Here is a 115,231-nt window from a genome sequence, read left to right on the forward strand (position 1 = left end):
CAGGCTCTATCCCTTATTAAACAAGCTGTTTAGCCTTCTTGTCACCCGTTAAGGTAAGTCCTATATTCATAAATATCGCTCAATTTAGCAATTGTAAAGAAAAGTTACAAAAAACGTAATATAGAATGGACAAGGGTTTTCGGCTGATATTCCGTTTTCCCCGAACTCAGGTTAAATACCCTTTTTTTCAATGATAATAATGAGGCATCTGCTCAATCCCCCCAAAAACAATCCTACATCATCAAGAAGCTAGCAACTCTGGCTGAGACATTAAGCTCTGGAGAGTCTGACGCATTTCGTTAATAGTCTGGAGTTGATAATCACCAGTTTCTTGAACTTGGGCCACAGACTCAGCAATTGCTTGTAGCTTATGACGTAAACCATCCAAAGCATCTTGAATAGGTTGTAATGTCTCTTGATAAAGATTGACTCGACCCCAACATTCAGCCGTCGCTGTTTTCAAGGATAGCAAGTTGGCTTCCATCTCTTTGATTTCTTGTTGCTTTTCTTGTTGGTCTTGGGTTTGAGTGTCAATCATGCTTTGATCCATCTCCATAGCAGCACGTATTTGCTCAATTTCATGTTCCAATTTTTGTAATTCTTGTGACTGTTGTTGTCGCAGGGTTTCTATTTGCAAGAGAATTGGCCCAAAATCAATTTGGTTTTCTTCTTCTGTATTGGCAACAGTCTGTCCTTGCCGACGTAACAGGATATTTTGATGTTGCTTAATTAACTTCTCTCGATGTAGCAAATTGCGCCGTTGCCCTACCAAAGTTTCATTTAACATTTGGTAAAGGTCTTTTTCGTCCGCTAGTTCCATGGCCAAATTAATTTGGTCTTGGTCTGGTGCTGACTTAATTTTATTTTGTAATTCTTCTATAGTTTCTTGCTTATATTTCAGTTCTTGTTCCTGGTCATGGACAAAGCTAGAATCTATTTCCAACTTATTTTTAAAATCTTGTACTATCTGTTGTAGTTCTTCTAGAGGCATTTTTTCTAAAGCTTCTACATCAACTTTTTGGCTCAGAACCACACCACCAGAAGTTGCGGCCAAAGTGTGCATTTGTTGATGTAATTCTTCATGATTTTGCAACTGCTCTTTAATGCTTTGAGCATAATCTTGTTTGCTGCTTAGAGTTGCGATATTTATCTTTAATTGGGATATTTGCTGTTCTAAAGAATTTTGTGTTTCTTGCCAAGTGTGTTGGCGATCGCCTAAAGTTTGCGATAGGCGCTCAATTTCTTCTTGTTGTTGAGTTGCTGTAGTTTTTTGCTGCTCCAGTTTTTCCCAGTGTGGGGTGAGAGTAGCTTGCTGGGTTTCCACTAATTCAAAGGCCAGATTCAGGTGTTCTCGGACGATTTCTGTCGGTGCAACTTTATCGGATAAGCGCTCAAGTAACTCGCTCATCACCCGACTTTGCTCCTCATCCAACACCGTTCCTTGTTGGCAATCTGCTTGATGCTCTTCTAGGCGGCGTTGTTCACCGCGCAAATGTTCCCAAGCTCCTTCTAACTCCTGACGATTACGCTCAATTTCTGCTTGCAACTGTTCAATCTGCTCATGGGATGTCTCAACTTCCTGTTTTTGTGATTCCAGACGTTGAAACTCTTCCTCCATTTGTTGCAACTGTTCTAAGCGCACTTCCATGTCCATTTCCCGGCGATTCATCTCTTGCGCCTGAAATGTCAGTGACTCCTTCCACTGATCAATCTCGTCTTCTTTCAGCTTAAATTTTTCCAACTGACGGGAGAAATTTTGCAAAATATTCACTAATGGGCGGCCTGCTTCCTGAATCCGCTGCACTTGACGATTCGGATTCAGTTCCACCAATACTAGTGCGCCATCATTTAGTTTACTGGCGTCTTCCGCCGCTATTACTTCTTCCGACACAGTACTCCAATTCTGGTCGGTTCGCTGACAAGCTAGCAGTTTCAGTTCAGTTTTAGCACCACCACTGAGTAAGCCGCCTTTCTGCTTTTGTACTTCTGCTAAATACAGCACACCGTTCGTCCTCTTGTGTACTTGATGTTCGTGTTTGGGGATATACCTTAGATAATTCTGTTAACTGCGCTTATTTCATCTAATTTGAGAAAAACAAGACAGACAAAACTATTTATAAACGTGGGATAACCGTCTTGATATTTATAGATAACGATTTGGCTACGCTTTTATATTTTGTACTGATAGCAGTGACGATGACTTCGGTGTTATCACTAGCTTTAGCTAAAATCATTACGAAAATTTACAGTTTGTTGCTAAATATATCTCCTGTTCGAGACTGGTTATAAAGGAAATAATACTTTGAGTACTTGTACCTGATTGGTCTGCTAAAAACAGAATAAAACTAATGAGCAAAATTAACAGAGAATGTAAACGGAACTACAAGGAGAGCCTTCAAGCTAAATGCAGGGAAATTTAAATGAAATTGATATTCGCAGTATCCTGCAATTGATTGAGTTAGGACAGCGAACTGGGCAACTTTTAGTAGAAGTCGGACTCAATAGTGACAGGCCAACAAACCACGAGACATCTAAATATCAGCATTCCTGGAATTATCCCAAACAATTTTGGTTCGTCTTCTTTCTCAACGGTCAAATTATTTACTGCCAACAAGGTGAAAGTAATTTGTCGCGCATTGATGATTACTTACGTTATTACCGTATTGAGTCCAAGCTTGATGAAAAACAACTTGCCTCTCTAGGTTGTCAGAACGCACCAGAGTATGGCTATCTCTGGGCCCTCTTAGAGCGAAATATCATCAAGCCTCAGGTAGCTCATAGTATCATCCACAACTTGGTCTGTGAAACGCTTTTTGATTTGCTGAGTTTACACCAAGGTAGTTTTATTTTCCGACAAGGTACAACGCTGACTCCGCAATTAACTAGCTTGGCAATTGCCCCTTTAATATACAAAATTACACAGCAAATCCAGGAATGGAAACAGCTTTATCCGCATATTCAGTCATCTGAACAATTGCCGATGCTCGCTGATATAGTTCAATTAAAATCTTCACTTCCCGCAGCCACTATTAACAAGCTACAGCATTGGGCAGATGGTAAAACTTCCCTGCGTCAACTAGCGCGTCATCTCAACCGAGATATTTTGACAGTTGCTAAGGCTATATATCCATATGTTCAACAAGGTTGGTTGCAGCTAGTATATTCAGATACTAGTAATACACCCACCTGTACACAAGATATAGAAGTGGATGGAAAGCATGGGGTGCGAGTAGTATGTATTGACGATACCAAAACTATCTGTGAGACTGTAGAGTCAATCTTACAGCCCAAAGGATATCAAGCGATCGCTTTGACTAATCCCTTAGAAGCAATTAGTCTGATTTTTCAACTCCAGCCAGATTTAATCTTGTGTGACATTGCCATGCCGGAATTGGATGGTTACGAAATTTGTGCCATGTTGCGGCATTCCACCGCATTTCAAAATATACCGATTATCATGCTAACTGGTAAAGATCAATTTATTGATCGAGTCAGGGCAAGAATGGTTGGAGCTACTGATTACTTAACAAAGCCTTTTGGCGATACTGAGTTACTGATGCTCTTAGAGAAATATATGAACCCACAGTCTTGTCTAGGAACACAAATCAAATACGAGACTTGTTGATTCCCTAAAAGTCGAGTAAAAGGTGTTATCACAGAACCAGCTAATTCAAGTGCCGGGTTATTATCTAGTACATTAGTGAAACAATAAAATTAATTTATACACTAACTATTTGCGGGGGATCAGGGAATGTTCCAAAACGGAACGTCTACATCAGGAGGTAGATAGGCATTTATGAGTACAGTTCTGATTGTGGAAGACAGTATCGCACAACGGGAGATGATTACAGACCTCCTGAAAGCCAGTGGTTTAATGGTCACTCACGCCAGTGACGGCGTAGAAGCATTGGAGGCAATTCAAACTACCCCTCCCGATTTAGTGGTATTAGATATTGTCATGCCTCGGATGAACGGCTACGAAGTATGTCGGCGGTTAAAGTCCGACCCCAAAACCCAAAACGTCCCTGTGGTCATGTGTTCTTCTAAAGGTGAAGAATTCGACCGTTACTGGGGGATGAAGCAAGGTGCGGATGCGTACATAGCCAAACCATTTCAACCAACCGAGTTGGTGGGAACAGTCAAACAACTGCTGCGAGGATAAGGATGAAAATAATATGGTCAGTAAACCGGACTTTTTAAGTGGTGGTGGTCAAGATAACTTTCGTCCTGAATTACAAGTAGAAAGTCCCGAAGGTGAATTACATTTGCGGTTTTACATTCCTTCGCAACAGGAGTTTGCCTTACCAGCAACTGGGATTCGCGAGGTTATGGAACTAAGTCCTGATAGAATCACCCCGATTCCTAATGCTTCTCCTTTACTTTTGGGTACTCTAAATTTACGAGGTCGAGTAATTTGGGTGGCAGACTTGGGTCAATTTCTGGGCGAAGCAACTGCTTTAAATACGGACAAAGCAGAAATTTCGGTGATTGCCATTGAAGAGCAAGACACCATAGTGGGTTTAGCCGTAGACGAAATCGGTGGTATGGACTGGCTGGATGTACAGCATTTGATGCCACCAACTAATCTACCAGATACGATGGCTCCCTTTTTGCGTGGAGAGTGGTTATTAAGTGCTAAAAATAATCAGTGTTTAAGACTGCTCGATCAAACGGCAATTTTGCGGAGTGCAAGGTGGGCAGGATGAAATTGGGAGGGAGCAAATGGCAGCAAGTATAAATGAATATCTAGAAACTTATAAGCAGGCTTGTACAGCTTATGCACAACAAAACTATGAAGTTGCCGCCACTTTAGTCGATGAAGTGGTACAAAATGTACCGGATGACCCCAATTGCCATTTGTTACGGGGTCACATCTATTATGTTTTGCAGCAATATGATGTTGCCCAGCAAGAGTACCAAAAAGTTTTGCAGTTGTCTGATGATGTAGAAATTATTAGTTTTGCTAATAATGGGTTGGAAAACATCAATCAAGACCAACAGCCACTAGAGCCAGATCTGGGGACTGAAGAAAATCATCAGCCAGAGCCAATAAATTTTGCCAGCGTATCTGATGATCTGGAAACTGGTACCTCAGACTTAGAAGATTTGGGGCAGTTTACTAATTTAGATAGTAATAACTTTGATTTCAGTTCCTTAGAAGATTCTCAATACAGTAACGCCGTAGAAGAGCCATCTTTAAGCAATCCCTTTGATGTATTGGCAGAAAGTGATGCCTTGAATCAAATACCAGATGCCACAACACCTTTTAGTGAAGATCCTTTTGCGATCAATTCCCATCCAACCGAGTCAGAATTGAGTGCTGACAAGGGTAATGAACAAGTTGAATTAGAATTACCCATGTTTTGGCAGGAAGACGGACTAGAAAGTAGTCGTGATTTATCAGATACAGACAATTTGCTAAAAGACAATAATAATGTTGATACACCTTTTGCCGAAGTTAATTTTCCTACAGAAAGTAATTTAGAAACTATCCCTGAGCGTTTGGATGATCAAAGGCAACAAACGCCAAATATAGATACTTTTCCAGTAATAGCAAATATTCAGGAAGATGAAACATTATTTCTGGATAAAGACCATTTTAAAAATGGTGCAGCAGAAACCGATAACTTGAAAAATAATCCTCAAGATAATTTACTGCAATCTGATCCAAGTAATTGGTTAGAGAAAATAGAAGTTGTTGAAAACCTTTCTGAAGCATCTTCATATTTAAATGGCAATTCCTCCCGTGACTATCAGCAGATACAAACTGATGCAGCGGCAGATACCGATAGCTTGGATAGTGATGAAGGTTTTGATTTTGAAGCCTTTGAATCGGCCTTTGGCTCGGATGGCACCACGGCTGATGAAGAGACAAACAGCATTCAAAGTAAAGGTAATTCTCAGAGTAATATCGAGTTTTTAGATGATTTTGACGAATTCGATGATTTAGGAAATATTCCTGGGTTTGAGCTAACAGACGCCGATTCTAGCTTTGGTGATGTGACAATGCTTTCTGGCTCATTAGAAACTAGTGGCATTTCACAGCATAAAGTTGAAGAGTCTAACCCCAATAATGGTACTAATGACCGCGATGATGAACTGTTTTCCATTACAGGTTCCCATACTGGCACCCAAGATGCAGTTCCCATTTTTACCCAAACTGATGCGTCGAAGCTAGAACCCAACGTCAGCGTCGAGCAAGGCTGGTTAGCACCTTTAGAAAATGCTCCTCTGGATATGAAGCCCTGGTTTGTCGCTGGCACTGTGGGTGTTTTTTCAGCTTTAGTAGTAGCAACAGTCAGCTTTGCAACTACCAGCTTTTCTCCACCAGAACAACGGGAATCATTACGGAACACGGGTTGGTCGATGTCACTAGCAGCGGGTTTTGCTAGCTTTGGTACCGCAGCCTTTATGGGCAGTCTGACACTCAAACAAATTCGTCGCACCACCAAGGATTTGCAGGCTCAGTTTGATGCCGTTCGCCAAGGTAATCTGAATGTGCAAGCCACGGTGTATTCCGAAGATGAATTGGGGCGGTTGGCCACAGGCTTTAATGAAATGGCGAGGGTGATTTTTACAACTACCCATGAAGCCCAACGTAAAGCCGATGAACAAGAAGAAGCCAAAGAAAACCTGCAACGCCAAGTAATTCGCCTATTGGACGATGTGGAAGGTGCTGCTAGGGGAGATTTGACAGTCCAAGCCGAGGTGACAGCAGACGTACTAGGAGCTGTGGCCGATGCCTTTAACTTGACCATTCAAAACCTGCGGGATATCGTTCAACAAGTAAAAGTAGCCGCCAAGGAGGTAACAAAAGGTGCAACCAACTCCGAAACATTCGCTAGAGCTTTATCTAGTGATGCCCTCCGCCAAGCGGAAGAGTTAGGAGTAACTTTAAATTCCGTACAGGTGATGACCGACTCAATTCAACGGGTAGCAGAAGCCGCCAGAGAAGCCGAAACTGTGGCCCGTGATGCCAGTGCCATCGCTCTCAAAGGCGGGGAAGCAGTGGAAAACACTGTGGCAGGGATTTTAGAAATTCGGGAAACTGTAGCGGAAACTACCCGTAAGGTAAAACGCCTAGCGGAATCTTCCCAAGAAATTTCTAAGATTGTCGCCTTGATTTCTCAGATTGCCTCCCGCACCAACTTGTTAGCACTCAATGCCAGTATTGAAGCTGCAAGAGCAGGAGAAGCCGGACGTGGGTTTGCCATTGTAGCGGATGAAGTGCGCCAGTTAGCAGATAAATCTGCCAAATCCTTAAAGGAGATTGAACAGATTGTGATGCAAATCCAAAGCGAAACAGGCTCAGTAATGACCGCAATGGAAGAAGGCACCCAACAGGTAATTAAAGGCACAAAACTGGCAGAAGAGGCCAAGCGATCGCTCGAAAATATTATTCAAGTAGCGAATCGCATCGACACTCTCGTAGGTTCAATTACCAGCGACACAGTAGAACAGACGGAAACCTCCCGTGCTGTAGCTCACGTAATGCAATCAGTGGAACTCACAGCCCAAGAAACCTCTCAGGAAGCTCAACGAGTTTCCGGTGCCCTACAACTGTTAGTAGGTGTTTCCCGCGACTTGATTTCCTCCGTTGAGCGTTTCCGCGTGGAAACCCTTGAATCTAGGTAATTAATTAGTCATTAGTCATTAGTCATTAGTCATTGGTAAATGGCTGTTGACTACTCATAACTTAGAACCCAGGACTGAGAACTTTTATTATGCTGCCGGAACAACAACAGCGGATTTTAGGTTACTTCATTGAAGAAGCCAGAGACCATCTGAATACGATTGAGCAAGGGTTATTAAATCTCCAAGACACCTTAAACGACCCGGAAATGGTCAACGAAGTTTTCCGGGCGGCTCACTCGATCAAAGGGGGAGCAGCCATGCTGGGATTAAGTAGTATCCAGCACACCTCCCACCGCTTGGAAGATTCTTTCAAAGTTCTCAAAGAGCATCCGGTTCAGGTTGACCAAAAGTTAGAATCTTTATTCCTCGGTGTTTCTGATACCCTCAAGGTACTATTGGAGCATTTAAGTGGACCCTTTGGTCTATCTGAAGAGGCTGCTAACACTCTGATGTCAGAAACTGAGCCAGTTTTTAAATGGCTGAATGAGCATTTAGAACTGTTGGTACAACAGGGAAATAATGGAGTAGCCAGCGATGCTAGGACAACAGAACTTAACCCTGGTGATAGCGTCAACACGCTCACCGAACTGTTCCTGCGGCGAGACATTCCCCACCTGGAAGAAGATAGCGAACAGACATCAACAGCAGCAAATTTTTCTGGAACATCTCAGGAAGAACATTCGCATGATCATTGGGAAGAATTTCAAACCCAAGTGCTACAAGCATTACGGGAAATGTTGCAACTGTTCAAACAAAAGACAACACCCGAATCTCGGTCTAATCTTCAGCAATGTTGTCAGCAGTTAGTCAGACTAGGCCAGACATGGAATTTGCCTCATTGGTGTAGTTTATGTCGAGCAGCCGCCAATGCGATCGCTAATACCGAAAATACCTATCTCACCTTAGCTAAAATCGTCATTACTGAAATCAAACAAGCCCAAGAATTAGTTCTCCAAGGTAGAGAAGCAGAAATTGTTACTAGTCAGCAATTATCAACACTTTTAGACTTGCAAGAACTGGAGTTGTTGCCAGATGAAGATTTATTTGATGCCCAACCTGTCGCAGTGACAGAACCGACATTAGATGAAGTATATTCTGGGACTACAGATAATGTTGCCAGTGAATTACCTACGATTTTACAGCCAACAGATAGCGTTAATAGCCTAACTGAAATATCAGAGCTATGGTTAGGTCAGGGTATTCCAGCAGTAACAGAAAACACTGAAACTACTGATTTATTTTTTGGTGATAACGAAGACATTAATATTACCAATATAAATATTGATCAAAACGGGCCAGAAGTAGGATTAGCTGAATTAAATACCCTGGCCGATTTATTTGAAGGTAAAACTCCAGAACTAGATGAAACTTGGCAACAAGAGGAAATTTTAGATATTACCTCTACCAGTGAATCGGGAGTAGATATTAATGACAATGATATTGAAGATGTCGATAACGATTTAGCTGATTTTCTTTCCTTTGATGAAAATAACAGCAATGAAGAACTGCAAATCAGCTTAACTACAACAGAAGATTTAAACTTATTATTTGGCAACAACTTCTTAGAAAAAGAGCATCCATACCTGCACAATTCCCCAAATTCTCCGGCTTCTAGAGAATCAGAACAGTCGCCACAGGAGATGCCAGGAAAGGAATTGGTCGGCAATTTATTAGCATTAGCACTGGATGAAAATGAATTACTGCTTACAGGTGAAGTAAATCAGCAATCAGCAGCACCAGCTAAACCGGAAGAAAATTCTGAAGATTTATTCTTAGAAATAGAACATAGCAATCTTGCTGACGAAATTTCTTTGAATGATTATACAGACGAAAACCCTAATATAATTCAATCAGATATATTAAGTTTAGATGGTTTGTTTGATGATGTATTAGAAAATAGCAAACTGTCTATTGATGAGTCAGAAATCAGTGATTTATTTGATGAACCACCTGCAATAGCACCAGAAATTTCTCACACTGACGATGATTTAAATGACTTCTGGAATCAGGGAATTGAAACACAACAACCAGAAATAGATGATCCTTTATTTGAACAGGATGTGGCAAAAGCCTTAGAAGAAAGTTTATTTGCAGCTGCGGCTTCTGGTGAAATTTTTGGTAACCCTGATCCTCAAGAGTCTATTCCTTCACCTCTAATCAGTTTTGATGCTGAAGAAGATGATCTCACTTCCCATCAACAAGATGAGATATTTTCATTGGATGCTGGTAATGGAGATGATTTATTTGCAGATTTAACAGCATTCAATTCAATATCAGATGCAGTTGATGATGATGACTTGTCTTTACAAGAAATTGCCGGCTTTTCTCAAACACCAGAAGCGCTAGATTCAATCCCAGAATTTACTAACCAGCCAGTAGAGACATCTGGGGTAGATTCTCCCGATAGCTTTGGGGATTTAGAAATTGATTTATTCGATAGTCTCGATGAAAATGAAGCTGATAATTCACAACTATCATTGTCAGAGATAGCTCCTCCAGATCATTCAACTTATATTCAATTAGATATTGCTGATAATCTTATAGAAGATGAAAGATTATTTACATCAGAAATAAATTCAAATATCAGGTTACCAGAAAATTTAAACTTACAACAATTACAACCTGAAATAGAGTTGTTAGATATTAATGTTGATTCTCATTCTATAAATGAAGTTGACGTTACAAATATAATAGTAGATAAGGTAGATGAGATAGTAGTTGCTGAAGATGATTTATTCGCCACAGCAACTGAAGATTTAGCAGTCAATGATTCGGTTGAAGAAGAAACAGAGATAACGTCAGCAGATACTGAAGATGAAGATTTATTCGCCATAGCAACTGAAGAATTAACAGAAAATGAGTTGTTTGAGGAAGAGATAGATATAACGTCAGCAGTTACTGAAGATGAAGAGTTATTCGCCACAGCAACTGAAGAATTAACAGAAAATGAGTTGTTTGAGGAAGAGATAAATATAACGTCAGCAGTTACTGAAGATGATGAAGAGTTATTCGCCATAGTAACTGAAGAATTAACAGAAAATGAGTTGTTTGAGGAAGAGATAGATATAACGTCAGCAGTTACTGAAGATGATGAAGATTTATTCGCCCCAGCAACTGAAGAGTTAGTAGTTAATGATTCGGTTGAAAAAGAGACAGAAATAGCGTTAGTAATTACTGAAGATGATGAAGATTTATTCGCCACAAAAACTGAAGAGTTAATAGAAAATGCAGGAAATTTATCAGAAGAACTGTTGAACATAGTTCAAATATCTGACAATGAAAATACTACCTATGTTTTTCCTGAATCAGAGACGGCAACAGTTTATCAAGAAGAAGCTAGCCCACACAGTAATACTGATACTTATATCCAAGATGAATTTGCTGAGTTAGAAGCATTACTAGAAGCTGAAGGAGATGTAAATTCTCATGCTAGTTCCATGCTGGAAGAAGATTTTGCAGCACTAGAAGCTTTACTGAGTGCAGATAATCATGAAGAAGCAACAACATCTACTAGCCAGCAATCCTACACCCCACAAATTCGACCAACTACCAACCAAAGTGCCAGCAACACAATTTCATCAGCAGATATCAATGATGAATTTAGTGATTTAGAGAAACTGTTGGCAGAAGCAGATCACACCATATCCCACTCATCAGCAAGCAAACCACATACAACTAAGATTCCCCGTTCCTCTACTCGTCGTACTGCCAGATTTGAAGAGACAATGAAGGTGCCAGTTAAGCAACTGGATGATATGAGTAATTTAGTTGGGGAATTAGTTGTAAATCGCAACACCTTAGAACAAGATCACGAACGACTGCGCCAATCGCTAGATAACTTGCTAATTCAGGTGCAACATCTTTCAGATGTAGGCGCAAGGATGCAAGAATTATATGAGCGATCGCTCTTAGAAGCCTCTCTTCTCGCCAGTCGCAAAACTCAAGCAACTAAAACCACACCAGAAATTAACTTTGATGCTGATCAATCGAATGCTGACACAGACAGAGGTTTTAGCGAGTTAGAAATGGATCGGTTTACCCCTTTCCATACCCTGTCCCAAGAAATGATTGAATTTATTGTCAGGGTGCGTGAGTCAGCGAGTGACATTGATTTTGTGACTGAAGAAACCGAAAGAGTAGCGCGTCAGTTCCGCCAAGTGACTACTCAGTTACAAGAGGGATTAACACGCGCCAGAATGGTGCCTTTTTCTCAAGCAATCGATCGCTTGCGTCGAGGAGTGCGCGACAATGCCATCAAGTACGGTAAACAAGTAGAGTTGGTAATTGAAGGTGGAGATACCTTAATTGACAAGATGATTTTAGATCATCTCACCGATCCATTAACTCATATGTTGAATAATGCGATCGCCCACGGCATCGAAACCCCAGAAATCAGACAAGCAGCAGGTAAACAACCCGAAGGTTACATTACCATCCGCGCCTTCCACCAAGGTAACCAAACAGTGATTTCCGTGGGAGATGACGGCGCAGGTATCGATCCAGAACGGGTCAAAGTTAAAGCAACTCAAATAGGCATGATTACAGCAGCCCAGGCTAAATCCATTTCGCGCATGGAAGTCTATGACCTGCTATTCCAACCTGGTTTTAGTATCAAAGACCAAGCCGATGAAATTTCTGGTCGCGGTGTCGGGATGGATGTCGTGCGGTCGGAAATTAGTGAAATTCGCGGCATAGTCAATACAGATTCCACCATCGGCAAGGGTACGACCTTTACCATTAGGCTGCCATTGACCTTGAGTATTTGTAAAGCACTTTGCTGTGTTTCTGATAAAGCGCGAATTGCCTTCCCGATGGACGGTGTGGAAGATACCTTAGATATACCACTCAAAAGTATCCAGCATAATGCCGATGGGCAATCTTATATTTCCTGGCGCGATACAGTACTGCCTTTTAGACCGTTGAAAGAACTTTTAACCTTTAATCGTCAGTTGAGTCGCGGTAATGTTTATGGTGGCAACCGAGATGATGATATGGTTTCAGTTGTAGTGGTGCGATCGGGAAATACCTTAATTGCTTTACAAATTGACTTGGTACTCAGTGAACAAGAAATAGTAATTAAGCAATTTGAAAGTCCCGCACCCAAACCCATTGGTGTTGCTGGTGCTACAGTTCTAGGTGATGGGCGCGTTATGCCGATTGCTGATGTCTTGGAGATCATCGATATCTTCCAAGGACGGATTTCTAAACACGGTACTGGTACTTCTTGGCAACAACATGATGATTTCAATACGCCAGAAATTCTTGTGGAGAAAATTGATCCGACAGTGTTGATTGTCGATGACTCCATTACTGTGAGAGAGTTACTGTCACTGACATTTAACAAAGCTGGTTATCGCGTTGAACAGGCGCGTGATGGGCAAGAAGCTTGGGATAAACTGCGTTCTGGTCTACCTTGCGATATCGTATTTTGCGACATTGAGATGCCCCGTTGCGACGGACTGGAATTGCTTTCTCGCATCCAGAAAGACTCTAACCTCAACCACCTACCCATCGCTATGCTCACCTCACGGGGTGCCGACAAACATAGACAAATGGCAATTCAACTCGGTGCTAGTGGTTACTTTACCAAGCCATATTTAGAAGAAGCTTTACTGGAAGCCGCCGTGCGGATGTTGAAAGGAGAGAAACTAGTAAATGCTTGATAATTTGGTAATAGAAGCAAAATTAACCTTGTCTTGTGATGAGCGATCAAAATATCATTACCATTGAAACTTTTGTTTGACTAAAACTCTGGACTACACAGAAAACAATATTTTTGTAGGATGTAAAAAGGTATTTGTAACCGAATCCTCAGCTAGCGTGTATTACAACATATAAATACAACATACACAATAACTGTTTTGTGTAAATTTACTTAGGTTATTTTTTGAGCATTATGTCCTACCCACTTACCCGCAAAAGTGATCAAGTTGATAACTACCACGGTACTTTAGTTACAGATCCTTACCGTTGGTTAGAAAACCCAGACTCAGAAGAAACTAGAAGTTGGATTGAGGCACAAAATAAAGTTACTTTTGATTACTTAAACGAAATTTCTGTTAGAAAACAAATTAAGCAACGCTTAACTAAACTGTGGGATTATGAAAAATATGGCATCCCATTTAAAGAAGGTAATAACTACTTTTATTTCAAAAATGATGGACTGCAAAATCAAAGCGTTCTGTACACCTTAAAAACTCTTGATGCTGAACCAAGATTATTACTTGACCCTAATAAACTTTCAGATGATGGTACTATTGCCCTTTCAGGATTAGCCATTAGTGATAATGGTAAACTGTTAGCATACGGATTATCTACCTCTGGTTCTGACTGGCAAGAGTGGAAGGTTCGTGATGTAGAAACTGGGGAAGACCTACAAGATCATCTCAAATGGATTAAATTTTCCGGTGCATCTTGGACACATGATAATCAAGGTTTTTTCTATAGTCGTTATGATGAACCAAATGAAAAAACCAAATTAGAAGATGTCAATTATTATCAAAAACTCTACTATCATCAATTAGGTAATCCCCAATCGGAAGATATATTAATTTACCATCGTCATGACCAAAAAGAATGGGGTTTTAGTGGCGATGTTACTGAAGATGGAAGTTATCTGATTATTTCTGTTTGGCTGGGAACTGATGCTAAAAACTTAGTTTTCTACAAAGATTTAACTAATCCTCATGCCAAAGTCATAGAACTAATTAATCAGTTTGAAGCTAATTATAGTTTTATTGACCATGATGATAGTGTTTTTTATTTTCGTACAGATTTAAATGCTCCACGCGGCAAATTAATTGCCATTGATACTAAAAACCCTGCTCAAGCAAATTGGCAAGAAATTATTCCGCAATCTACATCAACTTTAGAAAGTGCCAACATCCTCAATAATCAATTTGTCGTTGATTATCTCCAAGATGCTCATAGTCAAATTAAAATTTTTGACCTCAATGGGGCATTAATTCGTGAAGTAGAATTACCCGGACTCGGTTCAGCCGGTGGCTTTGGTGGTAAACGTGATGATATTGAAACTTTTTATAGTTTTACGAGTTTCACAATCCCAGGTACTATTTATCGCTACAACATGGTAACGGGTAAAAGTGAACTTTTTCGCCAGCCACAGGTAGATTTTAATCCTGATGATTATGAGACAAAACAAGTTTTTTACGGTAGTAAAGATGGTACTCAAGTGCCGATGTTTATTACTCACAAAAAAGGTATTGAATTAGATGGAAATAATCCCACCTATCTCTATGCTTATGGTGGTTTTAATGCTTCAATGACTCCTGGCTTTTCTGTGAGTATGTTGGTATGGATGGAGATGGGAGGTGTCTATGCTATGCCGAATATCCGCGGTGGTGGGGAGTATGGCGAAGAATGGCATCAAGGAGGAATGAAGGAGAAAAAACAAAATGTCTTTGATGACTTTATTGCAGCGGCTGAGTGGTTAATTACTAACAAGTATACCCAACCCAAAAAGTTAGCGATCGCAGGTGGTAGTAACGGTGGTTTATTGGTAGGTGCTTGTATGACTCAGCGTCCTGATTTATTCGGTGCAGCTTTACCCGCCGTGGGTGTGATGGATATGTTGCGATTCCATAAATTTACTATTGGCTGGGCTTGGGTTCCCGAATATGGTTCGGCGGATAACCCAGAGGAGTTTCAGACACTTTATGCTTATTCACCATTGCATAACCTCAAACCAGAGACAGCTTACCCTGCAACTTTAATTACCACAGCCGATCATGACGATCGCGTGGTTCCGGCTCATAGTTTCAAATTTGCTGCGGCTTTGCAAGCTAATCACGTTGGTGATGCACCAGTGCTAATTAGAATTGAGACTAAAGCGGGACATGGTGCGGGTAAACCTACTGCGAAAATTATTGAAGAAGCAGCAGATAAGTGGGCCTTTTTAGTAAGTACTCTGAATATTACGAGTTAAGTACTCTGCGCCGTCAATAAAGCCACCCTTCTCACTTCCAAGACAGCGAATTGGAGTTCTGGGGTACTTTACACTTTTTCTGTAGCACCTAACATATTTAAAAGTTTATCCACATTATCTATATCCCCAACAATACGCCGAATTGGTTGTGGCGAAACTTTAACCAGGGTGGGAGTTGCAGAAACTTGATCAATCTCTGCTTGTTCAGGATTAGTTAAAACATCGATCACTTTCATTGTGTAAGGATACCCCAGCGATCGCTCCAACAGTTCATGCAAATTCTGGAGGATACGTTCTGTATTGATACTATGTCCAGCCACAAACAGACGTAAAACATAACATTGTGCTGGTAACTGTGGCTTTTGAGCAGCAATAACTGGCGGATGATACTTGGGTTTGGGTTGGGAACAGTCCAAATCTATGATTAAATCATGGTCTTCCCACAGTTGGGGAAATGAAGCGCGATAAGTAGTTAATACCATGCGATCGCACAAACCTTCTTGCCAAGGTGCTGTTTGCCAAACTAGCTCACCAGTGCCAAAAATAGCATTAAGTACAGCCTGATGTCGCATGACGGCTGGATAAGCTTCTGCGAAGGTTCGTACCTGGTGGGTATGGGGATCTAACCAGTGATCAATTGTGGCAGTATAACAAGGCACTAAAAAATGCGGCGGTTCTGGTAAGTCTAAAATTTCCTGCAAAGCCGCACACAAATGCAAATGCCATCGACCCTGTTTATTCGGGTCGATGCAATAAATTAAATCTCCTCCCGGTGTAAAAAGGGCAATACCTTTGAACAACTGGGGTTTAGATAGTTTATCTGTGATCAAGGAGTTACAAGGGTTAGGGAACTCAAAGGTAAAAAATTTTTACCTTTTATCTTTTACTGTAACTAAACTCGTCCTCGGAGAAACTGCGCCATTTCGTTAGGAGTTGGTGACATTTCTAAAGCCGTTTCTTCTGTGATGCGGCCTTCTTGGTAGAGGTTGAGCAAAGACTGATTCATGGTAATCATACCGTCAAAACTGGCTTGCTTCATCAACTCACCAATTTCATCATATTTACCGTCTTTGACCCATTCTTTAATGGCTTCGGTATTAATCAAGATATCGTGGAATGCTGCCCGCTTGCCATCGGTAGTGCGGCACAAACCTTGAGCAATTACTGCCACTAAAGATTCAGCCAGTGCTACCCGCATTGCATCCTGTTCCTCACCTGAGTAAAGATTGAGAATCCGTTCAATGGTTTTCACAGCACTATTGGTGTGTAGAGTTCCCATAACTAAGTGACCAGTTTGCGCCGCTTTCAGGGCAGTATTGACGGTTTCTTTATCCCGCATTTCCCCCACCAGAATCAAATCTGGATCTTCGCGCAAAGCTGCTTTTAAAGCGTTGTCAAATTTTTGGGTGTGCATCCCCACTTCCCTTTGTTTTACCAAGGACTTACGGCTTTGGTGTACAAATTCAATGGGATCTTCAATAGTGATGATATGTTTGGCCATCTCTCTATTGATGTAATCGATCATGGCCGCCATTGTGGTCGATTTACCAGAACCAGTGGGCCCAGTAACTAAGATTAAGCCTTTGTGGTGGTGGCAAATCTCCCGAAAAACCGTCGGTAATCTCAACTGTTCCATAGACAAGATTTTCAAGGGAATTAACCGCAGCACCATTGAGTAGCCCTTGAGGGAACCAAAAACATTAATCCGCACACGGGCAAAATCGTACTGTGTTGCACCATCAAATTCGAGATATTCTTGAAAACGCTGAATTTCTGCTTCTGTCAACACCTCCTGCAACCATCTCAGAAAAGTATCTGGGTCTGTTTCTGGATAATCTGTTGGCTGAATTTCTCCTCGGTTGCGGAAGCGGGGAATTTCCCCTACTCCCAAATGGATGTCAGAATATCCTTGATCATAAGCTTCTCTAATAATCTGCGCTAGACTTAGCCCCGAACTGTTACTTTTGGTAGTCGCCGAACTAGCCATTGGTGGGGGAGTTCCTGGGCGATGGGCAGAACTTGGGGGTGGCGGTGGTGCAGCGTGAGTAGCAGGTTGACCGGAACTTCTATGCGCTGACATATCCAAGGTTTGAGTAGACTGGCGCTGCGTCGTTAATGATGATGGTGGTGGTGGTGGTGGTATGGACGGTATCTGACGGGAAGCAACAGGATGAGAATTTGATGGAAGCTGTGATTCTGTCATATATGTTTACAATGCGGGATTAATTAACGAAAATCAGCAAAAAATGTCTGATGGTGGCTCTAATGGCGGTGAGAAGAAGAGTTGCTGGCATTTATCTATGCAAAACTGTCTTGCAACAATCTGTTACATTGCTTTTTCCTACCTGTATCTTTTTAATTAAAATCTTATAGATTGCCGATAAAGAGATAATTTTAATTTTTCTCTTATATAAACTGGTTTAACACATTACAACCATGTAGATACTTCAGTAATATTTACTATAAATAAATGCAATAAATAATACATAAGTTAGATTTGTAAATACTTTCCCCCAAGAGATGAGAATTTTTGCTGCCAAGTATGGAGACAAAATGCTAGCAACAAGCTGCGAAATCAGTAATAGATCATTCTTCAGCTTTGTCTGAGAATTATGAGAATTAGAAACAACTATTATAAGAAATGTTAAGCAAAGTCGAATTAAAGAGTTAGAAATGCACTTGATTTACTGAAGTTGATTACCCTCTATGCCTAAAGATAGATAGCCTAAGCTGTGTTGAAGCTGCAATGTAAAGCCCGCGTTACATTCATATTTATAAAAAGTTAACTGTAAAGTTTAGTAAATAAATGCTCATTTTATCAATAGCTTTTTATATACTGAAACTTCAATTGAACGAATTCAGTTAAATCGTTAGAAACGAAAGATAACTGAAAATAAAATTATTGCTGTGTATTCTTGGGAGGAAAAGTCAATGGTTTCTGCTCAAAGCTCTAATCTAGGAAAGACCTACTCCTTGATGATGATCAAAAGTTTTTTGATCTGGACTTTCACATTAGCAGTGTGCTTGTTAGTTGTCGGTTTTCCATTAGTCTTTTTGATGGCTACGGTCGGATGCTTGTTGTCGATTGTTCTGCAATCAGTAATGCCTGCTAGTGCGGTTTTACTGGTGTCAGGTGGTTTAATTTTGTTGAATGTTATGGCAGTTGTGGTGGCCGCCGGCGTGTTGACTTTTAAAGGTATACATCCAAATGAAGTCAAATGGTTAAGCTGGTTGCATGGAGAAGCAGAGCAGATGCAAACTACTGTATATGCGGCTTGTCCCTTGACTTGTGACATCGAAGTATAGTTGATTGAACTAAATTCGATAAACAACGCATCTGCCCGGTTTAGCCGGGTTTTTTCATGCTTTTGTAGAGGTTAGGGGTTAGGGGCTAGAGAAGAGAGGTTTTAAAATTTTTGTGCCGAAAAATGGGATGTGCAAGGTTTGCTCTGCGTTTATCTTCTTCCATAACTGCTTAACTCCGTTTTGACATACCTCACGAATAGAGAAATTGCTTGATTGATCAAACTCAAGAGAAAAAATTAAATTTAAAATAGTTTTTTAGTTCCGAAAGAGTGCATTAGCCCTTAAGATAACGAAATAATTTCGTTTATTTATATCTTCATGAACTAATGACTATTAAAAAGAAAGTTTGTATTATTTTGGGTACACGTCCGGAAGCGATTAAACTGGCTCCGGTAATTCAAGTCTTCCAAAACTCTCCAGACTTTGATTTGCAGGTAATTTTAACTGGACAGCATCGTGAGATGGTTGAACAAGTGATGCAGTTATTTAACCTGAAAGCAGATGATGATCTAGAGATTATGCAGCCTCAGCAGACTTTAAATGATATTACTTGTCGTAGCTTGAGGGGATTAGAAGCTTTATTTCAAAAAAATAAGCCAGATTTAGTTATAGTCCAGGGAGATACTACTACAGCTTTCGCCGCTGCTTTGGCAGCTTTTTACCAAAAAATTCCCATTGGTCATGTAGAGGCGGGGTTAAGAACTGATGATTTATTTAATCCATATCCTGAAGAAGCTAATCGACGGTTGATTTCGCAACTGACTCAGTTGCATTTTGCGCCCACGGCTTGGGCGGCGGAGAATTTACAACGTTCTGGGGTGTTAGGTGAAATTCATTTAACGGGGAACACTGTCATTGATGCTTTATTAAATGTAGCTGCAACCCAACCAGCCTGTAATATTCCCAATTTAAACTGGAACTCATACCGCACCTTGCTAGCCACAGTCCATCGGCGAGAAAATTGGGGAGAACCACTGCAAGCGATCGCCCAGGCTTTTTTACAGATATTAGATAAGTTTCCCGATACAGCCTTGCTGTTACCATTACACCGTAACCCTACCGTGCGAGAACCATTGCAAGCACTTTTAGGTAATCATCCGCGAGTGTTTTTAACAGAACCCTTAGATTATGGCGAACTAGTAGGCGCCATCGGGCGATCGCATTTCTTATTGACTGATTCTGGTGGTTTGCAAGAAGAAGCCCCTAGTCTGGGAAAACCAGTATTAGTGATGAGAGACACTACAGAAAGACCAGAGGCTGTGACTGCGGGTACAGCCAAGCTTGTGGGAACTATCACTACAAATATTGTTCAAGCTGCGGGTGAGTTGTTAAGTAACCCCAGCGTCTATGAAGCAATGGCAAACGCCATAAATCCCTATGGAGATGGTCATGCAGCAGAACGTATTTTGCAAATTGTGCAAAATTATTTAGGTTTAGTTTCTAAATAAAGCACTCCGAGTTTGTGGGCCGACAATACCATCTGCAAGTAAATTATTTCTTGCTTGAAATTCTCTAACTACACGAGCTGTAGTAGGGCCATAATATCCTGTCGGTTCCACACCCAAAACTCGTTGAACATCTGTCACAGCTGCACCACTCGCTCCCAAACTGAGAATCATGGGGCCACCAGTGGGGCTTGGTGGGGTGCTAGTGCTAGTTCTAAATAAAGCGCTGCGGGTTTCTGGGCCGACAATACCATCTACACGCAAATTATTTCGTGCCTGAAAATTCCTGACTGCGTTAGTAGTGGTAGTGCCATAATATCCTGTTGGTTGTACACCTAAAGCTCGTTGCACTTCTGTCACCGCTGCACTGCGCGATCCCAATCTTAAATTTACTGGGCCACCCACACCAGCCCTAGGAGTAACAGTAATGGGTCTGGCAGCAATATTATTAGGTGTACTACCAATCCATCTAGCAGCAACGTATTTATTGTCAGATAACCGGACAAAACCGTTCATAGTTCCCGTATTCGATATTTGAGTACGGTTAGGAATACAGCCCACAACTGGGGAATTAAGGGTTGCTGCTGTACGCACCCGAAGACAACTACCATTAGTCCTTACATATGATGTAGAAATTGTCTGCGCGTGGGTGACTGTGGCAAAAAGTACACTGATACCAGCTAAAGCTAACCAAGCTGATGATTTTAGCAAATTTTTCCAGTTAAATTGCAACTTGGGAAAATCAATGTTTGCGGCTTTCTCTGATTTGGCTGGAACTGTTGCAGAAGATTTAAACAGCTTTTTCCAATTGAAATCAAATTTGGGAAAATGACATTCAATGTTTTCCGCCCCCTCTTCATTAGCCATAAACATATGGGAATAGGCCATAGAGTCCATAATGCGCTCCTTGGTGTAATAAATGGCAAAGTTATAGTGAATTAATTGTTTTCACTCTATATCCAATTTTAGTGTATTTTTAATTACAACAATCAAAGAGCAATTTTATTGTCAGCAAAATCAAACAGCAACAAAAATGAAACTAGTATTAAGAAAATCTACTAGATTTGATTTTTATGAAAATAAGTAAATTTTCGTTGAGATCGTCCTATTTTCGGGAACAAAATTAATAAAAAAATTTGTTATTCAATCACTTGGAAGTATTAAAAATATCAGTCCGCAGAAGAATACCGTTACGCCAGACTTCTACACCTTGAGGACTAACTAAGTACGAAAAACTACCATTATCTGCACGATATTTATCTTGACCAATATTTCTAGCCGTAATTTTAATGGGCTGGCTTAAGTCTTGCTTTAACTGCCCAACATAAAATAGTTCCCCGTTATTTTCACAGACTTTGATCAGATTGTTTGCAGTTTCACCTTGAATAATCGTGAATCCAGTGCATTTAGTTTCTACATTCACAGGTGCCAGATTTACAGAAATTTGTGGCGGAGGTGAAACTGTTTGTTGGGGATGGGGTGTTGTTATCTGTGCGGTTGTAGACACTAAGAGGCGAGAGGGATCAGCCGCTATCCGACCATTGGGATAAATTTCAAAATGCAGATGGGGTGCGGAACTATTACCTGTAGAACCCATTTCAGCAATTATTTGGCCTTGATTTACCTGTTGACCCTTACTAACCAACAAACGCCGATTATGACCATAAACTGTGATACTTCCATCCAAATGTTTAATTTCTACAGCATTCCCTAATCCCCAGTTGTCCCAACTCGCTTTGACAACTGTACCGGATGCCACAGCAACAATGGGAGTTCCTGATGGCCCAGCAATATCAATTCCTTCATGTTGATATTTACGGAAGCCTTGAGAAATATAACCTTGAGTCGGCCAAATGAAGTTAGCAGCCGAGGGAATATTTGGCGCTGAAGAATCTTTTGCTATCTGAGTCAGGGCGGAGGTATTGAGACTGAGTACAAGGATTAAGGATGTGATCCCAATTAAGGCATAAGTACAAAATCGACGAATAGTGTAAATAATTTTTTTCATAACTCAACGTGTAGACACTTGCTGGTTATTTTGTTGTTTCAACTTAACACTGACTTCATCAGGAGAGTATATGTGTCAAATTGGCAACTTTTGTTTAATAACCTGTGTCAACGTGAGTTTATTTCATAGCCCCTGAGACTGGGAATCAGGGTATAGACAAACCTAGACTAGCCGATTGCTTCCCCCAGGAAAGCCTACCTACGTAGGTAAGAATCAGTCATTTAATTGTGAAAAATCCTCAAGGGTTAGGACTACTAAACCTTTTCTACGGTAACCAAGATGGTGAGATTGCTTCCTGAAGTCGCAATGACAAAAACGCTACTTTTGACAATAGACGAGGTTTAGATTATCGATTGACAATTCAACTCCGATTCCAACGCAGATAAGTTGTGTAGACAATGGCTATAACTTGTATCGGCATGATGGCAATCAGGCTTTTCCAAAAATAGTTGAGTTCTAAACTAGACATGGCGCTAAAATAACCCATCCCTACTAACAAGAAAAGTGTCCAGGAAAAATATTTACGTTTAATAGTTAGCATCCCAGTTAAATAAATTACAAATATGCCCCAGGATAGATAGTCAGTCAGAGAAAGGTCTAAAACCATCCCTGTTTACGTAGCAGGTAAGTATTGACAAATCCTTCGGGTGATTTATTTAGGTAGATCATGCCTTCCATTAAACCTACAAGCTGCATGATTAATAAACTAACGCCGTAAGTAAAAGAACCCCCAATTAAAGAAATAACAAGCATGATAAATCCTTCCTGGGCATAGCCTAAAATAAATTTATGAATGCCAAAACCTCCAAGGATAATGCCGCAGTAACCAGCTAGAAGTTGTTTAATAGGTTGGCTAGGGTTGAAATTTGTCATCTGGTTGCTGTTCCTAAAAAAGTGAATATAGAACTAAAATTTTAATTTTAATTATGTACAGAAAATATATTTAATTTGTAAAAATAAGTTGAATTTTTTGTTAATGTGAATACATTTTTGTATCGATAACGATTACTAATTTGCCCAAATTCATAAGAAATCAAGCAAATAATTAAGTCCTTATTTTGCGATACTGAAAATATCTAAATTCGGGTATTTTTTATGCAAATTTTCTGAACTGAATTTTTTGTCGTCAAAAGAGTTTGACCATACCAAATTTTACAAGTCCATTAGTTTTATGTCCGGACTTTTTTGAGATAGTTATTTATTATCTCTTGCCATCTAATTTATGTCTGAGGAGGGCAAGAAATATTTTAGCGATCGCCTAACTGATCTAGATAATACTAAATCTTTACCCAGATATTTTGTCTTCTATTTTACGAGATTGCGGTAATGATATTTACCAACAGTACACTGATACTGAAAATAGCCATATAAAAAATATTTGATGATGAGTGCATATGCAGACAAAACCAAATGTTTTGATATTTTCTAACCGTAAATCAACGTTATTTTAATTACCGCTGCCCAAGAGAAATAGACTGAGTAAAGTACCACTATTCCATAGACTATGAAGCAGCATAGGTGCTAAGAGATTACGCGATCGCGTGTAAACTACCCCTAAAACGATACCTAAAGCTGTGAGGGGCAGAATTTCCGACAAGCTGAGGTGAGCGATCGCAAATAACAAACTGCTGAGTATAATTGATGCCCACACGGGTACATAACGAGTCAAAGAAGGTAATAAAAAGCCCCGAAACAATAGTTCTTCAAAAATAGGAGCTGCGATCGCAGCTGTAAAGAAAAACATTCCCAAAGCCACAGTATCTCGACTTTCCAAAGCTAGTTGCAATAAGGGGTTACTACCACCTTGTCCTTGCCATAGCTGTTGATTAATTAATGACACCACCACCACTATTGGTAAAGCCGCACAATAACCACCAAATCCCCACAAAAACCATTTATCTGCCAACCGGAAGCGAAACCAGTTTTCTGGTAAGGGAAAAAAGCGCTTGAGTGAAAAATAAAGCACCCCCAACGCACCTGCGGCCACCATCATGTAACTTACCAACACAGACAAAGCCTGAAGTCTGACATTAACAATGGGACGGGGGATGGGAAGTAGCAATAACAAAGAGGGTACAAAAAGTTGCCCCATGAAGAAAAAGCCGACAACAAAAACCTGTAGAATCGTTTCCACATCCCAAGGAGTTGACCAAGGTAAATCGGCATTTTGAGCAAAAATAGCAGCTTTACCCTTCCACAAACGCTGACCTATTAAGAAAACTAGTAATATTAGACCAATTAATGCTGCTAGTGTGGGAATTGTGCCAATCAAGACTAATTTGCCCACAGCTTCAGCCGCCGCTTCTTGTTGTACAGCTTGAACTGTAGCTAAAGCTTCTTGTCGTTGCTGAAGTTCGTATAGTTGAATTAAAGCAGTAGAACGAAACCAACCATCTAAATTTTTTTGGATCACCTGTTGAGCATTAGGCAGAATCCGCGGAGGATCACTCCACAAACCACTTAACACAGCTGCCGTTTCGGGAAATTCAGCATTAATATCAGTAGCTTGCTGTAATTTACTCCAACTCTCGATGGCTGTATCTGTCTGTCCTTGCTTTGCTTGTAAAATTCCCAGTCGTAAATCTAATTCAGCCAGTAACTTTTGTAGTTGCTGAAGAGACTGCTGCAATTTTTGCGGCTTTTCCTGGCTAGGCGTTTGAGTTTCGAGAGAGTTTGTTGGTAAAGGTTTAGGGGGAATGGGTAGCGTTTTTGGTTGTCCCAGTTGGTTTTGAGCTTTATCTAAATTAGCTTGAACTGATTCACGTGCTGCTTGATATTGCTTTGTAGCACTTTCTAGCGGTTGTTCACCCAGTATTGATTGCCGAATCGTCTGCAAATTCTGATCATTAATCTCTTCTGGTTGCCAAGCTTGTGCTTGCAGCGCAATGTTGGTTTGATACAGTTCTAAGCGACTTTGAAACTGGGGTTGTTGCCAACTACCAAATAAAGACGAAACTGACAACACAACTGCTATCGGTGTCAGGACAAAAAATAAAACCAACCGCTTAATTGTCATCTATACCCCTTTGGAACGTTAGAGGGCAAAGCATCCCCCTTGGAAATTATCGCAAGAAAAAGCCAGAGGTTGATATATCTCATCAATATTAGGTTTGTATTTAGGACTTTAGTCCTCACAAAGTCACTGATACAATACTCATATAAGCATCTGGTGCTGACCCAATATCCCGATTTTCATGAGTAGCGAAATCCAACTCAGTCTCTTTGATAACTCCAACTCGAACCAACAAGATTTAATTCCCACAGACGCGAAAATTCCCATTACGTCCGGGACATACAATAATATGACCGAATTGGCACAGCATTGCAATCAGTGCCACCGTTGCAGTTTGGGAGACACCAGGACTCATGCTGTTGTGGGACGCGGTAACCTCCAAGCACCAATCATGGTTATCGGGGAAGCACCAGGCCAAAACGAAGATGAAACAGGTTTACCATTTGTCGGTAGATCAGGCCAGTTGCTAGAAAAAATCTTGGCATCTGTGAATCTGAGTACCGAACATGATGTATACATTGCCAATATCAATAAATGCCGTCCACCAAATAATCGAGTCCCCACCCCTGACGAAATGGCGGCTTGTAAACCCTACTTATTAGAACAAATTCGCCTTGTTGACCCAAAGATGATTTTATTAACAGGTGCAACTGCCGTCAAAGGGATAACTGGTGATAAGCGAGGGATTACGAAAATTCGCGGTCAGTGGTTAGAGTGGGAAGGGCGTTTGTGTATGCCAATTTTTCACCCTTCTTACTTGTTGCGTAATCCTTCAAAAGAAAAAGGTGCGCCTAAATGGTTGATGTGGCAAGATATCCAAGCAGTACGTGCCAAGCTGGATGAAATTAGAAAAAATAGTTAAAATTCTCAACTTAACTTATTCCTTTGTTAGGTATTTTTTTTACTTTCAAACCCCAGTACGCATCCGCACACTTCCTGCTTGACAATCACGCAACCAAGTTTTCACGGCTTGGGCTACAACGCCATTACTACTATCCCGTGGTGGTGATACTACTTGTTGTTGGGGATACGCACCCATTTGGGTAAACATCATGATCAAACGCCAACCACTTTGAGTTTTTGTCAATAGCAGCCAATGAAATTGCTGTGATTCTACTGCTTTACCACCAATGTACTGCCGTTCTAAAGTAGTAAAAAAAACCTGATCAACTTCTGTTGTGGCATTTTTTTGATGATCTGAGTGATATCCACCAGGGTTAAGAGGTAGAGGTTGAAACTCAGGTTTTCCTGCAACCAACATATAACTGTAAATATCACTGCTTCTGCTGCGACGCCGGGCGCGTTGAGTTACGCGATTAGCATAACTAGGTAAATCCCGCAATAATTGAGTAGTTAAATTTTCAGAATTTTGCTCAGAACAAACAGAACTCAGACCATCTTTAATGTTTTTCTTTTGAGTTGCTAAAACAGGTGTATGGGCAAACACTGAGTTATTAATGCTATCTGCTGCTACAAGACACAAAGCAAAAACTACAAGCCACAAGCCATAATTTTTCTTTTGGACTGTTGCTGTTGCCTTCATAGCACTGTAGTTAACTCCTCAACAATCTTGTTCCAGGCTAACTCAGGTTCAGCAGCCGCAGTGATAGGACGACCAATTACCAAATAATCTGCACCAGCTTGGATGGCTTGGGCTGGGGTAAGCGATCGCTTTTGATCTGTTTTCTCTGCCCAAGTGGGCCTCACCCCCGGACAAACGAGCAAAAAGTCATTTCCACAAGTTTGCCGTAACTGTGCCGCCTCTTGGGGCGAACATACTGCGCCATTTAACCCCGACTCTTGGGCTATGAGTGCCATTTCTAAGGCATATTCTGGCAGTTCTAGAGGAATTTTCAAATCAAAAGCCAGTTGTCTAGTAGAGATACTTGTTAGCAGAGTAATGGCAATTAATTGAGGTGGTTTGACACCAGCTTGTGCAGCCCCTACCTGTACCGCTTCCGTGGCAGCTTTGAGGGCATCTCTGCCAGCCGTGGCGTGAATGGTCAATAAATCTACTCCGTAACTAGCCGCACTACGACAAGCCCCAGCCACAGTGTTGGGGATATCGTGAAACTTCAAATCTAGAAAAATGCGCTTTTGCCGAGATTTTAAAACTTCCAGGATGGTGGGGCCAGAACTCGTAAATAATTCTAAACCCACTTTCCAGAAACTAACTTGCGGCAATCGATCCACAAGAGCGATCGCACTTTGCAGATCCGGCACATCTAAAGGCACAATTATTTGATTATTAGCCCTTCGGCTAGGCTCAGGATAAATCATTAGTCATTAGTTAATTCACAAGGCGGACAAACTTATTTTTACCAACTTGCAGCACTCGTCCGTGTAATTCACTAGGCTGCTCAAAAATGGTATCAACATCAGTAATGCGATCGCCATCTAAGCGTACCCCACCTTCTTGAATTTTTCGCTTACCTTCCCCAGTACTTTTGCATAAGCCGCTGACATTGAGCAGATATGCTAATTTGGCGGGAAACTGTGTTCCTCCTGCTAACGAAAATTCTGGTACAGCACCTTCTTTTCCACCACTTTTGGCGGCTTCTTTCGCTTCATTAGCGGCTGTTTCACCGTTGTACTGTTTTACCACTTCCCAGGCTAAAAGCATCTGGCGATCGCGGGGATTTTCTGGCAACTTCTCCAAAGGTAAATTCGTCAATAGTTCAAAATACTGTGACAGCAAATTGTCGGGAACACCTTGTAATTTTTGATATTTTTGTGCCGGATGTTCCGATAAGCCCACATAATTACTTAGAGACTTGGACATTTTTTGCACACCATCTGTACCAATTAAAATCGGCAGCAGTAACCCAAATTGCGGCTTTTGCCCAAAATGGCGTTGCAAATCTCTACCTACAGCAATGTTAAACTTTTGATCAGTTCCCCCTAACTCCACATCTGCCTCGACAGCTACAGAATCATAGCCTTGCATCAACGGATATAGGAACTCATGGATAAAAATCGGATTCTCTTTTTTATAGCGTTCAGCGAATCCCTCTTTCGCTAACATCTGCCCTACCGTCATGGTAGAAAGTAACTCTAAAACTTTACCCAAATTAAGCTGGGAAAGCCATTCGGAGTTATAACGCACTTCCAACCGGCCTGGTGTGTCAAAATCCAAAATAGGGCGCACTTGGTCAAGGTAAGTTTGAGCATTGTGTTTTACGTCTGCTTCACTCAGCTGACGACGCACCTCAGATTTACCCGTCGGATCGCCAATCCGTGCCGTAAAATCACCAATAATTAGAACTGCTGTATGACCAGCATCTTGAAATGCTCGCAGTTTGCGTACTGGTATGCTATGACCAAGGTGAATATCAGCACCTGTGGGGTCAATGCCCAATTTGACCCTCAAAGGTCGATTGGTAGTTACCAAGCGCTTCTCTAAACTTTCACTTTCAGCATCATTTGATTGGGGAAAAATTTCTACTGTCCCACGATGCAACCACGAAAAATCTTGTGTCATACTCAGAGATTCGCTATCAACTACGCTTTTTACTTTATAAGTTAGGTTGGTTATGTTCACTGGCAATTTGTCCGTTTTTGAATCTGCCAAATTAATATAATTGCAAAAAATTAACCGCCCTGCTTCATGAAATAAATTACAGTTACATTTACAAGTGAGGAAATAAGAACGCCGTGTCGTCTTCTAGGACTTTTACAAATAAGCAAACACAACGTCAGGCTTCACCAGGTTTTGAGTTTTTGAAAGGAGTAGGTCAGATCACTGGCGGTACTCTACTATCAATTACGATGCTGGCAAGCTCTATTGTAGCTGGAGGGCTGGTTGGACTGGCCATTAGTTTCCGGAACTTGCCAGATGTGAGGCAGCTGCGTAACTTTTTACCATCAGAAACAACATATATCTATGACATTAAAGGCAAACTGTTAGCGAGTATCCACGGTGAAGCTAACCGAGAAGTCATGCCCCTAGATAGAATTTCCCCCCATTTAAAACGGGCGGTATTAGCTAGTGAAGATGGTCATTTTTATGATCACCACGGTATCAATCCTAGCGGTGTAGGACGGGCTTTAATAGTTAACTTGGCAGCAGGTGGTGTGCGGGAGGGAGGTTCCACCATCACCATGCAGCTGGTGAAAAATTTGTTCTTATCTCAAAGACGTGCTTTTACTCGGAAGTTAGCTGAAGGGGTACTGGCAATTCGCCTAGAACAAATTCTCAGCAAAGACCAAATTCTAGAAATGTACCTCAATCAAGTTTATTGGGGTCACAATAACTATGGTGTCCAAACAGCAGCACGCACTTACTTTGACAAGTCAGCAGAAATTTTAAACTTGGCTGAGTCAGCAATGATGGCGGGTTTAATTCAAGCGCCAGAAGAATTCAGCCCGTTTGCCAGTGAGAGATTGGCAAAACAAAAACAAAAGGAAGTTTTGGGGCGGATGCTGGACTTGAAGTGGATTAGCCAGCAAGAATATGATGATGCTCTCAAACAAGAAATCAAATTAGGCAGAATCAGGTCATTTCAAGGTAGCGCCCTACCTTATGTGACCAATGCTGTCTCTCAAGAATTAGCTCAGAAGTTCGGGCGCGAGGCACTGCTTAAAGGTGGAATGCGGGTGCAAACTACAGTTGATGCTGAGTTCCAAACGATGGCAGAACAAACTGTCAGCAAATGGCATAAATCCCTGTCTGGTCAAGGTTTACGTAATAATCAAATTGCTTTAGTAGCTGTTGATCCCCGTACACATTTTGTTAAGGCATTAGTGGGCGGTGTGAACTCCAGAAGCAGCGAATTCAACCGGGCAATTCAAGCCCAGCGGCAACCAGGCTCTGCTTTTAAACCATTTGTATATTATGCTGCCTTTGCTACTGGTAAATTTGCTCCAGACTCAATTGTGCAAGATACACCAGTCCGTTACCGGGATGGTAGCGGTTGGTATAGTCCGAGAAACTATGATAGTAGCTTTAAAGGCCCAATGTCTATTCGCACGGCTTTAGCCCAATCTCGGAATATTCCTGTGATTAAGCTAGGTATGACTATAGGCATGAATAAAGTCGTAGAAGTTTGCCGTACCTTAGGAATTACGAGTCCAATGGAACCAGTGACTTCCTTACCTTTGGGTGCTATAGGAATGACACCATTAGAAATGGCTAGTGCTTATGCCACCTTTGCCAATTATGGATGGCAATCTCCAGCGACGGTTATGGCTCGTGTTACCGACAGCAGTGGCAATATCTTGTTAGATAATACGCCCAAACCCCAGCTAGTTCTAGACCAATGGGCATCGGCAGCGACTATCGACGTGATGCGTTCAGTAGTGAGTGAAGGTACTGGTAGAGGTGCCGATATCGGTCGCCCCAATGCTGGGAAGACAGGAACAACTTCTTCTGAAAGAGATATTTGGTATGTGGGTACTGTACCCCAGTTAACCACTGCTGTTTGGGTGGGGAGGGATGATAATAGACCATTAGCTAGAGGCGCTACAGGTGGTGGGATGGTAGCTCCCATTTGGAAAGATTTTATGCAGCAAGCCCTCAAAGGGGTACCTTCGGAAAACTTTAAGCCACCTTCTCAGTTTCCGCGCCCCAAATCATAAATAAACTGTGGATTTTGGATAATTGCCCATCCAAAATCCCAAATGTAGAATTTTAAATTCACTATGGCTGTTTTTCTAACTCAGTTTTCATCCGCTCTAGGGTAAGGTTCATCTGCTCAAACATCTGTTGCGGAGTCACACCAAATTGCCCTAACTGAGTTTTGAGTTGCTGCACTGTCATCTGTGCCATGAAATCTTCTGACAGTTCAAATCGCTTCATAAAGACGCGATAGCGATCCATCATAGCTTCCATCTGGTCAATAAACAGCTTCTTACCTTCGCGATCAAACTTGCCGTAGTTGTTGCCAAGGTTGATCAGCGCTTGATAATCTTCAAACAGCTGTTTTGCTTCTTGCTGAACGATATCAGAGTCAAAGAATCCCATTTTGCTTATATTCAACTGAGTATTTAGACTCAGCAGCGTATAGTTTTGCCTCTATTTTTATTCTAGTCTAGGGGATTCATCTAGGGAATACGTTTCGGTTTACGTACGGTTTTTTACCGGAATTTCAACACTTGACTGGGGCTAGGGGCTAGGAATTAGCGACTAGAGGCTAGGGAATTTTTTTCCTATGACTAATTTATAAAATCCAGCATAATTTGCTGATGTATGGGGCCTAAAGGTCTGACTTCATCGGCTATTGATGAATAATACTGACCCTGTTGAATATCTTTTGGCGTTAATAAACCCATATCCCACCCTTCGTTTAAGGTGAGTTGATTCAATTCGACTAAGAGCGGTGCATGAAAAACATGACGAATAGCTACATCATCGGCATAACAGCCAAATTCAAAATATGGTGGTAGGGTGTAGGTAATTTCTTCTAATACCTCTCGCTTCACAGCTACATCTGGCGTTTCGCCTGGTTCAATATGACCACCAAATAGCCCCCAGTAACCAGGGTAGAGAATCCCAGGGATATTATCTCGCAGTTGCATGAGAAACTTGTCGTCTTGGTAGAGAATTGCGATCGCTACATGTACTGGGGGCTTTTTCATAATGAGATTTTTGTAAAAATATTACTTTTCTTCTATGTATATTTCCCCAAACTCTTGGTTAGCTAAGGGAATACTTTTGTAACGAACTTTACCTTTAATTACTATTTGCTGTCCTTCTTGAAGATTGGGCTGATTCGTGACGACCCAAATTTTGCCTGTGGAATCGTTAATTTGATATGCCCACTGATTCAATAGGGGTACTTGTGTTTCTACCTTACCTTGCACATAAACGGTGGTATCCTGCTGTTCTTGTTCTGGTTTTATTGACCGAATTGGCGTGACATTGCTGCCAAAACTTAAGTTACTGGCTTGTAGTCCAGGTGTTGTCAAATAACCACAACCAAAAAGTCCAACTACAAGTAACAATGTAAGTCCTAGGCGGCAAGAAATCATGCTACGCCTGTTTAAAAACGAAAGTAAAAAGTTTTTCTGAGGTTGCATGACAGCCATTGGTTGAGAAAATTTATGTATTAATGCTTGCTTTGTCGCCAGTTTGTTGGTGTCAGTTCCCTTCTTTTTAGTCACAGAGGTGGGGACTGGGGTGAAAAAGCAGGGGGACAGGGTACAGAAGGGAAGACGGACGGCCAGTCCTACAATTTTTCTTCCTCATCTCCTCCATCGCCCCATTCCCTTGAGGCATTGAATCTGAGAAGATGAACAGTGGAGAGACGCTACGGCAACAAACAGCAACTCCATCAATAGTCAATAGGCAAACATTATTTGTAACTGTTGACTCCGCTACAAACAATTGAAATTTGGTATTAAGGCGAGTCTTCTGGGGATTTTCATGGAAATAAAAACTGCCAAACTTCTCGATGGTAAAGCTTTAGCTGAAAAAATTCATCAGGAATTATCTGCTCTAACTACACAATTACAAGTAAAAGTTGGACGACCTCCTGGTTTAGCTGTACTCATGGTGGGCGATAATCCAGCTTCAGCGGCTTATGTACGCAATAAAGAACGCGCTTGCGCTAAGGTCGGGATTGCTTCTTTTGGCAAGCATTTTCCGACAGAAACGACTCAAGCAGAACTAGAGGAAATGATTGCTGCACTTAACCAGGATGAACGGGTGGATGGCATTCTGGTACAGTTACCCTTGCCTGACCACTTGGATTCTGTGGCCCTGCTGAATAAGATAGATCCAGATAAAGATGCTGATGGTTTACACCCAGTGAACTTGGGGCGGTTAGTGCGGGGGGAAGACGGTTTACGTAGTTGTACACCAGCTGGTGTCATGCGGTTATTGCAGGAATATAAAATTCCTTTACAGGGAAAACAAGCTGTGGTGGTGGGACGTAGTATCTTGGTGGGTAAGCCCATGGCCTTGATGTTACTGGAAGCTGATGCTACTGTTACTATTGCTCATTCGCGATCGCAAGACCTCAGTAGTATCACTAAGAGTGCTGATATTCTCATCGCTGCGGTAGGTCGTCCAGGATTAATTACAGCCGAGATGGTGAAAGCGGGCGCTGTTGTGGTAGATGTGGGGATGAATCGCGTTACAGATGCTAGTGGCAAAAGTCGCTTAGTTGGTGATATTCACTGGGAATCAACTGCTAGCGTGGCAGAATTTATCACTCCGGTTCCTGGTGGTGTTGGCCCCATGACTGTCGCCATTTTATTGCAAAATACAGTTGCCAGCTATTTGAAGAAAGTTAGTTAGGAGTTATGGATGGTGAGTTATTAATTTTGAATTTTTAGCTCTTCAATCTTGACTCATGACTTTTTCAGCGCCAGAGCATCTTAAAATTGTGACGTATACCACAAATAGCCAACAGCCCAAAATCGAAGGAATTGAAGAATGGTAGCAGCTGATAACCTTCAGAAAATGCCAAAGGATACCACTTTTAACTTGGCAGCTTATCTTAAAGAGCGACAAAAGCTTTGTGAAACTGCCCTGGATAAGTCTATTCCCATCATTTATCCAGAAAAGATTTATGAATCAATGCGCTACTCGTTATTAGCTGGCGGTAAGCGTTTACGACCCATTCTCTGCCTTGCTGCCTGTGAAATGATCGGTGGCACAATTGACATGGCTATGCCTACAGCCTGTGCTGTGGAAATGATCCATACCATGTCGTTAATTCATGACGATCTGCCAGCAATGGATAATGATGATTATCGTCGTGGTCAGCTGACAAATCATAAGGTGTATGGCGAAGATATCGCAATTTTGGCTGGCGATGGTTTATTGGCCTATGCATTTGAATTAGTTGCCATGCAAACCCCTGAAAGCGTTGCTAGAGAAAGAGTTTTACAGGTAATTGCTCGTCTGGGAAAAGCATTGGGTGCAGCTGGTCTGGTGGGTGGTCAAGTGGTTGATCTAGACTCGGAAGGAAAGTCTGATACTTCTTTAGAAACCCTAAATTTTATTCATAACCATAAAACAGCTGCCCTTTTAGAAGCTGCTGTTGTGTGTGGAGGTATGGTAGCAGGAGCGTCAGCAGAAGATTTGCAACGACTTTCTCGCTATTCGCAAAATATTGGACTGGCATTTCAGATCATCGATGATATTCTGGATGTTACTGCGACCCAAGAGCAATTAGGTAAGACAGCAGGTAAAGACTTAATTGCTCAAAAGGTGACTTATCCTAGCTTGTGGGGAATTGAAGAATCCCGCGCCAAAGCCCAAGAATTAGTTGAGTCCGCCTGTATAGAATTAGATACATTTGGGGAACTGGCACAGCCACTCCAAGCACTAGCTCACTTTATTACTAGTCGCAATCACTAGGTCAATATTGGCTTGGGGATTTTGGGCTGCATCGAAATGTTTCCTCAGAAAACTACTGCTGCTAAATTTACTAACCGAACCAAAACACCATGCAGGACATAGGCGACATTTTAGACAACCGGGTGCTGCTGGTTGCTCTGGTAGCTTGTTTAGTTGCTCAAGCATTAAAGCTCGTAGTTGAGCTAGTCAAAAATCGTAAACTGAATGTGCGTGTTTTAGTAACAACCGGAGGTATGCCCAGCGCCCATTCAGCTTTAGTCACAGCTCTAGCCGCAGGTGTTGGGCAAACTCTTGGTTGGGCTTCCCCTGACTTTGCTTTGGCTACAATTTTTGCCATCATCGTCATGTACGATGCAGCCGGAGTTCGCCAAGCGGCTGGTAAGCAAGCTCGAATTCTTAATCAAATGATTGATGAATTATTCCACGAAAAACCAGACTTTAGCCAAGACCGACTCAAGGAATTGTTGGGTCATACACCAGTACAAGTAATAGCTGGTTCAGTATTAGGCATAACTATTTATTGGTTAGCTAGGTATGCTTATTAAGTAGTTCGGAGTTACGAATTATTGTAAACGTACAGCTGACCGCAGTAACATTACCTTGCTGCTATCCACTAAAACAGCAAAAAAACCACGCTCATTGAGCTTTTGCAGTGTATTGTATGCTTCTTGTTGGTTAGTAGTATGAACAGCTAACAAGTAAGGGCGTTGTCCGTAGGAAGCAAAACCTATATTACCTCCAACCACTTGTTGCACGCTATTGGCAAGCTCTGGGCGGTTAAAATAATCTACCAATACAGCATAACCACCTCCTAATACTTGGGGATTAAAGCTGATGGTCTGAGTGGGGACAGGAGTAGGTACCGGTGCCAGTGTTTGTGTAGATGGTGGAGATTGTACTGCATTTGTCACGGCAGGGCGTGTAGCGACGATGGCAGACAACCCAACAATATTGTTGACATATCTTGCCCACCGATTAGCATCGTCGATTCTGTTAAATCCCCCGATGCGCGTTACTGTATCAGTGAGATATTGACAAGTTATAGTTTGAATTTCACTTGGTAAGGCTTTACGCAACTGCGTCTGACTATTTGCCGTGGGACTGACTATTAATAAAAGATATTCCCCAGGACTGGGAGGTTGACAAATGGGAATATTTTGTTGAGCAGTGACAGAAGTCATGCTAGCTATCAAGCCTGCTGTTGTTAGTACTAATGCACTGGATAAAGGATCAAATTTCTGCACAAAATTAGAACGCATAAATTGAGTTTTTTCCCAAGATTTCAAAAGTGCATTTTGTGTTCCCTTGATGTTAGGGCAGGTCAACAACCCACCCTAATTTGTCTTTGCTGGCGGAGTTGGCCATTTCCTATTTCTCTAGGTGAGCAACTGCCAAGAATACAAGAGTATATTAAGACACTGATGTCAGAGAGGCCAAAGGATCAGATATGGTTTCAGAGGGAGCCTGAAATTCTCCGGTAACAACGTACTCTAAACGCAATTTGAGCCAGGTAATAAACTGGGAATTGGTGGAAATAATTGCGGCGGCTGGTTTGGGGCAATTTGCCCTGATATCTGCCATCTCAGGTGCTTCTAAAAAAGCTGGCTGCTTGACTAACCAAAAATCAATTTCTTTTTCTTGTTCGTGGTAATAACGAGTGCGTTCTTTCAGCACTTCATCGGTGGGTTCTTCTTGTATTAAAAACTGTTGACTTGCCAAAACGTAATAGTATGTTTGCATTTTTCGTCCTTTGCTTGCTATTGAATAATTTCAGGGTACAGGATTGTATTCTGTACCCCTAAAAAATAATTAAACCGGAATTACCTGATCAAAGCACTAAAGGGACAAGCACTAACTTTAAGTTCACCCGTTTGGGGTTTTGCTTCTCCATGCCAAAGACGTTGGAAAAAACTCCAAAAAGTTGGTTGCTTTTGTTCACTAGTTCCTTGCTTGCGTCCTGCTGTCAGCTTGTCTAAGAACTTGGTGTTGTCGTAATAGTGTTCTAAGGAAAGAATTTTTAAGTCGTCGGTGACACGGGCAATGCTCATGCCGATAACTTCTATTGTCTCTCCTGTGGGTGGGTGGTCTTTGTATACACCGTTGAAATGACCCCAATGCCGCCACTTAAAGGCCACGGTGGGAGGGGCTGAAAACACCTCTAGCACTTCCCATTGAAATCCTTCAGGAAATGCTGTATGGAAAAGATTCGTCGATGTTTCAAAGTTTTCCTCAGCAGCTTTGTAATGTTTAGTGTTGCCAATTAAGAGCTTGTAAGTACCTGACTCTACCACGTCTGATACCGTGTAGCTAGGGCCTCCATTGGTACTCATGCGGAACTTTTCATTGACGACCGATATCCACTGCTGGGGGTTGGTTTTGAAGTTGGCTTCTACATCGAAGGTTCTCACCAAGTTCTGCACGATCGCTTCTAGTGAACCTTCAGGATGATTTTTGATGCTTTCCTTAGCCAGATTTTCGTTGGAGCGGGTATAGTCAGGAAACTTACCGTAGCGCCACTCAACGTCAGTACTCTGTTCTAGCACTTTATCTCTGTGTTGTACCCAAAGCGGCAGGCTGTTAGACTCTGTTGAGGTCATAGAAGTTTTTGCTGAAATATTTAACTCCACATTTTTTGGATTTCGCAGTGATAACCCCTCTGGTTAGAGGCTAGCGGCTAGAAGAGGTTAGAGGCTAGGAAAATGAGTTTTTTCCATACGGGATGTAGCTCATGCCAATTGCTACTGAACTTGTATGGCTTGTTTCATTTCGCGGACTGCTCGTTCTATTCCTACTAATGCTGCCCGACTGATAATGGTATGACCAATGTTCAGTTCTTCCATACCTGGAAGTGCAGCTACCGGATAAACGTTCCAGTAGGTGAGTCCGTGACCAGCATTCACGCGCAAGCCAGCTTTAATCGCTTGTTCACACCCTTTCGCTAATACTGCTAACTCTCGCTGGCGATCGCCTTCAGTTTTAGCCTCTGCATACTGCCCGGTGTGCAGTTCAATAAACTGTGCTTGTACCTTGACAGATGCTTCAATTTGTGATTCTTGAGCGTCGATAAATAAACTCACAGGAATACTAGCACTCTGCAACTTATCGACTATCTCTCCTATTCTACCAATTTGCCCAACTATGTCTAATCCACCTTCTGTGGTGACTTCTTCCCGTTTTTCGGGTACTAAAGTTACATAATCGGGTTTGATTTCTAGGGCGATTCCTACCATTTCATCTGTGGCGGCCATTTCTAAGTTGAGGTGCGATCTCACTGTCTGCCGCAATAATTGCACATCTCTATCTTGAATATGTCTTCTATCTTCCCGCAGATGCACGGTAATGCCATCGGCACCGCCTAGTTCTGCCAGTACAGCTGCTGCTACGGGGTCTGGTTCCACTGTTCGCCTTGCTTGTCGGATGGTGGCAATGTGGTCAATGTTAACGCCAAGTGTAGGCACCCTTGTATCTCCCTATCCATAATTCCTTAGGTTTTGATTTTATCGGAATTTAGATATTGCTGGTTAATATTTTATGTGGATTGAGAAAACAGGGAACAGTGACAGGGCAAAGATTCTTTTCACTTATTTAGGATTAATATAAGTAAGTCGGCGAGAAAAAATCAAACTATGTTAAGCAATGTAAAATAATTAAAATTCATTTCGTAGTCAGGGCTACCCTACGGGTTCTGCGAAGCAGTACAGCCCTTATTTGAGGACTAAAGTCCTCACTACAAACCTTTAATTATTTACGCCGTCCTACTTATAGGAAACAGGATTATTAATTGAATTTTCGTAGGCTTAATCTACGCTTGTACATCAAATTATCTTACTATAAAACATACTGTTTTCCCCATTATTCTCTACTCCTAAATTACCGAGCCGATATGCTTTTAGAACTACAACAAATTATCGTCAAACCAGGTCAAGAAATGTTGTTAAAAGATATTAGTTGGCAACAGTTAGAAAATATTTTGACAGAAATGGGAGATAAACGTGCTGCACGTATTTCTTATAGTAATGGCTGGTTAGAAATTATGGTTCCTCTACCTGAACATGAAAAAGATAAAGAAATTGTTGGTGATTTAGTTAAAGTTTTGTTAGAAACACTGAATATTGATTTTGAACCTTTTGGTTCTACAACTCTTAAAAATGAACTCATGCGTCAAGCTGTAGAACCAGATACTTGTTTTTATATTCAAAATCAAGCGGCTGTAATTGGTAAAAATCGACTAGATTTAACTGTAGATCCACCGCCAGATTTAGCTATTGAAATTGATATTACTTCTCGAACTCGATTTGACAATTATGAAATTTTGGCAGTTCCTGAACTGTGGCGATATACAAAAAAAGGTTTGGAAATTTCTATATTACAGCAGGGAAAATATATAAAATCTCCATTTAGTCCTAATTTTCCAGAGATTCCGATTGTGGAATTAATTAATGAATATGTTCAGCAGTGTTTAACTATTGGTAGAAGTCAAGCAATGCGTAATTTTAGAATTTGGGTGAAAAATAATTTATAACTCCCTAATTTAAACAAGTAATTCCCAACATAAAATAATATAAGGCTTTCTGAGAGAGGCGATCGCTCATGAATACTGAGAACAATCCAGGCGTCGTGGTAGACTGGAAACCACCCATGCCACCTACAGATTTAATTTTCGATGATGGTGAACCCTTAGAAGCTAGATTAAGAGAGTTGGGGGAAAATCCAGATATGTTGTGAGGGTAGTTTTTTCAGGTGCGATCGCATAATCTCAAAGGTTGCTTGAAAAGTGATAAGAGATAATATTGCATCATGTTATTCATGGAATTGATCAGCACATTTTGCTAACCAAACCTGCAAAGCATTTTCGTCAATCTCTCCAGATGCTAAACTTTCCATAACTAATACTATCTCCGGCTCTGGTGCATTGAAACTATAAGCATTCAATCCTAAAAAAACATACATCGCCATAAAAGCTGTACGCTTATTGCCATCCACAAATGGATGATTGTTACATAAAGCAAAACCATAAGCCGCTGTTAATTCCAACAGCGAAACTTCCGGTTGATAGGAAAATTTATGCCGGGGACGGGCTAAACTCGCTTCTAATAACGGAACATCTCTCACCCCAGATAATCCGCCATACTGAGAAATCAAATCTTTATGGATAGCCAGCATCATTTGTTTTGTTAGCCAAGTTGGTTCATTCACTTGGCGAGTTCATTCAACGCCTGACGGAACTTCTGGCTACCTTCTCTATAAATGGCCATCGCTTTCTCAAACTCAGGGTCATAAGGACTAAGCTGGATGCCATTTTCAGTTTCTGTTACAAATAGGGTATCTCCTTCGGAAAGGTTGAGCTTTTCTAATAACTCCTTAGAAAATGTTACCCCTACTGAATTACCAATTTTGCGTAACTTTAAAGCCTGTATCATAAAATTTCTGCTAATGTAATTACGAGTGTAATTACTATCTTAGCTGTAAATTCCCAACTCCTGAAATATATCTACAGTATTTACAGCTTCTGCCCTGATAGCTTTTTTTCCTCTATTAACTTTTCAAACATCCTCTCATCTAAGGGTTAATTGGCTCAAACTTATATTTATCAGTACCAGGTTCTTTTTGCACTTGAACTAAAAACATAGGATTATCCACGCGATCGCCTGACTTATCAAACTGAATTTTTCCGGTTGCACCATTAATGGAAAAACTGGGACTTTGCAGTACCTCTTGCAGTTCTTCACGAGTATTACTTTTTTGCAACCCTGCAATAATCGCTTTAGTTGCATCATAAGAAGTTGCCGTTCGCCAATTTACCGTCCCACCCTAGAGGTTTCGAGCATTTTGTTCAAAGGATTTGTCAGGAAATGCTTGGGAATGCCAAGGTATAGCAATTATCATGCCATCAATATCTTTCCCCTCTTCTAAGATGTCGTTCTGGAATAAAGTAGAACTACTAAAGACGGCTAACTTCCGCTGATTCGCTCGCGCTATTGCTAAACCTTCTTGGATTCTTTCTATGTAGATAGCTAATACCAAAGCATTAGCACCACTGCGGACTGCTTGATCTATGATTGCTTGAGGGTCAAAGTTTCTAGTAGAAATATTGCAATCTGTGGGATTTATCTGACCACTAGCAGCCTTGATTGATTCAATAAACCTATCCTTAAACAATAAATTATCTAAAGATTGGGGATCAAAACACATTAGAAAATTAGTTTTACTGGCTGTCTTGATGGCATAGTCTGAGACCTCATCTGCTATTGATTTAACATTAGGGGCAGTACGGAAAATATAATTGCCCACATTAGAGAGATTAGGTGCATAGCTAGTGGGAGTCATCATGACTAGCCCGTATTGTTGATAAACTGGGGCAGCAGAGAGCGAAGCATTACTAGAATTATGTCCCACAACAGCTAATATGTTGGTATCTTCACCAACCCTTGTAGCAATTTGTACGGCTTCACTTGGGTCATTATTATCATTAGCGATCGCTACTTTTAAAAGTTTACCGTTAATACCACCATTAAAATTCACCTCATCTTGAGCTTGAGCTACACCACGTAGCATCTCTTTAGCTACACCTTGATTTGTGCCAATGGGTACACTTACAGCTATTTTCAGGGGATCACCTCTGCGAATAGCTTTAGCATTGTTAAGGTAAATCAATGCTTCTGGATCGGTAGGATTTGCTGTTCGATAAGACTCGAATTTCTGAATAGCAGTTTGACAGTCACCATTGGTAAATGCTTTAACTCCAGCTTGTTTGTCTGAATTAGTGTCTTGTGTTAATAAAATTTCTTCGCCTACACTCATTTTATCGTTTACAACATACCTCTCCTTCACAGGACAAGATCTAGATATATATTGAGGGCGAACCATAGTGACTACAATAAAGCTAACAATTGCCCCAATAATCCCTCCGACAATAAAGGTGTCTATCCCTCTCATACGATAGTGTAGAAAATTGCTATAAAAAATATTTTTGAAAATATTTAAACTGCTGGGTTTATACTTTGCAAGTATAGGAGCTATATCTTCATTTCTCAGTGCTAAAATTTGCTGGAACACTTGTAACTCATTTTTAGTTTCAATACTGAGAGTAAATTGTTTTTCGACTTCTTCTATATATGCTTTTTCATACTCATTTAATCTATTTTGGTAATCTCGGTAAGGTTGTAGAACTTCATTCTCAATTGCTAGAGCTTCTTCAGACGATAAGTTTAAGTTCATTCGCAACTGATCTAATGATCTACGACCTAGAGAAGAAATTTCCCCATTACGAGAAAAAGATTCAACTTTTTTGCGATATCCCAACTTTGGGTCACCAAGTGGTGCTTTAGCGATTAAGATTGTGTAGCCTTCTTTAATTGGATAGATTTCCGGTTTCATGGCTGGTGCGGCTTCTTGCACTTTTCTGGTGGCATATTCATGCAATTCATCAACAGTTATCCAACCATCTTCATCTTTATCTGCTGCACCAGTTTCCAATCCTTCTACTACATAGCGGGTATAAGTTGAGGTATCGGTTCCTGTATCTTCAAATGAGTATTGAGTTGAAGTTGAAGATGTCAGAATTGCCCTTCCTTCTCCGCCTAATTGATTCTTAACATCCACAAAACCATTATCTTTTGCGGGCATACCCTCGGCAAATGCGCCACTAAAACAACAATCTAAAATCACAACTTCGCGTCTAGAGCGACTATTACTCATGACATCATGGACAAAGCTAGCTGGTACTGTTGTGGCTTTAAACAGTGAGCCTGTTTCAGTTTTACAGGTGTTACGAGTGGAAAAATAGAGCTTACCACTTTCATCTTTGATTCCGTGACCAGAAAAAAATAGCAGTATCAGATCATCTCTTTGACGACCATCAAATAAAGTTTCTATGGCTTTTGCCATTTCTTGTGTTTGAGGATTTATCAGTGTTTTTATTTCATCAAAATTGCCAATTTCTGGATGCTGTAAAACTCGCTGCATCGCTTCGACATCTCGGACGGCTGATGGTAATGAGGTAAGACCAAGTTCGTATTCGCTGACTCCGATTAAAAGTGCAACTTTCGCCATTTCGCTATTTTTCCTGACTACTAGAATTTTTTAGTTACCTGAAATAAACTTTTGTGCTTGTTCAATGGCGGCGGTTAATTCTTCCCGACTACTAGCCTTGACTTTCAGCTTTTTACCGTTAGCCTCGACTTCTAATTCAATGGTTTTATTACCTAAGCGATCGCCTAAAAATCCCAGCACTTTCTTAAAATTGTTAATACTGACTTCAGCCTTTAACACCCCCAGCAAAAAACCACCTACTGACTTGCTGGCTTCAGGTATTTCTGTAACGGCTACGAGTTTGGCGCTTTCTACATCTAAGTCTCTAATCTCTCGCAAGAGATTACGCGTTTCCCGCTCTTGTTCTTCTGCATCTAAGTCGGGATTGATAAGAGCGATGGTGAGTGTGACGTTAGATTGAGAACTCATATTGTATATTTTTAAGTTTTTCAGCAGCGAATAGCCAAGTATATTTTCTGAGTATACTTGTACGACATCATATCTGCTAAGTAAATTTTCGGTAAATTTTTAGAGGTGTTGCGATCGCCTGTACTCAAAGAAACATCAGCCGAGCGATCGCCCTATGATTTAAGTAAAACACTATTTTTAAGTTAGGCTATATACTACTGCAACTAATCAGGCTCTGGAGCTAGAACGAGGTAATTTATGACTACTCTAGCCATTAAAATTCCCCGCATTACCCACGAAAAATTTTGGGAAATTTGCCAAGCCAACAAAGACTTGCGTCTAGAATTGACTGCTGATGGAGAAGTTATCGCTATGTCACCTACTCACTCCTGGACGGGAAAGCAAAATTCTGGATTAACAGCACAACTATGGAATTGGAATGATAGCAGTGAATTAGGTGTGGTTTTCGACTCCTCTACAGGTTTTACTTTACTTAATGGTGCGGTGCGATCGCCTGATGCTGCTTGGGTAGATAATGAACATTGGAACAGTCTAAGTGAGGAACAGCAACGTTATGAGTTCTCTCCCATAGCTCCTGATTTTGTAGTAGAGTTGCGTTCTAGCAGTGATGATTTAGCAACTCTGCAAGCCAAAATGCGAGAATACTTGGCTAACGGAGTAAAACTCGGATGGCTGATTGATCCAAAACAACAAAAGGTAGAGATTTATCGCATAGGTCAAACTCCGGAAATTTTAGAATCTCCTACCTTGCTTTCAGACGAAGATTTACTTCCTGGATTTGAATTAAAGCTCAACAAGATTTGGTGATCACAATTCTAACTCGACGCACTAGTATAAAAGCGTAGTGCAAACCGCCAAAAGCCACTGGAAACCCAGAATAACACTACTGCTAACACTGCTGCACCTATTAACCAGTTACTTTGACCCCGGCCGAGCATTGTTTCTGCTGGTATTGTCGTTAAAAATGCTACTGGCACAACAAAGGTGAAGAAAAAGCGGTAAGCAGCTGGGTAAGCGATCATCGGATATCTCCCAGCTTCCAATAAACCCCGTAATACTTCCGTAGCATTGTATATTTTGACAAACCAAATGCTAGTTGCACCTAGCATAAACCACAAGCTGTAGAGAATTGCCAAGCCAAATAATAATGGCACTGCACTCAAAAGGTAATTATTAATACTCAAATCCAGGCTTCTACCTGCATAACCAATAATAATACTGCCGAAAATTAAATCTGGTACTCCCCAAGGTGAAAGGGTATGAGTAGAAAGCCAAAACTGACTGCGGATAGGTTTAAGGAGGATAAAATCTAATGTGCCTTCTTGGACATGGCGCACAATGCGGTTGAGGTTGGGGGCTAAAAATGTAGCAGCAAAGCCTTGCAATAAGGTAAAAATTCCCAAAACTATTAAAGCGGCTTCCCATGACCAGCCATCAAAGGTGTAGCCAGTACGGTAAAACAAGAATAAGCCAAAAAGACTACCTGCGAGATTACCCAAGCTACTCAAGGTAGCTATGAGGAAGTTGAGGCGATACTCCATCTCTGCGGCTATGGCTGTACTCCAAAATAGCCCTAGTACTTTCCAATATCTTCCCATTTTGCACCCTTAAGCCATACTTAGCGCTGCTCATGACATCTCTAAGAAGGCAGAATAAATTTACTCAAACTTGATAATATTCGGCATTTTATGGGTTTAATTATAATTGTTTCTTGAGTACAACTGATTATTTATTTAACTCCAGTAAATAGAGTTGGGCTGCAAGACTTAAGCACAAAAAGGCAGACTGGATTGTGCTTTAGGGTATGCTGTTTATTTGTATAAGAAACAGGTATATTGTTTTACCAAATTACACTAGGATTCGGTAATCTATGGCTAGACTATCCCATGAGTTACAACGCTATTTTTTTGAGGAAGAGCGCCCTGCACAAGTAACTTTGGCAGAAATTTTGCTGCTAGCAAAAGAAAGAATTTTTGGCTTTTTGCTGGTTATTTTGTCTTTACCTTCGGCTTTACCTGTTCCTGCGCCTGGTTACTCGATTCCTTTCGGTATTTTGATTTTTTTACTGGCTGTACAGTTGATTATCGGTGCGAAAATTCCTTGGCTACCCCAGCGCATGATTAACCATCCCATGAAACTGGAAACAGTCCAGAAGTTTTTGAAAGCCGGGATTCCGTGGTTACGGAGGATTGAAGCGATCGCTCGGCCGCGGTTTACTTATATATGTACTACTTTACCAGGTAGAGTCACCATTGGCAGTGCGATCGCCTTAATGGCTATTTCTATGATGATTCCTATTCCCGGAACCAATACCTTACCAGCCATGGGGGTGTTCGTTACTAGTTTCGGTTTACTGGAAGATGATGGTGCTATTAGCTTAGGTGGTTTAGTTCTGTGTCTCATGGGAGCAATTTTAAGTGTCTCAATTATCATCGCAGTTATGTGGGGAGGTTCCAGTATCCTGGATTTAATCAAAGTTTGGCTGGGGCGTTAATTTCCTAAAATACTACTAGAGGAGTATGGCAGTAAAACTTTAGGAGTGAATAATACTGTCATGACTGCCTTTAATATTCATCTCTACCTATTTTGGGAAAACTGCCTGTTTTTCCTATCTGCTACATCTTTTTTTGTCGCCGTGGCTTGGGCGTGGAAAAATACCCAGCCCTTCCATCTACCACAACCATTTCCGAGATGGTTTACTCCCTGGTTTAGCACAATGCAAGTCCTGGGAGGATTACTACCTGTGGCGGTAATGCTGTTATGGGGTGTATTGTGGGGCTACACGTCGGTATTCAGCGTACTGCTGTGGTACTTTGTGATGTTAGGGTTGCAAATCCTCTCAGAAAGCATCACCTTAAGACTGTTTTATAGCGTAGTTTGGGTAATGATACCTTATTTATATGTGCCTTACCGCATCTGGCAAATGTATGAAGGCGTAAAATTAATTGGCTCGACAAATGAGCTATTTTGGGTACATAATTTATTAATTTTAGAAATTTTGCTGTGGACTGGGAACTATGTTTTAGATGTATCACAGCTACCAAGGTTATTTCGCTGGGATGTCAAACATAACTCTGATATTAATATCAATTAATTATGGATAAGTTAATTATAAATACTTGATATCCAAAAAGTTATGTAAAATTATTAACACTTGAAAGAAATATCTATGGTATTGAAAATCCCAATACTTATGATAGAAAGTTTCTTATTAAGTCAATTCTGATGAACCTAGAATTGAATGAGTTTTTCTGTATAGAAAAATCAACAAACTTCATAAAAATTATCTAACACTTGCATTTCGTATTAACTTCAGCTAAAGTCGAGATATCAACCTAAAACACATCTAAATAGCTCTAGTACAGTCAGGCGTTAATAGGAATGCTCTGGCAAAAAAGTTATTGAGACTTCTTCCTAGCGGTACTACCTTTCAGTAGATGAGATAACATAAGCTTTATTTATATAATTTACAGACTACAAGTAAATTGTATGGAGGATTGCTTATCGACTATTCTTTGATTTTTTTTGTTTCTTAATTGAGAATTATTTGCAATATGTACTTATTTTTTGTTATATTAAAAGTACCCAGTGTCATAGAAATATTCCCACAACATCGGCTAAATCAAGCAAATTTTATGCGGGAATTTACGCAAAATCAACTATTTTCGCCTGTTTTCAGGTTATGTAATCTCAGCTTAGGAATCTATATTTACCAAGATTCCCACATATGGAAATGGTTAGCTAAACCGCCATATTACTGACAAAAGTACTGTATACATCAGACCTGTGATATTGATATCACGATAATAGCTAGATATGTCAAAGATTTATGGGAACGCCTGAAATTTAATAGTATGTATTAATTAGCTATAAAGTACATACGAAACTTTTTCCGTCAGCCAACAAAAACCGAAAGTCATTGTGATATTGCTGCTAATACTCCAAAAAATCAATTTTTTTTGCCCGACTAGATAAGAAACAATACAAAATTAATTTTCAACTTACGGTAATATCTCTCCCAAGATTAGTTAACACCAATATGGAAATTTTATTAACCAAAAAGACGTTTAGTTAAAATGATGTTATAACGTGGCTACCTAGTTTTTAGCAGTAAATGCCGATTATTCTCATTTCTTTTTCGATTTGAAGATATTGTAGCCAAGATGACAATATCACCTTCTCATAACCCTTTGTCCAAAAAATTAACTAATGAGTAAAGTTCGATGAATACTTTTTTTTGTTCTGACCATGCGCGAGAAGTAGGAGAAGATATTATTGGTAGTGCTACCAATTACCAAACTTATATTTTAGTTGAATGTCCTCAACCATGGACATATAATGCCTTTAATTCTAAATGGGTTCCCAGTAATTTACAAAAGTTGGTAGAAGAAGTATCCCGTGCTAAATTGCCCGTCAGGTTTTTGTTGATTGCTAATGATTTTTCCCATAAAGTAGACTATACAACTCTGTTAATTTATCAAAAACAAGAGGGGCTAAGTAGTGGATTCCAAAAACACGAATTTAAACTACCACATATTGAGCAAGTAGCCGCCGTAGTCAAACAATGCTTGTGGGGCAAAATGCCTGATGCAGAAACAGAAACAAACATCACCAGAGATATTTTAGTCTGTACCCACGGTAGCCATGATCAGTGCTGTGCTAGATATGGTAATCCTTTTTATTTTCATGCAGCTGCTAATATTGCTGATTTGGCATTGGATAATGTGCGGATTTGGAAATCTAGTCATTTGGGTGGACATCGATTTGCACCCACAGCTATAGATTTTCCTAATGGCAGATATTACGGGTTTCTAGATCAAGAATCATTTCGGTCAATTTTGACCCGTACAGGTGATATTCAGTGCTTAAATAAAGTATATCGAGGCTGGGGGATTATCCCAAATCCACTTCAGATATTAGAAAAAGAACTAATGCTTTGTCATGGATGGAACTGGTTTAATTACAAAGTAGCCGGCAAAATCATTCAGCAAAGTTTAGATAATAATACGATATTAGCTGAGTTAACATTTGAAGAACCCTGTGGTTCTCTATCCACGTATCAAGCTCAACTGATTAAAGATCAAACTAAGACGCTAAAACTGAAGAGTTCTTGTAATTCTAAAGAAGATTCTGTAATTGTTAAATATGTTGTAGATAGAGTGGGAATTGTCTGTAAGAAAGTTGCAACTTATAGTACATAAAAAGCTAAGTTAACAACTCATTTAAGGGTTGCTATCTACCAAATAATTATTGTCAAAAAATAAGTTTGTTTTAAATCATCTTCAGTGAAACCCTGAATCATTGGTGATTTTCCACAAATTATATTTATGGTTATTGATAAATCAATGCAGAAAGAATAATAAACCTGAGTTCGGGATAATCTGAAACCTCGATTCTGTCGTGATTCTGACTGAATACTTACGATATATCCACCGCGAGCGAAAGGAAGTGTAACCACGCAACTACAACGGGTTTGGGATTGATTCCCTTCTCCTAAGGAAGACACGGTGCGAACGCTCGCAATGACAACGTTTCTACTGGATATGGTATTTCAATACTGTTCAGTTAAGGCTAAAAACTAAAATTAGTGGTAGTGGTAGGTTGGGTTGCGCTATCGCTTAACCCAACCTACTTTTTTTCTTAAGTGAACCGTATTGTATGATATTTAGTTCTTAACCCGAACTGACGTTAATTAATAAGTTTAGACGCTTTCGCTTTGGATGTTGGGTTACAAACTGATGAACGCCGATAAATGGCAATAAACATAGGTTGGTTTGTTCACGTCAGCGTTGCGAAGTCACATAACGTGAAACCCAAAGCTGATAAAAATATTGGGTTTCCTGATATCAACCCAAGCTAAAAATTTTGGATCTTATTTAATTCCCCATCCTAAGTACCCAACATTTGCAAATTATGTAAAGTCGCGTACAGTCCTCCCTGCTGCAACAATTCCTCATGACTTCCCTGTTCAATTAATTCGCCTCGTTTCAATACCAAAATTCGATCAACATTGCGAATTGTTGATAGACGGTGAGCAATAATAATGGCTGTACGTTTTACCAAAAGCTGGTTTAATGCCTCTTGCACTAAAGCTTCTGTACTCACGTCTAAACTAGCGGTGGCTTCATCCAGTACCAAAATTTGGGGATTGCGAATTGCAGCACGAGCAAAGGCTAAAAGTTGCTTTTGACCACTAGAAATATTTGTACCTCGTTGTCGCAGTTGAGTATTGTAGCCTTGAGGTAATTGCTCAATAAACTCAGCAATATTTGTGTTACTTGCAGCTTGTTTAATGGCATCAAAAGTGTAGCTATCACCTAAAGTAATGTTGCTTTTAACATTACCCGCAAACACAAAGCCTTCCTGCAAAATTACCGCCATGTAACGCCGTAAATCTGCCTGTGGTAAATCTCGGATATCTATACCATCAACTAAAATCCTACCTTTTGTGGGTTCGTAAAGTCGGCACAAAAGACGAATAATCGAACTTTTACCTGCACCAGTAGGGCCGACTAATGCCACTTTTTCACCTGGATGAATAATCAAGTCTAAGTCTTTAATGACATAATCATCATCTTTATAGGCAAACCAGACATGTTCAAAGCGAATTTCTCCCAATTCCTGTGAAGTAGTGAAGTCTTGAGATTCCAAACTGGCAATAATTTCATCTATGTAACCAAGTCGAGAATCAATGATGGAAAGGTTGTGATCAGTCTCTGAATCTAAGTTCTCAACCTTAGTGGCATCTTTGATTTCTATCGGTTCATCTAAAATGTCGGTAATCCGTTCAATAGCAGTGAAGCCTGCTTGAATAACGGTGAATTTTTCGGCAAAATCTCTTAAAGGGTCAAATAGGCGTTGGGCATATAAGATAAATGCAGATAACACTCCAAATGTGAGATCTTCACCTAAAAGCAACCAACCACCTAGCCAAAGAACTCCAGCGATCGCAGCTAGTCCGATCCATTCTAGGGTAGCCGAAACCGATGAATCATAAAAGATGGTTTGATCTACCTGGTGGGTGTAGCGTTTGTTAGTGTGGCGAAACAATTCAGCATTAAATCTTTCTCGGCGGAACAACTGTACTACATTAATGCCAACCACATTCTCTTGTAGTTGAGAGTTTAGAGCAGACAGTTCTTCCCGCGCTTTATAGTTGGCTTTACGGTACTGTTGCTGAAAGATAATGATTAACCAAGTGATGGGCAATAACATCACCAGCAGCAAGCAAGCAAGTTTCCACTCAATAGACAGCATAATCCCGATGATTACCAGCATGGTAAACACATTGGAGATAATACCGATGGCCCCAGTGGAAAAAACATCCCCCAGGACTTCTACATCGCTGGTGAGTCGAGTAATTAATTTACCGATGGGTGTCCGAGCAAAGAAATGCACCGCTAGAGATGTCACATGATGAAATAAGTCTTGGCGGATGGCGGCCGTGATTTTTTGTCCCAACTTCTGTAGGACATAACCCTGAACACCAGTTAAGAGCAATCGGATGGCGATCGCAATGAGAATGATTACTTGCAGGATAGTTAGCCCTTGCGACAAGGGGCGATTCCTGAGAAACTCATAAGTGCTGGGTTCGTTGCGAATTAAAGAAATCACCTGGCCAATCAGCAGTGGTTGTACCGCGTTAGCTAACGCGATAGGCACAAGTAGCAACATTGCCAGTGTCAGCAACAGTCCACTGCGACGGGCATAAGGCACTAGACGTAAAAACAACCGCCAGTCACTGTTACCCCAGCGGTTTTGTCTATAAGATTTTTTTAAGGTCTGGTAGATGCTCATAGTAAGAGCAATTATATTAATTTTTGCAATAGGAAAAACACGTTTTCTTAATGTAGCATTCTCACTGTGGCTTTGATGCTATGTATAGAAGATTGGACGATAGCTCAAAGCGATCGCAGAGCGTATCGGAGGTAATTTCCCTGACGGAATTTAAAATTGTAGTATTTATAGCACAATAAATATGTAATTATACTAACACTATCAACAGAAGTGCGATCGCCTCATGGTCACATCCTAATATATTGCGAAAAATACCCTAGATCTAATGATCTGAGGGCATTCTCAAATTTATTTAACTGATCAGCTTCAGCGCATAGTCACAAATTCTTCAGCAGAAGTAGGATGGATTCCCACTGTGGCATCAAAATTAGCTTTGGTAGCACCCATCTTAACTGCGATCGCTACGCCTTGAATAATTTCTGCGGCACCAGTTCCCACCATGTGGGCCCCTACTACTTTATCAGTGTTCTGATCAACCACCAATTTCATCATGGTTTTTTCGTCTTTACCAGCCAATGTATAGTACATCGGGCGAAAGCGACTACGGTAAACTTTGACTGCATCACCATATTTTTCTCTGGCTTCAGCTTCTGTTAAACCAACAGTGGCCGCTTCTGGTGTGGTGAAAATGGCAGTAGGCACATTCTCATAACTCATGGTGCGAGACTTGTTGCCAAATACTGTATCTGCCAACGCTCGACCTTCATTAATGGCTACAGGAGTTAAATTAATGTTGTCTGTACAGTCGCCCACTGCATAGATATTGTCTTCAGCAGTTTGACTGTATTTATCAACTACAATTGCCCCATTATCATCTACCTGGACTTTGGTGTTTTCCAAGCCCAGTTTTTGGGTATTGGGTTTGCGACCGGTGGCTGCTAAACTCACTGCATCTACAACTATCGTCTCTTCCCCATCACCATCTTTGCGAACTTTTACTAGAAGGCCTGTGTCGCTTTTCTCTATTTTGGTTAATTGGGAGTTGGTGAGAATCCGAATGCCGTGGTTACCCATTGCTTGCTGAATTTCAGTCTGCAAATCTTCATCGAAACCACGTAAAATTTTGTCATGACGAATCACTTGGGTAACTTCGCTTCCCAACCCATGGAGAATACAAGCAAATTCGGAACCGATGTAACCTCCTCCCAAAATGACGATGTGTTTTGGTTGTTGTTTGAGGTGGAAAATATCATCGGAGGTCATGGCATATTCAATACCGGGAATCTCTGGCTTTACAGGACGCCCACCCACAGCAATTAATATCTTGTCGGCGGTGACTTGACGTTCCCCTACCTGAATTGTATGAGCATCAATAAACTTGCCATAACCCTGCAAAATTTCCACTTTGGAGTTATCCAGCATTCGTTGATAAATGCCATTCAGGCGAGTCACTTCATCGTTGACCGCCGTAATCATTTTTTCCCAATCTAGAGAACTCTTGACTAAACTCCAGCCATATCCTTGGGCATCTGCAAACAGTTCTGGAAAGTGGGAAGCGTAGACCATTAATTTTTTGGGGACACAGCCACGATTTACGCAGGTTCCGCCTAGTCTATCAAACTCAGCAACCCCTACTTTGGCACCATATTCGGCAGCTCGTCTGGCAGTTGCAATGCCACCAGACCCTGCACCAATTACAACTAAATCGAAATCGTGCTTCATGTGTCCCTCAAGTTTTAGATTTTCAATATAGGGGGATGGGGACTGGGGGTAATGGGGAACTCAGGGCCCCCTCTGGGGATAAAGGGCAATGGGGATTGGGAAGTTTTTCTCCCCTGTCCCCTGCTCCCTGCCCCCCTGCTTCTATTTTCGTACCCATTCCCTAAAAACGTTAGTTACACAGCGGCAGCTGTTCTAGCTTCTTTGAGGTAACCCAACATGGTGTCTGCATCCGAAACTTCAAAAGGATCGGTGGGGCAGTTATCAATGTGGCCTGCCTCAGTAAAAATCTTTTCGATTTTGCCGTCATTGACTACCATCGAATAGCGCCAAGAACGCATTCCGAAGCCTAAGTTGGATTTATCAACTAACATCCCCATTCTACGGGTGAATTCGCCATTGCCGTCAGGGAGTAAAAATACTTTTTGTGCGCCTTGCTGTTTGCCCCACTGGAACATGACAAAGGCATCATTTACAGATACACATACTATTTCATCAACTCCCAGGGCTTTGAACTCGTCATAGAGTTCTTCATAGCGGGGAAGGTGGGAGGTAGAGCAGGTGGGTGTAAATGCTCCAGGTAGTGAAAATACTACAACACGCTTGCCACCGAAAATATCTTGAGTTGTGCGGTCTTCCCAGCGATAAGGGTTGGGGCCAGAAATAGACTCATCGCGCACGCGGGTTTTAAATACAACGTTGGGAACTCTTTCGATAACAGCCATATTAATCTTGATTGATGAGTTAGTTTTTTAGTTTGTGATTGCATGTTGCTTACACTATCTCAGAATAATTCTGATTTAAGAAAAATTCAATAGTTATCAATACTTATTTCTTTAGTTAATTAAAACATAATCTTAATTAATTACTGGGATCGATTATAATAGGAGAACAAATCATCAACAGGCAAGATGTAGCAGCAAATATGCAGCAAGAGGCACACACAATTATTCAAACCTTAAAATCCAAGGGTTTGAGGGTGACTCCTCAGCGGTTTGCAGTTTATGCAAATTTGTTATCTCGAGCAGACCACCCCACAGTTGAAATTATCCTGGCGGATCTCAATAAAGATTTTCCAGTGTCATCTCAGGCAACTATATATAGTTCGTTACAAGCCCTGCGAGAAGTGGGACTTGTGCGGGAGGTGCTGCTAGAAGAGGGGGTTTGTCGCTATGATGCGAAGATTGAACCCCATCATCACTTTTGTTGTCACACTTGTGGGGCAATTGAAGATATTGCTTGGGAAACTTTCCAGTGCATAGATATGCAGAAGTTAGGCCCTGGTATGCGCGGCGAAAGCTATGAAGTAATTGTGCGGGGTTGGTGCGATCGCTGTAATTTAGAATAGACTAGTACAGCACGGCGTAAATAGGCATACCATTTGAAATTGTCAAATAGCCTGTTTGATAAGCTTTTTGACTTTTGACCCTTCGACTAAGCTCAGGGTAAACTTTTGACTTCCGCGCAGCGGTACTAGGGGCTACTTGAGGACTTTATGTAAAGCTAGTAGCAATTCGTTGATAGTGTAGGGCTTTGGTAAAAATGTCTGCGTACCAGTGTTCATCACTTCCCCTAACCTACTTTTAGACATCAGACCGCTGGTGGCAATGATTTTCACCTGGGGGTTAATTTTTTGCAAGGTGCGGATAGCAATTATTCCATCTAATGAAGGCAACATGATATCCATCAGTACAGCACTAATTTTGTCTGCATATTTAGCATATAGTGCGATCGCCTCGATGCCATCACCAGCAATCATGGTTTGGTATTGGTGCGTTTCTAGCGATATGCGGGTAATATCCTGAATCGCAGCCTCATCATCTACAATCAAAATTAATTCCCCATGTCCGATAGATGTTGTTAAATCTTCGGGAATGGGTGTTTCGGTTTCCCCTACTGCTGGCAAGTACACCTTAAAATTGGTACCACGTCCCATTTCACTGTAAACATTCACAAAACCACCGTGGCTTTTGGTGATGCCAATGACGGTAGAAAGCCCTAAACCGGTACCTTGTCCTACGGGTTTGGTGGTGAAAAATGGTTCAAAAATTCTATCTAAGACTTCCTCAGAAATACCAGTTCCCGTATCCGCAACCGTAATTACTATATATAATCCTTCTTGGGCTTCCAGATTCATTTGAGCATAATTTTCATCTAGCCATAAATTTTCCGCAGAGATGGTTAAAGTGCCACCATTGGGCATAGCATCGCGGGCATTGACGCATAAGTTCATGAGTACCTGATGCAATTGGGTACTATCTCCAGACACCATCCATAAGTCGTGAGGGATATCAGTAGAAATTTCGATGGATTTGGGGAAGGTTTCTTTGAGAATTTTTGACACTTCCACAATCAGGTGTCTCACTTGCAAAGTGATGCGCTTACCTTCTACACCCCTTGCAAACGACAACACTTGCTTGACTAAATCGGCTCCTCGTCTAGCGTTAATTTCCAGAATTTCCAACAGTCGCTGAGTCCGCTCATCAGCATCGGGGAACTTTAACGGTAGTAGTTGCGCTCCGGCGAGAATTGGGGTCAAAATATTGTTGAGGTCGTGAGCAATACCACTAGCTAAAGTGCCGATGCTTTCTAAGCGTTGAGCGCGAAATAATTGAGATTCTAAATGCTTCTTCTCAGTAATATCCGTATCAACAATGAGAATTGATTTCGGTTGTCCCTGGGGATCGCGTACCAAACTCCAACGACTGGCTACTAAAACTTCTTTCCCTGCTTTAGTGACTTTAGTAAGTTCGCCTTGCCATTTACCTTTGGTAATCACATTTAACAAAGCCACTTGAACTTCTTGAGAGGCTTCATTATAAAGAAACTCATTGACATTTCTACCCAGAGTTTCTTCAGCCTGCCAGCCATAAAGATTTTCTGCGCCTTGATTCCAAAAGAGAATCAGGTTTTCTAAATCACGTACACAAATGGCATCAGTGGTGATATCTAATAATGCTGCTTGTTCACGAATTTTTGCTTCGGCTAGCTTGCGTTCATGAAGTGCAGCTTGCTGTTCGCTAATATCGATACTTGCACAAGTAATGCCGATGATTTCCTGGGACTCATTGCGTAATGGCTCAACAGTCAAATCATAATAACGAGTTCCTTGGGGAGTAGTTATAGATACTTCTTCCCTAGTACCGATGCCGTTACTCAGCACACTATGTTTAATGGCAGTCAGACGTTGGGCATCTTTAGTTGGAATGAGAGCGAAGTCATCTTTACCCAACATTTCTTCAACTGTCCAACCAGGAAAGGGGTTATAAACCCAGGTATAATTTAAATTCTTGTCTTGGTTAAAAACAAATATAGGAGAATTTTTCAGGGCAACCCGAAATCTTTCTTCACTCTGGCGCAGGGCATTTTCTGAACTTTGACGTTCAATGGCGTAGCGCATAGAGCGTACTAGTAAGTCGCCATTAACTTGTCCTTTGACTAAATAATCTTGAGCGCCTTCTTGCATTGCTCGCAGTGCTAGGGTTTCATCATTGATTCCCGTTAACACAATAATCGGAGTTGCTTTCGCCTTACGAGTTGCTCTGACAAAGGTTTCTAGTCCCTGGCTATCGGGCAACGATAGATCTAACAACATCACATCAAAGCTATCTTGAGCTAGATACTCAAGGGCTTCTGAGAGTCGCTCCACTGGCTGCAACTCTACTTGGACTGTAGTTACTTCTTGTAATATCTCTTGTAATAAAAAGACATCACCAGGATTATCTTCAACTAATAAAACTTTAATCAATGAACCTGCCATTTTGATTACTCCGGTGGCAGTTTTACGATGGCAAACCAAAAATTTTCGATGGATTTTACAATTTTAACGAATTGGTCGAAATCAACTGGCTTTGTGATAAAGCAATTAGCCGAGAGGTTATAAGCTTTGAGAATATCTTCTTCCGATTGAGATGTTGTCAACACAACTACAGGAATGCGCTTGAGATGTTGATCAGCTTTGATTTCAGCCAGTACTTCCCGCCCGTCTTTTCGGGGTAAGTTTAAATCAAGCAGCACAATATCTGGATGGGGAACCTTAATATATTTGTCTTCCTTGCGTAAAAATGCCATGGCCTCTACGCCATCCTCAACCACATTTAGGTTAATTGAGATTTTGCTATCTTCCAAGGCAATGCGTGTCAATTGGGCATCGCCGGGATTATCTTCTACTAACAAAACCTCAATGGGCATAATTGCTGCTGTCATCTTTACGATAGTTTACCGAATTTGGTATTAGGTATTGAGTAATGGGTAATGGGATCAATTGGAAATTTTTGATCCCCATTACACTTTATCCCCAGAGAGGGCCCCGATTTTCTCGAATCCTACTCCCTAATTCAACATCAAGCACTTTTAACTGGTGTTTCGGGAATTGTGAAGTAGAAAGTCGAGCCTTGACTCGGTTGTGACTCAACCCAGATCCGGCCGCCGTGGCGTTCTATAATCTTCCTACAAATTGCCAACCCAATTCCAGTACCTGGGTACTTACTTCTACCGTGCAACCGTTGAAAAATGACAAAAATGCGTTCAGCGTATTGGGATTCTATGCCGATACCGTTATCACATACAGAGAACAGCCATTCGTTGGCGGGAACTGGGAGGTGTTCATCTGTTTGTGCCGTTTCATCTGAACCTCTAACTGCGGCCAGATGAATTTTCAGTGGTAATTCCCTCCGAAATTTGATGGCATTACCAATTAAGTTTTGTAACACTTGAGTAAGTTGGGTAGGATCAGCCATGACTATGGGTAGGGGGTCATGGGTAATTATGGCACCACATTCTTCAATAGCAATTTTGAGATTAGCGATCGCTCGGTCAAAAACTTCCTGAACATCAACTTCCACAAAGGGCTGTCCCCGACTGGTGACACGGGAATAGTTCAACAAATCATTAATCAAACTCTGCATCCGCCGCGCCCCATCTACAGCATAAGTAATGAACTGTTCGCCATTGGCATCGAGTTGATTGTGATATTTGCGTTCTAGTAGTTGTAAATAACTAGTCACCATTCGCAGTGGTTCTTGTAAATCATGGGAGGCTACATAAGCAAACTGTTCGAGTTCAGCATTAGAACGAGCCAGTTCTTGAGCTTGGTGGGTTTCTTTTTCTAATAGCTGCGATTGAGATAAGGCAATACCAATTTGGTCAGCTAACTGTTGTAGTAATTCCAATTCAAAGTTGTTCCACTGTCTAGGTGTGGCGCACTGATGAGCAATTAGTAAACCCCAAATGCCTTCTCGGACACGAATCGGGACTACAAGGTTAGCTTTGACACCAAAATTTTGCAAAAATTGGCGATGGCAGTCTTGGATATTCGCTTTGTCAACATCTACAATGGCACTGACTCGGCCTTGACGATATCTTTCTACGTAATCTTCCTGAAAGCAGGGGTCAAGAATATTCTGTCCCAGCACCACAGGCCAACCAGGTAACACCGCTTCTTGGACTACTGTTCCTGAACCATCGGCCGCTAGTTGAAAAATTAATACTCGGTCAGCTTGCAGGAGATTTTGGACTTCATTGACGGTAGTTTGGAGAATTTCTGCTAGTTGGAGACTTTCACGAATTTTCAGGGTAATTTCTGCAAATAATTGCGATCGCCTATTTTGACGTTTTAATTCCTCTTCTGCCCGCTTACGTTCGGTAATATCAGTATGAGAACCTACCATCCGCACCACATTACCTGTTTCATCCCAGAGTGCTTGTCCCCGATCTAAAATCCATTTATAACTGCCGTTTTTGCATAAGACACGATGCTCGGTCACATAAAACGGTGTTTTTTTGGCAAAGTGATCCTGAATAGATTGCAGTACCCAATTTAAATCATCGGGATAGACGTGTTTTTTCCATTCATCCCAATTATGGGGAATTTCATGGTCTGCATATCCCAGCATTTCCTTCCAGCGAGTGGAGAAGAACACTTCATTAGTTGTGACATTCCAGTCCCAAATCCCGTCATTGTTACCATGTAAAGCTAAGTGCCAACGTTCTTCGCTAGCCCGCAGTGCTGCTGCTGTATACTGCCGTTCGGTAATATCTTGGAAATACACCGATATACCATCTCGTGCTGGGTAGGCGTGAACATTAAACCAACAGTTAAGCGGCGAATAAAATTCTTCCAATGCCACGCTCATTTGTGTGGCGATCGCTCGCTGATACTCATGGTAAAATTTTGTTCCTACCAGTGCAGGTAAAGCTTCCCAGATGTTTTTACCCAATAGCTCATTTTGGGTTTTCTGCAACAACCTTTCTGCTTGACTGTTGACATAGGTAAACTGCGATTTTTCATCTAAGGCAAAAAAAGCATCAGTAATACTCTCAAGAATATTAGTAATCCGAGTTTTAGCAGCCTCCACAGTGGCCCTAGCTGCTTGCTCTTGAGTAATTAATTCCTCACTAATCCGCGATACCTCAGATACATTACGTCTTAATTCCAGTTGATTAATGACTAAACGACTCAGTGCCACCAGTGCGTCTACTTGTTGTTGACTCAATTGTCGTGGTACCTTGTCAATTACGCATAGGGTTCCCAACATATACCCCTGGGGTGTAATTAAGGGTACACCTGCATAAAAGCGGACATAAGGCTCACAAATTACTACATGATTATTTGCCAGTCGTTCATCAGCCAAAGCATCTGGTACTATCACAACATCCTGGCATTCTTGGCAGAGGTAAGATAACCCAACATTCCGGGGCATTTCCCGGACATCTAAACCTAGTTTGGCTTTGAACCATTGCCGATTTTCATCAATAAAATTGACTAAGGCTATGGGTGTACCACAAATAAAAGCAGCTAATTGGGCGAGATTTTCATAGACTTCTTCCGGTTCCGTATCCAAAATCTGATACTCACGGAGAGCTTGTAGTCTCGCCGCTTCTTGATTATTCGATGCCGTGTTCATTAAAGTTTTATTAAAAGAGCAAAAAATTAAAATTTTATACCAATTAAAAAAAATGTTGGTGACAATATATGCGCTATTAGGCATCCACCCCACATGCCTACAGTGTACACAACAAGTCACCAAAACTGGAGCAACCCAATTTGGTGAGATGGCAAGGCTAGGGATAGGGAACGAGGAAAGCAAATACAACAAACGCAGAATAAGAGCGCGATCGCCTCTTGAACCAAACTCAGAATTTGCAATTTGCGGATAAGTCTATTGTGGAGGTCTTACACAAGTCGCTCCTCCAGGAGAAGATTGATCTGGATAAATTGCTAGAGTATGATAATCAGGCGCCGTATCTTCATAAAGTATTCTGAAAGTATATAAATCAGATCTCCCTTGATCTTCGGTAATTACGGTTAACAGAGTATTATCTGTCTTAGGTAATCCACGAATGTTGAGTCGGGGAATACGCCGCAGGTGAATAACATTCGCGGCTGAGTTTTTACAATCGCCTGAATTAAAATTACGTTCTGCACCAAACTGCATACACATGGGCCCATCAAAATCCATCGTTACTTGTGATGGGTCATTTAACCAAACTTTTTTAATAGTTTTACCAGTGGGAAGAAAGCTTAAATTGGTACCTTGCTGATAAGAAACTGCGATAGTTGGTACTACTCCCCCTAGTCCTTGTGCTTGACAAGAAAACATGGAACGCAGAACAGCGTTGTTAGCTACAGCACGACCTGTCAACAATAACATTGCTGTAGAAAAAATTAGGGAAGCTATGTGAATAGGTTTCATGAATGTAAAGTTGATTTTCCCAATGACCAATGAACAATGATTTACCCTGAGCGTAGCCGTACGAATTAGAACTGCATCATGCGGTTAACATAAATTTCTACTTCTCTGCCAGCTGGTACATACCAAACGTTAGTTTGTTGCATCATTTGGGAAATTGCTTGTTGATTGCGTTGGGAAATTTGGGGAACTACAGAGTTTAAACCACCTTCTACAATTCCCGCTGCTAGATTACGTTGGGGGTTAGAGCTGGTAACAACAGTACTACCACCATTGGCGGTGACAACTTGGGTATCAGTCCGGTTAAATAATTCTGCGGCTTTACCAATACCCCCCAAAACGAATAATCCGGCGTCCATCCCGGCTATAGATGAACCTTTATCGGGAAACTTATCGGCTACTAAAGGTCTGCCTTGGGGAGCGCGCACAATTAGGGCATTGCTGGGTAAGCTTCTTTCTGTGAGTTCGCCGTTTTCTTGGGAGATCACTTTGACCACATCTAGCCGCAGCAAACCTTGTTCAGAAATAGAATTAATTTCCGCTAGTAATTCGGTATTAGTAGGTAAAACAACTTCGCCATCCACATTTTTTAGTGGTTCTTTCAACTGCAAAACAAATATATTGGCGCTTTCATCGCCTTCGTTATTTCTAGCTCTAGTAGTTTCGCCAAATACAGCTGTTGCTAAAACCGCTTTGGCACTAGTACCAGCTTTAACTGATTTCGAGTTGGCTGATTGTGTTTGGCTGATTAAAGACTCTTGCTGTGGTGGTGGCTCTTGGTTGTAGTTATTTGGCTGGGGTTCCGCATTATTAGAATTATTAGGAGGAATATTTTCTGGGGTATTTCTAGCGGCTTGAACACTTGATTGGCCCGTAACAGCAACCTGACCATAACTACCTAATTTGGCTAACCTTGTCCATTCCTCAAGGGGGTCTGGTGGAGATGGTGGAGTTGCTGGTGGAGCAGGTACGGGAGCAGGTGCAGGAGTTGGAGCAACTGCAATTGGGGGTAAAGTCGGTGGAGCTGAGTAAGGTCTTTCCACGACGCGCTCAACTACCTGTGGTGCTGCGGCGGTTTGTACAGGTATGGGTGTCCTGGTAACGGTAGGCGATGGTGTGTTTACCCGTGCAGTTTCTACCCTTGTAGCTGGTCTATTTCTGAGATTTTGTTGGGCTGCGGTGATTGCTTGTGATTGTTCCGCAAGGGCTAATTTGGTTTTAAGAGTTTCTATTTCTTGCTCTAAATTTTGCTGGCGGGGTTCACTAATTGGTGGTGATGGAGCTGTAGAAGACGCGAGATTATTACTGCTGGGTCTTTGATTGGTGGAGTTCATCATCTGTGATAAGAACAAACCAGCTACTAAAACTACACTTAAAGTAGCACCAGCCACCAACAATAATTTCGCAAAGGGGTTGGATGAAAGGGGTTGTTGAGTGGCAATATCTTGGGGCTGAGACTCTAATGGCTGCTCGCTGACTGCTTCTTCTACTTCGTTAACTTTGACCTTTGGGGCTTCTTCTTTAAAGCCAACCAATTTAGCCATCCTCGATTCCCAATCTGAAGAGTCTACTTCCGGTTGATAGGTATCAGCGATTGGTTGAATGAAATTTTGTGTGGTAAGTTCTGACTGAATTGAATAAGAAGTCATGATGTATTGCTTGGTTGTAAAATTTACTGAATTTTAATTTCCGGAGCAGTTACTTTCTTTTATGTCACATATTTGATAAATTTCTAGTCTAGCTTCACCTAGACGATAGGCTGCTAAATGCCAAGGCAGTGGCTTTGCTGGTAGTGAAGCTGCTGGTTGATCGATAGCTCGTACTAAGATTTGTTTATTGAATGGGGTTGATGTTCCCAGATTATTAGAACCACTAAAGGTTAATTGATTAGCCAGCATTTCTACTTTCCAACTACCATCATCTAAGGGAACTGGTTGAGAAATTCTTTCTATTACTAATACATATTCGGTTCCTTGATTGATATTGGCAAATTGTGCCGATGAATTTAAATTAGTAATTTCTGCCTGAAATTTTGGTTTTAAATTATTAGCTAAAAGTTGTGAACTAATTTCCCATACTGTCATGGGCGGCTGTTGACGTGACCAAGTAAGCATCAGGGTCATGGTTTCACCCACAAAGCGGCGAATTGTTTCTGGATGTCGCTCATCACTTGGATTGGGATCGACGGTAATTGCCCGACCATCTGTGAGTTGTACTAGACTTCTGGGTGTTAATTGCTGCTTTAAATCCTGCAACAGAGAACCGTTGAAAAAGAGTAAAAGTAAGGTAAATAAATGCAAACCGAATGTAACTACGGCTAACAGTGGCAGGATGCTACTTTTTTTATTTTCTGGTTTGATTAGTTGCATGAATATTCAAAATTGATAATGTTTAAAGTTTTTGTTTTATCTTGTAAAATTATTGTTGCTAGAGCCATTTACACAGGGATTGAATTTATCATCATTCAGACTACTATAGTCATCGACTAAACATAAGTTTCTCATTTCATAAATTTCTAGTTTATTGGCACGATTACTATAAATTGCTTGTTGAATATCTGTGCGAGTATCCGATAGGGGATAGGGAAAATAATCTACGGCTCTGACTAAAAAATCTTTATTAAAAGGTGTAATACTTCTACGATCATCATCTCTTTTTTTCTGCACCAAGTCGGCTACCATACCAACTCGCCACTGACCAGGGGCAATTTGTTCGGGAGGATAAATGCGTTGAATTACTAACTCTGCTGACATAGCTTGGTTAGGACTATTGGAAAATACTTCCGGCGGTGTCATTTCGGCGATCGCACTTAAAAAACCTTTACGAAAATCTTCGGAGATGGCAAAACCGGCTACCCAACTACTGGTAGTTACTTTTTGGCTACCACCTTGGGGTGTTCTGACTGTAATTCCTGGATCTGGTTGGGGTTTTGCGGCTTCTTCAATGGTTTGCACTGGGAGAGTTCCCGACCAGTTAAACATGGTTGTCATGGTTTGACTAACGAATTGGCGAATTACTTCAGGATCTCTCGCTAAATCATCAGTAGCAACTAGCGGTTGTCCGTCGATCATCTGGACAAAGTTGGGTGGTTTTCTCAGGCTGAGTTGACGAATATTCAATCCTTGCAAGATGAATAAAAATAATACCAAGACATGCAAACTGAAGGTAGCGATCGCAAAGCTCGTTAAAATACTACTACCTGTTTGTTTTCTTTTGTTAAGTAAATTCACCATTGTCTTATTTTCACCCTGTCTACCCAAAATTAAATTCTGTCTTTTACCAAAGCCGCTGTATTACTAATAGCACTAAAAACCGCAAATCCCCCAGCACCAGCCACCACTAAAGATAACAATGGGGCTAAAATTCCTAGAAAAATTATGAACCACATTAAGTCAGGATTAGCATTAGGATTTTCTGCTGGGCCATTAATAATTACCGCAGCAGTTACCGCAGCAATGATATTAAATGATATCTTGGCAATTCCCGCCGAGAAAAACCCAGTCATCCAGGCAAAAATCGGCTTTCCCGCCCCAGGTAGCAAAGACGCACCCACAGCTAATGGCCCTAAAGCTGCTATCAGCAACATGGTCGCTTCAATTAAATTTTGAAAGGCATATTGCAGAGAAATTAAAAAGCTTTTGATACTGGTTTGGGCTGTATTTCCTAATAAAGCATTAAAGCTGGTATCCGAGATATTTCCTGTGCCGAATTTTAATGAAATTACCTGATTTTCTAGTCTTTGAATCCAAATTCTATTACCGTATAAATTTCTATATTCGCGCCAGAGATTATCGATTTGGTCGCTGGCTTTAGCAAAACATTGGGTTTGTTGTTCTCCAGTTAAAGACTGACAAGGACGTAGTAAAGACCCAGCTACTTCTTCCGCCAAACTCATATTTAATGCTTGCTGATAAGTTTGTTCAGCATCGGCTGTAGTGACTACTTGCTGATTGACTGTGTTGATAAAGTTTCGTACACCCAATGTCAATGTCGAAAGTATACTGCCATTTCCGGCATTACTTAATAGTACAACGACAATAAAAGGCCAAATTAAACCGGATATGGGGCGAGAATATTCACTGTAGATGACATCTTTGAGCCACTGCACCATGAAAAATAATAAAGTACCCACAGCGAAAAACACACCCAGATTGGTTAGCGCTCCATATAAGTTGTTGCTGGTATTATTTTGTAATAAATCTAGCCATTGATTATCCCAACCTTCTGCCATACTTCTGGCAGTTGCTGCACCACTGTCTAGGGTTTCATTGATGCCAATTTCAGGAAATATCTGTAAAAGATGCAGATGCATTTTGGTTCACGGGTTTTTAGGGAAGTTAATTAAATGCAAGGATAGTTTGCTTGATGTTGTAGTCAGGTCTTTTTTAACAAACCGCAAAGGACGCTATTAAGTATTTAGGATTGTTTTACTAATTTTCTTCTCTACCCCACAAATCTATTTGCGAAGTTGTGCGAAGTAATCTGGCAGCTTCTGTTGATCCATCAACTCTGCGAGCGCGATTCATTTCTTCCATTTGCTGGGAAATGTTGGCTAAATTTAAGTTGGAGTATTGCAGAGATTGCTGGGTTTGGATTGATTGCGCCAGTGTTTCACTAATAATTTTTGTTTGTTCTTGTTGGAGTTTAATAGATTGTAGTTGTAGATTGCTTTTCTCGCTTTCTAAGTTAGCTAATGGATTTGTGGTAACTAAGTTAGCAGCAGCAGTAGCAAGTCTCTGAAAAATATTATCGGATTCCTGAGAAATTTGTTCAATGTTATCTAGAATGGCTTCAGTATTTTGCAACTTGGATTTTAATCGTACTTGTCCATCTCTACCCATAATACTTTCTATGGAACTACGGGTAATTAAACGATTAATTTCATTGCTTAATGCATTGGCTCGTACAACTGGATTATTCTCAAACTTATCTGTTGTGGGATTAAACAATAAATCCTGACGTGCTTTGCTACCAGCCTCTATGGGGTTAGGTATATTTAATTCTCCTGAAGAATTATTTAAAGCATTTTGACTTCTTGTTTCCAGAGGTCTTACGGTTTCGCTGAGATTATTTCTGAGATAATTTTGCATATCTACAGAATAAGATTGAAAGTCAGTCCAAACATTGCCTAATTGTGCCATTGCTGGTAGGACTAACAACCCTGAAAAAGCCAGTGTGAAAAAGGTAGTTTTTCGCATATATCCCTGAAATAACATGAAAAAAGTGTGTAGCTATTCTCGGTCAATATTGAATGTTCACTAGTTTTTATCTTAATTAACTACCACGCAACGAAGCTACTAGTTGCCGGGCAAATACAGAAATTGCTTCATATTTATCGTTGTAACGTAGCATTGCTTGTTGGCGTGCAGTTTGTTCATTGGGGTTGTTAGCAACTACTGCCAATTGTTCATATCCTGGATAGTAACGACAGAAGGTATAAATGCCGTTATCATCTAACAACCATTGGCTATAAATGCCTTCTTTGCGAGGGAAAAAGCTTTCTGTGGCATTACGAGAAATAATATCGCGGGGATATTTTAAGATGCTGACAAAACTATCTACTGCTACTGGCTGGATACGACCAATTAAGCGTGTAGTTAAGTTTTGTAGAATTTTGGATGCGGCTTTGGATTTGGCAATGGTATCAGGGTCTTGTGCTGATAAAATTACCCGAATCCCTGCTTTAGCTCCGTTGGCGCAAATTCTGCCGACTAAATCAGAAATTTGGTCAAATTCAAATAAAATTGGGGCTTCGTCAATAAAGAAGATGGAAGCGGGACTGCTTAATGCACGTCGCAACGCCGCAGAATAAGCGCTTAAAGATAATACGGCGGCATCTTCGTTATCTGATAAGTTTCGCAGGGCAAAAACTAAAAGTTGGGCATCTGTGGGAAAGCTAGATGGTGCAGAAATGGATTGTCCTACGCGGCTAGAAAGCCAAAATCGCAGGCGCAGTTGAATTTGACTGAGGGCATCATCAACTCTGCCACTGAGAGATTCTAATTGCAGATGTTCTGGTGAACAGAAATACAAAAAGTCTTTTAAGGTAGGGGTTTTTTGCCAAGCTTCACTACCAAATCCTCCAGCTATAGCTTGTTGATATCGCTCTTGAATACTTGCATCAGCAAAGAAAGCACTTAAAGCTAAGTTGATGAGGGAACGTACGGTTTGGGCTAGCAGTTGACTTTCGGTGGATGAACCCAAAACCATTGTCATGAGAGCCGATTCTAAAAAGCCAGTATAATCGAGCAGGCGATCGCGCTGTTGTTCTGGAGAAAGCGATCGCAAATCTGGCTGTTCAAATAAGTTATTTGATTGTTTGGAAATATCAAAATAAGCGCCATTGCCCTCCATGAACTCGGTATAGTCGGTAAAGGTGGATGAGCCATCAGGTTTGGGAAAGTCCAAGGCGACTACGGGAATACCATGAGCTAAGGCTTGGGTTAAAATTCCTGACACTAATACTGATTTACCAGCACGAGTTGTCGCAAATAGCGCTAAATTTTTGTGTTGGTTAAATAAATCTAGGTGTATGGGTGTTCCTCCTTCTTCAGCAATCAACTCGAAGCCGTGGCTATCTCCAGCTTTGGTGATGACTAAGGGCATTAACCCAGGAACTTCACTAGTTAAATACAATTGACGACGGTTAAAGGGTTTAACTAACAAACCTTCCCAAACTATTGGTAAAGATTGTAGCCAAATTTTCCAGGTATACTCTATTTCTCTAATTACCTGGGCTGGGCGTTGAAAGCAGTTTTCAATATATCTTGTGGCTTGGTCTAATTGTTCCACGTTGGGACGATGCACAAAAATCGCTACACTCGTATATATTGGCACCGCTCCTTCATACAATTGTTCCTGGGCTGCTACGGATTTTTTTAATTTTAATTGCGCGTTGACATCAATAGTTTTACTTTTTTCTTGAGCCATGAGTGCTGTCATGTTTGACTGTTTCAACACTCGTTGCAAAGTAGTTTTAACTAATGCTGGGTTAGCGGCTGTTAACTCACAAAAAATTTCTGTATCTACTACTGTTTCTCTAGCTAGCAGTTCCCACAAATAACGCAACTGAGAAAATTTATTTTGCCAACCACCAGGTTTTTCTAAAAATGTCAACGCGCCAATATACTTGTTTTTCACGTTAACCCAACGGCGGTCGGCACAAGGTACACCAGACTCCATCAACAAGGTTGTGCTGTGAATATTTTCTATCAGTAATCTGGTACTAGGTAAATCTGAATTTACTTGTTCGTGTAATCCATTTTCATCTAAATGAATTAGTTGGGGAATTTCTATAGGTTCGGTATCATTAAATCGCTGCCAAGCGTGGGCCCATAATTCATCAGCATTTAAAGGTTTGACATCTAAACCCATTTTGTTAGATAACAACTGTTCCCATCGGGAAAAACCTTGTTGGTAAGCTTTGATGATTAATGTTTCGATGCGCTGATTCTGCACATCTGCCAGTTCACCTTTGAATTTTAACCACCATACTTCAGCTTTGGATAAAAGTTTCTCAATCCAATCGTCTGCTTGGGTCGTATTTGGTTCTATGGTGTAAGTAACATAAATTTTGAGAAATTTTGGCTTGCGAATCCCCGAAGTAGTCAGTTCTTGAATTCTGGCTCTTTCGGCTGTCAGTAAATATTTGATATCCCGTGATGGTGTGTGCCTTACTAAGTCGCCTAGTTCGTGTTGGCGTTGTTTATCTGAACTAAAAGACCCCATATGTAAGGTCATTTTTTCACCTTCGGGAATATCTTTTAATCCAGATTCGATGTTATTAAAAATTGTGTCTATTTGTTCACTTCTTAAGGTAGTGTGGATGCCTCGGCATTCAAAACCAAAGACAAAGCAAAACTTATCTTTTTGGGTTCCTTTATTTAAAATGTAAGCGCCGATATCGCGTCCGTTCAGCGAAATGCCGAGCATTGTCGCCAAATGTAACGCATCTTCAAATGGTGTCAATCTACTTTCTTGACCTGCGAGACCGACGCTTTGTTTTCCGATTTTTTGCTTCATGATTAACTTCTAGCAAGCTTTGATAACGAGCAAAGCCTCTTGTCCAAGTGGGAACTCCAATAAATTTGCTTAAAAACCGCCAACTCCTACCACCAGTTAATATCCACCAAGTTGCTATCCCCCAGCCAGCAATCAATACTGTCCACAACCATCTTTGAAAATCATCGGCAAAAATCCCTCCGAAAACTCCATTGACAATAAAGTAAGCAGCTAACACAATTACCAGCCAAGGGAAAATTTGATCAGCCGGAATTGGCCCTAATGATGGTTGTGATCCTAGGATTTGATTGACTGGACGAAATTCTGGTTCTCGTTCTTGAGACATAAGACATTTCTTAACTTTACTTCATCTGACCCATAAGAGATGAATTAGTTAGTGCTATCCCCAATTACAAAGCCTGTCAGCACATCAGCGACAGTTACAGCAACCACTACTAACAAGGGAACTCTAGCGATACTTTGCCAATCTTCATCTTTACGGACGGCGTTAATGACACCAATGAGAGAAACAGCTATATAGAGTAGATAAATTGCTCGCAACACGTTGAATATTAAACTGACTGCTGCTTGGGTATTAGTATTGCTTCCTGTACCTTCTGTTAAAGTAGTTCTAAAAAAATTTTCGGCTCTACCAAAAAATTGTGCGTTTGCCGTCCCTGCAAAATAGTCTAACCAAAATAAACTGAGGATGATGGCTGCTGCAAATATTTGTAATAGTATCAGCCATCGCTGCGGTAAACTAACTAGCTGACCAACTTGCTGGAAGATTATTGTTATTAAACTACCAACCAGCAAACAAAATACCAGGATGGGGCTTTTCAGGCTAACAACGCTTAAAAACACAGCGCAAGCAATCAAAAAAGGCAGCGATTCTACCACCCGCAGTCGCCATAATGACCATATTTTTCTTGATTTGCCAGATGTGATCGTTGCACTATCATTTAAATTTAGGTCGAATTTTCTCACACTGTCATTTCTAAACATTTGCCCATTTCCCTGTTATCTATAACAACTATTAGTGATATTCATCCTTAAAAGTTTTACCATTTAACGCCCGCTAAGATTTCATCTTCAGAAAGCAGTGTGAGTAAATGAAACACATAAAACATCATATATGTTCATTTAGGAAGATGTTATTAAGGATGTATTAATCAATTCTTAACATTCAGTTAAGTACTTTATTTAAAATACATAGCCATTCCCTCATGTGTGAGGTATTACAAGTAAGATAAATTTGTCCTTCGGCAGCCGAGAATACTCTCTATTACAGTCATTAAAAAAGTTAGTTTTTTTACCTATTGATTACTTGGCTTATGAGTGAGGTAAGTAGTGATAATGAAAATCTGTCTTTTCCTCTAAACCTAAATTGTGATCAAAATCAGATGCCTAAAATCTTTCATGTTATTTACTTGACATATTAGGCAGTAAGTAGTCCAGAGATTGGTGGATTTTTGGGAAGTTGGCTTACAGAACAACTGATGCCAGCTAAAAGTAATTTTCACAACTTCAAGACCATAAGATCATGCCTGAAAAACCTACTTGTGGAAAACACTAGATAGGCACGGAGAATAGCGTAAGTGTTTACACTGCATTGAGCTAATGATTTGGCGATCGCTTAGTTCATCTTGTGTAGGCTTCCAGTCTTAAATATTAACAGTGTTCCGATATCCTTTATGTATTTTTTACTTGATTGTAAACCAGAAATCTGAGATTAGTTGAGTAAAACCTGGTGCTTTTCCGTTCAATTCGGGGATTGTAGCTAGTGAGATGTTGTTGATTGAGTGTTTGTTCGGTGAAATTCATCATAACTCTACAATCAATGTCAAATTTTACGTGGTATTATCATTTCTTACCCGTTTATTATCCCTTATTTGCGACCATCAGGATTAGGTTACTGGATAGGTAGCAAAATGTCCAGTGTAGAAACACACAAGAATTAATGACAATAGTAAAGATACAGAAAAATAGGGTTTAACTGCAACAATTTGGTACTAGTAGAAGAGAGCAGGGGGAGCCGGGGAAGAAAGGGGGGTTGGACTACGTGTACACAAAAGTCTGATCAAATTGCCTAAAAGCGTTTCCATCCCCCCTAACCCACGCCAGTTGCTATTCTGTGAGAAGCCGTACAGCGTGCGTCTACAAATCCGAAAACCCGCCCACCGCGCTGCCTCCCTTTTCCAGCTATGGTGTACAAGTTAGTGGACTGACACAGCTAAAATGGTGTATCAGATGTAGCGTTGGGTTTGCCTACGGCACGCTACGCGAACGCAAAGCCTCAACTCAACCTACTGGCGCGTCTAGTCTAATTTGTTGGGTTAAAGATAGGACTTACACACTCGCTAAGAAAATCAAGGCTTTGAGATTGCTTCCCTACGGTCGCAATGACGAAAATACGTGGTTGCTTACGTAAGTACTGTTGTCCTATTCCTAGTTTCCTCGCTCCACGAATAAATTTAACTTTTGCCAACTATTAATTCCCATAAGCCAAGAATACAGACACAATTTTCTGACTTATGTCTGTTTGATAAGTGATATAAATTACTCTGGGCGCAATCACAAATCAAAGTATGGCATTTCCAGAAAAAATAACTGCAAAAAATAGGCAGTAAAAACTCTATATTGTTGATGTGATATTTAATTTGTGAGAAAAGACATAAATATAGGACTTAAGTCTAAAGTGTCTTTGAGAGATACTTGATTTTTTTTAGTTATGCATAAACAATAAAGATAACCTCTAACAAGTTGTAGTCCATCTTGTTAAGAACCTAACCTTATCCAATTTAAAAGTCCGCAGGTGCGGACTTTTTTATGTCTACTCAAATTTGGCTTTTCATATAATAATTTATGTCTAAATATTTCATCCCATAGGCTTGATTATTGAACTTAATCGCCAAAAAAAAGATGTTATGTGACATCATTGTTGCCCTTTTGAGTGACAATTAGCTCTGGTATAGCAATGTTTTTCCCACATCTTTTTGAGGCTTAAGGAGAAAATTCTGCACGCAACTGATTGACAACGCGATCTAGTCCCACCGAATGGGCGGCTTTGAATAATAAGCGATCGCCTGCTTGGACAAATGTTGTTAATCTGGCTAGTAAATCGGCATGAGTAGCAAAACACTCACAGGGGATACCTGCGGCACCTTTAGCGATCGCTTCGGCATCTTGTCCATCCACCAACACCAGCAAACCGTCTAATTGCAACTGTTGTACTGTTTCACCGACTTTTTCATGCAGTTGTTGCGATCGCTCTCCTAATTCTTTCATGGCACCCAACACAGCAATCTTGCGTTTTCCGGGTGTATCTGCCAATAAATGCAACGCTGCTAACATCGCTTCTGGTGCAGCATTATAAGTCTCATCTAAAATTAAAACATCATTGGGCAAACTAAATTGTTGCGATCGCCCCGTGGGCATATTCACGACAACACCCTGTTTTAAATGTGACCAATCAATGCCCAAAACCTTTGCCACAGCTAAAGCCGCTAAAAAATTTGTGGCATTATGACGGCCAGCCAACGGTAAAGGCAATTCCATTCCGGAAACTTTGATTGTCTGATAATCAATTAATGATCCTTGGATGTCACCACCAGTTAAACCATAAGTTAAAACTTCCCCTGTCCAAACTTTCGCCGCTGTAGCCATGAGTAAGGGATTGTCATGATTGAGAATTGCTACACTATCTGGGGGCATTTCTGCTAATAACTCACATTTAGCCTCTGCGATCGCCTCTTCCGAACCCAGCAACTCAATATGTGCCGTACCCACATTAGTAATTACCCCCACCGTCGGACGTGCTATGTGCGTTAATTCAGCAATTTGACCCCGACCGCGCATTGCCATTTCAATCACAGCATAGTTATAATCTATACCGAGTTCTAATAAAGTTTTGGGTACACCAATTTCGTTATTAAAATTTCCATAGGTTTTGTGAACCTTACCTTGGGTTGCCAAAACAGCTGCAATCAGTTCCTTCGTTGTAGTTTTGCCCACAGAACCAGTCACCCCAATCACCGGAATATCAAAGCGATCGCGCCACCATCTGCCAATTTTTTGATATGCCTCTAAGGTATTACTGACCCGCAATACAGGCAATTCGGTATTTTCATAAGAAAAATCGACAATAGCAGCTAAAGCACCCTTGGCGATCGCACTAGCAACAAACTCATGTCCATCAAAATTTTCGCCTCGTAACGCCAAAAAGACTCCACCCGGTTGCAAAATCCGAGTATCTGTTTGGATAGTGCTACCTACTTGGGCTAAAGCAGTCTCAGATAAATTCACAGGTTGAGCCGAAAGAACTTCTAACAGTTGGGAAAGGGTGGCAGACAAAGGCATAGGTATCAGGTATAAATTTAGTTGCAGTTGGGAAACAACCAAGTATACAAATTTTCTGGTGCTGTGGGGACTGGAAGCTGGGGAAGATGAAGGAAAAAATTCTTAACCCCTAGCTCTTAGCCCATCACTTTTTGGTAATAAAACTATATGGTTTGCTTTGCAATTCGTTACAGTTTTCGTAACGAGGCGCTGAGTGGTTAGCTATCTATGCATAAAATGACCTTCATTGAAGACGGACTGTTTCAGATGTGAGGTTAATGACAGAATGAAGAGAAAATATTTGACCCTGATGGGTACAGCTCTAACATTGGCGCTAACCACTAATGTTGCCACCGCTGAAGTTCAAGAAATCGAGTTGTCACCACAAGGTCTAGAAATTTTGTGTGAGGCATCTCCGCTCAATTCTCGTTGTCCGGGTGGTACTCCAGTCTCACCAAGATCCCAATCTGGCAGCCCTACCGAAGCAGAAACTCCACCCACACCAGAAACCACACCAGGAACCACACCAGGAACCACACCAGGAACCACACCAGGAACCACACCAGGTGCTACAACTCCAGGTAGCTCTACCGAACCAGGAACTATGACACCAGCACCAGCACCTGGCAATCTAGATAATTCTACCGAACCAGAAACCATTACACCAGCACCTGGCATTCCAGATAGCTCTACCGAACTAGAAGAATCGGAAGAATCAGCGCCTGGGAATTTAAATAACTCTACCGAATCAGAAACTATTATTACACCAGCACCTGGTACTACCATTCCAGATAGCTCCGAACCAGGAATGATCGCGCCCGACGCTGGTACTCCAGAAAGCCCTGCTGAAGAAGAAGAATCAGAAACCATGACACCAGCACCAGGCACTGAAGAAAGCCCTGCTGAACCAGGAATGATCGCGCCACCGATGAATTAAAAACTCAGTTTCGTTGGTCAATTGAAGACAAAAATAGTGCCAAGGAAGTTAGACTTCTTTGGCACACTTAAGTTTTATCTGTAGAGCGATCGCCCCAACTCACTTTATTACCCAAAGAACTTGGGCAAAAATTCATTTAGGTGCAGATTACTTGCCTACTCGTCACTTCCTCATTCACATGAACCAACATTGACTTTGACCACTTTGTGTTTTTCTGATTCAGCTTTTGGCAAAGTCAAGCGGAGAATGCCATGTTGATAATCAGCTTGCACTTTGTCATTTTGAATCAGCGAAGGTAAGGGAATTACCCGTTGAAATTGGCCATACTGAAATTCAGACCGAGTGACACCGTGGTCTTCAGTTCTAGATTCAGACTTCCTCTCACCACTAATAGAAACTGATTCAGGAGTTACTTCTATATCTATATCTTTGGCTTCTAAACCAGGAACTTCCAGTTTCAAGTGAATTGCATCCTCTGTTTCTTCAAGTTCAGCCGCCGGGGTGAAGAGAAATCCCATCCTTTCACCACCATCAGTGGGGCTTAACCTTTCTAACAAACGATTCATTTGCCGCTGTAAGGTGTCAATTTCCCGAAACGGTTCCCAACGTTCAAATCCTCGGAATGGTTCCCAACGAGTTATTGCCATAGCTATCACCGCTAAGATGTCCTAAGTATTGTGTTTAGTCTTAGGAGGCTCAATCTCAAGCTTTTGAGGCTCTTTGTGGTCAATATTGTATCTATTAAAGCTTAATCTTCAGCTTCCTAATAACACATTAGATCCACGTTAAATCGAGTAGGTTCGGTTCTATCGTCAGGTGCGATCGCAATAACCGTACTCCATAATTAATTTCATATTTCGTTACAAACCCGGAAATAGCTTATAATACCTGAGTCAATCTGAACTCCTAGCAAATTCCGATAATTAATTGCATGGCTAAACAATATGTTCCCAATGCTTTTTTGAAAATAGAAGATGCCAAGTTATATGCCATTTTTGCGTGGAGTCAGCGCACAGCAGAAATGATTCCGGTCAAGTCATGGTTAATTATTCTAGAAATTTTTGTCCATGAACATTCTTTAGAAACATCCTACGAAATATTTCAAAAAATTAAATTAACAAATTATCAATATATTAATGAACTAAACAAATATGAACAATTAATGCCAGATGCAATAGTATATTTAGCAGATGGCAGCGTCACAATTTTTGGTAAAGGATTTCGCAGCTTTATCGAAAAAGAGATGCAATTTGAACTTGGTGAATTAAGTCAAGAAAATTACCAAGTTTTGCTACAATTGTTTTCTTCATGTGAATTAAAGGATGATTTAGACTCAATTCAAAATTTAGAAGACTTCCGCAAAATAGTAGAAAAATTAGAAAATATCGGTTTACTTTCACCTGCTACTGGTTCTATAGACTGGGGCGATTTAAAAAAAACCGTGCCAATTTGTCAGGCATTTGGATTAACTAGGGGAACTCCTGTTGATAGATACTACCTCAGTAAATTTATTACGGAAATTCGTCCACAAATTGTCGGTAATGTTTTAGAAATTGGCGGAACACCAAAAGATAAAGATTTTTATCAAGTTAACTCAGGAACTTCATATAAAATTCTTAACTTAGAAGCAGGCCCTGGCATTGATATAGTGGGCGATGTTCACCAAGTATCAGTCATCGAGCCAGAATCTTTCGATTCAATCATCATTTTCAATGTATTAGAACATTGTTATGCCCCTTGGATAGCAGTAGAAAATATTCACAAATGGTTAAAACCGGGCGGGAAATGTTTTGCTATGGTACCAAGTGCTATCAGAGTTCATGCTACCCCTATGGATTACTGGCGACCTTTACCTGATGCTTTTGCTTCGATATTTAGACACTTTTCCCAACAACAGTTATACGTCTATGGTAATCCTATTAGTGTCATCGCCAGTTATCATGGAATTGCCGTAGAAGAACTAACTACCGAAGAACTAGACGCTTTTCATCCAGATTACCCCGTCGCCACTTGTATCATGGCTGAAAAATAAACTTAATACACAATTAATCACGATTTATGAGTTGTATCAACTTTGATGTAAAACCAGAAATATCAGTTATTCTCTGTACTTATAACCGTGCAGAATATCTAAATAACTGTATTAATAGTGTTATTGATCAAACTTTTGCTGATTGGGAATTAGTTGTAGTAGATGACGGTAGTCAAGATAATACCTTTGAAATTGTCAACCCATATCTGCAAAAATTGCACAATGTTCGTTATTTGAGACATCAAAATCGGAAATTAGGATACTCTAAAAATGCAGGGATTCAGGCATCATTTGGTAATTACATTACATTTCTCGACAGTGATGATGCTTACAAACCTAATCATCTAGATTCCCGACTAGAATATATGCAAGCTAATCCCGAAATTGACTTAATCCAAGGTGGCTTTTACTCTACAGAAGAAATTTGGGTAGCAGATTATTTTCAACCTGGAAAAACAATTAATTTACGAGAATGCGTTTTAGGCCCCACCTTTTTTGGGAAAAGGAAAGTATTTTTTGAATTAAAGGGATTTAATGATATTCCTTATGGAGAAGATACCGACTTTTGGGAACGGGCAGAAAAAATCTTCCATACCCAAAAAGTCAGTGAACCGCAAACTTATATTTATACCAGAGCCGAAACTAGTATAACTAAAAGTGTTTTAGAAAAAATTTCTTCATCTAGCTAATTAGTTGGTATGAAAAGTATCCCCTTACTACACCCAATCAGCAGTTCTTGGCGTCAAGTAATTGCTTCTACTTGGAAGCTATTATTTTTAGGAATTGTTCTAAGTTCGTGTCTCATATTTTTATCGGGTTGTCAAGCTTCAGCACAAAAAGATGATGGAGTAATTCGCCTAACACTATGGCAAGGAATTAATCCCCCAGCTAATCGGGATGTGTTTCAAAAACTAGTAGATAAATTTAATCAAACTCATCCTGATATCCAAGTAGAATCTATCTTTGCAGGTGGACTAGACCAACAATTGCCGAAAATTCTCGCCGCAGTTGTGGGGAATGTACCTCCAGATATTTTAACTTTTTACCCGCAAATTACAGGTCAGTTTGTCGAACTAGATGCGATTCGACCTTTAGAAAAATTGCTGGAAAAATCACCCGTCAAATCGGAAGTTAGCCCCAATTTATTAGAGGCATTAACATTAGATAATCACCTTTGGTCAGTTCCACTTTACACAAGTAATATTGGCATTTTTTACCGCCCCGATTTGTTCCAAGCAGCGGGAATTACACAAACGCCAAAAACTTGGGATGAATTAAGAGACGCTGCGAAAAAATTGACTATAGATAAAGATGGCGATGGTCAACCCGAACAGCATGGAATGTTATTGCCATTAGGTAAAGGTGAATGGACTGTATTTAGTTGGTTACCCTTTTTATGGAGTGCTGGAGGAGAAATAATTACTGATAATCGACCCAATTTGACTACCGATGCTGCTGTTACTGCTTTGCAATTTTGGCAAGATTTAATTAACGATGGTTCGGTAAAATTGTCTGCACCTGAACGGGGTTATGAAGAAGACGACTTTATTGCCGGTCGTGTTGCTATGCAGATTACTGGCCCTTGGACTTATATCATGAAGTCTGATGTGGATTATCAAGTCTTTCCTATGCCGGCTAGTGTGGAACAAGCTACAGCTATTGGTGATGGTAATTTGTATGTGATGAAAACCACACCAGAGAGAGAACAAGCCGCTTTCAAATTTTTAGAGTTTGTTTTGAGTGAAGGATTTCAAACAGAATGGAGTATTGGGACGGGTTTTTTGCCAGTAAATATTAAATCTACCCAAAGTGAAGCCTTCCAGCAATTTATTAATCAAAAACCTGTGCTGAAGGTGTTTCTAGAACAAATGCCCGCAGCACGTGGTCGGCCAATTCTTGCGGGTTATAGTAGTCTATCTGATAGTCTTGGTCGAGCCATTGAGGCCTCCTTGTTGGGTGAGTCTCCAGAAAAAGCTCTGAAAACAGCCCAAGAGCGTCTAGAACTAATTTGGCAAAATAAGTAAAGGTTTGTGTTTGTAGTCAGGACTTTAGTCCTGTCTTATCAACCCCTACGCGCATACCCTGTCCTGACACCCTTTAATCATCCAACACAATTAACCCCTGTTCCTGGAGCGCATAAAGTTTAGAACGTTGTTCATAATAAGCTGTAGTAGCAGCAGATTCCGATGCAATTAAGCGACGAATAACTTCATCGGGTTGGGGAATTTGTGCATGGTCAATATGAACATAATCCAAAATATTGAGACGATACCAATGTGCAATACTAGGATGCAGGCGTAACTTTTCTCGTATGCGGTCAGCGGCTATAAAATTAGCTTGAGTAAATAAGCTGTGCCAATAATCACGGGGCCGTAAATTGATATGCCCATGCGCTTCTTGACCGGGAACCCCGGCGGAAAATATGACAACTGGAGCAACTTTAGTTAGCCAATTAGCTATGGTAGGAGAAACTTCTGGTTCTAGGTGTTCGGCTACTTCTAGCGATAAAGCTAAATCAAAAGATTTATTGGTGAAAAGGTGAGCGATCGCAGTAGGATCGTTGAGATTTAGAGAATGAAATTCTACTGATAATTCGGCAAAATCTGGTTGAGAATAACCATCAACTGCTGTAACTTGTACCCCTATTTTAGCCAGTTCTCGACTAAGGTGACCGGGGCCGCAACCAAACTCGACGACTGTTTTTGGTTGATAAATTTCCCAAATAATCGCAGCTATAGTTTGGTAATCTGTATCAAAAAACCAACTTTTAAAATAATCGGCGGGATACGAGACAGTTTCATTAGTCATTATGCTTTTGCTCTAGGTATGTACGGTTATGATTACGCGCTAATTTTATCAGGCTCTGCGATAGATGTGCCTGTAGTGAGTGTAGACGAAAAAATACTTGCCTATTCTGATGTCAAAACTATTTCTCCCTATTGATTAAAGGTTGTTCAATCCATTAGGTCAATTGGTGATCAATGTCAGATAATTGTGCTTATTTTCCTAAACCCAATCTATCGAGAATAAAAGCATACTCAAAAGCCAATTCACGCAAACTTTCATAACGTCCAGATGCGCCGCTATGTCCTGCACCCATGTTGGTTTTTAACAACAAAATATGATTATCTGTTTTCAGTTCTCGGAGTTTGGCTGTCCATTTAGCGGGTTCCCAATATTTAACGCGAGAATCGTTTAACCCTGCGGTAATTAATAAATCTGGGTAGTCTTTAGATTCTACGTTATCGTAGGGTGAGTAAGATTTCATGTAGTCATAATAAACTTTGTCGTTGGGATTTCCCCATTCTTCCCATTCCATTGCTGACAATGGTAGGGAGGTATCTAAAATTGTGGTGACAACATCTACAAAGGGGACATTAGCAACAACGGTTTTAAACAAATCAGGACGCATATTGATGACTGCACCCATTAATAAACCGCCTGCACTCCCGCCAGTAATTGCTAGGCGATCGCTTGCTGTCCAACCTTGATTAATTAAATACTCTCCACAGGCGATAAAATCTGTAAAGGTATTCTTTTTTTGTAAGAATTTGCCGTCTTCATACCACTTGCGCCCCATTTCTTCACCGCCGCGAATATGGGCAATGGCACACACTACACCCCGGTCTAACAATGTTAATCTTGTTGATGAAAATGATGCTGGGTAAGAAGAACCATAGGCACCATATCCTGTTAATAACAAGGGATTTTTGCCGTCTTTTTGCATTCCTTGTTTGTAAACAATAGATATGGGAATATTTGTCCCATCTGGGGCGGTGGCCATTAGCCACTCACTCTGATATTGAGTTTTATCGTAGCCACCCAAAACTTCTGTTTGCTTTTTTAATTCTCTTTCATTTGTTTCCATATTGTAATCGAAAACAGATGCCGGCGTAATGAAAGAGGTGTAATGAAAGCGGAGGATTTTAGTATTAAATTCTGGATTATTGCCTTCGTAAAATTCATAAGTTGGTTCAGGAAAAATAATATTGTTTTCCTCACCTGTGGATAAATTTTGTACCCTAGCAGTTGGTAATCCGCCTTTTCTTTCATAAATTACTAAGTGGTTGGCAAACAGGCTCACATCTAACAGCAATACATCGTCTCGATGGGGTATTATAGTTTGCCAATTTTCCAGTGATGGTTGAGCAACAGGCGTTTTCACTAATTTAAAATTAGTGGCTGCATCGTTGGTAACAATATAAAAGTTGTCATTATGATGTTCAACACTGTATTCTATTCCCGTCGTGCGTGGGCGAATAATTTGCAACTCACTCTGGGGATTGTTGGCATCTAAATAATGTACTTCTGTGGTGATGCTACTTTGCAAATGCATCATTATATATGCTTGGCTGCGGGTTTCCCCTACATATAAATGATAAATATCATCTGTTTCTTCATAAAGCAGCACGTCTTGGTTTGCCGCAGTTCCTAACGTGTGTCTAAACAGTTGATAAGGACGGTTGGCATCATCAATTTTAGTGTAAAAGCCTGTTTGGTTATCGTTGCCCCAAGCAAAAGAAAAATAAGTTTCGGGAATTGTTTCTGGATACAATTGATATGTATTTAAATTCAGAAAATACAGTGTGTACTGTTCCGAACCACTAGTATCAAATGAATAAGCTAATATTTGATGATTAGGACTAATTGCGAACACACCTAATTCAAAAAACTCATGTTCTTGGGCTAATTCATTTTCATCGATTAAGACTTCTTCAGTAGCTTCTAAACTACCCTTTTTTCGGCAATGAATGGGATATGCTTTACCTTCTTCGGTGCGTGAATAATAATAATATTCATCTTTACGGTATGGCACTGATAAATCTGTTTCTTTGATTCGTGCCAGCATTTCATTGTAAAGCTGGGTTTGCAGAGCTTCTGTATGCTGCATCATCGCTGCTGTATGGGCGTTTTCTGCCTCTAGATAGGCAATGACTTGGGGATTTTCGAGATCGCGCATCCAAAAGTATTTATCTATGCGGCGATCGCCATGTAACTCTAAAACATAAGGTTGCTGCTCGGCAACTGGCGGGTGGGTGACGATATTTTGTAAAACGTTATCTTTATTCATATTTTTTAACCTGTAGCAATTATCCAGCAACTAGCTATTGGTAACAGAGGATGAACTAGAACTTTTTGTTGGGCGATGAAAGTTTCTTTTCAAGGTACACAAGCCAATTGCTGGTATAACTCCGAGAATAACAGCCGTAAATCCTTGTTCACTCCAATACAATATCGGAGTACGATTCATTTCTGGAATTAAATCCTGCACTTGAGACAGCGACCAAACAAAAATACTAATCAAAAAAAAGGCAACAGAAGGCAGAAAATTCCATAACCACGCTTGTTTTGTGTAGCGTCGCAACACCAGCCATTGGCACATTCCCAGCCAAATTCCGGAAAGAATGTAAGAGACTGTTGACAAAACGCCGAGAATGATAGTGACTTGTGGAGATGCTGTTTCATTTAAAGAAGCGGCAATAGATGAAATATAGTTTACCCAGGCGATCGCTACATTGTTGGCAATTAACCAACCAGCACTAGTGGCCAAAAACCATAGCCCACCGGAGAGATAGCGACGCAAAACCAGGGCTTGATCGGCGGCAAAAATAATCGCAAACACAATGCTACCGAGTAATCTCACCCAGTGAAAAGAATCAGATGGTGGTAGGCTGCCTAAGATTGTTTTCTCTAAACCTATACTGGTAATGCCACCCACAACCCATCCTAAGACCGTCATCAAAGTAAACAAAAAGCAAAATTGCCGTCTATGGGAACGGGGAATCAATAATTTTCTTGGTTGGGAGGTAGATGCAGCACGAGAAGGACTATTAGAGTCAGTTTGCATATTGAGATTGAGGGAGTGGGGAATAGGGAGTGGGGAATAGGGAGTAGGGAAGAATATTTAATTACGAATTACGAATTGCGAATTACGAATTACGAAAGCGTAATCCCAGAATGATAAGCTAAACAGTGGCATAAAAAAAATGACTTAGGATGAAGTGTTAAATGGGTGTTTCGTTAACGGCTCCTCATCTCCTCCGGGCTGCTCGTGGTGAAGTAGTAGATCGTCCCCCTGTCTGGATGATGCGTCAAGCGGGACGATATATGAAAGCATATCGAGATTTACGGGAAAAATATCCTTCTTTCCGCGATCGCTCAGAAATTCCCGAAGTGGCGATTGAGGTTTCCCTACAACCTTGGAGAGCATTCGGGCCAGACGGAGTGATTTTATTTTCCGACATTGTTACCCCATTGCCTGGGTTGGGCATTGACATGGACATTGCGGAAGGTAAAGGCCCAATCATCCACTCGCCCCTCCGCACCCAAGAACAAATTGATCGCCTGCGTCCTTTGGAACCAGAAGCAGAACTACCTTTTATCAAAACCATTTTGCAGGCATTACGCCAGGAAGTAGGCAATCAATCCACCGTGTTAGGCTTCGTGGGTGCGCCGTGGACATTAGCGGCTTATGCAGTTGAGGGTAAAGGTTCTAAAACCTACTCTGTGATCAAAAACATGGCGTTTTCCGACCCGACCATGTTACATCAGCTGTTAGCAAAATTAGCTGATGCGATCGCCGTCTATACACGCTACCAAATTGACTGCGGCGCTCAAGTTGTGCAAATGTTCGATTCTTGGGCCGGCCAACTCAGCCCCCAAGATTATGACACTTTTGCTTTGCCTTATCAGCAAAGAGTTTTCCAGCAAGTCAAGCAAACCCATCCTGATACACCATTGATTTTGTTGGTTAGCGGTAGTGCAGGTGTGTTGGAAAGAATGCCCAAATCAGGTGCAGATATTGTCACCGTCGATTGGGCTGTAGATATGGCAGAAGCCAGAGCTAGATTAGGCAAACACGTGAAAGTCCAGGGAAATCTTGACCCAGGTGTGTTATTTGGTTCCCAAGACTTTATCCGCGATCGCATCATAGATACTGTTCGCAAAGCTGGTAATTGGGGTCATATTCTCAATCTCGGTCATGGTGTACTACCAGAAACTCCCGAAGAAAATGTTGCTTTCTTCTTTGAAACAGCCAAGCAACTCAAAGCTGTAGGAGTTTAATTGTATTTCCTCAATCTCCTGTGGGGTGGGCATACTTCGGCAAGCTCAGTACAAGTCTTGCCCGCCCTTACGAAACAAGCTTTAATTTAATTGGTGTTAGGTGTTATTCAATGACAAAACTTTGGTTTAGGTTTAAAAATACAAAATAATTTATCTAACCACAGAGACGCAGAGAACACAGAGTTAAGAGGGGAACTTTTAAGTTTATTTTTAATTCTTCATTTTTAATTACTAAGTTTTATTTAAAATTTCATAATGAGTCAAAAGAGAATTTTAGTCACCGGTGCTAGCGGTTGTATAGGCCATTACATAACAGAAACTTTAATTCAAAATACTAATCACGAACTGTTTTTATTAGTCAGAAATCCCAGCAAGCTGCAAGTTGATACTACGGTACGCCCTGGTATCAATGTTTTGCAAGGTGATATGCAAAAAATTAATTTGTTGGCTGATTTATTACCGACAATTGATATAGCGGTTCTCACAGCTACGGCTTGGGGTGGCGATGAAACATTTGATATTAACGTCGTCAAAACCCTAGAATTAATGAAAATGCTAGATCCCCAACGCTGTGAACAAGTAATTTATTTTTCTACAGCTAGTGTTTTGGATAGAAATAATCAACCCCTCAAAGAAGCTGGGGAAATTGGTACAGATTATATTCGTTCTAAATACGACTGTTTACACAAAACTGCGGAATTAGAAATAGCTCCCAAAATTACTAAAGTTTTCCCAACTTTGGTTTTAGGTGGCGATGACCATAAACCTTATTCTCATCTCACATCGGGAATTACCGAAGTTGTCAAATATATTAATTTAATTCGCTTGTTGCAAGTAGATGGTAGTTTCCATTTTATCCACGGGCGAGACATTGCGACTACGGTGCAACATTTAATTGAACATCCACCCCAAGCAAACGAACCACGCCAATTGGTTTTGGGACAAACAGCGTTAACAGCAAACCAAGCAGTAGAAGAAGTTTGTGCTTATCTGGGTAAAAAAATTCGTTTTCGTATTCCTCTATCTATAGCATTAGCTAATTTGATTATTGCTGTGTTCCGCATTCAAATGGCTGCCTGGGATCGGTTCTGCATAAACTATCGCCATTTTAATTATGAAACTGTGGTCAATCCTGCTAGTTTTGGTTTACCAAATTACTGTGCAACTATGAGTGATGTTTTACAAATTAGCGGTGTTAAAGGTGTTAAATAAAAAAGCGGTTAATTAATTAGCTAATTGCTCAATTTTCTCCAGGATCATGCCACATACCAGTCAATGAAAGTGTACTGTTATTTACCTGAATTGGGAACAGTTGCTAAAAACCTTGCCGTGCGCTCTTGCTGGGGGGGAATAACAAGCTCCCTCTATGTTTTCTCCCTTGCTCCCTGCCCCCTGCTCCCCTGCCTCCTTTGACTCATCTGTTTTAAAACTCAGTAAGGAGATTACCTCCTAGAGGATGAATATTATACAACATAAAATCAAGTTGCAATTAAGACCATTAAAGCAGTAGCGCAAATTGGAAAATTTGACAATCTTTAATCCTCAATCTAGTTAGCGTATAGTCATAATCTGTTAGCAAGCAACAAGACTGGATTTATGGTTCGAGAGTTAGAAAGAAAACGTCAGAGTGCAGAGTTTCCTGAAACAGCCCCGGCTGCCAATCCGGTATTTTTCAGAACCTACAGCCGTAGGACAAAAGCAGGATTAAGGGAAACATGGGATGAAGTATGCGATCGCACCCTCCAAGGCATTATAGAATTAGGCAAGCTCACCCCAGCCGAAATTGCCATCCTAGAGGACATGCAACGTAACCTCAAAGCTTTACCTAGTGGACGCTGGTTATGGGTAGGCGGTACCGATTGGATAGCTAAACAAAAGAATTTTTCTGGGGCTTATAATTGCACCTCCACCAACCTGCAAGACTGGAGTGCATTTGGATTGATGATGGATTTGGCCATGATGGGCTGTGGTACTGGAGCCATCATTGAACCCCAATATATTAATCAGTTGCCTCCCATCCGCAATTACCTAAATGTTACAGTAGAGGGACAAATTGGTAGCACGCCGAAAGAACAACGTCGTGAATATACGGAAACCCATATAGAAGGTAACAGCGTCGCTATCCACGTGGGAGATAGCCGAGAAGGTTGGGTGGAATCTTATAAAAGCTTGTTGCAACTCTCCACAGATGAAAGATTTTCTGGGGAAGTACAAGTAATAGTTAATATCAGTGATGTCCGGACAGCCGGAGAAACTCTCAATGGCTTTGGCGGAGTTGCCAATCCCGTCAAGTTACCCGCACTGTATCAAAATTGTGCATCGATTCTTAATAAAGCAGTAGGACGACAATTAAATTCAGTAGAATGCTGTTTGTTAATTGATCAGGCTGCTGTAACAATTGTTGCCGGCAATATTAGAAGAAGCGCGGGTATGCGTCAGTTCACTGCTGACGATCAACTAGGAGCCACAGCCAAAGATAATTTATGGCAGCAAGACGAAAATGGCAACTGGCGTATTGACCCAGAGCGTGATGCTTTACGGATGGCAAATCATACCAGAGTATTTCACCGCAAGCCCACATTAGAAGAATCTATAGAAGCTGTACGTAAACAATATTATAGTGGCGAAGGTGCGATTCAATGGGCGGGTGAAGCTGTAGCCAGAGCAAACTGTGATTTACTCACAACACACGCCTTAAAAGTTGATTTCTTGAAAGCTTATGAACAAGGAACAGCCAAGCAATGGTTACAAGAACGCCATCCAGAGCTTGATGCTAATGAGCTAGAGCATCGTTTAGGTCGTTACGGTCTGAACCCTTGCGGAGAAATTATAGGTAGCAATTTTCACTGTAATTTATCAGAAATTCACTTAAATCAAATTGATCCACATAACTATAAAGAACAAGAGTCAGCTTTCACCGCCGGGGCGCTATCGGTAGCAGCACTTTTAAACCATCAATTTTTAGAACCCCGCTACCAAGAAAGCCGGGAACTAGACCCCATTGTCGGAGTTTCATTTACCGGGTTATTTGATTTCTTTGTTCATGCTTTTGGCGTGGACTGGCTGCGTTGGTGGGAAGAAGGCAGACCCGAAACCCCCCAAGGATTAGCCTTTAAGCGCGAAGAAGCAAAATATCTCAGCTTCTGGAAAGATACAGTACATCGAGTTGTGTGGGAATATTGCGATCGCCACAATATTAAACGACCTAATCGCTGTACTACAGTCCAACCCAGTGGCACCAAATCTCTCTTAACTGGTGCTAGTTCGGGATGGCATCCCCCCAAAGCCCAGAGATTTATTCGCCGCATTACCTTCGGGAAAAATGACCCAGTAGCCTTAGCTTGTATAGACTACGGTTACAACGTCATTCCCTCCCAATCTGACAAAGACGAACAGGGTAATTTATTAAATGATCCCTTCGATCCCCGCGTCAGTGAATGGCTGGTAGAAATCCCCGTTGCTGTACCTTGGGCTGATGTACCAGGCGCTGATCAAATTGATGTTTCTCAGTTCTCTGTGTTAGCTCAATTCGATTTTGTCCTGCAAGTTCAACGCTTCTATGTAACACATAATACATCAGCCACCTTAGAATTGCGTTCTGAGGAAGTTGAAGCCTTAGGACATAAAATTTACGAAACCATTCAAAATGACGAGGGATATATCTCCGCAGCACTTTTAGCCCGTTTTGATGACCTGCAATCATTCCCCCGTTTACCCTTTGAGCCAATAGACAAAGCTACTTATGAGCTTTTAAGTGAAGAAGTGAAAGCGCGACGGCAAACAGACGACTTCTGTGCAGTCCTCAGCCGCTATGATTCCGGTGAGTTGACAGAAGCAGGCCCTAGTGGCTGTGATTCTGATAAGTGCATGTTTCCCGACCAACAGCCGACTAATTAGGAAGTAGGGAGAAGAAGCAGGGAGGCAGGGGGCAGCACTTCGGCTACGCTCAGTGGACGGGAGCAGGGGGGAAAGACTTCTAGCTATGACCAACATTTTCCCTATTGCCTTGTCCCCTTGTCCCTTTTTATTCCCTACTTCCAACCTAAGTTACGATCAGTTAAGAACTGATAATTTTTTATGACAATACCAGGAGATTCTTAAAATATGTTCATTGATGAATTATCACCAATATTTCAACAGATGACCAAGCACCCCATTTCATTTATGGGTGGGTTTTTCTCTGGTGTGTTGCGACTCAACCTCAAGGATGATCCTGTTAAAAGCTGGCTGGATAAACAAATCTACTCCACTGGTTACACTTCCTCAACGGTTGAAATGCATAACGGTAAAGCTACCGGGCCTCAGCAAATTTCAATTGATTGAAATGTTGACTAATTTTCGTTGATATTTCAATATATTTAAGCCCCTTTCCGCGTCGGAGAGGGGTTGGGGATATGTCATCGAACTCACGTTAATAAAATATTTTAACTGTGTCAGTTCACTACAGTTCTTAGAATAGACTTTTTGACTTTTGACTTCCGCGCAGCGGCACTAGGCTTTATTTTGTACATAAATATCTCTGATAGGAAAGGGAATTTCAATTCCTTCTTCCTGATAGCGCTTATGCAATTTCTTAATAAATAAATGTTTAGCAATTCGCTGGTCAAAATATTCATTGACTCGCATATACAGTCTAAAATCTATACTAAAATCATTAAAAGTATGAAATCGAATATTGGGTTCAATTTCGATTAATTGGGGTGCAATTTCTTGCATGACATCTTTGGCGACTTCTACAGTCACTTTTTCTACATATTCTAAATCTGAATCATAACTAACACCTACATCTAGTGTTAAAGTAATTGCCTTAACTGGTAGATGATAATTAGTAAAAATTGCCGAAGATAGCCGCGAATTGGGTACAATAATTACATTATTAGAAAATTCTTTGATGGTTGTATTTCGCCAATTAATATCTGTGACGTAACCTTCATAACCACCATCTAATTTTAAGTAATCTCCAGTTCTGACTTGCTTAGAAATAATTAGATAAAAACCAGAAAATAAATTTGCCAGTGTATCTTGTAGGGCCAAACCAACGGCTAAACCACCAACTCCTAAAGTAGTGACTATTGGTGTAACTTCTACACCTACAGTTTGTAAAAGTATAAGTGTGCCTAAAGTTAAAACAGCAATTTTTGCTAAATTAGAAATTAGTGATGCGGGTACTCCTTCTTTTCTGCGAATAAATATATTCACGAAACCAGCAGCCAGTCTTGCTAAAACCAAGGTGACTGAATATAGAAAAATAATGGTGATGATTTTTTGCAGCAGGATTTTAAAATCATTGCTGATGTTAACAGAAGAATAGACAATTGCCCCAAAGAAACCAGCCAGCACGAACCACAGAAATGTCATGCGGTTTAAGGCGGGAAATATTACTTCACTCCCTGGTATCTGTTTTTCTGTAACAAATTTTCTCAGTTTTTTAAAGATGACTTTTTCCCCAATTAACCCAGCTAGCAAGCCAACTAGAATAAATACGACTGGTACAATCCACTGCTGCATCATCAATTTGAAATTTTAGATTTTCAAGGAAAAACTTGGGATATCTGCCATAGCAACGCCATGATTGCTAGATTTTACCTTGTTTAGTTGCCTGCCTGCTCCCTAATCTCAACTCTTTAGTAATTGGTGTCAGACTATGGTTCAAAATAAGAATCATGGAACTGCCAATTATTTACCACCCAGATTATATTGCGCCTCTGCCTACAGGGCATCGCTTCCCCATGTCCAAGTTTCGACAACTATATGAATTGCTGTTGGCTGATGGTGTGGCGCAAACATCACAATTTCACATCCCTAAACGCCCGCCTCTGGAGTTGATAGAGTTAGTTCATACCCCAGATTACGTTCAAGCTTACTGTGAGGGAACACTAGAACCCAAAGCACAGCGTCGTATTGGTTTGCCTTGGAGTCCAGCCCTAGCTAATCGTACCTGTGTAGCGGTTGGTGGTACAATACTTACTGCCCAGCTAGCACTTAGTCAAGGTTTAGCTTGTAATACAGCTGGTGGTACACATCATGCGTTTCCTAGTTATGGTTCTGGTTTTTGTATTTTCAATGATTTAGCGATCGCCTGTCGCGTTTTACAGAAATTGGGGTTGGTGCAAAAAGTTCTAATTGTGGATTTAGATGTGCATCAAGGGGATGGTACGGCTTTTATATTTCAAGATGATGAGAGTGTTTTCACCTTCTCCATGCACTGCGAAGTTAATTTTCCTGGTACGAAACAAACCAGCGATTTGGATGTACCCCTAGCTGTGGGTATGGAAGACGATACTTATTTACAGACTTTGGCCCATTATTTACCAGATTTATTATCTCAGGTGCAGCCAGATTTAGTATTATACGACGCAGGTGTTGATATTCATGTAGGCGATCGCTTGGGTAAATTAGCCGTGACGGATACCGGAATTTTTCGGCGGGAAATGCAGGTTTTAAGCACTTGTGTAGGTGCAGGTTATCCCGTTGCTTGCGTCATTGGTGGCGGTTACGCCGATGATATGCAGTCTCTCGTCTGGCGACATTCCCTAGTACATCGCGCTGCTAGTCAGGTTTATCAGCAGTATCGGCTATGAGTTAAAGATTAAAGTTATGATTTTTTCATGGGAGCAAGGTAATTTTATCTCCAAATTTGGGATAATCTAAATTATGTATCTATTAGTGTTCATTTCTATTTTTTTATTTTTTATTCCCAATTATTAAATTATTTTGGATTAATCATTTAACCCAACATGAGGAGATTCAAGATTATCAATGCCGACTTTTCCAAATAAAATTAATTTAGAAAAATGGGGTTATAAATGTGTCGGATCTGCGGCTAATGATGAGATGCTTGATTTGTTGGGTGATCAACCTTGTATTTTCTATGTACGTCGTCAAGGCCCAGGGAAACATCCAGCGGAAGAAATTTGGGAATTAACAATAGCAACAGATAGAGATGATTTTACCTTACCCACTAAACTAGAAAAGCAAGGCAAAACTTTAGGACTCAAAGCCGCTGTTCAACAAGATGGATATGGTGGGTTAAAAATATTATCTACTCGATTATTACAGCTACCACGGGGACGCGCCGATGGTTATGCTGTACCCTGTCGCTTGCGTCTATTACCTCAACGTATTGGCATTCCATCAGCAACATGGGCATATATCACAGATATGCCAGTATGTGGAGATCATGTCCCTACAGAAGATCAGCTAAAAGCTTGGAAGGCATTTTTACAAGTTGAGGAAAACATTGCTAAAGCTCGACAATTTTGTGTAGCTTTTGTCGGTTATGATTATGGTTCAAATCCCAGGCAAATTATCTTAGAAATTGATATTAAATCAGCCACCATAGATGGTTCTGAAGAAAATTATTTGCAGGTAAATAACTTTTGGGAACGGGTAAAAAAGTCAACTAACGAAGATGTAAAACTTTGTGAAACTTTACCTCTAGGAAACAATACTTTTAAAATTCCAAAACTTGGTTCAATTGATAAATTTGATGCTAAACGTTGCTTAATTAAAGTAAAATTAGAACGAGAATTAGCTGAATATATTGCTACTAAACGTTATCAAATACCAGCGAAGGGATTCTTATTTTTTGATGCAGCCGGTGATATTCAACAGGTTCGCCGCAAAAAAGAAGCATTAGAACAATTAAGGCAAGGATACACACAAAATCCCTATTTAGGTAACTTCTTATTTGACGCTTCCCAAGCCAGGCGCAATCACAAAACCGTAACGTTGAAAGCCGAGGATTTATTATTATCTTCTGCCAATGCTGGACAAAAAGCAGCCGTAGAAAAAGTATTAGCATCGGAAGATTTAATTCTCATCCAAGGGCCGCCTGGTACGGGGAAAACCACCGTAATTGCTGAAATTTGTTATCAAATCGCCCTGCGGGGTGGACGCACTCTCATAGCCTCTCAAGCCAATTTAGCTGTTGATAATGCCCTCAGTCGCTTAGTTCACAACCCAGTCATCCGGGCTGTACGTAAGGGACGCGCTGAAAGAGTCGGGGAGGAAGGACAACCTTTTTTAGAAGACCAAGTTATTGGGAGATGGTTAGAAAATACTGCGGCTGACTGCGAAAATAGTTTGGCGAAACGCCAAGAAAATGTGCAAATTATCCGCGAATTGTTGACATCATTACCAAGATTTACAGCTTATTTGCAACTTGAAGAAGACTTACATCAGCAACAAAGTGAATTTAATAAAAATAAAGAAGTAATAGCAGAAAACTTAAAACATCAAGAAACAACTTATCAGGAAACTTTAGCTAAAAAAGATGAAATTGCATCTTTGCTTTCCGGTTTAAATCATTTACTCAAGTCTGCACCCCATGTTAATTGGGAATCTCCAGAAGTTGCCGAGGTATTACCACAACTCCAGCCATATACACAAAATAATAGTTTAATCCAAACTTTTTTAACCAATGTTCGCCAAGCTATTAAGTATACAGATGAATTAGGCTTAGTTCGTCCGGCTTATGGTGCATTTGGTTTAGCAGTTTGGTTGCGTGAAACAGTAGCCACAGAGATTTCTGAATATAGTACAGCATTTGTTTATGCCCAAAATGCAATTATCGCTATGTCAGAACTTACGGCGGCGCTAGAGGTTATTCAACAAAGTTCGACTAAATTAAAGCAAACACAAATAGATGACCAACAATTACTAGCCCAACAACACAGCCTACAACAAACAATTCAAGGTTGGCAAAACCGCAAACGAGAAATTGATTATCTGATTGAAGCAGTTAAAGAATGGAAATCTACAGCACCTTTGGAATTATATCAAATAATCAAAGACTGCCAGCAATCCGGGACACCTTTAACAGAAGAAACGGTGCAATTACCACTGGGGTTGTTGCTGTTTGCTAATCAATTAAAATTATCTCTAGTTCCCAAAAAATATCAAATTAACCTACCAGATTGGGAAGCTTTAAAAAAAGCTTTAACTTATGAAGCTGATGGTGGGTTTGTTGATAGACAAGGTAAACAGCATAATTTTAGTTACTTTTTAGAGCAAAATTTTAGTCAAATACCGATGGTGTTATCAGCGAGCGATCGCACCCAATGGCGTAAGATATATGAAGAGTTCAATAATTATCAGCTACTTAACCCCAATCAACGAAAGCTGCTAGTAGAAAATACCCAATTGTTTTTGCTGAGAATGCAAAAAATGTATGGTAAAGCCTGGGAATTAGATAATATTGACTTTACTCTAAAACAGATTACTCAAGAATTATTAGAAACAATCTTGACAAATGCCCGCCAATGCGTTGCTAGAATTAAAAGCCAAACAGAACAACAGCTTCAGTATCTACAACAGCAATTAAATGAAGTTCAAAGTCAGATAGTTAACCAACAACAAACATCCGCCAATCAAGCGCAAATTGCAGCAGCCAATTTAAAACTTGAGCGAGTTATTGAGATTTTGCAATTACTTAACCAACAACAAAATGTCCCGGAAAAATTACGTGCTTTAGTTGCAGAATATCTGACAACACAATCAAACATTTGGCAACATACACAAGACTTTGTCACAAAAGTAAATACTTGGCAAAGTGCTAGCAGTAATTTGGAAAGTTTAATTTTATCGCTAGAGCCTTTTACTATATTAGAAATTATCAAAAAATCGCTAGATGAACACCTAAGTAATCTAATAGAAGAAAATACACTTGCTAAAAAGCAACTTAAAAAAATTCAAACCCAACTAACTAAATTAGAGAAACAAAACCAGATACAGGCATCAGATGATTTAATTTTAGCTAGAAATTGGTTACAGTCGTTTTGGCAAGCCATACCTGAAAGATTTCAGCCGGAAAATAGAGATCCAGACTTGTTGAATTTGGACTTTATCCGCAGCCTTCAAACACAGTTTAATTCTTGGCAAAACCAACTTACTCAAGAAGAAACTTATCTCCAGAGATATCAACATTTTACCGAAGATTGGATTAAAAAAGTCAAAAACCCATCAGAGCGCGATCGCAATGATTTAAGACGCATTTATCTAGATAATGCTAACGTAGTGGGTATCACTTGTGTACAAGCCGCAAATTACAATTTCTCCCAAGAATTTACAGCCTTTGATGTGGTGATTATTGATGAAGTTAGTAAGTGTACTCCACCAGAGTTACTCATCCCAGCTTTAAAAGGTAAAAAATTAGTCATGGTAGGTGATCATCGACAACTACCACCCATGCTTGATACTAGCACCGTAGAAGAAGTGGCCCAATCACTTGGTAGTACAAAATTCCAATTGCAATTTTTAGAAGAATCACTATTTAAAATTCAGTTTGAAGCTGCTGATAATAGCATCAAACAAATGCTAACTACTCAATATCGAATGCACCCTTTTATTATGGGGGCAATTAATCAATTTTATGATGGTAAACTAAAATGTGGATTATTAGAGCCAGATACCAAACGCGCCCATAATTTAGTAGATGACATAATTCAACCAGAACATCATCTAATTTGGGTAAAAATGCCCTTAGAAAATCAATTTCAAGAACAGCGTGAAGGTACTTCCTTCGTTAACATACAAGAAATTGATGTCATAGAACGTTTGTGTCAACACTTTGAGAAAACTTGGAGTGCTAGGGTTGCCAATGGGGAAGAAAAAAAACAAATAGCAGTAATTACCTTTTATGGCGCCCAATTGCGAAAAATTGATGAACGTTTACAATCTGAACTTTTCCCTTCATTGGAAATTCGTACTGGTACAGTTGATAGATTTCAGGGTATGGAACGCCCAGTTGTGATTGTCAGTATGGTGCGTAATAATAATCAAGGAGATGTGGGATTTGCCAAAAAACCAGAACGGGTAAACGTGGCATTTTCTCGCGCCCAAGAACTACTAGTAATTGTCGGTTGTCACGATTTATTCACCCGTCAAGGTGGTAAAGTCGGCAGTATGTATTCAGAAGTGGCCAATACTGTTAGTAGTCATGGAGGTTTCGTTGATATTTCACGCCTTTTCAGCTAAACCTATTGACGATAAACTGAAAAATGTAGTAGAAGAGATTGAAATAAAAAAGCCTAATTTATTGGTTTTATCAGCACGCCAATTTCGCTATAGTTTACATCAAACAACTGTCGAAATATCCATTAAAGAACCGCATGAATTTAACGTACTTGAAGAATTTATCATCCGCGCTGGTTTGGAATTTGATCCTCCACTAACAGAAGATGAATTAGCATCTATCTTGGCACTTGATCCTATATTTGTCCGCCGTACCGCTGCAAATCTGAAAACGTTACAAACTCTATCATCAACATCACCAATTACAGTCACAGATGAAGGGCGTTCCTTTTATGAAAAAGAGTCTGTACCCCAGCCACCACAATCTGTACAAATTTATGCTATTGCCGATTCTTTAGGCGGAAACCTCAGCTTTCAATCAGAACCATTAAGCGATGTACTGGTAAAGTTACCTGATTTAGCAGAATTTATTAAAATCTCTCAAAAAATTCCCGATATAGCTTCCTTTTCTCTTGCAGAAATTCAACAAAGTATGCAATCTTCAGATTTAGATTTTCATACACCAGAAGCAGGGAAAATTGTCACCGGCTGTAAAGTAGTATCTCCCACGAAAACAATTTGGAAAAAAATATCTCTATTTGTAATTTTTGACCCATTGGCAGATAAAATCAGTATCCAAATTAGAGGTGGAAAGCAAATTCAGTCTGCTGCCAAATGGCTAGATTCATTGCAAGCTAAAAATAAAATATCTTTGTCGGCGTTATGTAAATCATCAAATGAAGCTATCGATTTTGAACGCGAATCAGCTTTAAAACATAAAAATGTAGAAATAGCAGCTAGACTCGCCAAAATTAATCAAAATGCTGTACAGTTACGCGATGGACAAATTGCTACCACCTGCTTAGAAATTTTAAATGCAGCCACAAATCAAATTCTCATTTATTTGCCTTGGTTGAATCAGACTGTAGTTGAGCCAGAATTTTTGAATTTGCTACAAAAATTAGCTAACCGTGGCGTTTGGATTATCATTGGCTATGGAATTTCGCCAGAACAGGAATTAATATCATCAGAAATAGCAGTAAAACTTCGTAATATCAAAACTGTTGATAATTTACCAGGTGTACAGCTTTTATACTTGGGCGATTCTCATATTAAAGAAATCATAGTTGATCAAAAAACTTATCTTTGGGGATTTCATAACTACCTTGATTATCGTGGTGAACTTCTACCAACAGGTGAGTCAGTTTATCAAATGAAAATTCCCCAGCAAGTCGAGGAAGCATATCAATTTCTGGTTCATCGCTTGCAAAGCCAAGCAGAAAAACTCTGGAATCATGCTGTAGAAAACCGTGATTCTCAACTAGCCATAGAACCTCTGTGCGTATGGGGTGCGCTGGGAATGGAAGATACAGCATTAAAGTATATAGAAAGCCACAACTGGCTAGAACTTTCCCCGGAGTGGCGAAATATCATACTCCGCAACTTAAAATCGCCAAGATTACCAACTGATTTAAAATGAGTTCCACAGATTAGCTGAAAGTAGAATAAAATTATCCTTCACTTAACCCCATCATGGCTATTCAAGAACTCGAACAACAACTTCTTCAGCTTTCGCCCAACGATAAACTATATATTATTCAACTCCTTGCCCAAAGTCTCACCGCACAGAATACCACCACCCACCCAGACCAACCAAGCAAACTCTCAGAAATTCTCAGTCAATCCCCCTTAGCTGAATTTACTAAAGAATTAGACATTAGCCGGGGCTATGCACTGCTAAAAACCCTGATTGAGTCCCTACAAGCAGAAACCCAAACCGAAACCTTAGAATATCCTCTTCCTCAATTTTATGGATGTATCCAAGACGAAACATTCTTTCGCCATTCCCAAGGACAACAACAAGAACGCGAACCCATCCTGTGAAATTCCTGCTAGATACTAACACGTGTATTATCTATATGCGTGGTAAAAATTCCACCTTAAAGCAAAAGCTAGAATCCACTGTAACTAAAGATATTGCTGTTTGCTCAATCGTCAAAGCTGAACTTTTTTATGGTGCAATGAAAAGTGCCAATGCAGAATGTAATCTTAGCTTACAGCAAGAATTTTTATCTCAATTTATATCACTAACCTTTGAAGATATAGCAGCAATGACATTTGGAATTATTCGCTCTCAATTAGAAGCATTAGGTACTCCAATTGGAGCATATGATTTATAAATTGCTGCCATCGCACTGACAAATAACTTAACCCTTGTCACCCATAACACCAGAGAGTTTAAGCGCGTTAAGAAGTTGCTGATTGAAGACTGGGAGATAGATAATTGACAAACGATCGCCCTAATTGACTCTGACAGCAACCCCGACATCTTCAAGCAGAACAACATGGGACAACAATCTCTGTAACCCAGATTTATTTGATTCTTAACTTTAAGTTAAGTCAAACGCGGATGCGAAAATTCGTCTAATTAGATACAATTTTTAAATTAGGAGAGGCGAGGAAAACGAAAGTGGTGCTATTAAAAGGCTTTGAGATTGAGATGTATACTGGCACGCCTCAAGGCGAAATCGTGGGTCTCTCTGACAAAATTGTCGCATCTTTGGATGGATTTGTACGGGAACCAGATAGCCGCAACGTAGAATACATCACCCCGCCATTGAGTAACTACGAAAATATATTGTGTGCCTTGCTGCGTCCCCGGCGGACATTGCGAAAATACCTCCAGACTTTAGGCAACTACACCCTCATTCCCGGCAGTACCCTATCTTTAGGTGGGAGCGATCGCTTCTTTCGTTCCAACCCCGATAACCCCTATCATGACTATATAGAAAACACGTACGGCACCAAAGTCGTTACCGCCAGCGTTCATATCAACATCGGCATCAGTGATCCAGAAATACTCATGCGGGCTTGTCGATTGATTCGCTTAGAAGCACCTTTATTTCTCGCCCTCAGCGCCTCATCTCCCTTTATAGATAGCAAAGCTACTGGCTATCACTCTACCCGTTGGGGTGTGTTTCCCCAAACACCCACTAATGTCCCCTTATTTGCTAGCCACGCCCATCATATTCAATGGGTGGAAGAACAGATAGCGGCGGGAACCATGCAAAACGTGCGGCATCTATGGACTTCCGTACGACCCAATGGCGATAACCGTCCTCATGACCTGAATCGCCTAGAATTGCGAATTTGTGACTTAGTTACCGATCCCATCGCCTTACTAGCCATTACAGCCCTCCTAGAAGCGCGCATATTGCAATTAATCGATAACCCAGACCTCGATCCTTTAACTCAAAGTACCTTCTCCCCCGAAGAACTCATTTCTCTCACCGCCAAAAATGAAGCCGCCGCCGCTACTGCTAGTCTTGATGCCCAACTCACCCATTGGCAAGACGGCAGAACTATCCTAGCCAGAGACTGGATTGCTGAACTGTATGCAGAAGTTTGGGCGATCGCTAAACAACATGGTTTTAGCTGCTTCCTTTCTCCCCTGCATAAAATCCTCCGCGAAGGTAACGAAGCCCAGCAGTGGTTACAACTGCACTCAGTGGGTGTTGACTCTCAGCGGGTGATTACTCAGGCGATCATTGCTACTCAAGAATGCGAAGTCGAATTAGAAAACAAATTGTGTTCTACCCTAACTACTTAGGGACAGGCAAGTAAATCCATCACCAATTGCTGAGTTAACAGCAACAGTAGGGAAAAAATATGTGTCTTTCCGGAAAAGTACATCCGAAGATAGATGTTTCGGGAGATGCCTAAAATTATTTTCTCTACAAACAAATATTATTGACTAGTTTTTAGCCAATAGTATTTTGAAATCAAGTTATTAGAGTGTTTATATTCCGTTTTAAAAATCTAATCTATAGGTGTAGTTTGATAATTATTAACAAAACCTATAGATTGTCTCTATCTTTTGGTAGACTATTTATGTCTAAAGTATAAAATATTACGTCTTACTGATATACGGACAATGCCTCAGGTCGTTTTAGTTTATCCGCAAATCCCTCCCAATACAGGTAATATTGCGCGTACTTGTGCAGCGACAGGTACAGAATTACATTTAGTAGCTCCATTGGGTTTTGAAATTAGCGATCGCTACCTCAAACGAGCTGGTTTAGATTACTGGCCCTACGTTAAACTGCACTATCACGAATCCCTAGAAGCCTTTAAGGCTATACATCAAGAGCGTGGAGGTAGAAGTTTAGGTTTCACAGTCAGAGGCAATTTTAATTACGCCAGGTTTCAATTTCAAGCCGATGATTGGTTGCTTTTTGGCAGTGAAACTACTGGCTTACCATCCACAATTCTTTCAACTTGTGATGCTACTGTCTATATTCCTATGGCCGAGCCTCAGGTTCGCAGCTTGAATCTTTCGGTAAGTGTGGCAGTAAGTTTGTTTGAAGCTCGTCGCCAACTTGGTTACTTGCTGTAGTTAAAGCACAGGGTAAATTAAGTATGTTTATTTAATTTATTTTGTGCTATCAACCTAATAATAGGATTTATGCAAAATGAGGAGTTTATTTATTTAACATTTTGTAGTGTTTTTTTATACTAAAAAAACAAAAAAATCGTCTTTTTTGCCATCAGTACTCACCATAACTAGTGAGTTCATATAAGAAATTTCTATAACTAATCTGCGAGGATACCGAATTTAAATGATAGATTTTGGTGAATTTGGTGTGTCTCTAAATAGAGCCAAAAAGAGGTGAAACCTTTTCTTCTCAAGCATTTGCGCTATTTTGGCTGAATAGGTATTTTCCAGGAGGACAAAAGTGCTTGGAAGTTTGTACGGTTGTCTTTTAGGGAATAATCAACGTAAAGTCTCCTTTTGAGAAGACGGATCAGGTAGAAAAACCTTGAAGATATCTACAGCAAAGGGCATAGCTTTTCCAGAGTTCACAGCCGACATATTCCTGAACAGCAACATGGGACTTGGTAAATATATAATTATTCTCCAGTCCCAGCTAGTACAGCAAAATCGGCGAAGATAACTGAACAAGAGCAAACGTTCTAGGGTGTGTAGGAGTTGAGTGGACAAGTAAGCACAGCAATTTTAAGTTTTGCGTTCCATGTGTGAACTTGTCTAAATCAGAGAAGCAAGTTAATCTTGCGTAAGTATCTCTGGTGAATGTGATCTTGATCTATCGTTCGATGTGATCTAAATCATTGACTAGTATCCGACTGAAAAAATCGAGATCAGTTAAGCGCTAGTGATCATAGGAGGTCGTCTTTGAAACGAGCATTGAAAAAAAGAGAAAAGGCTGTGCTGAAAAATACCCCCAGCGGTGATGATGCCCCAGTAGAACACCTAAACCTAAATGTAGCTAATCCCAAGGTCAACCGCCGGGTGGGGACTCAAGCCGCCATGATTGGCTTGGCAATCTCAATGGGAGCAACCAGCCTTTTGGTGACTCGACAAAGCGATCAAGCCCAAGCAGCAGCGCCTGTAGGCAGCCAAAAGGCAGCCTCAACTACTCCAGCTGCTCCTGATAGTGAGGTGAAATTTGCTTCCACAAAGCTGGCGACTTCCATAGTCTCATTAGCCAGTGTGCCAGAAAATCCTGTCATCGTGGAACCTACAGCAATTTCACAGTTGCCAGGGCTTGAAGCTAAATGGCAAGTTGCCGCGGGTGGAATGTCTGTGCCAGTTCGCACTTTAGATAATTTTTCTACTAAAACAGCAGCGAACAAAACTTCCTGGCAACAATCACCAGTGTTGCAGGAATTGCCAACAGGAAACAAGCTAGAGGAGACAGAAAAAGAACTGTCTAGTGACAATAGCATCACTGATGGCCAAACTGCATACCTAAACGCTCAACCAGAAACCCAGGCACAAGAAAGCCCAGTTGCCAATGGTGAAGTTGATGCTCAACTAAAGGCGCAACAAGAGTTTGCACTAAATCGCTTACAAGAAAAATCGAACCGTTTAAGAAAAAGTCTGGCGGAGTTGCGGTCTGAGGAGACCCAAAATTTATCAAAAGCTGAGATAGCGTTGGCGCAGCCGCAAACCATAGAAAACACGCTACCACCTAGCGTTGTTAATACGGCAGCAGAAGAGTCGTCAACCTTGAGCAACGACAGTACAGAAAGTCTTATATCGAGGTTAAAGCAAACACCACAAACAATAGCCCCGCAGTCACAAGCAGTCACAATTCCTGTGCCAGCTACACCACAAATTGTGGCATCATCGGTGACTACAGCCTACGAAGTTAAACCTGGAGATACACTAGCGGCCATTGCTAGTAGATACAACACTTCAGTGTCAGAACTAGTCAGGGCAAATAATCTTAGCAATCCGGATCAATTAAAAATCAGCCAAAGACTGATGATTCCTGCTACTGGGGCTAATCGTCCTAGTGTGGCTCAGATACCAGTAGTTGTTAACACCCCTAGCGTAAATTCTGGCAGTACGCCGATGGTAGTTAACTACGCTAGTAACAACTTGAATCCCAATCCGCCGATTGCTGCATCACAGTTACCCTTGCCAGTCTTTGCCAATAACAGCAGTGTCAATATCCCTACACCAGTCACTGCCAATAACCAGATACAGGTAAATACTGCGATCGCACCAACAGTAGAATCTACCAGTACTGGCACTAATGGCATTGGTGGTGATACCCCAGTACCGACAGTTTTTGCCGAAATTCAGCAGTCGAGACAAGCAGCTGAGCAAGCGGCAAATACTCAAGATAACGAAGGTATTCGCAGCTTACATGCGGACATTGAAAAATTAAGGGAAAAATACCGCACCCAACAATCTGGCAATGCAGTGGCATCAGCACCGGCTGTCAACGAGAATGTTTCTATACCCATTCCTGTGGCGACACCGAATAATTTTGCAGCATCTCAACCTGTTTCATCACAGAACAGTGCAGCAATATCAATTCCTGTTCCCAGCCCGATGTTACCTGGTGTTGGTAATCAACCTGTAAATTCTCAGTTGCGTGCGACTCGCGCTAACGAGCCAGTCAATCCAGAGTTCGTGCGGAACCAAAGAACTGCTCAACCCTCCAATGCATCACCTACCAGAATTGCAACACCTCCCACCAGTGCTGTTAACTCTGACAATCTAGGAAACTTACGGGGAACTACAGTTTCTCCACAAATGCGTCAACAGCTACCACCTTTGGCAGCAGTAGACCAATACTTACCTAGACCAATTGATGCAACTACACCACCCCCTTCAACCGCTTCTACAGATTTCATGTGGCCTGCCAAGGGTGTATTGACTTCCGGCTATGGACCGCGCTGGGGCAGAATGCACAGAGGCATTGATATTGCTAACGGCGTTGGCACACCAATTTACGCAGCCGCTGATGGTGTGGTGGAAACATCTGGTTGGAACCGAGGTGGTTACGGCATCCTTGTCGATATTCGCCATGCTGACGGCAGTATGACTCGCTATGCCCACAATAACCGCACCTTAGTACGTGTAGGTCAAGAGGTGACTCAAGGGCAACAAATTGCCGAAATGGGTAGCACTGGTTTCAGCACAGGGCCACACACCCACTTTGAAATCCATGCATCAGGCAAGGGAGCCGTTAACCCCATTGCCCTATTACCAGCAGAACGTCTGTAATTCTTTACCTGTTCTCAACTAGTCAACTAAATAATTGTCTTTTTGATTGAGGGAGCTAGACTCCCTCTTTTGCTTTCTATCACCATTAGGACTAAAGTTCATAACACAAGCACTCCAGTTAAAAACAAACGGGATTGATATTTTCTGATTTGTGTATACACCGTAGATATCTTGCCAGAAGCACTACCTGAAATTTAATCAAGCCAAAGACTAGCCATCACCAAATTCGTATGCTATGCTAGGAAACGATTAAAACGCATGGCTCAGTAGCTCAGTTGGTTAGAGCACGGGACTCATAAGCCTGGGGTCGTTGGTTCAAATCCGACCTGAGCCATTTTTAGTAAAGCATCTCTCCAGCCTTTGAGAAGCAATACATATATATGTCTGTATCTTCATATTTATCCATTCTGCTGGTTGAATTGTAGCTGATTCAGCGCAGATCAAGTTATGAATTACAAGGGCAATGTAGATTGACTCAAGACGAAAAATGCTACCTGGAACAAACCGACGATAAAACCTAACACACCGCCCAAAGTGACAATTGCCTGCAATTCATTTTTGACAATTCCCTCAATGGCGTTTTCCAAATCAGCAGGTGAAGTGGATTTCACACGGTCAATAATCACTTGATCTATGGATAAAATCGGGATTACCTGGGCGACAATATTTTCTAAATCTTTTTCTAGATACCGTTCTAAAATTTGGGCTAATTCTTGACTCACCACTTCCAAGGAAGAACTAACTACAGGTGAAGAACTCAAACGATTCAGTAAGAGTGTAGCAATATTGTCCCAGTTCACGGAATCTGTTAATCCTTGGAGTAAATCGCCACCACTCGTTTGTATATAATGGCGGACACTTTCACGTGTAGTTTTGCGGAGTTGTCTGACAGTACCCACTGGCAAATTTTGGAGTGATAAATTTACCAATACTCGCTTCAGGCGATCGCGCATCTGTAAGACTTCGACTAATTCCTTTAAACGCCCATTGGTAGCATCTTTTTCGTCCAAGCAAAAAGTTCGCAACCGCGTCAGAGTATTCCGTAAGCCAAATAAATTTGCTACTACCCAATAAGTACCACTAGTTTTTTCCCGAAAGCTTTCATCAATAGTTTGAATCGTGCGATCGGTTAAAAAATCTATAATTATCTGCCGTAATACATCTGGTGGTAAAACCACCTGCAATAGCCAATCAGCCAAACGTGTCGCTTGTTCGTCAGTTAGTTGCAATTCCAGCAACACTTGGTCAAAAATTTGATTGATCTGTGCTTCGAGAAAATCTTCCCGCCGGGCTAAAACTTTTAGTAGACGTGGTAATGATTCTCCTAACAAATCACGCAAAATCCCCGCCACAATTTTGGCGCTTTTTTGGTTTTTATCTGCCTTGATTTGTTCTACAGCCATTCGCAATAACCACAGAATTGCTGACTGTACGCGTTCTGTTTGTAACAAGCGCCGCGCCAGATTTTGCAATTCCCCTGGAGTCAACAATGACCCCATAATTGTGTTGGAAATATTCTTAGCCAGACGTTCCTGATTGCGAGGAATCAATCCAGGAGTGAATGGTATTCTTCGTCCACCAATATAAATTGCTCGGTAGGGACGAAACAACATTTTGATGGCTATATCATTCGTGAAATAGCCGATAACCCCACCCAGCACCGGGGGTAATACATAAAACCAGAGTGAAGACGAATCCACAGGATTTTGGATTTGGGATTTGGGATTTTTTCAAAAGTTCTTAGGAAGGTAAGCCACTCCTAGGAGACTTTTCTGGATGGATGTTAGATTTTGAATTGAGGATTGGAGCATTTGCCCATTTCCAGCCTTCAAACTCACATTTTCCATCTCAAATCTAAAATTTAGATAGTACCAGCACTCCCATCATACCGTTCGCAATGGGATAGTGTGTGACTGACGTAAAACCAACTTGGCGGGCTAACTCTACTTGTTCTTTCCCTGTGGGGAAACGATCTAGGCTGGGACTGATGTAAGCGTATTCTTCTTTTACACCCATATTCTGGGCAATTGGTACGACTATATGATCCAAATACCATTGCTGAAAAGCGCGAATTTGCTGATTGTCGGGACGATGAAAGTCTAAAATTGCCGCTTTAGCACCAGGCTTGAGGACGCGATGTAATTCTTGCAGGCTACGGGGAATATCTGTAACGTTTCTTAACCCATAGCCCATCGTCGCCGCATCAAATTGGTTGTCATCGCAGGGTAAATTGAGTACGTCAGCTTCTATCCAAGAAATAGGAGGGTGAGGATATTGCTTTTGGGAGCGTTCTTGAGCTGCGGCTAAAAGGTTTGGGGAGAAATCCACACCATGCACATGTCCTTTTACTCCGACACGACGTGCCAAACACAAAGCTAAATCACCACTCCCACAACATAAATCGATGCAATTATCTCCCGGTTTGGCTGCGCTCCATTTGACTGTCATTTCCTTCCATATACGATGTTGTCCCAGACTCAAGAAATTATTTAATTGGTCATAAACTGGAGCAATCCGGTTGAAAATATCACGAATTTCTTGATTCATGTGTGGCTGATTCGCATTTTAAGAAGTTGATCACCCAGTCCAGCATAGCCAAACCTGTGCCAAATAAAAAGACACTCAAGTTAGGGACTTGCAAATATAGAACCTCGCATGACTAGAAGTCACGAGTGTGCGGCTTGCAGAAATCAAAGTATCAATCGCTGTGGGGAGCAGGGGAAACAGGGGGAGAATAAATCTGATAGTTGTATTGGATGCAGGAATTGAGTGTAATTTAATTTTTAGATGTCCCTAAATTTTGGAAACTACAGCAGTTTTCAGATCAAGAGTACCCTAGCTCCTAGCCTCAGTCTCTCCCCCATAGTTCATGGCAATCCCATAAGCAACTAAACTGCTACTGGTTCGCAGCGATTACTAGTAAGAGCGATCGCTACTAGTTCTGTAGATAAGCGAATTAAATTCAATTCATCTTCTCGCAACGAGCAAGATTGTTGCCACTGAAGGGACAACACGCCTAACATATGATTGCGGTAGATGATAGGAATAACTAAATGTGCTTGTGTACTAGTATCTTGATAATGAGCTACATCAGCCAGTTTGGCATCTTTGGCTACATTTAAGGAAACTTGCATTTGCCCAGTGGCGATCGCTTCACTTGTCAGTGGATCTTGATCTAGCCAGTTTTTGATAGCACCCGCACGACAATAACCACCTTGGGTTGGCGACAGCTTATTTCCCTCAACTAGCTGCAAAATACAACTATCTACGGCAAAACTTTCACTAAATACCGTAGCAATGGGTGTGAGAGTTTCCTCTAAACTATGAGCTGCTTGTGTTACCTGCACCAAAACAGTCAACAACGCCATTTGAGCATTAGCCCGGCGTAATTCTTCTGTTCGTTGCTTGAGTAAGTCGTAAGTTTCTGCGGCCCTCTGTACTACTGCTTTGAGTTCACCTGGGTCCCAAGGCTTGGTGATATATTTGTAGACTTGTCCGGCATTAATTGCCTCTACCAAGTCTTCAATATCAGTAAACCCGGTGAGGATAATTCTGACAGTATCCGGAAACTGAGGTACAGTTTTGCTGAGAAACTCAGTTCCTTTCATTTCTGGCATTCGTTGATCGGAAATGATTACCGCCACTTCCCCTTCTGCTGCCAATACTTCGAGAGCGTTAACGCCACTATCGGCTTTGAGGACATTAAAGTCCCGCCGAAAAGTGCGATATAGCAAATCAAGATTATCTGGCTCATCATCAACTACCAAAATTTTGAGTTTTTTTGGTCTTTCTAAATTAGATAATTGACGATGACTTGTATGAGTTTCCGCAATGGGATTATCCATGAGATAATTCCTATCAATATTGATTAATTTTGTTATATTCCATACCCAGGTTATTTGAGAATAGCCGTCAAGCCTTGCGTAAATGTACGAATGTAATTTCAAATTGCTTGACTTTAATAGATGTTTAGCTTTTTTGTCCTATATTCTTAGTTTTTATACCTTACTTGTAAGTATTATTCATAACTCATATTTTTGTTCGGCGGTAGAGTGTAGGGATAGTCAACGGTTAAAGATTACAATAAGATTTGCTGACGAGGAAATCACCCTCTCAAGTTGAAGCTCCCACCCCAGAATTATGACTAATCTACCTCCCAATGCTCAAAATCCTGAAAATGCTACTAACGATGTCGTCATTCCAGAGTTACTCAAAAAACTAAGGCAAAAACAAGGCACCTGGGTAGAATGGGGAATGGCGATCGCTTCCCTACAAAAAGCCGGTTACAATCCCCAGGAAATTTTTGAGGAAACTGGATTTGAGCCAATTCAACAAAATCAGGTAATTGTTGGTTCCCAAGTTTATAATTCTTTAGAAAAAGGTGGGGCATCAGAAGCCGCGCGATCGCACTTTACTACACGCGGTAGTGATGTTTTGTATGAACTGCGCTTGCTCACCCAAGAAGAACGCGCAGCGGCGGCTGAATTGACTTTTGTCCACAAACTTGATGTAGATGAAGCAAGGGAAGTAGCCAAAGCCATTAAAGATTTTTCTCGCTTGCGAAATTTACCAACTGGATTTTCTGCCCACCCTGGTGATGCTGTGGCTTACCAAGCGTGGAAATTAGCACGGCAATATACAGATTTACAAGAGCGATCGCGCCTGATTGCCAAAGGCTTAAAATTTGCCCATACACCCACAGCCAGAAAACAAATTGAACAATTATTAATAGATTTTACGGTAGTCTCCCAGCGCCCGGCTCCCATTCTGCCTTTTTATCGATTTGAGTCGGAAGACGAAGTACCACGCATCGTGCCAGTGGTAGGAGAGTTACCATTAACACCGCAAGACTTGCAAGGTGTACCCTTTGTAGAAACGATTCAGCCATTTGCTATGGTTAAGTTTGCTGGTGAACAAGCATGGGTACCATTACCAGGATGGCAAGTATTATTGAATGCAGAAGATCCAGTAGCTATTTTGTGTAATAGCGATCGCCTCCCCAATCAAACAAACACTATATCTACACCAGTCCTAGTAGTTGTAGATCGTGCCGATAGACAATGGCATGACTCTAGCTACTTCGTAGTTGATCAAGGTGGTGAATTAGAATTTCAGTGGTTTGAAACTGATCCAGAAATTCCCCTACTAGGGCGAATTGCGGTGATTGTGCGTCCTAAGAAAATCTTTGATGAAGAAATTAGCAAGGATGCTTGGCAAATTGATGAATAGTTGACTGGGGACTGGGAAATTAAAAAACTAAGCTTTAATCTTGTTGCACCGATAAAGCTGATAGGGAACACCTATGCGATAGTGCTGGGCGGTGTCTATGTTACAAGTTTCTTTCCCAAAAATAGCTACTTGCGGGGGATAATCTCGTCTTCTCAGTCCTGGAGCAACTATCCATAAATTTAGCTGAGATGCTTCTGGTGTGGGTATTTCGGCTAATTTTTGCCAAAAAAGGGATAAATCAGGACGTTGATTTAAAATAGCCAAGCTATCAGAGTTATAAAAACTAACTGGAACTTCTGTACTTGTATGACTCCTGAGTTTTTCTAAGGCTAAAGCAAAACTTAACCCTAATGCAACATCCTGATAATTGCTGTATCCCACTACTAGCATCAGGGGAACAGAAGGTTCTAAATTCATATTTTGGGCAACTTGTTCAGGCTGGAAGGGTTTTTGAAACACTAGGTTAGAAACTACAAAAACACAACTGAGAATACCCACAAGTAAAATAATAAACTTGGAATTTTTACTGTTGCTAAAACTGGCTGCTAGCAAAGCACAAAAACTGGGATAGTAAACAAAATTGTAGCGGGGAACAACAGTAATATCTTTACCTAATAAATAAGCAATAGTAAAAAATTGGATCAATATAAGAATTGTAAAACTTAAAAGTGTGAATATTGCTAAATGAGTCTGATTATTTAACCATAAAATTTTTATTTTTTTGCAACCGTGCCATCCTACCCATATAGCAAAACCCACCATCAGCAAACCACAGATAATGGTAATTACTAAAGGCTGATTTTCCACAGGTAAAGCAATTAACATTAACACCCAACTAATCAAAGTTTGATATATGGGTGCTATGTGGATAGTAGCAGGTAACCAATTAGTTTCGGAACTTTGAAAATGACTAATAAAGACTATTATCCAGGGAAGCAAACTAATAATAACTCCACTAGTGGACAAAATCAAAGCCAAGCAAATTAGAGATTTGTTGAGTTTAGGATTATACCAATAAATTAATGCAAAAATTGTAGTAACTTCAGCAATAAAAGCCAGAATAAAAAAGTAATGTACATAAATACCAATGCTATTAATAATAGCCCATAAAACCCAAACCCAAACTCTCAAGTGTTGCTGCTCAAAAATATCCTTTTGAATTTGGATGAGTCCCAATAATGCTAACGTTATCAGAAACATAGGCATTGTATAGTGCCTTGCTTCTTGGGAAAGGTAAACAGCAAAAGGAGAAACAGCCATGATTAATGCTGCCATGATTCCAGAAGCGCCAGAGAAGGCGATGCGATTGACACCATAAATTGCGGCGATCGCTCCGACACCAAATAAAGCTGGTAGCGATCGCAATTTTTCCACCCACTCTGCACCCAAAGGACTCAGCCACCCTAACCAACTGTACATCCCGCAAAAAAATAGCGGCGGATGGGTAGACTGATTAGCCAGATTTGCAGCAATTTGAGAACAGCTAACCCCCGACTGGTAAGTAAAAATTTCTGGTACTCTAGCAAGTGGTAACGCTGTATCCAAAGGCAAATCGTAATAACTTTTGCCTAGACTAAAAATAGCTGTAATGACCTCATCCATCCACAGTGGTTTTAAATCTAGATGCCAAAATCGCAAAACAGCACCAAGGGCCATCGCCCCAGCTAAACCCAGATAATGTAAATACCGTTTAATATTTGTCATTATTTAGTTATTCGCAATCCTAGGGGATATCCACAAAAAAAATATAAGGAGTACATATTCATAAATCACTGAAGATTGCTATATATAGATAATTATTTATCTTTGCAGTTTAATACAGCAATGCTAATTTGAGTAATTTTTTTGGTGATTTTTTTATGTGCCTTACTTAATCACAAAATGCTGTAACTTCATTCAAAAACTAAAATTTTATATGTATGTCAGACGCTAATTTTACGGCTACAGTGCCTCCAGAATCTCGTCAGCCACAATTATCTCAACTTCTCTGGGAGAAAACTTTAAAAATCCGTAATAGTCTGCGTCCGGGACAACAGCAAATGGCTGATTGGCAATCAGGGCCATTAGCTATTTCCGCCGTTCCTGGTGCTGGCAAATCTACAGGTATGGCCGCAGCAGCAGCCATCGCCATTGCGCGCCAGTACGCAATTCCCCCCGAATCGCGCCCATTGTCCCGTCGTCAAATTGTCGTTGTGACCTTTACGCGTTCAGCTGCTGCGAATATTAAAGCCAAAATCCGCAAATACTTACGAGAGGATTTATCTTTACCGCAGACAGGCTTTGCAGTGTATACTTTGCACGGTCTAGCTTTGAACATTGCCAGCCGCCATCCTAATTTATCAGGTTTAGAGTTAGAGAATGTCACATTAATCACACCTAGTCAAAGCCACCGTTTTATCCGTACAGCCGTAGAACAATGGATTGCTGAACATCCAGGGCGATATCTACGGTTACTAGAAGGGCATCAATTTGACGGAGAGGAAACAGAAAGATTACGCCGTCAATCTGTGCTGCGAACAGAAGTATTACCCGATTTAGCGACTACAGTCATTCATGAAGCCAAAAGTTCTGGGATATCGCCAGAACAACTACGCGATTGGAGTCAACAAACCACAGACGAATATGCAATTTTGCAGGTAGCCGCAGGATTGTATAAACAATATCAAAACTTAATGCGATCGCGTGACTTCATCGACTACGACGACATGATTTTAGCCGCCCTCCGCGTTTTAGAAAACGACAGCGCCCGGCGCCGAGAACAAAAGGAAGTCTACGCCGTTTTTGAAGACGAAGCCCAAGATTCCAGCCCCTTACAGACACAGCTGTTAGAGATTTTGGCAAGAGATGAGGAAGATGAGAAAAATAATTCTTTACTTCCCCACTCCGCACTCCCTACTCCCTACTCCCTACTAAACTTAGTCCGAGTTGGTGATCCTAATCAGGCGATTAACTCGACTTTTACGCCAGCCGATCCGATTTATTTTCGGGAATTTTGCCAACAGTGCGATCGCTCTGGCAAACTAGCAACAATGGATCAAGCCGGTCGCAGTACCAGAGTTATCATTGAAGCCGCCAACTTTACCCTGGAATGGGTAAACAAGTTATATCAAAACAAAAATCAATCATCTCCCCCAACGTCCCCATCCCCCTTTCGTTCGCAAAAAATTCGCCCTGTGGACAGTAACGATCCTCAACTTAATGCCAACCCAGCACCCATAGGTAGAGGATTAGAACTGTATACACCGCGTGATATTCATCATACAGTTGAGTTAATTTCCCAAAGAGTCATTGAGTTATTTGCTGAAAACCCTACAGAAGTGAGTGCGGCAATTTTGGTGCGGGAAAATCGCCAAGGAAGATGGCTAGCAGAAGCCTTAACACCTGTATGTAAAGAGCATAAAATTACACTTTATGATGTGGGTGAACGCGATCGCCGTTCGCATATTCCCCAAGAAATTTTGGCATTACTGCAATTTTGCCATCGCCCTCATTCCCCGGACTACCTGAAAGCCTCTTTAGAGGTATTGGTACAGCGTCAATTGATTCCTACCCAAGACCTCAACGCCTTAGCTAGTCTCCCAGAAGAATTTTTATATCCCGGCCCCCTAGCGCCACCCCAGTCAGAACCCGTACAAAAAGCCGCTAGTTTGTGCCGTAAGTTGCTCCGCGCTCGTTTGGAATTGCCTCTATATCAGCTTATTTCTTTTCTGGCCTTAACTTTAAATTACGACCAAGCAGAATTGGCAACGGCTGACAAACTTGCAGAACGAGTAAATCAGCAAATAGCTGGCAATAGTTCAATGGGGGCGATGTTATCAACTTTAAGTGAAATTGTCAGTTCTGAACGGTTTGAACCAGTGGAAACAGATGATTTAGAAGCGCGTTATACCCGTTGTGGTCAATTGACAATTATCACCATGCACAAAGCTAAAGGGTTAGACTGGGACTATGTATTTATGCCCTTTCTTCACGAAAACTTGATTCCTGGCAGATTTTGGGTTCCTCCCCAAAGCCAGTTTTTAGGAGATTTCACCTTATCAGAAGTAGCTCGCGCCCAAATTCGGGCGGCTCTCCACGGTGAATCTGATATACCCGATGTCACCCAAGCGTGGGAACAGGCAAAACATCTGAAAACAGCTGAGGAATATCGATTACTTTATGTTGCCATGACCAGAGCTAAACGCCTGCTGTGGATGTCTGCATCACAAAAAGCGCCTTTTACTTGGAGTAAACCGGAAAATTTGCAAGAACAAGCGCCATGTCCGGTGTTTCCGGCTTTAAAAAGTCACTTTTCTAAATTCGTAATGGGCTATGCCCCGCTTCGCTAACGTAATTCGTAATATGAAATCAGTGATTAAGGTACGTGCTTTCATCAACTGCGCCAGCATATTCGCCTTGATGTTGACGAGTCTGCTAACTTGCGGATGTGGCATCACGAATAACAATGCTGTTGCCGATGGATTGGGTACACAAACTCAAATCAGCCAGAATGATTCTCCGAAATTGCCCAAGGCGATCGCAGATAAAATTTTAACCGACGCGTCCCAAGGTTCTGGGGTGGCAATTCCTGACTTAAAAATCACTCAAGTTAAATCCCAAACTTTTAGCAATCCCTGTAAATTCAACTTTGGCGAAATCTGTACCCAAGAATACAACCCGGTGGCGGCTTGGGAAGTGATTGTCAACGTCAAAAATCAATATTGGACTTACCACGTTAATCAATCCGGCTCCCAAATTGTTTTAGATCCTCAATTTAAAGTGGACTCTGGAAATTTCCATAAATAGTATATAATTATGGATTGTGTCGAATTGAAGCCAGACAATGCCTAAACTAAAGACCCGTAAAGCAGCGTCCAAGCGATTCCGTGCCACCGGTAGCGGTAAAATCGTCCGTCGCAAAGCTTTTAAAAACCACCTTTTAGAACACAAGTCTGCTAACAAAAAGCGTAGCTTTTCTAAAATGGCAGTTGTCAACGAACGTGATGAAGAAAACGTACGCTTGATGCTTCCTTATTTGTAACTTTTTCAGGAAATACAGGAAATAAACTATGACTCGGGTAAAACGCGGTAACGTAGCTCGTAAACGCCGCAATAAAATTCTCAAACTAGCTAAAGGTTTTCGCGGTTCCCACTCAACTCTATTTAGAACCGCCAACCAACAGGTAATGAAAGCGTTGCGGAGTGCTTACCGCGATCGCAAAAAGAAAAAGCGTGATTTTCGTCGCCTGTGGATCACCAGAATTAATGCTGCTGCTAGACAGCATGGTTTGAGCTACAGCCAATTGATTGGTAATTTGAAAAAAGCCGATATTCAACTCAACCGTAAGATGTTGGCGCAATTGGCAGTTCTCGATCCTGCTAGCTTTGGCAAAGTTGCAGAATTAGCACTTCAAGCTAAACAATAAAGGTGGTAACGGATGAATAACCGATGTAACAGATGGCGCATGATGAATCCGTTACATCTGGTATTATCCGCTATCATTTTTTGTATTTTCTGGTGGACAATTTGGGGAACAGGATCGATAGCATCAGCCGCCCCAATGCCAGAAATTCAGCGACGAGGTTACTTAACTATTGCCGTTAAAGATAACTTGCGTCCCTTAGGATTTAGAGACGATAGTGGTAACTTACAAGGCTTAGAAATCGACTTAGCAAAGCGTTTGGCATTGGACTTGTTAGGGAAAGCAGATGCTATCAAGTTTCAACAAGTAGCCAACCGCGATCGCCTGTCTGTAGTCTTAAACAATCAAGTTGATTTAGCCATCGCCAGAGTCACAGCCACAGAATCCCGCGCCCGGTTAGTTAGCTTCAGTGTTCCTTACTACTATGACGGGGCTGTCATAGTGACAAAAGATACTGCCGTGCGGCGGATAAGTGATTTAACTAACCGGAAAATAGCCGTCATTAACAACTCCAGCACAGTAGCCCAAGTGCGGTATTATATGCCCGAAGCCGAGTTAGTGGGAGTTAAATCATATCAAGAAGCGCGATCGCTCACAGAAAATAATACCGTAGATGCCTTTGCCGCCGATGCTAGCGTTCTTAGCGGTTGGGTGCAACAATATCCCCAATACAGGATTTTACCCACCAAACTATCCACAGAACCCTTATCTGTAGTCATGCCCAAAGGATTACAGTACGATCAATTAAGAAGACAAGTCAACGAAGCGATCGCTCGATACACAGCAGAAGGTTGGCTCAAAGAACGAGTCCAACATTGGGGACTAGGAACAAGAATGTAAATACTTCCTCATCTCTCCACGTCCCCCAGTATCCGATAATAGATAAAGAAATAATATTTGTATTTGCAGGCAATGGATAAAAACTTAGCTATTATTTATCTCTCAATTTTTGTGGGTTTGCTTTTATTTGCAGTGGTGAATGTATTTCAGCAAATTTTCAAAACTCGCAAACGTGAAACCGCCTTATCACGGTTACGCAAAAAGCTAGAAAAGGAAAAAGGTACGGCTCAAGAATATTACGAGTTGGCTAGTATTTATTCAGAAAAAAAACTATTTTCTCAAGCCGTGGTGTTGTTTCAAAAAGCCCTTAAAGCGGCTGAAGAAGAAGGAGAAGAAAATAGTGCGCCTATTTACAACGGACTAGGTTATGTTTACTTTGGTCAAGAGCAATATGACTTAGCGATTCGTCAATACAAAGAAGCTTTGAAACTGAAACCAGATTATGTGACAGCACTGAATAATCTCGGTCACGCCTACGAACGCAAAAAATTAACTGCACAGGCGCTACAAATGTATGAAGATGCACTCAAGTTTGCTCCCAACAATAAAACTGCAAAACGCCGTGCTGAATCTTTGCGCCGCTTGGTTTCTGCGTAGATAGTCAAAACTAAAAAACTCAGATATATACTCTGCGTCTTTGTGGTTAAATAAATTACTTTTGAACCACAGAGGTGCGGAGAATACTGAGAGAAAAAACACAACCTTTGTGGTTAATATATTTTTCCCTATAATTTTATAACGAGCATTATCAACAAAAATTAATAAAAATATTTGTCCAATCGTTAAGAGTTATTTAATTAAACAACAAGAATATTGTTAAATACAGAGGCTAGACCCCAATCAGTAACTAGGTTTGAGCTATTAATTACCAACCAAATCAGCAAAAAGTCCTATTTCTTCCTCACTCCAACTTTTGAGACAATCAAAAGCGATTTAATAATCATGCACTCATAGTTATTTGAGTTGAAAAGGGAGAACCAGTCATGAAATTGGCTTACTGGATGTATGCAGGGCCAGCCCACATCGGCACTTTGCGGATTGCGAGTTCATTTAAAAACGTTCATGCGATCATGCACGCCCCATTAGGTGATGACTACTTTAACGTCATGCGCTCTATGCTATCGCGGGAGAGAAACTTCACCCCAGTAACCACCAGTGTTGTTGACCGCAACGTTTTAGCACGGGGTTCACAAGAAAAGGTGGTAGACAACATCACCCGCAAAGATGCCGAAGAACACCCAGATTTGATTGTGTTAACTCCCACCTGCACCTCTAGCATTTTGCAAGAAGACCTGCACAACTTTGTCGAACGGGCGCAGTTGGAGGCGAAAGGAGACGTAATGCTAGCGGATGTCAACCACTACCGCTTCAACGAACTGCAAGCAGCCGATCGCACTCTACATCAAATCGTCCACTACTACATCGAGAAAGCTCGTAAAAAGGGCGAACTCCCAGAAGGCAAAACCGAAAAACCCTCAGTTAACATCATCGGTAATTCCACCCTTGGGTTTCATAACAACCACGATTGCACCGAACTCAAGCGGCTGATGGCTGATTTGGGAATTGAAATAAATACAATCATTCCCGAAGGTGCGGCGGTGCATGATTTGAAAAAAATGCCCAAAGCCTGGTTTAACTTAGTTCCTTACCGTGAACTGGGCTTAATGACTGCTCATTACTTAGAAGAACAATTTGGCACACCTTACATAGACATTACCCCAATGGGTGTAGTGGAAACAGCACGGTGTATCCGCAAAATTCAACAAGTAATTAACGCCCAAGGGGCTGATGCTGACTACGAAGACTTCATCAACGAGCAAACCTTACATGTCTCTCAGGCTGCTTGGTTCTCTCGTTCCATTGACTGTCAAAACTTGACTGGTAAAAAAGCTGTAGTGTTTGGTGACAATACCCACGCCGCCGCCATCACCAAAATTTTGGCCAGAGAAATGGGGATTCATGTAGTTTGGGCTGGAACCTACTGTAAATATGATGCCGATTGGTTCCGCGAACAAGTGAGTGAATACTGTGATGAAGTTCTGATTACCGACGATCATGGAGAAATTGGGGATGCGATCGCTCGTGTCGAACCTTCTGCTATATTTGGTACTCAAATGGAACGTCACGTTGGTAAACGCTTAGACATACCTTGTGGTGTCATTGCTTCACCCATCCACGTGCAAAACTTCCCCATTGGTTACAAACCATTCTTAGGTTATGAAGGTACCAACCAGATTACCGATTTGATCTACAACTCCTTCACCTTAGGAATGGAAGATCACCTCTTAGAAATCTTCGGTGGTCACGACACCAAAGAAGTCATTACCAAAGGCATTTCTGCCGACTCTGACCTGAACTGGACAAAAGACGGTCAAGCCGAACTAAACAAAATCCCTGGTTTTGTCCGTGGCAAAGTCAAACGCAACACCGAGAAATTTGCTCGTGAGCGAGGCATGAAAGAAATTAATGCTGAAGTCCTTTACGCAGCGAAGGAAGCTGTCGGTGCTTAGAAAGGGAGTAGGGAGTAGGGAGTAGAAGCAGGGGGGCAGGGGGCAGGGAGCAGGG

94 protein-coding genes and 1 tRNA gene are annotated in these 115,231 nt (G+C 41.0%); 46 read left to right on the plus strand and 49 right to left on the minus strand.

What is annotated here, in order from left to right; genetic code table 11:
• Positions 1-241: 241 nt before the first annotated feature.
• Positions 242-2,002, minus strand: coding sequence for a pilus motility taxis protein HmpF (gene hmpF, locus ACM0OS_RS01145; RefSeq protein WP_414541314.1), 1,761 nt, complete (start codon positions 2,000-2,002; stop codon positions 242-244).
• Between the two features lie 402 nt (positions 2,003-2,404).
• Between hmpF and ACM0OS_RS01150 the strand changes: the two genes are divergently transcribed.
• The 6 genes from ACM0OS_RS01150 (at position 2,405) to ACM0OS_RS01175 (ending at position 15,580) form a co-directional block, all read left to right on the plus strand.
• A complete protein-coding gene (locus ACM0OS_RS01150) occupies positions 2,405-3,625 on the plus strand; it encodes a response regulator (protein WP_414541315.1) in 1,221 nt (406 codons plus the stop codon).
• Between the two features lie 171 nt (positions 3,626-3,796).
• A complete protein-coding gene (locus ACM0OS_RS01155; protein ID WP_414541316.1) occupies positions 3,797-4,162 on the plus strand; it encodes a response regulator transcription factor in 366 nt (121 codons plus the stop codon).
• Between the two features lie 13 nt (positions 4,163-4,175).
• The gene (locus tag ACM0OS_RS01160) at positions 4,176-4,706 is read left to right on the plus strand and encodes a chemotaxis protein CheW (protein WP_414541317.1); all 531 of its coding nucleotides are present in this window, start codon (positions 4,176-4,178) and stop codon (positions 4,704-4,706) included.
• Between the two features lie 16 nt (positions 4,707-4,722).
• Positions 4,723-7,635, plus strand: a complete 2,913-nt coding sequence (locus ACM0OS_RS01165; protein WP_414541318.1) for a methyl-accepting chemotaxis protein — start codon at positions 4,723-4,725, stop codon at positions 7,633-7,635.
• Between the two features lie 89 nt (positions 7,636-7,724).
• Entirely contained in the window at positions 7,725-13,298 is a 5,574-nt protein-coding gene (locus tag ACM0OS_RS01170) for a response regulator (protein WP_414541319.1), read from the plus strand.
• A gap of 233 nt (positions 13,299-13,531) precedes the next feature.
• Positions 13,532-15,580: a prolyl oligopeptidase family serine peptidase gene (locus ACM0OS_RS01175; RefSeq protein WP_414541320.1), complete on the plus strand. Its 2,049-nt coding sequence runs from the start codon at positions 13,532-13,534 to the stop codon at positions 15,578-15,580.
• 68 nt (positions 15,581-15,648) lie between these two features.
• Here ACM0OS_RS01175 and ACM0OS_RS01180 read toward each other — a convergent pair whose 3' ends face one another.
• Together ACM0OS_RS01180 and ACM0OS_RS01185 are read right to left on the minus strand one after the other, a co-directional pair.
• The gene (locus ACM0OS_RS01180; RefSeq protein ID WP_414541321.1) at positions 15,649-16,410 is read right to left on the minus strand and encodes a circadian clock KaiB family protein; all 762 of its coding nucleotides are present in this window, start codon (positions 16,408-16,410) and stop codon (positions 15,649-15,651) included.
• A gap of 62 nt (positions 16,411-16,472) precedes the next feature.
• Positions 16,473-17,783 (minus strand): type IV pilus twitching motility protein PilT, encoded by a 1,311-nt coding sequence (locus ACM0OS_RS01185; protein WP_414541322.1) that lies wholly within the window; start codon positions 17,781-17,783, stop codon positions 16,473-16,475.
• A 728-nt stretch (positions 17,784-18,511) separates the two neighbouring features.
• Between ACM0OS_RS01185 and ACM0OS_RS01190 the strand changes: the two genes are divergently transcribed.
• Both ACM0OS_RS01190 and wecB read left to right on the plus strand, forming a co-directional pair.
• Entirely contained in the window at positions 18,512-18,886 is a 375-nt protein-coding gene (locus ACM0OS_RS01190; RefSeq protein ID WP_414541323.1) for a hypothetical protein, read from the plus strand.
• Positions 18,887-19,212: 326 nt separating this feature from the next.
• Entirely contained in the window at positions 19,213-20,334 is a 1,122-nt protein-coding gene (gene wecB / locus ACM0OS_RS01195) for a non-hydrolyzing UDP-N-acetylglucosamine 2-epimerase (RefSeq protein WP_414541324.1), read from the plus strand.
• On the opposite strand, the gene ACM0OS_RS01200 is transcribed toward wecB, so the two are convergent.
• From ACM0OS_RS01200 to ACM0OS_RS01220, 5 genes are all read right to left on the minus strand, one after another.
• Positions 20,320-21,198: a peptidoglycan-binding protein gene (locus ACM0OS_RS01200; protein WP_414541325.1), complete on the minus strand. Its 879-nt coding sequence runs from the start codon at positions 21,196-21,198 to the stop codon at positions 20,320-20,322. The two genes, wecB and ACM0OS_RS01200, sit on opposite strands and share 15 nt — an antisense overlap.
• A 280-nt stretch (positions 21,199-21,478) precedes the next feature.
• Positions 21,479-22,339, minus strand: coding sequence for a M23 family metallopeptidase (locus ACM0OS_RS01205; protein WP_414541326.1), 861 nt, complete (start codon positions 22,337-22,339; stop codon positions 21,479-21,481).
• 361 nt (positions 22,340-22,700) lie between these two features.
• The gene (locus ACM0OS_RS01210; RefSeq protein ID WP_414541327.1) at positions 22,701-22,946 is read right to left on the minus strand and encodes a hypothetical protein; all 246 of its coding nucleotides are present in this window, start codon (positions 22,944-22,946) and stop codon (positions 22,701-22,703) included.
• Positions 22,937-23,212: a TM2 domain-containing protein gene (locus tag ACM0OS_RS01215; protein ID WP_414541328.1), complete on the minus strand. Its 276-nt coding sequence runs from the start codon at positions 23,210-23,212 to the stop codon at positions 22,937-22,939. Before ACM0OS_RS01215 ends, ACM0OS_RS01210 begins: the two co-directional genes overlap by 10 nt.
• 574 nt (positions 23,213-23,786) lie before the next feature.
• Positions 23,787-25,355: a lysostaphin resistance A-like protein gene (locus tag ACM0OS_RS01220; protein ID WP_414541329.1), complete on the minus strand. Its 1,569-nt coding sequence runs from the start codon at positions 25,353-25,355 to the stop codon at positions 23,787-23,789.
• A 178-nt stretch (positions 25,356-25,533) separates the two neighbouring features.
• Here ACM0OS_RS01220 and ACM0OS_RS01225 point away from each other — a divergent pair, with 178 nt between their 5' ends.
• A complete protein-coding gene (locus ACM0OS_RS01225; protein ID WP_414541330.1) occupies positions 25,534-26,214 on the plus strand; it encodes a uracil-DNA glycosylase in 681 nt (226 codons plus the stop codon).
• 45 nt (positions 26,215-26,259) lie between these two features.
• On the opposite strand, the gene ACM0OS_RS01230 is transcribed toward ACM0OS_RS01225, so the two are convergent.
• The 3 genes from ACM0OS_RS01230 to tyrS are packed head-to-tail and all read right to left on the minus strand — an operon-like array spanning position 26,260 to position 28,833.
• Positions 26,260-26,895, minus strand: a complete 636-nt coding sequence (locus tag ACM0OS_RS01230; protein WP_414541331.1) for a hypothetical protein — start codon at positions 26,893-26,895, stop codon at positions 26,260-26,262.
• Entirely contained in the window at positions 26,892-27,632 is a 741-nt protein-coding gene (pyrF, locus tag ACM0OS_RS01235; RefSeq protein ID WP_414541332.1) for an orotidine-5'-phosphate decarboxylase, read from the minus strand. The genes ACM0OS_RS01230 and pyrF overlap by 4 nt, the downstream gene beginning before the upstream one ends.
• Positions 27,633-27,642: 10 nt before the next feature.
• Entirely contained in the window at positions 27,643-28,833 is a 1,191-nt protein-coding gene (tyrS, locus tag ACM0OS_RS01240) for a tyrosine--tRNA ligase (RefSeq protein ID WP_414541333.1), read from the minus strand.
• A 287-nt stretch (positions 28,834-29,120) separates the two neighbouring features.
• On the opposite strand from tyrS, the gene ACM0OS_RS01245 reads away from it, so the two are divergent.
• Positions 29,121-30,929, plus strand: a complete 1,809-nt coding sequence (locus tag ACM0OS_RS01245; protein ID WP_414541404.1) for a transglycosylase domain-containing protein — start codon at positions 29,121-29,123, stop codon at positions 30,927-30,929.
• Positions 30,930-30,990: 61 nt separating this feature from the next.
• Here the strand turns inward: ACM0OS_RS01245 and ACM0OS_RS01250 are convergent, their stop codons facing one another.
• From ACM0OS_RS01250 to ACM0OS_RS01260, 3 genes are all read right to left on the minus strand, one after another.
• Positions 30,991-31,314 carry a DUF1825 family protein gene (locus tag ACM0OS_RS01250; protein WP_414541334.1) on the minus strand — a complete coding sequence of 108 codons (324 nt, stop codon included), beginning with the start codon at positions 31,312-31,314 and terminating at the stop codon, positions 30,991-30,993.
• Positions 31,315-31,505: 191 nt separating this feature from the next.
• Entirely contained in the window at positions 31,506-31,928 is a 423-nt protein-coding gene (locus ACM0OS_RS01255; protein WP_414541335.1) for an NUDIX hydrolase, read from the minus strand.
• Between the two features lie 21 nt (positions 31,929-31,949).
• On the minus strand, positions 31,950-32,453 hold the full coding sequence (locus ACM0OS_RS01260; RefSeq protein WP_414541336.1) for a hypothetical protein: 504 nt from the start codon (positions 32,451-32,453) through the stop codon (positions 31,950-31,952).
• A 262-nt stretch (positions 32,454-32,715) separates the two neighbouring features.
• Between ACM0OS_RS01260 and folD the strand changes: the two genes are divergently transcribed.
• The 3 genes from folD (at position 32,716) to ACM0OS_RS01275 (ending at position 35,204) form a co-directional block, all read left to right on the plus strand.
• Positions 32,716-33,591: a bifunctional methylenetetrahydrofolate dehydrogenase/methenyltetrahydrofolate cyclohydrolase FolD gene (folD, locus tag ACM0OS_RS01265; RefSeq protein ID WP_414541337.1), complete on the plus strand. Its 876-nt coding sequence runs from the start codon at positions 32,716-32,718 to the stop codon at positions 33,589-33,591.
• 138 nt (positions 33,592-33,729) lie between these two features.
• Complete coding sequence (crtE, locus tag ACM0OS_RS01270; protein WP_414541338.1) at positions 33,730-34,659, plus strand: geranylgeranyl diphosphate synthase CrtE; 930 nt, start codon at positions 33,730-33,732, stop codon at positions 34,657-34,659.
• An 89-nt stretch (positions 34,660-34,748) separates the two neighbouring features.
• Positions 34,749-35,204, plus strand: coding sequence for a divergent PAP2 family protein (locus tag ACM0OS_RS01275; protein ID WP_414541339.1), 456 nt, complete (start codon positions 34,749-34,751; stop codon positions 35,202-35,204).
• Positions 35,205-35,222: 18 nt separating this feature from the next.
• Here ACM0OS_RS01275 and ACM0OS_RS01280 read toward each other — a convergent pair whose 3' ends face one another.
• The 4 genes from ACM0OS_RS01280 to ACM0OS_RS01295 form a co-directional block, all read right to left on the minus strand.
• Entirely contained in the window at positions 35,223-35,918 is a 696-nt protein-coding gene (locus ACM0OS_RS01280; protein WP_414541340.1) for a hypothetical protein, read from the minus strand.
• A 151-nt stretch (positions 35,919-36,069) separates the two neighbouring features.
• On the minus strand, positions 36,070-36,399 hold the full coding sequence (locus tag ACM0OS_RS01285) for an MgPME-cyclase complex family protein (RefSeq protein ID WP_414541341.1): 330 nt from the start codon (positions 36,397-36,399) through the stop codon (positions 36,070-36,072).
• Positions 36,400-36,479: 80 nt separating this feature from the next.
• On the minus strand, positions 36,480-37,256 hold the full coding sequence (locus ACM0OS_RS01290; RefSeq protein ID WP_414541342.1) for an ester cyclase: 777 nt from the start codon (positions 37,254-37,256) through the stop codon (positions 36,480-36,482).
• Between the two features lie 141 nt (positions 37,257-37,397).
• Positions 37,398-38,117, minus strand: a complete 720-nt coding sequence (locus ACM0OS_RS01295) for a pyridoxine 5'-phosphate synthase (protein ID WP_414541343.1) — start codon at positions 38,115-38,117, stop codon at positions 37,398-37,400.
• A 425-nt stretch (positions 38,118-38,542) separates the two neighbouring features.
• Between ACM0OS_RS01295 and ACM0OS_RS01300 the strand changes: the two genes are divergently transcribed.
• The gene (locus ACM0OS_RS01300; RefSeq protein ID WP_414541344.1) at positions 38,543-39,181 is read left to right on the plus strand and encodes a Uma2 family endonuclease; all 639 of its coding nucleotides are present in this window, start codon (positions 38,543-38,545) and stop codon (positions 39,179-39,181) included.
• 68 nt (positions 39,182-39,249) lie between these two features.
• The gene (locus tag ACM0OS_RS01305) at positions 39,250-39,384 is read left to right on the plus strand and encodes a hypothetical protein (RefSeq protein ID WP_414541345.1); all 135 of its coding nucleotides are present in this window, start codon (positions 39,250-39,252) and stop codon (positions 39,382-39,384) included.
• A 75-nt stretch (positions 39,385-39,459) separates the two neighbouring features.
• Here ACM0OS_RS01305 and ACM0OS_RS01310 read toward each other — a convergent pair whose 3' ends face one another.
• The 5 genes from ACM0OS_RS01310 to ACM0OS_RS01330 all read right to left on the minus strand — a co-directional run bounded on the left by ACM0OS_RS01310 (position 39,460) and on the right by ACM0OS_RS01330 (position 43,119).
• Positions 39,460-39,855 carry a type II toxin-antitoxin system death-on-curing family toxin gene (locus ACM0OS_RS01310; RefSeq protein ID WP_414541346.1) on the minus strand — a complete coding sequence of 132 codons (396 nt, stop codon included), beginning with the start codon at positions 39,853-39,855 and terminating at the stop codon, positions 39,460-39,462.
• Positions 39,852-40,079, minus strand: coding sequence for an AbrB/MazE/SpoVT family DNA-binding domain-containing protein (locus ACM0OS_RS01315; RefSeq protein ID WP_414541347.1), 228 nt, complete (start codon positions 40,077-40,079; stop codon positions 39,852-39,854). The genes ACM0OS_RS01310 and ACM0OS_RS01315 overlap by 4 nt, the downstream gene beginning before the upstream one ends.
• 139 nt (positions 40,080-40,218) lie before the next feature.
• Complete coding sequence (locus tag ACM0OS_RS01320) at positions 40,219-40,407, minus strand: hypothetical protein (RefSeq protein WP_414541348.1); 189 nt, start codon at positions 40,405-40,407, stop codon at positions 40,219-40,221.
• Between the two features lie 63 nt (positions 40,408-40,470).
• Positions 40,471-42,711 carry a caspase, EACC1-associated type gene (locus ACM0OS_RS01325; protein ID WP_414541349.1) on the minus strand — a complete coding sequence of 747 codons (2,241 nt, stop codon included), beginning with the start codon at positions 42,709-42,711 and terminating at the stop codon, positions 40,471-40,473.
• 30 nt (positions 42,712-42,741) lie between these two features.
• The gene (locus ACM0OS_RS01330; RefSeq protein ID WP_414541350.1) at positions 42,742-43,119 is read right to left on the minus strand and encodes a hypothetical protein; all 378 of its coding nucleotides are present in this window, start codon (positions 43,117-43,119) and stop codon (positions 42,742-42,744) included.
• A gap of 237 nt (positions 43,120-43,356) precedes the next feature.
• Between ACM0OS_RS01330 and ACM0OS_RS01335 the strand changes: the two genes are divergently transcribed.
• The gene (locus ACM0OS_RS01335) at positions 43,357-43,926 is read left to right on the plus strand and encodes a Uma2 family endonuclease (RefSeq protein ID WP_414541351.1); all 570 of its coding nucleotides are present in this window, start codon (positions 43,357-43,359) and stop codon (positions 43,924-43,926) included.
• Positions 43,927-43,934: 8 nt separating this feature from the next.
• On the opposite strand, the gene ACM0OS_RS01340 is transcribed toward ACM0OS_RS01335, so the two are convergent.
• Positions 43,935-44,717 (minus strand): ABC transporter permease, encoded by a 783-nt coding sequence (locus tag ACM0OS_RS01340; protein WP_414541352.1) that lies wholly within the window; start codon positions 44,715-44,717, stop codon positions 43,935-43,937.
• Between the two features lie 272 nt (positions 44,718-44,989).
• Between ACM0OS_RS01340 and ACM0OS_RS01345 the strand changes: the two genes are divergently transcribed.
• From ACM0OS_RS01345 to ACM0OS_RS01355, 3 genes are all read left to right on the plus strand, one after another.
• On the plus strand, positions 44,990-45,613 hold the full coding sequence (locus ACM0OS_RS01345) for an exopolysaccharide biosynthesis protein (protein ID WP_414541353.1): 624 nt from the start codon (positions 44,990-44,992) through the stop codon (positions 45,611-45,613).
• Positions 45,614-45,658: 45 nt separating this feature from the next.
• The gene (locus tag ACM0OS_RS01350; RefSeq protein WP_414541354.1) at positions 45,659-46,213 is read left to right on the plus strand and encodes a hypothetical protein; all 555 of its coding nucleotides are present in this window, start codon (positions 45,659-45,661) and stop codon (positions 46,211-46,213) included.
• Positions 46,214-47,342: 1,129 nt separating this feature from the next.
• The gene (locus tag ACM0OS_RS01355; protein ID WP_414541355.1) at positions 47,343-48,320 is read left to right on the plus strand and encodes a sucrase ferredoxin; all 978 of its coding nucleotides are present in this window, start codon (positions 47,343-47,345) and stop codon (positions 48,318-48,320) included.
• A 688-nt stretch (positions 48,321-49,008) separates the two neighbouring features.
• Here ACM0OS_RS01355 and ACM0OS_RS01360 read toward each other — a convergent pair.
• The 3 genes from ACM0OS_RS01360 to ACM0OS_RS01370 all read right to left on the minus strand — a co-directional run bounded on the left by ACM0OS_RS01360 (position 49,009) and on the right by ACM0OS_RS01370 (position 53,300).
• A complete protein-coding gene (locus tag ACM0OS_RS01360) occupies positions 49,009-50,916 on the minus strand; it encodes an ABC transporter ATP-binding protein (protein ID WP_414541356.1) in 1,908 nt (635 codons plus the stop codon).
• Positions 50,917-51,222: 306 nt separating this feature from the next.
• A complete protein-coding gene (gene gor / locus ACM0OS_RS01365) occupies positions 51,223-52,578 on the minus strand; it encodes a glutathione-disulfide reductase (RefSeq protein WP_414541357.1) in 1,356 nt (451 codons plus the stop codon).
• A 173-nt stretch (positions 52,579-52,751) separates the two neighbouring features.
• Positions 52,752-53,300, minus strand: a complete 549-nt coding sequence (locus tag ACM0OS_RS01370) for a peroxiredoxin (RefSeq protein WP_414541358.1) — start codon at positions 53,298-53,300, stop codon at positions 52,752-52,754.
• Positions 53,301-53,500: 200 nt separating this feature from the next.
• On the opposite strand from ACM0OS_RS01370, the gene ACM0OS_RS01375 reads away from it, so the two are divergent.
• On the plus strand, positions 53,501-53,923 hold the full coding sequence (locus ACM0OS_RS01375) for a Fur family transcriptional regulator (protein ID WP_414541359.1): 423 nt from the start codon (positions 53,501-53,503) through the stop codon (positions 53,921-53,923).
• 132 nt (positions 53,924-54,055) lie between these two features.
• Here the strand turns inward: ACM0OS_RS01375 and ACM0OS_RS01380 are convergent, their stop codons facing one another.
• From ACM0OS_RS01380 to ACM0OS_RS01440, 13 genes are all read right to left on the minus strand, one after another.
• Positions 54,056-56,335: a response regulator gene (locus tag ACM0OS_RS01380; RefSeq protein ID WP_414541360.1), complete on the minus strand. Its 2,280-nt coding sequence runs from the start codon at positions 56,333-56,335 to the stop codon at positions 54,056-54,058.
• A gap of 5 nt (positions 56,336-56,340) precedes the next feature.
• Complete coding sequence (locus tag ACM0OS_RS01385) at positions 56,341-56,781, minus strand: response regulator (protein WP_414541361.1); 441 nt, start codon at positions 56,779-56,781, stop codon at positions 56,341-56,343.
• Between the two features lie 137 nt (positions 56,782-56,918).
• Complete coding sequence (locus ACM0OS_RS01390; RefSeq protein WP_414541362.1) at positions 56,919-59,480, minus strand: GAF domain-containing protein; 2,562 nt, start codon at positions 59,478-59,480, stop codon at positions 56,919-56,921.
• A 255-nt stretch (positions 59,481-59,735) separates the two neighbouring features.
• Positions 59,736-60,269 (minus strand): hypothetical protein, encoded by a 534-nt coding sequence (locus ACM0OS_RS01395; RefSeq protein ID WP_414541363.1) that lies wholly within the window; start codon positions 60,267-60,269, stop codon positions 59,736-59,738.
• A gap of 65 nt (positions 60,270-60,334) precedes the next feature.
• Positions 60,335-61,915, minus strand: coding sequence for a TrbI/VirB10 family protein (locus ACM0OS_RS01400; protein WP_414541364.1), 1,581 nt, complete (start codon positions 61,913-61,915; stop codon positions 60,335-60,337).
• Positions 61,916-61,948: 33 nt separating this feature from the next.
• A complete protein-coding gene (locus tag ACM0OS_RS01405) occupies positions 61,949-62,635 on the minus strand; it encodes a hypothetical protein (RefSeq protein WP_414541365.1) in 687 nt (228 codons plus the stop codon).
• Between the two features lie 36 nt (positions 62,636-62,671).
• Positions 62,672-63,499 carry a hypothetical protein gene (locus ACM0OS_RS01410; RefSeq protein WP_414541366.1) on the minus strand — a complete coding sequence of 276 codons (828 nt, stop codon included), beginning with the start codon at positions 63,497-63,499 and terminating at the stop codon, positions 62,672-62,674.
• Between the two features lie 29 nt (positions 63,500-63,528).
• Positions 63,529-64,578: a hypothetical protein gene (locus ACM0OS_RS01415; protein ID WP_414541367.1), complete on the minus strand. Its 1,050-nt coding sequence runs from the start codon at positions 64,576-64,578 to the stop codon at positions 63,529-63,531.
• Positions 64,579-64,696: 118 nt separating this feature from the next.
• Positions 64,697-65,464, minus strand: a complete 768-nt coding sequence (locus ACM0OS_RS01420) for a hypothetical protein (RefSeq protein ID WP_414541368.1) — start codon at positions 65,462-65,464, stop codon at positions 64,697-64,699.
• A gap of 76 nt (positions 65,465-65,540) precedes the next feature.
• Positions 65,541-68,288 (minus strand): hypothetical protein, encoded by a 2,748-nt coding sequence (locus tag ACM0OS_RS01425; protein ID WP_414541369.1) that lies wholly within the window; start codon positions 68,286-68,288, stop codon positions 65,541-65,543.
• Positions 68,236-68,613 carry a hypothetical protein gene (locus tag ACM0OS_RS01430; RefSeq protein WP_414541370.1) on the minus strand — a complete coding sequence of 126 codons (378 nt, stop codon included), beginning with the start codon at positions 68,611-68,613 and terminating at the stop codon, positions 68,236-68,238. Before ACM0OS_RS01430 ends, ACM0OS_RS01425 begins: the two co-directional genes overlap by 53 nt.
• 44 nt (positions 68,614-68,657) lie before the next feature.
• Positions 68,658-69,272, minus strand: coding sequence for a hypothetical protein (locus tag ACM0OS_RS01435; protein WP_414541371.1), 615 nt, complete (start codon positions 69,270-69,272; stop codon positions 68,658-68,660).
• Positions 69,273-71,270: 1,998 nt separating this feature from the next.
• Positions 71,271-72,626, minus strand: a complete 1,356-nt coding sequence (locus ACM0OS_RS01440; protein WP_414541405.1) for a UDP-N-acetylmuramoyl-tripeptide--D-alanyl-D-alanine ligase — start codon at positions 72,624-72,626, stop codon at positions 71,271-71,273.
• 289 nt (positions 72,627-72,915) lie between these two features.
• Between ACM0OS_RS01440 and ACM0OS_RS01445 the strand changes: the two genes are divergently transcribed.
• Together ACM0OS_RS01445 and ACM0OS_RS01450 are read left to right on the plus strand one after the other, a co-directional pair.
• Positions 72,916-73,542, plus strand: coding sequence for a hypothetical protein (locus tag ACM0OS_RS01445; protein WP_414541372.1), 627 nt, complete (start codon positions 72,916-72,918; stop codon positions 73,540-73,542).
• A 58-nt stretch (positions 73,543-73,600) separates the two neighbouring features.
• Positions 73,601-73,735 carry a hypothetical protein gene (locus ACM0OS_RS01450; RefSeq protein WP_414541373.1) on the plus strand — a complete coding sequence of 45 codons (135 nt, stop codon included), beginning with the start codon at positions 73,601-73,603 and terminating at the stop codon, positions 73,733-73,735.
• Here the strand turns inward: ACM0OS_RS01450 and ACM0OS_RS01455 are convergent.
• Positions 73,713-74,189, minus strand: coding sequence for an Hsp20/alpha crystallin family protein (locus ACM0OS_RS01455; protein ID WP_414541374.1), 477 nt, complete (start codon positions 74,187-74,189; stop codon positions 73,713-73,715). The two genes, ACM0OS_RS01450 and ACM0OS_RS01455, sit on opposite strands and share 23 nt — an antisense overlap.
• Before the next feature lie 284 nt (positions 74,190-74,473).
• Here ACM0OS_RS01455 and ACM0OS_RS01460 point away from each other — a divergent pair, with 284 nt between their 5' ends.
• Genes ACM0OS_RS01460 through ACM0OS_RS01470 form a run of 3 tightly spaced genes read left to right on the plus strand, consistent with a single transcriptional unit; the run spans position 74,474 to position 77,598 of the window.
• Positions 74,474-75,574 carry a methyltransferase domain-containing protein gene (locus tag ACM0OS_RS01460; protein WP_414541375.1) on the plus strand — a complete coding sequence of 367 codons (1,101 nt, stop codon included), beginning with the start codon at positions 74,474-74,476 and terminating at the stop codon, positions 75,572-75,574.
• 26 nt (positions 75,575-75,600) lie between these two features.
• Positions 75,601-76,263 carry a glycosyltransferase family 2 protein gene (locus ACM0OS_RS01465; RefSeq protein WP_414541376.1) on the plus strand — a complete coding sequence of 221 codons (663 nt, stop codon included), beginning with the start codon at positions 75,601-75,603 and terminating at the stop codon, positions 76,261-76,263.
• A 9-nt stretch (positions 76,264-76,272) separates the two neighbouring features.
• Complete coding sequence (locus ACM0OS_RS01470; RefSeq protein WP_414541377.1) at positions 76,273-77,598, plus strand: ABC transporter substrate-binding protein; 1,326 nt, start codon at positions 76,273-76,275, stop codon at positions 77,596-77,598.
• A gap of 73 nt (positions 77,599-77,671) precedes the next feature.
• Here the strand turns inward: ACM0OS_RS01470 and ACM0OS_RS01475 are convergent, their stop codons facing one another.
• The 3 genes from ACM0OS_RS01475 to ACM0OS_RS01485 form a co-directional block, all read right to left on the minus strand.
• Positions 77,672-78,382: a class I SAM-dependent methyltransferase gene (locus ACM0OS_RS01475; RefSeq protein ID WP_414541378.1), complete on the minus strand. Its 711-nt coding sequence runs from the start codon at positions 78,380-78,382 to the stop codon at positions 77,672-77,674.
• Positions 78,383-78,572: 190 nt separating this feature from the next.
• Complete coding sequence (locus tag ACM0OS_RS01480) at positions 78,573-80,645, minus strand: S9 family peptidase (RefSeq protein ID WP_414541379.1); 2,073 nt, start codon at positions 80,643-80,645, stop codon at positions 78,573-78,575.
• A 30-nt stretch (positions 80,646-80,675) separates the two neighbouring features.
• Complete coding sequence (locus tag ACM0OS_RS01485) at positions 80,676-81,422, minus strand: hypothetical protein (protein WP_414541380.1); 747 nt, start codon at positions 81,420-81,422, stop codon at positions 80,676-80,678.
• A gap of 161 nt (positions 81,423-81,583) precedes the next feature.
• On the opposite strand from ACM0OS_RS01485, the gene hemE reads away from it, so the two are divergent.
• From hemE to ACM0OS_RS01505, 4 genes are all read left to right on the plus strand, one after another.
• The gene (gene hemE / locus ACM0OS_RS01490) at positions 81,584-82,639 is read left to right on the plus strand and encodes a uroporphyrinogen decarboxylase (RefSeq protein WP_414541381.1); all 1,056 of its coding nucleotides are present in this window, start codon (positions 81,584-81,586) and stop codon (positions 82,637-82,639) included.
• 255 nt (positions 82,640-82,894) lie between these two features.
• A complete protein-coding gene (locus tag ACM0OS_RS01495; protein WP_414541382.1) occupies positions 82,895-83,851 on the plus strand; it encodes an NAD-dependent epimerase/dehydratase family protein in 957 nt (318 codons plus the stop codon).
• Between the two features lie 357 nt (positions 83,852-84,208).
• Positions 84,209-86,536, plus strand: a complete 2,328-nt coding sequence (gene nrdJ, locus ACM0OS_RS01500) for a ribonucleoside-triphosphate reductase, adenosylcobalamin-dependent (protein ID WP_414541406.1) — start codon at positions 84,209-84,211, stop codon at positions 86,534-86,536.
• Between the two features lie 207 nt (positions 86,537-86,743).
• Entirely contained in the window at positions 86,744-86,962 is a 219-nt protein-coding gene (locus ACM0OS_RS01505; RefSeq protein ID WP_414541383.1) for a hypothetical protein, read from the plus strand.
• 168 nt (positions 86,963-87,130) lie between these two features.
• Here ACM0OS_RS01505 and ACM0OS_RS01510 read toward each other — a convergent pair whose 3' ends face one another.
• Positions 87,131-88,147, minus strand: coding sequence for a mechanosensitive ion channel family protein (locus ACM0OS_RS01510; RefSeq protein WP_414541407.1), 1,017 nt, complete (start codon positions 88,145-88,147; stop codon positions 87,131-87,133).
• A gap of 155 nt (positions 88,148-88,302) precedes the next feature.
• Here ACM0OS_RS01510 and ACM0OS_RS01515 point away from each other — a divergent pair, with 155 nt between their 5' ends.
• From ACM0OS_RS01515 to ACM0OS_RS01555, 9 genes are all read left to right on the plus strand, one after another.
• Positions 88,303-89,220: a histone deacetylase gene (locus tag ACM0OS_RS01515; protein WP_414541384.1), complete on the plus strand. Its 918-nt coding sequence runs from the start codon at positions 88,303-88,305 to the stop codon at positions 89,218-89,220.
• Positions 89,221-89,398: 178 nt separating this feature from the next.
• Positions 89,399-93,616, plus strand: coding sequence for an AAA domain-containing protein (locus ACM0OS_RS01520; protein ID WP_414541385.1), 4,218 nt, complete (start codon positions 89,399-89,401; stop codon positions 93,614-93,616).
• Entirely contained in the window at positions 93,579-95,132 is a 1,554-nt protein-coding gene (locus tag ACM0OS_RS01525; protein WP_414541386.1) for a hypothetical protein, read from the plus strand. Before ACM0OS_RS01520 ends, ACM0OS_RS01525 begins: the two co-directional genes overlap by 38 nt.
• A gap of 53 nt (positions 95,133-95,185) precedes the next feature.
• Positions 95,186-95,536, plus strand: coding sequence for a hypothetical protein (locus tag ACM0OS_RS01530; protein ID WP_414541387.1), 351 nt, complete (start codon positions 95,186-95,188; stop codon positions 95,534-95,536).
• A gap of 35 nt (positions 95,537-95,571) precedes the next feature.
• Complete coding sequence (locus tag ACM0OS_RS01535; RefSeq protein WP_414541388.1) at positions 95,572-95,832, plus strand: type II toxin-antitoxin system VapC family toxin; 261 nt, start codon at positions 95,572-95,574, stop codon at positions 95,830-95,832.
• A gap of 290 nt (positions 95,833-96,122) precedes the next feature.
• On the plus strand, positions 96,123-97,262 hold the full coding sequence (gene gshA / locus ACM0OS_RS01540) for a glutamate--cysteine ligase (RefSeq protein ID WP_414541389.1): 1,140 nt from the start codon (positions 96,123-96,125) through the stop codon (positions 97,260-97,262).
• A gap of 324 nt (positions 97,263-97,586) precedes the next feature.
• Positions 97,587-98,048, plus strand: a complete 462-nt coding sequence (locus ACM0OS_RS01545) for a tRNA (cytidine(34)-2'-O)-methyltransferase (protein WP_414541390.1) — start codon at positions 97,587-97,589, stop codon at positions 98,046-98,048.
• 798 nt (positions 98,049-98,846) lie between these two features.
• Positions 98,847-101,195 carry a peptidoglycan DD-metalloendopeptidase family protein gene (locus tag ACM0OS_RS01550; protein WP_414541391.1) on the plus strand — a complete coding sequence of 783 codons (2,349 nt, stop codon included), beginning with the start codon at positions 98,847-98,849 and terminating at the stop codon, positions 101,193-101,195.
• 260 nt (positions 101,196-101,455) lie between these two features.
• Positions 101,456-101,529, plus strand: a tRNA-Met gene (locus ACM0OS_RS01555).
• A 118-nt stretch (positions 101,530-101,647) separates the two neighbouring features.
• Here the strand turns inward: ACM0OS_RS01555 and ACM0OS_RS01560 are convergent.
• The 3 genes from ACM0OS_RS01560 to ACM0OS_RS01570 form a co-directional block, all read right to left on the minus strand.
• The gene (locus ACM0OS_RS01560; RefSeq protein WP_414541392.1) at positions 101,648-102,895 is read right to left on the minus strand and encodes a DUF445 domain-containing protein; all 1,248 of its coding nucleotides are present in this window, start codon (positions 102,893-102,895) and stop codon (positions 101,648-101,650) included.
• Positions 102,896-103,049: 154 nt separating this feature from the next.
• Positions 103,050-103,742, minus strand: a complete 693-nt coding sequence (ubiE, locus tag ACM0OS_RS01565) for a bifunctional demethylmenaquinone methyltransferase/2-methoxy-6-polyprenyl-1,4-benzoquinol methylase UbiE (RefSeq protein WP_414541393.1) — start codon at positions 103,740-103,742, stop codon at positions 103,050-103,052.
• Between the two features lie 341 nt (positions 103,743-104,083).
• Positions 104,084-105,040 carry a response regulator gene (locus ACM0OS_RS01570; RefSeq protein ID WP_414541394.1) on the minus strand — a complete coding sequence of 319 codons (957 nt, stop codon included), beginning with the start codon at positions 105,038-105,040 and terminating at the stop codon, positions 104,084-104,086.
• A gap of 295 nt (positions 105,041-105,335) precedes the next feature.
• Here ACM0OS_RS01570 and ACM0OS_RS01575 point away from each other — a divergent pair, with 295 nt between their 5' ends.
• Entirely contained in the window at positions 105,336-106,424 is a 1,089-nt protein-coding gene (locus ACM0OS_RS01575) for a RuBisCO accumulation factor 1 (RefSeq protein WP_414541395.1), read from the plus strand.
• Between the two features lie 27 nt (positions 106,425-106,451).
• On the opposite strand, the gene ACM0OS_RS01580 is transcribed toward ACM0OS_RS01575, so the two are convergent.
• Entirely contained in the window at positions 106,452-108,128 is a 1,677-nt protein-coding gene (locus tag ACM0OS_RS01580; RefSeq protein WP_414541396.1) for a hypothetical protein, read from the minus strand.
• 215 nt (positions 108,129-108,343) lie between these two features.
• Between ACM0OS_RS01580 and ACM0OS_RS01585 the strand changes: the two genes are divergently transcribed.
• The 7 genes from ACM0OS_RS01585 (at position 108,344) to bchB (ending at position 115,176) form a co-directional block, all read left to right on the plus strand.
• Complete coding sequence (locus tag ACM0OS_RS01585) at positions 108,344-110,752, plus strand: ATP-dependent helicase (protein WP_414541397.1); 2,409 nt, start codon at positions 108,344-108,346, stop codon at positions 110,750-110,752.
• Positions 110,753-110,765: 13 nt separating this feature from the next.
• Positions 110,766-111,209: a hypothetical protein gene (locus tag ACM0OS_RS01590; RefSeq protein WP_414541398.1), complete on the plus strand. Its 444-nt coding sequence runs from the start codon at positions 110,766-110,768 to the stop codon at positions 111,207-111,209.
• Positions 111,210-111,246: 37 nt separating this feature from the next.
• Positions 111,247-111,444, plus strand: a complete 198-nt coding sequence (rpmI, locus tag ACM0OS_RS01595) for a 50S ribosomal protein L35 (RefSeq protein WP_414541399.1) — start codon at positions 111,247-111,249, stop codon at positions 111,442-111,444.
• 28 nt (positions 111,445-111,472) lie between these two features.
• On the plus strand, positions 111,473-111,829 hold the full coding sequence (gene rplT, locus ACM0OS_RS01600; protein ID WP_414541400.1) for a 50S ribosomal protein L20: 357 nt from the start codon (positions 111,473-111,475) through the stop codon (positions 111,827-111,829).
• A gap of 12 nt (positions 111,830-111,841) precedes the next feature.
• Positions 111,842-112,666 (plus strand): transporter substrate-binding domain-containing protein, encoded by an 825-nt coding sequence (locus ACM0OS_RS01605; protein ID WP_414541401.1) that lies wholly within the window; start codon positions 111,842-111,844, stop codon positions 112,664-112,666.
• A gap of 72 nt (positions 112,667-112,738) precedes the next feature.
• Complete coding sequence (locus ACM0OS_RS01610; protein ID WP_414541402.1) at positions 112,739-113,263, plus strand: tetratricopeptide repeat protein; 525 nt, start codon at positions 112,739-112,741, stop codon at positions 113,261-113,263.
• Between the two features lie 386 nt (positions 113,264-113,649).
• Positions 113,650-115,176 (plus strand): ferredoxin:protochlorophyllide reductase (ATP-dependent) subunit B, encoded by a 1,527-nt coding sequence (gene bchB / locus ACM0OS_RS01615; protein WP_414541403.1) that lies wholly within the window; start codon positions 113,650-113,652, stop codon positions 115,174-115,176.
• The last annotated feature ends 55 nt before the right edge of the window (positions 115,177-115,231 follow it).

The sequence above is a fragment of the Nostoc sp. CCY0012 genome (assembly GCF_963920855.1).
In the GTDB taxonomy this organism is placed as follows: Bacteria; Cyanobacteriota; Cyanobacteriia; order Cyanobacteriales; family Nostocaceae; genus Cyanocohniella.

What these genes read in the sequence shown, in the direction of transcription:
- ACM0OS_RS01335 (WP_414541351.1), top strand. Translation starts at nt 43,357, where the DNA reads ATGACTACTCTAGCCATTAAAATTCCCCGCATTACCCACGAAAAATTT.
- ACM0OS_RS01585 (WP_414541397.1), top strand. Translation starts at nt 108,344, where the DNA reads ATGTCAGACGCTAATTTTACGGCTACAGTGCCTCCAGAATCTCGTCAG.
- ACM0OS_RS01535 (WP_414541388.1), top strand. Translation starts at nt 95,572, where the DNA reads ATGCGTGGTAAAAATTCCACCTTAAAGCAAAAGCTAGAATCCACTGTA.
- ACM0OS_RS01475 (WP_414541378.1), bottom strand. Translation starts at nt 78,382, where the DNA reads ATGACTAATGAAACTGTCTCGTATCCCGCCGATTATTTTAAAAGTTGG.
- ACM0OS_RS01275 (WP_414541339.1), top strand. Translation starts at nt 34,749, where the DNA reads ATGCAGGACATAGGCGACATTTTAGACAACCGGGTGCTGCTGGTTGCT.
- pyrF (WP_414541332.1), bottom strand. Translation starts at nt 27,632, where the DNA reads ATGATTTATCCTGAGCCTAGCCGAAGGGCTAATAATCAAATAATTGTG.
- ACM0OS_RS01440 (WP_414541405.1), bottom strand. Translation starts at nt 72,626, where the DNA reads ATGCCTTTGTCTGCCACCCTTTCCCAACTGTTAGAAGTTCTTTCGGCT.
- ACM0OS_RS01190 (WP_414541323.1), top strand. Translation starts at nt 18,512, where the DNA reads ATGGTTTCTGCTCAAAGCTCTAATCTAGGAAAGACCTACTCCTTGATG.
- ACM0OS_RS01610 (WP_414541402.1), top strand. Translation starts at nt 112,739, where the DNA reads ATGGATAAAAACTTAGCTATTATTTATCTCTCAATTTTTGTGGGTTTG.
- ACM0OS_RS01430 (WP_414541370.1), bottom strand. Translation starts at nt 68,613, where the DNA reads ATGTCTCAAGAACGAGAACCAGAATTTCGTCCAGTCAATCAAATCCTA.
- ACM0OS_RS01175 (WP_414541320.1), top strand. Translation starts at nt 13,532, where the DNA reads ATGTCCTACCCACTTACCCGCAAAAGTGATCAAGTTGATAACTACCAC.
- ACM0OS_RS01210 (WP_414541327.1), bottom strand. Translation starts at nt 22,946, where the DNA reads ATGGTTTTAGACCTTTCTCTGACTGACTATCTATCCTGGGGCATATTT.
- ACM0OS_RS01160 (WP_414541317.1), top strand. Translation starts at nt 4,176, where the DNA reads ATGGTCAGTAAACCGGACTTTTTAAGTGGTGGTGGTCAAGATAACTTT.
- ACM0OS_RS01155 (WP_414541316.1), top strand. Translation starts at nt 3,797, where the DNA reads ATGAGTACAGTTCTGATTGTGGAAGACAGTATCGCACAACGGGAGATG.
- ubiE (WP_414541393.1), bottom strand. Translation starts at nt 103,742, where the DNA reads ATGAATCAAGAAATTCGTGATATTTTCAACCGGATTGCTCCAGTTTAT.
- ACM0OS_RS01285 (WP_414541341.1), bottom strand. Translation starts at nt 36,399, where the DNA reads ATGCAAACATACTATTACGTTTTGGCAAGTCAACAGTTTTTAATACAA.
- rplT (WP_414541400.1), top strand. Translation starts at nt 111,473, where the DNA reads ATGACTCGGGTAAAACGCGGTAACGTAGCTCGTAAACGCCGCAATAAA.
- ACM0OS_RS01220 (WP_414541329.1), bottom strand. Translation starts at nt 25,355, where the DNA reads ATGACAATTAAGCGGTTGGTTTTATTTTTTGTCCTGACACCGATAGCA.
- ACM0OS_RS01485 (WP_414541380.1), bottom strand. Translation starts at nt 81,422, where the DNA reads ATGCAAACTGACTCTAATAGTCCTTCTCGTGCTGCATCTACCTCCCAA.
- crtE (WP_414541338.1), top strand. Translation starts at nt 33,730, where the DNA reads ATGGTAGCAGCTGATAACCTTCAGAAAATGCCAAAGGATACCACTTTT.
- ACM0OS_RS01465 (WP_414541376.1), top strand. Translation starts at nt 75,601, where the DNA reads ATGAGTTGTATCAACTTTGATGTAAAACCAGAAATATCAGTTATTCTC.
- ACM0OS_RS01395 (WP_414541363.1), bottom strand. Translation starts at nt 60,269, where the DNA reads ATGAAACCTATTCACATAGCTTCCCTAATTTTTTCTACAGCAATGTTA.
- ACM0OS_RS01570 (WP_414541394.1), bottom strand. Translation starts at nt 105,040, where the DNA reads ATGGATAATCCCATTGCGGAAACTCATACAAGTCATCGTCAATTATCT.
- ACM0OS_RS01290 (WP_414541342.1), bottom strand. Translation starts at nt 37,256, where the DNA reads ATGACCTCAACAGAGTCTAACAGCCTGCCGCTTTGGGTACAACACAGA.
- ACM0OS_RS01250 (WP_414541334.1), bottom strand. Translation starts at nt 31,314, where the DNA reads ATGGGATTCTTTGACTCTGATATCGTTCAGCAAGAAGCAAAACAGCTG.
- ACM0OS_RS01230 (WP_414541331.1), bottom strand. Translation starts at nt 26,895, where the DNA reads ATGAAGGCAACAGCAACAGTCCAAAAGAAAAATTATGGCTTGTGGCTT.
- ACM0OS_RS01400 (WP_414541364.1), bottom strand. Translation starts at nt 61,915, where the DNA reads ATGACTTCTTATTCAATTCAGTCAGAACTTACCACACAAAATTTCATT.
- ACM0OS_RS01355 (WP_414541355.1), top strand. Translation starts at nt 47,343, where the DNA reads ATGAATACTTTTTTTTGTTCTGACCATGCGCGAGAAGTAGGAGAAGAT.
- ACM0OS_RS01245 (WP_414541404.1), top strand. Translation starts at nt 29,121, where the DNA reads ATGCTGGCAAGCTCTATTGTAGCTGGAGGGCTGGTTGGACTGGCCATT.
- ACM0OS_RS01460 (WP_414541375.1), top strand. Translation starts at nt 74,474, where the DNA reads ATGGCTAAACAATATGTTCCCAATGCTTTTTTGAAAATAGAAGATGCC.
- ACM0OS_RS01605 (WP_414541401.1), top strand. Translation starts at nt 111,842, where the DNA reads ATGAATAACCGATGTAACAGATGGCGCATGATGAATCCGTTACATCTG.
- ACM0OS_RS01150 (WP_414541315.1), top strand. Translation starts at nt 2,405, where the DNA reads ATGCAGGGAAATTTAAATGAAATTGATATTCGCAGTATCCTGCAATTG.
- ACM0OS_RS01225 (WP_414541330.1), top strand. Translation starts at nt 25,534, where the DNA reads ATGAGTAGCGAAATCCAACTCAGTCTCTTTGATAACTCCAACTCGAAC.
- ACM0OS_RS01170 (WP_414541319.1), top strand. Translation starts at nt 7,725, where the DNA reads ATGCTGCCGGAACAACAACAGCGGATTTTAGGTTACTTCATTGAAGAA.
- ACM0OS_RS01590 (WP_414541398.1), top strand. Translation starts at nt 110,766, where the DNA reads ATGAAATCAGTGATTAAGGTACGTGCTTTCATCAACTGCGCCAGCATA.
- ACM0OS_RS01205 (WP_414541326.1), bottom strand. Translation starts at nt 22,339, where the DNA reads ATGAAAAAAATTATTTACACTATTCGTCGATTTTGTACTTATGCCTTA.
- ACM0OS_RS01345 (WP_414541353.1), top strand. Translation starts at nt 44,990, where the DNA reads ATGGCTAGACTATCCCATGAGTTACAACGCTATTTTTTTGAGGAAGAG.
- ACM0OS_RS01385 (WP_414541361.1), bottom strand. Translation starts at nt 56,781, where the DNA reads ATGACAGCAGCAATTATGCCCATTGAGGTTTTGTTAGTAGAAGATAAT.
- ACM0OS_RS01425 (WP_414541369.1), bottom strand. Translation starts at nt 68,288, where the DNA reads ATGAAGCAAAAAATCGGAAAACAAAGCGTCGGTCTCGCAGGTCAAGAA.
- ACM0OS_RS01330 (WP_414541350.1), bottom strand. Translation starts at nt 43,119, where the DNA reads ATGAGTTCTCAATCTAACGTCACACTCACCATCGCTCTTATCAATCCC.
- ACM0OS_RS01415 (WP_414541367.1), bottom strand. Translation starts at nt 64,578, where the DNA reads ATGCATCTGCATCTTTTACAGATATTTCCTGAAATTGGCATCAATGAA.
- rpmI (WP_414541399.1), top strand. Translation starts at nt 111,247, where the DNA reads ATGCCTAAACTAAAGACCCGTAAAGCAGCGTCCAAGCGATTCCGTGCC.
- ACM0OS_RS01300 (WP_414541344.1), top strand. Translation starts at nt 38,543, where the DNA reads ATGCTTTTAGAACTACAACAAATTATCGTCAAACCAGGTCAAGAAATG.
- ACM0OS_RS01340 (WP_414541352.1), bottom strand. Translation starts at nt 44,717, where the DNA reads ATGGGAAGATATTGGAAAGTACTAGGGCTATTTTGGAGTACAGCCATA.
- ACM0OS_RS01325 (WP_414541349.1), bottom strand. Translation starts at nt 42,711, where the DNA reads ATGGCGAAAGTTGCACTTTTAATCGGAGTCAGCGAATACGAACTTGGT.
- ACM0OS_RS01580 (WP_414541396.1), bottom strand. Translation starts at nt 108,128, where the DNA reads ATGACAAATATTAAACGGTATTTACATTATCTGGGTTTAGCTGGGGCG.
- ACM0OS_RS01510 (WP_414541407.1), bottom strand. Translation starts at nt 88,147, where the DNA reads ATGCAGCAGTGGATTGTACCAGTCGTATTTATTCTAGTTGGCTTGCTA.
- ACM0OS_RS01390 (WP_414541362.1), bottom strand. Translation starts at nt 59,480, where the DNA reads ATGAACACGGCATCGAATAATCAAGAAGCGGCGAGACTACAAGCTCTC.
- ACM0OS_RS01405 (WP_414541365.1), bottom strand. Translation starts at nt 62,635, where the DNA reads ATGCAACTAATCAAACCAGAAAATAAAAAAAGTAGCATCCTGCCACTG.
- ACM0OS_RS01530 (WP_414541387.1), top strand. Translation starts at nt 95,186, where the DNA reads ATGGCTATTCAAGAACTCGAACAACAACTTCTTCAGCTTTCGCCCAAC.
- ACM0OS_RS01255 (WP_414541335.1), bottom strand. Translation starts at nt 31,928, where the DNA reads ATGAAAAAGCCCCCAGTACATGTAGCGATCGCAATTCTCTACCAAGAC.
- hemE (WP_414541381.1), top strand. Translation starts at nt 81,584, where the DNA reads ATGGGTGTTTCGTTAACGGCTCCTCATCTCCTCCGGGCTGCTCGTGGT.
- ACM0OS_RS01505 (WP_414541383.1), top strand. Translation starts at nt 86,744, where the DNA reads ATGTTCATTGATGAATTATCACCAATATTTCAACAGATGACCAAGCAC.
- ACM0OS_RS01185 (WP_414541322.1), bottom strand. Translation starts at nt 17,783, where the DNA reads ATGACAGAATCACAGCTTCCATCAAATTCTCATCCTGTTGCTTCCCGT.
- ACM0OS_RS01410 (WP_414541366.1), bottom strand. Translation starts at nt 63,499, where the DNA reads ATGGTGAATTTACTTAACAAAAGAAAACAAACAGGTAGTAGTATTTTA.
- ACM0OS_RS01495 (WP_414541382.1), top strand. Translation starts at nt 82,895, where the DNA reads ATGAGTCAAAAGAGAATTTTAGTCACCGGTGCTAGCGGTTGTATAGGC.
- ACM0OS_RS01360 (WP_414541356.1), bottom strand. Translation starts at nt 50,916, where the DNA reads ATGAGCATCTACCAGACCTTAAAAAAATCTTATAGACAAAACCGCTGG.
- wecB (WP_414541324.1), top strand. Translation starts at nt 19,213, where the DNA reads ATGACTATTAAAAAGAAAGTTTGTATTATTTTGGGTACACGTCCGGAA.
- tyrS (WP_414541333.1), bottom strand. Translation starts at nt 28,833, where the DNA reads ATGACACAAGATTTTTCGTGGTTGCATCGTGGGACAGTAGAAATTTTT.
- ACM0OS_RS01420 (WP_414541368.1), bottom strand. Translation starts at nt 65,464, where the DNA reads ATGCGAAAAACTACCTTTTTCACACTGGCTTTTTCAGGGTTGTTAGTC.
- ACM0OS_RS01435 (WP_414541371.1), bottom strand. Translation starts at nt 69,272, where the DNA reads ATGTTTAGAAATGACAGTGTGAGAAAATTCGACCTAAATTTAAATGAT.
- ACM0OS_RS01315 (WP_414541347.1), bottom strand. Translation starts at nt 40,079, where the DNA reads ATGATACAGGCTTTAAAGTTACGCAAAATTGGTAATTCAGTAGGGGTA.
- ACM0OS_RS01545 (WP_414541390.1), top strand. Translation starts at nt 97,587, where the DNA reads ATGCCTCAGGTCGTTTTAGTTTATCCGCAAATCCCTCCCAATACAGGT.
- ACM0OS_RS01375 (WP_414541359.1), top strand. Translation starts at nt 53,501, where the DNA reads ATGCAGCAAGAGGCACACACAATTATTCAAACCTTAAAATCCAAGGGT.
- gor (WP_414541357.1), bottom strand. Translation starts at nt 52,578, where the DNA reads ATGAAGCACGATTTCGATTTAGTTGTAATTGGTGCAGGGTCTGGTGGC.
- ACM0OS_RS01280 (WP_414541340.1), bottom strand. Translation starts at nt 35,918, where the DNA reads ATGCGTTCTAATTTTGTGCAGAAATTTGATCCTTTATCCAGTGCATTA.
- folD (WP_414541337.1), top strand. Translation starts at nt 32,716, where the DNA reads ATGGAAATAAAAACTGCCAAACTTCTCGATGGTAAAGCTTTAGCTGAA.
- ACM0OS_RS01445 (WP_414541372.1), top strand. Translation starts at nt 72,916, where the DNA reads ATGGGTACAGCTCTAACATTGGCGCTAACCACTAATGTTGCCACCGCT.
- ACM0OS_RS01455 (WP_414541374.1), bottom strand. Translation starts at nt 74,189, where the DNA reads ATGGCAATAACTCGTTGGGAACCATTCCGAGGATTTGAACGTTGGGAA.
- ACM0OS_RS01520 (WP_414541385.1), top strand. Translation starts at nt 89,399, where the DNA reads ATGCCGACTTTTCCAAATAAAATTAATTTAGAAAAATGGGGTTATAAA.
- ACM0OS_RS01380 (WP_414541360.1), bottom strand. Translation starts at nt 56,335, where the DNA reads ATGGCAGGTTCATTGATTAAAGTTTTATTAGTTGAAGATAATCCTGGT.
- ACM0OS_RS01200 (WP_414541325.1), bottom strand. Translation starts at nt 21,198, where the DNA reads ATGGCTAATGAAGAGGGGGCGGAAAACATTGAATGTCATTTTCCCAAA.
- ACM0OS_RS01165 (WP_414541318.1), top strand. Translation starts at nt 4,723, where the DNA reads ATGGCAGCAAGTATAAATGAATATCTAGAAACTTATAAGCAGGCTTGT.
- ACM0OS_RS01575 (WP_414541395.1), top strand. Translation starts at nt 105,336, where the DNA reads ATGACTAATCTACCTCCCAATGCTCAAAATCCTGAAAATGCTACTAAC.
- ACM0OS_RS01470 (WP_414541377.1), top strand. Translation starts at nt 76,273, where the DNA reads ATGAAAAGTATCCCCTTACTACACCCAATCAGCAGTTCTTGGCGTCAA.
- ACM0OS_RS01515 (WP_414541384.1), top strand. Translation starts at nt 88,303, where the DNA reads ATGGAACTGCCAATTATTTACCACCCAGATTATATTGCGCCTCTGCCT.
- ACM0OS_RS01525 (WP_414541386.1), top strand. Translation starts at nt 93,579, where the DNA reads ATGGAGGTTTCGTTGATATTTCACGCCTTTTCAGCTAAACCTATTGAC.
- ACM0OS_RS01480 (WP_414541379.1), bottom strand. Translation starts at nt 80,645, where the DNA reads ATGAATAAAGATAACGTTTTACAAAATATCGTCACCCACCCGCCAGTT.
- ACM0OS_RS01305 (WP_414541345.1), top strand. Translation starts at nt 39,250, where the DNA reads ATGAATACTGAGAACAATCCAGGCGTCGTGGTAGACTGGAAACCACCC.
- ACM0OS_RS01370 (WP_414541358.1), bottom strand. Translation starts at nt 53,300, where the DNA reads ATGGCTGTTATCGAAAGAGTTCCCAACGTTGTATTTAAAACCCGCGTG.
- ACM0OS_RS01215 (WP_414541328.1), bottom strand. Translation starts at nt 23,212, where the DNA reads ATGACAAATTTCAACCCTAGCCAACCTATTAAACAACTTCTAGCTGGT.
- bchB (WP_414541403.1), top strand. Translation starts at nt 113,650, where the DNA reads ATGAAATTGGCTTACTGGATGTATGCAGGGCCAGCCCACATCGGCACT.